Below are 92,002 nucleotides of genomic sequence, written 5' to 3'. Positions count from 1 at the left end.
TTGTCCGAAGACATTAAGAATCCATGTCACTTTGAGTGCCCACACAGATTGTCTGATAAATTGTTAAAGAGCAGTGCCGCTTCGCTTTTCGCAGCGGCGCGGGGTGTGCATATTACGCTTTCCCGCTTCAGAGTCAAGCGTTTATTTTCGCTTTTCTCTGCTGACCCGGCGGCGTGTATGCCGTTGTTCCGTGTCAGTGGAGGCGCATTATAGGGAGTTATTCCGACGTGACAAGAGGAAATTTAAAAAAAGTTTCCATCCGCGTTTTTTTTCACCAACAGAGGTGAAATCAAGCTACAAATTGTTCTATTTGATGTATCTGCAACCACAATCACATTCGAGGTGGCATAATTATCAGCATGAATCTTTAAGGAATAAAAGCGATGCCATTAAGCGCACAACAGCTGGCCGCCCAAAAAAACCTGTCGTACGTGCTGGCAGAAAAGCTGGCTCAGCGGATTTTAGCGGGTAAATATGCCCCGGGTAGCATCCTGCCGGGTGAAATGGAGCTGGGTGAGCAGTTTGGGGTGAGCCGTACCGCCGTGCGCGAAGCGGTGAAAACCCTGACGGCAAAAGGTATGGTGCTTCCACGCCCTCGTATTGGCACACGCGTGATGCCGCAAAGTAACTGGAATTTTCTCGATCAGGAGCTGCTCTCCTGGTGGATGACGGAAGATAACTTTCATCAGGTCGTCGATCACTTTCTGGTGATGCGCAGCAGCCTTGAACCTCAGGCATGTCTGCTTGCCGCCATGCTAGGAACGGCAGAGCAGAAAGCACAGCTTAACGCGTTGATGGAAGAGATGGTGTTCCTGAAAAAACACTTCAACCGTGAACGCTGGGTTGAGGTCGATATGGCCTGGCATGAACACATCTATATGATGAGCGCCAATCCGTTCCTCACCTCTTTTGCCTCTTTATTTCATTCGGTGTATCACACCTACTTTACCTCTATTACACAAAACGAAGTGGTAAAACTGGATTTGCATCAGGCGATAGTGGATGCCATCCAGGAAAGCGACGGGCAGCGAGCCCTGAGTGCGTGCCAGGCATTGCTGGCCGCGCCAACCCACCAGCAGGTAAATAAATGACAAAGAAAAAAGCGCGCAGCATGGCCGGATTGCCGTGGATTGCAGCCATGGCGTTTTTTATGCAGGCACTGGATGCCACCATCCTCAACACAGCGCTTCCCGCGATTGCGCAAAGCCTTAACCGCTCCCCACTGGCGATGCAGTCCGCCATCATTAGCTACACCCTGACGGTCGCAATGTTAATTCCGGTCAGCGGCTGGCTGGCCGACCGCTTTGGCACCCGAAGAGTTTTCATGCTGGCCGTAACGCTCTTTACGCTCGGTTCGCTGGCCTGTGCGCTCTCCTCATCCTTAACGGAGCTGGTTATCTTCCGCGTATTACAGGGCATTGGTGGCGCGATGATGATGCCGGTGGCGCGCCTTGCCTTGCTGCGAGCCTACCCCAGGAGCGAACTGCTTCCCGTGCTCAACTTCGTCACCATGCCGGGCCTGGTCGGCCCGATACTTGGCCCGGTACTCGGTGGCGTGTTTGTCACCTGGGCAAGCTGGCACTGGATCTTCCTGATTAATATTCCAATTGGCGTTGCGGGGCTGCTGTATGCCCGCAAATATATGCCGAACTTCACCACGCCAAGGCGCAGCTTCGATATGGGCGGCTTTTTCCTGTTTGGCCTGAGCCTGGTGTTATTCTCCAGCGGGATGGAGCTATTTGGCGAGAAGATCGTTGCGACGTGGATGGCGCTCTCCGTTATCCTCAGCGGTATTCTGTTATTCCTTCTTTATATACGTCACGCGCGCCGTCACCCGACGCCGTTAATCTCCCTGGGGCTCTTTAACACCCGAACGTTTTCCGTAGGGATTGCAGGGAACATTGCGTCTCGTCTGGGGACGGGTTGCGTACCGTTCCTGATGCCATTGATGCTGCAGGTGGGTTTCGGCTACCCGGCCCTGATTGCTGGCTGCATGATGGCGCCCACGGCAATGGGCTCGATTCTGGCAAAATCAACCGTTACACAGGTGCTGCGCTGGTTTGGCTATCGTAAGACACTGGTTGGCGTGACGGTCTTTATCGGTCTGATGATTGCGCAGTTCTCACTGCAATCCGCCGCGTTACCCGTCTGGATGCTAATCCTGCCGCTGTTTGTGTTGGGTATGGCAATGTCGACGCAGTTCACATCGATGAACACCATCACCCTCGCCGATCTGACTGACGAGAACGCCAGTAGCGGCAACAGCGTGCTGGCGGTAACGCAACAGCTGTCGATCAGCTTAGGGGTTGCCGTGAGTGCAGCGGTGCTGAGGTTTTATGAGGGTTTTGACAGCACGAATACCGTTGAGCAGTTCCACTATACCTTTATCACCATGGGCGCACTTACCGTGGTATCGGCGCTGGTCTTTATGCTGTTAAAACCGAAAGACGGCCGAAACCTGATTAAAGAGCGTCACAAAGAGAAAGCTAAACCGAACCGCGTTCCATCAGAACAGGAGTAAGCTGCAGGCGTTGCTGTTGCAGCGTGGGCTGCGCCATACGGTGGATCAATACATCGATGGCCAGCTCGCCCAGTTCATCCTTCGGCTGATGAATAGTGGTCAGCGGCGGCGTCATGTAACGGGCAAGTTCGATATCATCGTAGCCAATCACCGCCATATCGTCCGGCACGCGTAGCCCCGCCTGATACAACGCCTGATAGGCACCAAACGCCATCGCGTCGTTACCGATAAACACCGCCTGCGGGCGCTGCGCTTGTGTCAGCAGTTTCTGCATTGCCTCAAAGCCACCGTTAAATTCAAAGTCGCCGGTGATCCGGTAGCCATCTGGAATGGCGAGCCCTGCTCGTTCCATGGCGGAGAGATATCCTTCCAGACGCAAACGCGCCGGGGTTTTATCCAGCGGACCGGTAATACAGGCGATGCGGGTATAGCCTTTATCAATCAGATGCTGAGTCGCCATATCACCGCCCAGCAGGGAGTTATCCTGAATGAGATCGCTGGTACCGTCGAACGGCGCCCAGTCCATCATCACTGTGGGAATCGAGGGATAGCGCTGGATGATCTCTTTCGAGGGCTGGTGCGTTTCGGTGCAGAGCAGTAGTAGCCCGTCGACGCGTTTTTGCATCAGCGTTTCCAGGTTACGATTCATGCGCTGCTCGTCACCTTCGGTATTACACAGCACCAGGCTGTAGCCACGCTCGAAGCAGCTGCGCTCCACGCCACGAACCAGTTCTGAATAAAAGGGGTTGGTACTGGCGGTGATCAGCATACCGATGGTGCGCGTCTGGTTGAGCTTAAGGCTGCGCGCCAGCGCAGACGGCGCATAGTTGAGATCTTTTACCGCAGCTTCAACTTTCTCCCGAATCGCCTCGCTGACGAAGCGATCGTTGTTTATAACGTGAGAGACCGTCGAGGTAGAAACGCCCGCCATGCGGGCGACATCTTTCATTGTGGCCAAGCGTTACCCCTGCTGACTTAAGAATTCATCGATCTCTTTACGCCACGGAACGGAAGGCTGAGCGCCCTTGCGCGTCACCGCTATCGCGGCGGCAGCGTGAGCGAAGCGGATAGCTTCATCCATTCTCTTGCCTTCCAGCAGCGCGGTCACCAGTGCACCATTGAAGGTATCTCCCGCTGCGATGGTATCAATCGCTTTGACCTTAAAGCCCGGCACGCGACGGCCTTCGCCATTGACGCTTGCCCACACCCCACGGCTACCAAGGGTGATAATCACGGTGCCAATGCCTTTATCATGCAGTGCACGCGCGGCTCGCGCGGCATCGTCATCATTTTCAACGCGAATGCCCGTCAGCTTTTCGGCTTCAGTTTCGTTCGGCGTAATGATGTCCACCAGCGCCAGCAGCTCGTCTGATAATACACGGGCTGGAGCCGGGTTAAGTACGACACTAGTATGATTTTCATGCGCAATTTTGGCGGCGGCCAGCACGCTTTCAACCGGTGACTCCAGCTGCATCAGCAGGGCTTCGGCTCCGCCGATGATTGTACGTTGCGCTTCTACGCGCGCCGTCGTCAGTGCAGCGTTAGCGCCAGCATGAATACCGATGACATTCTCACCTTCCGCGTTGACGAAAATCAGCGCCACGCCGGTAGATTCCCCTGCAACAACGCTGACCGGTGCGATATCAATGTTGTCGCTCGCCAGCTGTTTGCGTACACGCTCACCGGTATCGTCATCACCCGTGCAGGCGATAAACGCAATATTCGCCCCGCTGCGACCGGCGGCGACGGCCTGGTTTGCACCTTTACCGCCAAATGCCACCTGATACTGGTTACCCGTGACGGTTTCGCCCGGTGCAGGGAACGATTCAAGGTTAAGAATGTGATCGGCATTGATACTGCCAAGGACGACGAGTTTGCCTGCGGTTTTCATGGTTGGGTTGTCCATCTGAGAGCGCCACCGGTGTTACCCGGTGGCGTATGCCACACTTTTCTTTATTGGTGTCCCTCAGGCAGCCAGCGACTGCCTGATTCGCCTTTTACTGCTTGATGACCAGCTTCAGGTCAACCGGGTATTTGGCCTGAACCTTTTCGCCCTTCAGCACTTTGTCGGCAGTTTCAACGCCAGTCGCGCCAATCTGCTCAGGCAGCTGAGCGATGGTCGCAGCCAGTTTGCCATCGTTTACTGCTTTTTCACCATCCGGCGTGCCGTCAAATCCGACAACCATCACATCAGATTTACCTGCAGTCTGCAGGGCACGCAGCGCGCCGAGCGCCATTTCGTCGTTCTGCGCGAATACCGCCTGCACGTCAGGATGTGCAGTCAGCAGGTTCTGCATAACGTTCAGACCTTTAGTACGGTCGAAGTCCGCTGGCTGGCTGGCCAGCACGTTGAATTTGTGCGCAGCCACAGCCTGCTGGAAGCCTTCACCACGCTCGCGGGCTGCGGACGTACCGGCAATCCCCTGCAGTTCGATAACTTTCGCGCCTTCGCCGGCTTTCTTCGCGATGTAATCACCAGCGATTTTGCCGCCCAGCACGTTATCAGACGCAATGTGGCTCACAACTTCGCCTTTCGTTGCCTGACGGTCCAGGGTGATCACCGGGATCTTCGCCTGGTTTGCCATCTTCACGGCGTTGCCTACGGCATCGGAATCGGTTGGGTTGATCAGCAGAATTTTGGTGCCACGAACGGTTAAGTCCTGAACGTTAGCCAGCTCTTTCGCCGGGTTATTCTGTGAATCCAGAACCACCAGGTTGTAGCCCAGTTTGTCCGCTTCTTTCTGCGCGCCATCCTTCAGGGAGACGAAGAACGGGTTGTTCAGGGTAGAGACAACCAGCGCGATGGTATCTTTCGCCATAGCGTTAGCACTTACGGTTGCGCTCAGCGCGACAGCAGAAACCAGGGTAGCCAGTTTTTTCATGTTCATATCTAAGATGTCCTGTAGTGTCGTCAGTTACTGTTTTTTGTTGTCTACCAGTACCGCCAGCAAAATCACCACTGCCTTAACGATCATCTGGTAATAGGAGGAAACACCTAACAAATTCAAACCATTATTCAGGAAACCGAGGATCAGTGCGCCGATCAATGTCCCAACAATACGACCTTTACCGCCCGCAAGGCTCGTACCGCCCAGAACCACTGCTGCAATGGCATCCAGCTCATACCCCGTACCCGCCGTCGGCTGCGCAGAAGAGAGGCGCGCCACTTCGATGATACCTGCCAGTGACGCCAGCAGACCGCACAGGGAGTAAACGATAATTTTGACTTTATTAACGCTAATACCGGACAGGCGCGTTGCCGCTTCGTTTCCGCCCAGCGCATAGATATAACGGCCCAGACGGGTGTGGTGCAGCATGTACCACGCCGCCAGGAAGACGATAGCCATGATCCAGACCGGGGTCGGGACACCCAGCGGGCGACCAATACCGAACCAGCCAAACAGATCCGCGTTATCGGTAAAGCCGGTATTAACCGGGCTGCCGTTGGTATACACCATGGTCACACCGCGCAGCAGCAGCATCATCACCAGCGTGGCAATAAAGGCCTGAACGCGGCCTTTCGCGACAATCACGCCGGTTACGGCGCCAATCGCTGCACCTGCCGCCAGAGCAGCGGCCACGGCTACCAGGGCGTTGACTTCAATGCCAACAATCGAAGCGGCGATCGCACCGGTGAGCGCCAGCAGGGAACCGACGGACAGATCGATACCCGAAGTCAAAATCACCAGCGTCATGCCGACCGCCATAATGGCGTTCACCGACGTCTGCTGCAGAATGTTGAACAGGTTATTAACGGTGAAAAAGTTCGGACTCATGGTCGACACAATCGCGATCAGCACCAGCAGGGCAATCAGCGATTTTTGTTCCAGCAGCCATGCCTTTGTGAAATAACGGCGACCAGCAACAGCCTGGGTAGTCATCTTCTTACTCCTGATTCACGCGATTAAGCTTGCCCACAGCGGCAGCCATCAGAACTTCCTGGGTGGCCTGCTCGCGAGTGAATTCACCGCCGAGATGCCCTTCATGCATGACGATAATGCGATCGCTCATGCCTAATACTTCTGGCATCTCGGAAGAGACCAGAATGATGCTCAGACCGTCGGCCTTGAACTGGTTAATCAGCTGATAGATCTCTTTCTTCGCGCCGACGTCTACGCCGCGGGTTGGCTCATCGAGGATCAGCACTTTCGGGCGCGTCATCAGCCCGCGCGCAATCGCCACTTTCTGCTGATTCCCGCCGGACAACAGGCCAATCGCCTGCTCCATCGACGGGGTTTTGACGTTAAAGAGACGGATAAAATCGCTGACTGCCTGCTGTTCGTCTTTATGCTTCAGGCTACCGCCGCTATAGCTGAAATAGCGCAGCGCGGTAAGCGACATGTTCTCTTTCACCGACATGCCCAGCACCAGGCCGTCGCGCTTGCGGTCTTCAGAGATATAAACGATACCGTTCGCCAGACCATCCTGCGGAGAGCGGGTCACCACTTCATGACCGTCGAGCGTGACATAACCGCTGGTGCGCGGCAGTGCGCCATAGAGCACTTTCATCAGCTCGGTACGGCCCGCGCCCATCAAACCTGCTACGCCCAGGATCTCGCCCTGGCGCAGGGTAAAGGTCACGTCGTCCACACCCGGGCCGCAGAGGTTGTCCACCTTCAGGCGGATCTCACCCGGCGCTTTCTCCAGATGCGGATACTGATCTTCGAGCTTACGTCCCACCATCATTTCGATCAGCGTATCTTCGGTCAGCGTGGCGACTTCGCGCTCGGCAATAAACTGCCCGTCGCGAAAGACGGTGACGTCATCGCAGATTTCGAAGATCTCTTTCATGCGGTGAGAGATATAGACAATACCGCGCCCCTGCGACTTCAGCTCGCGGATGACGCGGAACAGGGATTCGGTTTCGGTATCGGTCAGGGCGTCGGTCGGTTCATCCATAATGATGACCTTCGACTCAAAGCTCAGCACCTTGGCGATTTCCACCATCTGCTGATCGCCAATGGAGAGATCGCCCACCAGGCGGTCGCTCTTAAAGCGCAGGTTAAGCTTCGCCAGCAGCTTGTCCGCTTCGGCATACATGGTTTTCCAGTCGATTTTGCCGAACCGGTTTACAAACTCGCGGCCGAGGAAGATGTTTTCCGCAATGGTGAGCTGCGGAATCAGGTTCAGCTCCTGATGAATAATACCGATGCCGGCTTCCTGAGAGGATTTCGGGCCATTGAAGGTGGTCTCTTTTCCCAGCCAGACCAGTGAACCGGCATCGCGTTGGTAGATACCGGTCAGCACTTTCATCATGGTGGATTTGCCGGCACCGTTTTCGCCCACCAGCGCCATCACGCGCCCGGGGTAGACGTTCAGCGCCGCACCGGAGAGGGCTTTTACGCCCGGGAACGACTTATCGATCCCTTTGAGTTGCAGTAATGCGTCCATGATGGCCTCAGAAGGTGACGCCAGCACAGAGAATGATATTCGCATACGGGGAACACTCCCCGCTGCGAATCACCGCCTGACTGTCTGCGGTTTGTTGTTTGAATTGTTCGTGCGTCGTGTAACGAATTTCTATGGTGTTTCCCTGGTGTTGTTGCAGTTGCTCAATGTGGCTGAGCAACGTTTCGTGGAGTTGCGGATTATGTTGTTTGATTTCCGCCGCGAGAATGGCTGCCTCAACCTGCATCTCCGCAGTCACCACGTCCAGTACCTGCATAAACGAGGGTACGCCCTGCGTTAACGCCATATCGATACGGGTTGTGCTGCGCGGAACCGGTAAGCCTGCATCGCAAACCACCAGCGTATCGGTATGCCCAAGACGGGAAATAACCGATGAGATTTCTGAGTTGAGTACAGTGCCTTTCTTCATTTTCTTGCTCCACTAGCGAAACGTTTCGCTGAAAGTAGTGTAGCGCCAGAAATGTTCAGAAAACCATCATGACGTAACAGATTTGTGATCGACGTCGAAACGTTTCGCTAAGTGAAATGTAGAGACAATTATTGTGGGTTGGCGAGGGGTTTGGTAGGCCGGGTAAGCGAAGCGCCACCCGGCATTTTCAGGAGGGATTAGATCTCGACCTGCGTACCCAGTTCAATCACGCGGTTAGGCGGGATCTCAAACTGGTCAGGCGCGCGCAGGGCGTTACGCTGCAGGATAAGGTACAGCTTGCCGCGCAGGCGCAGATACCACGGGCGCTTGCCGATGATCAGTGACTCGTGAGACATGAAGAATGACGTCTCCATCATCCGGCAGCTCAGCCCTTCCAGGCCGCAGCGGTGGAACACCTCTTCCACGTTCGGCGTTTCACGCCAGCCGTAGCTCGCCACCACGCGCCAGAAGGTCGGCGACAGCTGCTCAATTTGTACACGGCGCACGTTGTGAACATACGGCGCATCTTCGGTGCGCAGCGTCAGCAGGATCACGCGCTCGTGCAGTACTTTGTTGTGCTTGAGGTTATGCATCAGCGCGAACGGAATGACATTCAGCGCGCGAGACATATATACCGCGGTACCTGGCACGCGGACCGGCGGGGATTTCTCCAGCGAAGCAATCATTGCCTCCAGAGAATTCCCGTGCTCATGCATACGGCGCAGCAGGCGGAAACGCTCGCTTTTCCAGGTGGTCATGACAATGAACATCACCAGACCCAGCGTCAGCGGCAGCCAGCCACCGGAGACAATTTTGTCGAGGTTTGCAGAGAACAGCGGCACGTCGATGCACAGGAAGCCCACCAGAATCATCGCCACGAGGAATTTATTCCAGTGCCAGTTTCGGTACGCCACCGTGGTGGAGAGAAGCGATGTCAGCACCATCGTACCGGTTACCGCAATACCGTACGCCGCCGCCAGGTTACTGGAGTGCTCGAAGCTGACGATAACAATGACAACAGCAAAATAGAGCAGCCAGTTAATGAACGGGATGTAGATCTGACCCGACTCCATCTCTGAGGTATGGATGATGCGCATCGGTGAAAGGTAACCCAGACGCACGGCCTGGCGCGTCAGAGAAAACACGCCGGAAATCACCGCCTGAGAGGCAATGACGGTCGCCAGCGTCGCCAGGATCAGCATCGGCACCAGCGCCCAGTCAGGCGCCAGCAGGAAGAACGGGTTCTTGATCGCTTCCGGGTTTTTAAGCAACAGCGCACCCTGACCGAAGTAGTTCAGCACCAGCGACGGAAGCACCACAATAAACCATGCCACGCGGATAGGCAGTTTCCCGAAGTGGCCCATGTCAGCATACAGCGCTTCCACACCGGTGATGGAGAGCACGACGGCCCCCAGCGCCACGAAGGACACCACTTTGTATTCCAGGAAGAAATGCACGGCCCAGTAAGGGTTCAGCGCCTGCAGCACTTCCGGGTTCGCGATAATGCTGCGCAAGCCAAGCGCCGCCAGGATCAGGAACCAGGCCAGCATAATCGGTGCAAACAGTTTGCCCACCAGCCCTGTACCGTGCTTCTGGATCATGAACAGCAGCGTCAGGACAATAATGGCCAGCGGAACCACCCATGAATCGAGCTGCGGAGCAATAATCTCCAGCCCCTCTATCGCCGACAACACCGAGATAGCCGGCGTTATCACCACTTCTCCGTAGAAGAAACTGCCGCCAATCAGGCCGATAATGACCAGCACTGAGGTCATTCTGGCCGAGGTGTTGCGTCCGGCAAGGGACATCAGGGTCAGGATCCCACCTTCACCTGCGTTATCAGCACGCATAACGAAGGAGAGATATTTAACGGAAACCACCAGGATCAGCAGCCAGAAAATGAGGGACAGGAAGCCAAACACGGCATCGCGTTCAACACCAAAACCAAACTGGCCGGACAGACATTCACGAAGCGTATAAAGCGGGCTGGTGCCGATATCACCGTAGACAACCCCGATCGCCGCAAGCGTTATTGCGGGTAATGATTGCTTATTATCAGTGCTCATAGACTAGTCTTTTCGTTTAAATAACAAATGTGTTCCTGGTCCCTTGGCCCACAAAAAGCGCACAGTATGCACGATTCATTGCAAAATCGTACCCCTAAATGCAACCGCATTAATGTAGCGCAAAGAAAATTGCGCCGCACTTCAGTCTATTACCAGCCCTGACTGAAACGTCTATACTCGCTTCAATTGGCCGCCACGACGGCGAAAGGATGCAAAACTATTATGGCTCACTCACATTTATTAGCAGAAAGAATTTCCCGCCTCAGCAGCGCGCTGGAGAAAGGCCTCTTCGAGCGTAGCCACGCCATTCGCCTCTGTTTACTGGCGGCGCTGAGCGGTGAAAGCGTGTTTTTGCTGGGACCACCTGGCATTGCCAAAAGCCTGATCGCCCGCAGGCTAAAATTTGCTTTTCAGAACGCCCGCGCCTTCGAATATCTCATGACCCGGTTTTCTACCCCAGAAGAAGTTTTTGGCCCGCTTTCCATTCAGGCATTGAAAGATGAGGGTCGCTATCAGCGTCTGACAGAAGGGTACCTTCCGGAAGCTGAGATTGTTTTTCTTGATGAGATCTGGAAAGCGGGACCGGCTATTCTGAACACCCTGCTCACGGCGATAAACGAACGTCGCTTCCGTAACGGTGCCAGTGAAGAGAAAATCCCGATGCGCCTGCTGGTGGCCGCCTCTAACGAACTGCCTGAAGCCGACAGCAGTCTGGAAGCGCTGTATGACCGCATGCTGATCCGCCTGTGGCTGGACAAAGTGCAGGATAAGTCCAACTTCCGCTCCATGCTGGTCAGCCAGCAGGATGAAAGTGAAAACCCGGTATCCGCTTCGCTGCAGGTGACGGATGAGGAGTATCACCAGTGGCAGCAGGATATTGGCAAAATCAAATTGCCCGATGCTGTGTTTGAGCTGATCTTCATGCTGCGCCAGCAGCTAGATTTGTTGCCTTCAGCGCCGTACGTCTCGGACCGTCGCTGGAAAAAAGCGATCCGCCTGCTGCAGGCCAGCGCTCTGTTCAGCGGGCGTGATTCCGTTGCGCCAATCGACCTGATCCTGCTGAAAGACTGCCTGTGGCACGATGCAGAAGGGATGAACCTGATGCAGCAACAGCTTGACGTTTTGATGACCGGACACGCCTGGGGGCAACAGGCGATGCTCAACCAACTGGGGGCGATTGCCCAGCGGCGCATCCAGCTCCAGCAGCAGCAAAGTGATAAAACCGCGCTGAAAGTAAGTCGCCTGGGGGGCATGTTCGCCCGCAAACCGCACTACGAACTTCCCGCGGATCTGACCGGCGCAACGCTAACGTTGCTGCTCCAGCAGCCGCTCAAACTTCATGATATGCAGGTGGTACACATTACGATTGAACGCGAGGCGCTGGCGCAGTGGCTGGATAAGGGCGGTGAGATCCGTGGAAAACTCAACGGCATTGGTTTCGCGCAGCCGCTGAATATGGAAGTGGACAGTAGCCAGCACCTGGTGCTCCGCGACGTGAGCCTCCAGGGATCGCGTCTTGCGCTTCCGGGCGCCGCCTCTGACAGCGTCCCAGAAGAGATTAAGCAGCAACTGGAAGCGCTGGATACCGAATGGCATCAGCAGCACACCCGCTTTAGCGAGCAGCAAAAATGCCTCTTTATTCATAGCGACTGGTTAGGTCGCATCGAAGCCAGCCTGCAGGATGTCAGCGCGCAGATCAAACAGGCGCGTCAATGCTAACGCTGGATACGCTTAACGTCATGCTGGCCGTCAGCGAGGAGGGGTTGATCGAAGAAGTGGTTATTACCCTTCTGGCGTCGCCGCAGCTGGCGGCGTTTTTTGAAAAATTTCCGAAGCTTAAAAAAGCGATGACGGACGATCTTCCGCGCTGGCGAGAAAATTTGCGTCAGCGGTTCAGGGAGACCGAAGTTCCGCCTGAGTTAACGGAAGAGGTGGCCTGCTATCAGCAGTGCCAGCGGCTCTCCACGTCGCAGTTTATCGTCCAGCTCCCGCAAACCCTGACGTTGCTCGATAACGTCCACTCTCCGTTTGCCAGCCAGGCCCGGGCGCTGGTCACGGATAACGCCACCTTTACCCCGGCGCTGCATACCCTCTTCCTACAGCGCTGGCGCCTCAGCCTGGTGGTTCAGGCCACAACGCTGAACCAGCAGCTGCTGGATGAAGAGCGTGAACAGCTGCTCAGCGAAGTTCAGGAGCGTATGACGCTGAGCGGCCAGCTTGAAGAGGTGCTGGTAGAAAATGAAAACGCCGCCGGACGTCTGTGGGACATGAGCGCCGGGCAGTTGAAGCGCGGTGACTATCAGCTGATCGTCAAGTACGGCGACTTTCTAACGCAGCAGCCCGAGCTGATGAAGCTTGCAGAACAGCTGGGGCGCTCAAGGGAGGCAAAGTCGGTCCCAAAGAAAGATGCCCCAATGGAAACCTTCCGCACCCTGGTGCGCGAACCGGCCACCGTACCGGAGCAGGTCGATGGACTCCAGCAGAGCGATGACATTTTACGCCTGCTGCCCACGGAGCTGAGCACGCTCGGGATGACCGAGCTGGAGTATGAGTTCTATCGTCGGCTGGTGGAAAAACAGCTTCTCACCTACCGACTGCACGGCGAAGCCTGGCGCGAGAAAGTCAGCCAACGGCCTGTCGTCCATCAGGATTTTGATGAACAGCCGCGCGGGCCATTCATTGTTTGCGTGGATACGTCCGGATCGATGGGCGGATTTAACGAGCAGTGCGCGAAGGCGTTCTGTCTGGCACTGATGCGCGTGGCGCTCGCCGATCGCCGTCGCTGCTTCATCATGCTCTTCTCCAGCGAGGTTGTGGGCTATGAGTTGACGAATCAGCAGGGGATCGAGCAGGCAATCCGCTTCCTGAGCCAGCGTTTTCGCGGCGGCACGGATCTGGCCAGCTGCTTTCGCAGCATTGTGGAGCGTATGCAGGGCGGCGACTGGTACGACGCTGACGCGGTGGTGATTTCCGATTTTATTGCCCAGCGGCTGCCGGATGACGTAGTGAATAAGGTGAAGGAATTACAGCGGGTGCATCAGCACCGTTTTCATGCGGTGGCGATGTCCGCACATGGAAAACCCGGCATCATGCGCATCTTCGATCATATCTGGCGCTTTGATACCGGGTTGCGTAGCCGCCTGCTCAGACGCTGGCGGCGTTAATTACAGAAGAGAACCGACGCTTTCACGTACCTGCTGTGGCCAGACCCCACACTGAACCTGACCGATATGGGGCAGTTGCAGCAGCAGCATGGTCAGACGGGACTGGCCGATACCGCCGCCGATCGTCTGCGGCATTTCACCGCGCAGCAACGCCTGGTGCCACTCGAGTTTGAGACGATCTTCATCACCGGTAACCGCCAGCTGGCGCTTCAGCGCGTCAGCATCCACGCGGATCCCCATAGAAGAAAGCTCGAAGGCGTCTTCCAGTACCGGGTTCCAGACCAGAATATCGCCGTTCAGCCCGGCAAATTCACCCTCACCCGCAGTACTCCAGTCATCATAGTCCGGCGCGCGAACGTCGTGGCGTTTGCCATCGGACAGTTTGCCGCCAATACCGATCAGAAACACAGCACCTAACTCTTTGGCGATCGCACGCTCACGTCCTTTGGCATCCAGATCCGGGAAACGGCTCAGCAGCGCCTGGCTGTGAACAAAGTGGATCGTATCCGGCAGGAACGGTGCCAGACCAAACTCTTTGCTTACGGCCGCTTCGGTCGCTTTGATCCCGGCGTAGATCGCCTCAACGGTAGATTTCAGCGTACCGACGTGGCGCTCGCCATCACCCATTACGCGTTCCCAGTCCCACTGATCAACGTAAACGGAATGAATTGGAGAAAGGCGATCTTCATCGGGACGAAGGGCTTTCATGTGCGTGTAGAGCCCTTCGCCCGCGCTGAAGTCGTGTTGTCCCAGAGTTTGACGCTTCCACTTCGCCAGTGAATGAACCACTTCGAACTGGGCATCTGGCAGTGTTTTCACTTTCACCTGTACCGCTTTTTCGCATCCAGAGAGGTTATCCTGGGTCCCGTCACCCACGCGGCTCAGAATTGGCGCCTGGACTTCAATTAGTCCAAGCTTCTCTTCCAGCTGGCGGGAAAAATGGGATTTAACGAAACTGATCTGGCGTTGTTTTGCGATGTAAGCGGTTTTCATTATTTATACTCCTGCGTCCTGTTGATATTGATTAAGCAACAGAAATGGCACCTTATTCAATAACCCATCAACAAAAAGCCATCTTCACTTTTGATTCGCTAAAATAAGACGCTAGAATAGAGTGATTCATTAATCTTCATAAGAAAAAGCTATGGAAAATTATCAGATCGACAATCTCGACCGCGGCATCCTGGAGGCGTTAATGGCCAATGCCCGTACCGCCTACGCCGAACTGGCGAAACAGTTTGGCGTCAGCCCGGGAACCATTCACGTTCGCGTAGAGAAGATGAAACAGGCGGGGATCATTACCGGCGCACGCATAGACGTCAGTCCTAAACATCTGGGTTACGACGTCTGCTGCTTCATCGGCATCATTCTTAAAAGCGCCAAAGACTACCCTTCCGCCCTGGCGAAGCTGAACGCGCTGGATGAAGTCACTGAGGCGTATTACACCACCGGTCACTACAGCATCTTTATAAAGGTCATGTGCCGATCCATCGACGCCCTCCAGCAGGTACTTATCAACAAGATCCAAACAATCGATGAAATTCAGTCCACCGAGACACTGATCTCCCTGCAAAACCCGATTATGCGTACCATCCGCCCGTGATCGGGCAAATTCATTCCCACATTTTCCACAGGTAGATCCCAGCTCGTTCACAGCGTACAATGGCCGTCTCTTTATCTGGGCGAGCGATCAATGGCGGACATTACCCTTATCAGCGGCAGCACCCTTGGTGGTGCGGAATATGTAGCGGAACACCTGGCTGAAAAGCTGGAAGATGCGGGCTTTTCCACACAAACCCTGCACGGCCCGTTGCTTGAAGATCTCCCGACTGACGGGGTCTGGCTGCTGATCACCTCCACGCATGGCGCGGGCGATCTGCCGGATAACCTGCAACCTTTATATGACGAACTGCTGGAACAACAGCCCGACCTGTCAAACGTCCGTTTTGGCGCGGTGGGGATCGGCAGTCGTGAATATGACACCTTTTGCGGGGCAATAGAGAAAGTCGAAGCCGTTGTTACCTCTTGTGGAGCGAAACAGCTGGGTGAAACGCTCAAGATCAACATCCTCGATCATGACATTCCGGAGGATCCAGCCGAGATCTGGCTCGCGGAATGGAAAATTTTACTCAAAAACGATTAAAGATCGCGCGAACAGATGTGGATAACTCTGGTTAAAAGCTCGTATTAACCGGTAGTTATCCAAAGAACAACTGTAGTATTGTTTTTGACCTGTGTATAAAGTCGCGATCTGATCCCAGCTTATACTGTCCAGGATCACCGGTCATTCACAGCAAACGATCCTTTCTAACTGCATGATCTTCTTTATGAGATCGGACTTATCCACACATGTTCGCGATCCTAATAAGAGATCACAATAGAAAAGATCTCTAAATAAAAAGATCTTCTTTTTAATAGCCAGGATCCCAATGCTTTCTCGAAAGACTAAAGTTGAGTAGAATCCACGGCCCGGGCTTCAATCCATTTTCATACCGCTTTACGCGAGGCAGACCACCATGTTTTATCAGGATCCTTTTGACGTCATCATCATTGGCGGGGGTCATGCAGGCACTGAGGCCGCAATGGCCGCAGCGCGTATGGGTCAACAGACCCTGCTTTTGACACACAATATCGACACGCTGGGACAAATGTCCTGTAATCCGGCGATTGGCGGCATTGGGAAAGGACACCTGGTAAAAGAAGTGGATGCACTTGGCGGCCTGATGGCGAAAGCGATCGATCAGGCTGGTATCCAGTTTAGGATACTAAACGCGAGTAAAGGTCCCGCTGTGCGAGCGACCCGTGCCCAGGCAGACCGCGTGCTTTACCGTCAGGCTGTGCGCACCGCGCTGGAGAACCAGCCGAACCTGATGATCTTCCAGCAAGCAGTTGAAGATCTTATCGTTGAGAACGATCGCGTCGTGGGTGCCGTGACCCAGATGGGCCTCAAATTCCGTGCAAAAGCCGTGGTGCTGACCGTGGGCACATTCCTGGACGGGAAAATTCATATCGGTCTGGATAACTACAGCGGTGGCCGTGCTGGCGATCCGCCGTCTATTCCACTGTCTCGTCGTCTGCGTGAACTGCCGCTGCGCGTCAGCCGCCTGAAAACCGGTACGCCACCGCGTATTGATGCGCGGACCATTGATTTCAGCGTGCTGGCGCAACAGCACGGTGATAACCCAATGCCGGTCTTCTCGTTCATGGGCAATGCGGCGCAACATCCGCAGCAGGTACCGTGCTATATCACGCATACCAACGAGAAAACCCATGACGTGATCCGTAACAACCTCGATCGCAGCCCCATGTATGCTGGCGTGATCGAAGGGATCGGCCCACGCTACTGTCCGTCGATCGAAGACAAAGTGATGCGCTTTGCCGATCGTAACCAGCACCAGATCTTCCTGGAGCCGGAAGGGCTGACCTCGAACGAAATTTACCCGAACGGCATCTCCACCAGCCTGCCGTTCGATGTGCAGATGCAAATTGTTCGCTCAATGCAGGGGATGGAGAATGCGAAAATCGTTCGTCCTGGCTACGCTATTGAGTACGATTTCTTCGATCCGCGTGACCTGAAGCCAACCCTGGAAAGCAAATTCATCCACGGTCTGTTCTTCGCGGGTCAGATTAACGGCACAACCGGCTACGAAGAAGCGGCTGCACAGGGTCTGCTTGCCGGTCTGAACGCCGCACGCTTCTCTGCTGAGAAAGAGGGCTGGGCGCCAGGCCGTTCTCAGGCGTATCTGGGCGTGCTGGTTGACGATCTCTGCACGCTGGGTACCAAAGAACCGTACCGTATGTTTACCTCGCGCGCGGAATATCGCCTGATGCTGCGTGAAGATAACGCCGATCTGCGTCTGACCGAAATGGGTCGCGAGCTGGGTCTGGTCGACGACGAGCGCTGGGCGCGCTTTAACGAAAAGCTGGAACGCATCGAACAGGAACGTCAGCGCCTGAAAACCACCTGGGTGAATCCGCAGGCGGAAACCGCTGCCGAAGTAAACGCTCACTTAACAGCGCCGCTGTCGCGTGAAGCCAGCGGGGAAGATCTGCTGCGCCGTCCTGAAGTCACCTACGAGAACCTGGTCAAATTGACCGCGTTCGCACCGGGACTGGAAGACGCTGAAGCGGCAGAGCAGGTCGAGATCCAGGTGAAGTACGAAGGTTACATCGCGCGTCAGCAGGATGAGATCGAAAAACAGCAGCGTAACGAAAACACGCTACTGCCGGAAATGCTGGACTACCGCCAGGTGACGGGTCTTTCCAACGAAGTGATCGCCAAGCTGAACGATCACAAACCGGTGTCGATCGGCCAGGCCTCACGTATCTCCGGCGTCACGCCTGCAGCGATTTCCATTCTGCTGGTGTGGCTGAAAAAGCAGGGTATGTTGCGCCGCAGCGCGTAATGCCCAGAACATTGCCCGGTGGCGCTGCGCTTACCGGGCCTACTGAACCCGTAGGGCGGGTAAGCGAAGCTCCACCCGCCACCTAAGTTTTCCAACAGGTATTCACCGTGCTCAACAAACTCTCTCGTCTGCTGGATCAGGCAGGTATTTCGCTCACCGATCACCAGAAAAATCAGCTGGTGGCCTATGTCGATATGCTGAACAAATGGAACAAAGCGTACAACCTGACCTCAGTACGTGACCCCAACGAGATGCTGGTACGCCATATTCTCGATAGCATTGTGGTTGCCCCCTGGCTGAAAGGTGAGCGTTTTATTGACGTGGGGACGGGACCTGGTTTACCGGGCGTTCCGCTGTCGATTGTTCGCCCTGAAAGCCACTTCACGCTGCTGGACAGCCTGGGCAAGCGCGTGCGCTTTTTACGTCAGGTTCAGCATGAGCTGAAGCTTGAGAACATTACGCCCGTACAGAGCAGGGTAGAGGAATTCCCGGCAGAGCCGCCGTTTGATGGGGTTATCAGCCGTGCTTTTGCGTCGCTCAACGATATGGTGAGCTGGTGCAAGCACTTACCGGCAGAGAACGGACGCTTTTATGCGCTGAAAGGGCAGTTGCCAGGCGATGAGATTGAACAGCTTCCGGACGGATTTGCTGTTGAATCCATCGAGAAATTAAACATTCCTCAGCTCGATGGGGAACGTCATCTGGTGATAATTAAGCCAAACAATTTTTAAAAAATTAATAAAAAATGTGGAATTTGTGCTGTTCTTAGCATGTTAAAAAACAGCACAACTACCGGGGATTTACCGGTGAGCTTTTAACCTCTTTTTTACTAAGGTTTTTCTTCCAGTTAACGTAGCATCTTTTATTCACCGATAAGATAGTCATCTGTGAAAATATAAGTCTGCTAAAAGTGGAAGGCGGTAACCAGAATGCAATGTTAATTATTTATTAAGAATGTCAATAAAAGGTTTTTATTGTGTACTGGGCTGTTTTGAAAATAGTTACGACGTTTTGCGTTTAATTTCATAAAGATAAATTTACGCGATTTGCGCCTTTGATAAATACAACCTTATCGCAAATGTGTGTTTTGTGATCTCGTGCACGCTTTATCGTCAACGTTTTCGCGCTGTTTGCAGTTTTGGTCGAAGGTTGACGCTTTCAGCGAAAGTTAAAAAATAGCGGTGGGGAAAAATATTTAAACATTTATTCACCTTTTCGCTACTTAATGTTTGAAATCACGGGTGCGCACCGTATAATTTGACCGCTTTTTGATGCTTGACTCTGAGCCTTAAAGGACGTTTTATACGACACGCGGCATACCTCGAAGGGAGCAGGAGTAAAAACGTGATGTCTGTGTCGCTCTTGAGTAGAAACGTTGCTCGTAAGCTTCTGTTCGTTCAGTTTCTGGCTGTGATAGCAAGTGGACTGCTGTTTAGCCTCAAAGACCCCTTCTGGGGCATCTCCGCCGTGTGCGGGGGTTTGGCGGTTGTGCTGCCAAACGTGCTGTTTATGATTTTTGCCTGGCGTCATCAGGCGCATACACCCGCCAAAGGCCGCGTGGCCTGGTCCTTCGCCCTCGGCGAAGTGTGTAAGGTGTTGCTGACCTTTGCTCTACTGGTGATGGCGCTGGCGGTTTTGAAAGTGGTCTTCATGCCGCTGATAGCAACGTGGGTTTTGGTGCTGGTGGTACAAGTTCTGGCTCCAGCTGTAATCAATAACAAAGGGTAAAAGGCATCATGGCTTCAGAAAATATGACGCCGCAGGATTACATAGGTCACCATCTGAATAACCTTCAGCTGGACCTGCGTACATTCTCGCTGGTGGATCCACATAACCCCCCGGCCACCTTCTGGACGATCAACATCGACTCCATGTTCTTCTCGGTGGTTTTGGGTCTTCTGTTCCTGGCCATGTTCCGCGGTGTTGCTAAACGAGCGACCAGCGGTGTACCAGGGAAATTCCAGACATTCATCGAAATGATCATCGGCTTCGTCCATGGCAGCGTCAAAGACATGTACCATGGTAAGAGCAAGCTGATTGCTCCTCTGGCTCTGACCGTGTTCGTTTGGGTCTTCCTGATGAACCTGATGGACCTGCTGCCAATCGATCTGCTGCCGTTTATCGGTGAGCACATCTTCGGCCTGCCTGCACTGCGTGTTGTACCGTCTGCGGACGTGAACATCACCCTGTCGATGGCGCTGGGCGTATTTATCCTGATTCTTTTCTACAGCATCAAAATGAAAGGCGTAAGCGGCTTTGTGAAAGAGCTTACCTTGCAGCCGTTCAACCACTGGGCGTTTATTCCGGTCAACCTGATCCTGGAAGGCGTTAGCCTGCTGTCCAAACCTGTTTCACTGGGTCTGCGACTGTTCGGCAACATGTATGCGGGTGAGCTGATTTTCATTCTGATCGCGGGTCTTCTGCCGTGGTGGTCACAGTGGATTCTGAATGTGCCATGGGCCATTTTCCACATCCTGATCATTACGCTGCAAGCCTTTATCTTCATGGTTCTGACGATCGTCTATCTGTCGATGGCGTCTGAAGAGCACTGATTTTTTACCAACACTACTACGTTTTAATTGAAACAAACTGGAGACTGTCATGGAAAACCTGAATATGGATCTGCTGTACATGGCTGCCGCTGTGATGATGGGTCTGGCGGCTATCGGTGCTGCGATCGGTATCGGCATCCTCGGGGGCAAATTCCTGGAAGGCGCAGCGCGTCAACCTGATCTGATTCCTCTGCTGCGTACTCAGTTCTTTATCGTTATGGGTCTGGTGGATGCTATCCCAATGATCGCTGTAGGTCTGGGTCTGTACGTGATGTTTGCTGTCGCGTAGTAGTAGTTTTAAAACCCTAAGCCACAGAAATTAAAGAGGTATTGTGCTGTGAACATGAACGCAACAATCCTCGGCCAGGCCATCGCGTTTATTCTCTTTGTCTGGTTCTGCATGAAGTATGTATGGCCGCCTTTAATGGCTGCCATCGAAAAACGTCAGAAAGAAATTGCTGACGGTCTGGCTTCTGCAGAACGCGCTAAGAAAGATTTGGACCTTGCACAGGCCAACGCGACAGACCAGCTGAAAAAAGCGAAAGCGGAAGCTCAGGTTATCATCGAACAGGCTAACAAACGCCGTTCGCAGATCCTGGACGAAGCCAAAGCTGAAGCAGAACAGGAACGTACTAAGATCGTGGCACAGGCTCAGGCAGAAATTGATGCTGAGCGTAAACGTGCTCGTGAAGAACTGCGTAAGCAGGTTGCGATTCTGGCTGTTGCTGGCGCCGAGAAGATCATCGAACGTTCCGTGGATGAAGCTGCTAACAGCGACATCGTGGACAAACTTGTCGCTGAACTGTAAGGAGGGAGGGGCTGATGTCTGAATTTGTTACGGTAGCTCGCCCCTACGCCAAAGCAGCTTTTGACTTTGCTGTCGAACACCAAAATGTCGATCGCTGGCAGGATATGCTGGCGTTTGCCGCTGAGGTGACGAAAAACGAACAAATGGCTGAGTTGCTTTCCGGTGCGTTAGCACCTGAAACTCTCGCCGCGTCGTTTATCGCCGTGTGCGGAGAGCAACTGGATGCCAACGGCCAGAACCTGATTAAGGTCATGGCTGAAAATGGTCGTCTCCGTGTGCTCCCGGATGTTCTCGAGCAGTTTGAGCACTTACGTGCCCTTAGTGAAGCAACCGCTGAAGTCGAAGTGACTTCTGCGACTGAACTGAGTAATGAACAGCTTGCGAAAATCACCGCCGCGATGGAAAAACGTCTGTCACGCAAAGTTAAGCTGAATTGCAAAATCGATAAGTCTGTAATGGCAGGCGTAATCATCCGTTCGGGTGATATGGTCATTGATGGCAGCGTACGCGGCCGTCTTGAACGCCTTGCAGACGTCTTGCAGTCTTAAGGGGACTGGAGCATGCAACTGAATTCCACCGAAATCAGCGAACTGATCAAGCAGCGCATTGCTCAGTTCAGTGTTGTGAGTGAAGCTCACAACGAAGGTACTATTGTTTCTGTAAGTGACGGTGTTATCCGCATCCACGGCCTGGCCGATTGTATGCAGGGTGAGATGATTTCCCTGCCGGGTAACCGTTACGCTATCGCACTGAACCTGGAGCGCGACTCCGTAGGTGCCGTTGTGATGGGTCCATACGCTGACCTTGCCGAAGGCATGAAGGTTAAGTGTACTGGCCGTATTCTGGAAGTGCCGGTTGGCCGTGGCCTGCTGGGTCGCGTTGTTAACACCCTGGGTGCGCCAATCGACGGTAAAGGTCAGGTTGAGCACGATGGCTTCTCCCCAATCGAAGTTATCGCACCAGGCGTTATCGACCGTCAGTCCGTAGATCAGCCTGTTCAGACAGGTTATAAGTCCGTTGATGCCATGATCCCAATCGGTCGTGGTCAGCGTGAACTGATCATCGGTGACCGTCAGACCGGTAAAACCGCGATGGCAATCGACGCCATCATCAACCAGCGTGACTCCGGTATCAAATGTGTGTACGTGGCCATCGGCCAGAAAGCGTCCACCATTTCTAACGTGGTTCGTAAGCTGGAAGAGCACGGTGCACTGGCTAACACCATCGTTGTGGTAGCAACTGCTTCTGAATCTGCTGCACTGCAATACCTGGCGCCATACGCCGGTTGCGCAATGGGCGAATACTTCCGTGACCGCGGTGAAGATGCGCTGATCGTATACGATGACCTGTCTAAACAGGCTGTTGCTTATCGTCAGGTTTCCCTGCTGCTCCGTCGTCCACCTGGACGTGAAGCGTTCCCTGGCGACGTATTCTACCTCCACTCTCGTCTGCTGGAGCGTGCTTCCCGCGTTAACGCGGAATACGTCGAGAACTTCACCAAAGGTGAAGTGAAGGGGAAAACGGGCTCTCTGACCGCTCTGCCGATCATTGAAACCCAGGCGGGTGACGTTTCTGCGTTCGTTCCGACCAACGTAATCTCCATTACCGATGGTCAGATCTTCCTGGAAACCAACCTGTTTAACTCCGGTATTCGTCCGGCAGTTAACCCAGGTATCTCCGTATCCCGTGTTGGTGGTGCTGCTCAGACCAAGATCATCAAGAAACTGTCCGGTGGTATCCGTACCGCGCTGGCACAGTATCGTGAACTGGCTGCGTTCTCTCAGTTCGCATCCGATCTGGACGAAGCAACCCGTAAACAGCTGAGCCACGGTCAGAAAGTGACCGAGCTGCTGAAGCAGAAACAGTATGCACCAATGTCTGTTGCTCAGCAGGGCCTGGTACTGTTCGCGGCTGAACGCGGTTACCTCGAAGATGTGGAACTGGCGAAAATCGGTAGCTTCGAAGCCGCTCTGCTGGCTTACGTCGACCGTGATCACGCTCCGCTGATGCAAGAGATCAACCAGACCGGTGGCTATAACGACGAAATCGAAGGCAAGCTGAAAGCTATCCTCGATTCCTTCAAAGCAACCCAATCCTGGTAATCGTCCGGCGGCTTGTCTCAGGACAAGCCGCCTGGCATTGAGGAGAAGCTCATGGCCGGCGCAAAAGAGATACGTAGTAAGATCGCAAGCGTCCAGAACACGCAGAAGATCACTAAAGCGATGGAAATGGTCGCCGCGTCCAAAATGCGTAAATCGCAGGAACGCATGGCAGCCAGCCGTCCTTATGCTGATACCATGCGCAAAGTGATTGGTCACCTTGCCACCGGTAATCTGGAATATAAGCACCCTTACCTGGAAGAACGCGACGTTAAGCGCGTGGGCTACCTGGTGGTGTCCACTGACCGTGGTCTGTGCGGCGGTTTGAACATTAACCTGTTCAAAAAAGTGCTGGCAGATATGAAAGCCTGGTCTGATAAAGGCGTTCAAAGCGAACTCGCGATGATCGGCTCTAAAGGCGTGTCTTTCTTTAATTCCGTTAGCGGTAACGTGGTTGCTCAGGTTACAGGCATGGGGGATAACCCTTCCCTGTCTGAACTGATTGGCCCGGTAAAAGTGATGTTGCTGGCCTACGATGAAGGCCGTCTGGACAAGCTTTATGTTGTCAGCAACAAATTTATTAACACCATGTCTCAGGTGCCAACCATCACTCAGCTGCTGCCTTTACCGGCATCAGACGATGATGCGCTGAAGCACAAAACCTGGGATTACCTGTATGAACCCGATCCGAAACCGCTGCTGGATACCCTGCTGCGTCGTTACGTTGAGTCTCAGGTTTATCAGGGCGTGGTAGAAAACCTGGCCAGCGAGCAGGCCGCACGTATGGTGGCGATGAAAGCCGCGACCGACAATGGCGGCAGCCTGATTAAAGAGCTGCAGTTGGTATACAACAAAGCTCGTCAGGCCAGCATTACTCAGGAACTCACCGAAATCGTCGGTGGTGCATCCGCGGTATAACCAGGTTAATTCGTAGAGGATTCAAGATGGCTACTGGAAAAATTGTCCAGGTAATCGGCGCCGTGGTTGACGTCGAATTCCCTCAGGATGCCGTACCGCGCGTGTACGATGCTCTTGAGGTTCAGAATGGTAACGAGAGCCTGGTGCTGGAAGTTCAGCAGCAGCTCGGTGGTGGTATCGTGCGTACCATCACCATGGGTTCTTCTGATGGTCTGCGTCGTGGTCTGGAAGTTAAAGATCTCGAGCACCCAATCGAAGTCCCGGTAGGTAAAGCAACACTGGGCCGTATCATGAACGTGCTCGGTCAGCCGATCGATATGAAAGGCGACATCGGTGAAGAAGAGCGTTGGGCGATTCACCGCGCAGCACCTTCTTACGAAGAGCTGTCAAGCTCTCAGGAACTGCTGGAAACCGGTATCAAAGTAATGGACCTGATCTGCCCGTTCGCTAAGGGTGGTAAAGTTGGTCTGTTCGGTGGTGCGGGTGTAGGTAAAACCGTAAACATGATGGAGCTGATCCGTAACATCGCGATCGAGCACTCCGGTTACTCCGTGTTTGCGGGCGTAGGTGAGCGTACTCGTGAGGGTAACGACTTCTACCACGAAATGACCGAATCCAACGTTCTGGACAAAGTATCCCTGGTTTACGGCCAGATGAACGAGCCACCAGGAAACCGTCTGCGCGTTGCGCTGACTGGCCTGACTATGGCTGAGAAATTCCGTGACGAAGGCCGTGACGTTCTGCTGTTCGTTGATAACATCTATCGTTACACCCTGGCCGGTACGGAAGTATCTGCACTGCTGGGTCGTATGCCTTCAGCGGTAGGTTATCAGCCTACGCTGGCGGAAGAGATGGGTGTTCTTCAGGAACGTATCACCTCTACCAAAACCGGTTCTATCACCTCCGTTCAGGCGGTATACGTACCTGCGGATGACTTGACTGACCCATCTCCAGCAACCACCTTTGCGCACTTAGATGCAACCGTGGTACTGAGCCGTCAGATCGCGTCTCTGGGTATCTACCCGGCCGTTGACCCGCTGGACTCCACCAGCCGTCAGCTGGATCCACTGGTTGTTGGTCAGGAGCACTACGACACCGCGCGTGGCGTTCAGTCAATCCTGCAGCGTTACCAGGAACTGAAAGACATCATCGCCATCCTGGGTATGGACGAACTGTCCGAAGAAGACAAACTGGTGGTAGCACGTGCGCGTAAGATCCAGCGCTTCCTGTCCCAGCCATTCTTCGTTGCAGAAGTCTTTACCGGTTCTCCGGGTAAATTCGTACCGCTGAAAGAAACTATCCGTGGCTTTAAGGGCATCATGGACGGCGAATACGATCACCTGCCGGAGCAGGCGTTCTACATGGTTGGTTCCATCGACGAAGCCGTGGAAAAAGCCAAAAAACTTTAACGCCTTAATCGGAGGGTGATATGGCAATGACTTACCACCTGGACGTCGTCAGCGCAGAGCAACAAATGTTCTCTGGTCTGGTCGAGAAAATCCAGGTAACGGGTAGTGAAGGTGAACTGGGTATTTTCCCGGGTCACGCACCGCTGCTCACCGCCATTAAGCCTGGTATGATCCGCATCGTTAAACAGTTCGGTCATGAAGAGTTTATCTATTTGTCCGGCGGCATTCTTGAAGTGCAGCCTGGCAGCGTGACCGTTCTGGCCGATACCGCTATCCGTGGACAGGATCTCGACGAAGCGCGAGCCCTGGAATCGAAGCGTAAGGCTGAAGAGCACATTAGCAGCTCTCATGGTGACGTGGATTACGCTCAGGCGTCTGCGGAGCTGGCCAAAGCGATCGCGAAACTGCGCGTTATCGAGTTGACCAAAAAAGCGATGTAACACCGGCTTGAAAAGCACAAAAGCCAGTCTGGATACCAGGCTGGCTTTTTTTTTCGGCCTTAATTCATGATGAAAAAGATGTAGAATTTTAAGCATCAAACGTTTTTACTTCACACTCAAACTACCGTCAGGATGCGTATGTCAAACAGTGCGATGAGCGTGGTGATCCTTGCCGCTGGCAAAGGGACCCGCATGTATTCCGATCTGCCTAAGGTGCTCCACACGCTTGCAGGAAAGCCAATGGTGCAGCATGTCATTGATGCAGCGAATGAACTGGGCGCCAGTCAGGTCCACCTGGTCTACGGCCACGGCGGCGATCTGCTTAAAAAGACGCTGAGCGATGACAAGCTCAACTGGGTGCTTCAGGCCGAACAGCTGGGCACAGGCCATGCGATGCAGCAGGCAGCCCCGTTCTTTGCGGATGACGAAGACATTTTGATGCTTTACGGCGATGTCCCGCTGATCTCCGTTGAAACACTGACTCGCCTGCGTGAAGCCAAACCGCAGGGCGGCATCGGTTTGTTGACCGTCGTGCTGGACGATCCAACCGGTTATGGACGCATAACCCGTGAAAACGGCAACGTCACGGGTATTGTTGAGCATAAAGATGCCAGCGACGAACAGCGCCAGATTCAGGAGATCAACACCGGTATCCTGATTGCCAATGGCGCGGATATGAAGCGCTGGCTGTCCAAACTCAACAATAACAACGCGCAGGGTGAATACTACATCACCGACATCATTGCGATGGCGTACCACGAAGGGCGTGAAATTGCCGCCGTTCATCCGGCGCGCATCAGCGAAACGGACGGCGTGAACAACCGCCTGCAGCTTTCCCGTCTTGAGCGTATTTATCAGTCCGAACAGGCTGAAAAACTGCTGCTGGCAGGTGTGATGCTGCGCGATCCGGCGCGTTTCGATCTGCGTGGTTCGTTATCTCACGGGCGTGACGTTGAAATTGATACTAACGTTATCCTCGAAGGTCACGTCACGCTGGGCAATCGCGTCAAAATTGGCGCCGGCTGCGTGATTAAAAACAGCGTCATCGGTGACGACTGCGAAATCAGCCCGTACAGCGTGGTGGAAGATGCCCGTCTGGATGCAGCCTGTACCATCGGCCCGTTTGCGCGTCTGCGCCCGGGAGCTGAGCTGCTGGAAGGCGCTCACGTGGGCAACTTCGTGGAAATGAAAAAAGCGCGTCTGGGTAAAGGCTCGAAAGCCGGTCATCTGACCTATCTGGGCGATGCGGAAATTGGCAATAACGTGAATATTGGTGCAGGGACCATTACCTGTAACTATGACGGCGCGAATAAGTTTAAAACCATCATCGGTGATGATGTGTTCGTTGGCTCCGACACGCAGCTGGTGGCGCCTGTTACCGTGGGTAACGGCGTGACCATTGCCGCCGGAACAACCGTTACGCGCGATGTGGCCGAGAACGAGCTGGTGTTAAGCCGCGTTCCGCAGGTCAGCAAGCAGGGCTGGAAACGCCCGGTGAAGAAAAAGTAACTACAAGGCGGGTGGCGCTACGCTTACCCGCCCTACGATTGAGTAGGCCTGATAAGGCGTAGCCGTCATCAGGCAAACCCGGGTGAGGAGATAAATATATATCTCCCCCCACAAGCAGTACCCATAAAAATAACCCCACTCTCTACAAGGCTCGGGGCGCCCGGAAAGGGCAAATACAGGTCAGCGACAACGCAGGCATAATGCCTAAATTCGGAATCTAAAATTATGTGTGGAATTGTTGGCGCAGTTGCGCAGCGTGATATTGCTGAAATCCTTCTCGAAGGTTTACGTCGTCTGGAATACCGTGGTTACGACTCTGCCGGTCTGGCTGTCGTCGATGCAGAAGGTCATATGACCCGTCTGCGCCGTCTCGGTAAAGTGCAGATGCTGGCCCAGGCCGCGGAAGAACATCCGCTGCACGGTGGTACCGGTATTGCGCACACCCGCTGGGCGACGCACGGCGAACCGTCTGAAGGTAACGCGCACCCGCATGTGTCTGAACACATCGTGGTGGTGCATAACGGCATTATCGAAAACCACGAACCGTTGCGCGAGGAACTGAAAGCGCGCGGCTACACCTTCGTCTCTGAAACTGACACCGAAGTGATTGCTCACCTGGTGCACTGGGAGCTGGAGCAGGGCGGCACGCTGCGTGATGCCGTGCTGCGTACTATCCCTCAGCTGCGCGGTGCATACGGCACGGTAATCATGGATTCCCGCGACCCGTCCACGCTGCTGGCAGCGCGTTCCGGTAGCCCGATGGTTATCGGTCTGGGCATGGGTGAAAACTTTATCGCCTCTGACCAACTGGCGCTCCTGCCGGTTACCCGTCGCTTTATCTTCCTCGAAGAGGGTGATATCGCGGAAGTGACTCGCCGCAGCGTGACCGTATTCGATACCAAAGGCGAGCAGGTGAAACGTCAGGAGATCGAATCGAATCTGCAGTACGACGCGGGCGACAAAGGCGCTTACCGTCACTACATGCAGAAAGAAATTTACGAGCAGCCAAACGCCATCAAAAACACCCTCACCGGGCGCATCAGCCACGGTGAAGTGGATCTGAGCGAGCTGGGCGCAAACGCGAACGAGCTGCTCGGTAAGGTTGAGCATATTCAGATCGTAGCCTGCGGTACCTCCTACAACTCCGGTATGGTTTCTCGCTACTGGTTTGAATCCCTGGCCGGTGTGCCGTGTGATGTGGAAATCGCGTCTGAATTCCGCTATCGCAAATCAGCGGTGCGTCGTAACAGCCTGATGATCACCCTTTCCCAGTCCGGCGAAACGGCGGATACGCTGGCTGCGCTGCGTCTCTCTAAAGAGCTGGGTTACCTGGGCTCGCTGGCCATTTGTAACGTCCCTGGCTCATCGCTGGTGCGTGAGTCCGATCTGGCGCTGATGACCAAAGCGGGCACCGAAATCGGCGTGGCCTCCACCAAGGCGTTTACCACTCAGTTGACCGTTCTGCTGATGCTGGTGGCGAAGCTGGCGCGTCTGAAAGGCGAAGATGCTTCCGTTGAGCATGACATCGTTCATGGTCTGCAGGCGCTGCCGAGCCGTATTGAGCAGATGCTGTCTCAGGACAAACGCATTGAAGCGCTGGCGGAAGATTTCTCTGACAAACATCACGCTCTGTTCCTGGGGCGTGGCGATCAGTATCCGATTGCGCTGGAAGGCGCGCTGAAGCTGAAAGAGATCTCCTACATTCATGCGGAAGCCTATGCGGCAGGCGAGCTGAAACACGGCCCGCTGGCGCTGATTGACGCGGATATGCCGGTCATCGTTGTTGCACCTAACAACGAACTGCTGGAAAAACTGAAATCTAACATCGAAGAAGTACGCGCCCGCGGTGGTGTCCTGTACGTCTTCGCCGACAAAGATGCCGGTTTTGTCAGCAATGACAACATGCACATCATCGAGATGCCGCATGTGGAAGAGGTGATTGCACCAATCTTCTATACCGTTCCGCTGCAGTTGCTGGCCTATCACGTTGCGCTGATCAAAGGCACCGACGTTGACCAGCCGCGTAACCTGGCGAAATCGGTTACCGTAGAATAATCCCCAGGCTCCACCTTCGGGTGGAGCTTTTTTATCCCGCCCGGTTTGTTTTTAATCAATCCTTTCTCGTTTTTAATAATGACAATCTGTCATCTTCAGCTACTTTTTTCAGTGTCACATAAAGAAAATATTTCTGAAAACGTCTTGTCATAAAACTGGCTAATACGATGAAATTTAAGCTTTCTTTTGCTGGTTTTTAAGTTAAATTTTCATTGTCATAAAACTGTCATAATTCGTACATTTATCTGTCACCTGTTTGTCCTATTTTGCTCATCGTAGCCACTTAAACAATGATTTACGAAATCCTTGCAGGAGACATTATGAAAGTTATGCGTACCACTGTCGCAACTGTTGTCGCCGCGACCTTATCTCTGAGCGCGTTCTCTGTATTTGCAGAAGCAAGCCTGACTGGCGCTGGTGCAACCTTCCCTGCGCCGGTGTATGCCAAATGGGCGGATACCTACCAGAAAGAAACCGGTAACAAGGTTAACTATCAGGGTATCGGCTCCTCCGGTGGCGTTAAACAAATTACCGCGAACACTGTTGATTTCGGCGCATCAGACGCTCCGCTGTCTGATGACAAACTGGCTCAGGAAGGCCTGTTCCAGTTCCCAACCGTCATCGGTGGTGTGGTCCTGGCCATCAACCTGCCGGGCGTGAAGTCGGGTGAGCTGGTGCTGGACGGCAAAACCCTGGGTGACATCTACCTGGGCAAAATCAAAAAATGGGATGACGAAGCGATCGCTAAACTCAACCCAGGCCTGAAGCTGCCTTCTCAGAACATCGCCGTGGTTCGCCGCGCGGATGGTTCCGGTACCTCTTTCGTGTTCACCAGCTACCTGGCAAAAGTGAACGAAGAGTGGAAATCTAAAGTCGGCTCCGGCTCTACCGTTAACTGGCCAACCGGTCTGGGCGGTAAAGGCAACGACGGTATCGCCGCGTTCGTACAGCGTCTGCCTGGCTCTATCGGTTACGTAGAATACGCTTACGCCAAACAGAACAACCTGGCTTACACCAAACTGGTCTCTGCTGAAGGCAAACCGGTTAGCCCGACCGAAGAGAACTTCGCTAACGCCGCTAAAGGCGCTGACTGGAGCAAATCTTTCGCGCAGGATCTGACTAACCAGAAAGGCGAAGGTGCATGGCCAATCACCTCTACCACCTTCATCCTGGTTCACAAAGAGCAGAAGAAACCTGAGCAGGGCACCGAAGTGCTGAAGTTCTTCGACTGGGCGTACAAAAACGGCGGCAAACAGGCTAACGCCCTGGATTACGCCACCCTGCCGGACAACGTGGTTGAGCAGATTCGCGCTGCATGGAAAACCAACGTGAAAGACAGCAGCGGTAAAGCGCTGTACTAACAGGATATATTTAACGAAGATGGCGGGTGGCGCTGCGCTTACCCGTCCTACGGTTTACTCTGTAGGCCCGGTAAGCGTCAGCGCCACCGGGCATATTCGTAAAAACGTCTCAAACAGAAGAGTAATTTATGGCTGCAACCAAGCCTGCATTTAACCCTCCGGGTAAAAAAGGTGACATGATTTTCAGCGCGCTGGTCAAACTGGCTGCGCTGATTGTGCTATTGCTGCTGGGCGGCATTATCGTGTCTCTGATTTTCTCCTCATGGCCGAGCATCCAGAAATTCGGTTTCTCCTTCCTGTGGACCAAAGAGTGGGACGCGCCGAACGACATCTACGGTGCTCTGGTGCCGATTTACGGCACGCTGATGACCTCGTTCATCGCCCTGCTGATTGCGGTTCCGGTGAGCTTTGGTATTGCCCTGTTCCTGACGGAGCTGGCGCCGGGCTGGCTGCGACGCCCGCTGGGTATTGCCATCGAACTGCTGGCAGCCATTCCGAGTATCGTCTACGGCATGTGGGGCCTGTTCATCTTTGCACCGCTGTTCGCAACATACTTCCAGGAACCGGTGGGTAATGTCCTCTCTGCCATTCCGTTTGTGGGGGCCCTGTTCTCTGGCCCGGCTTTCGGTATCGGTATTCTGGCTGCAGGTGTGATCCTCGCCATTATGATTATTCCGTACATTGCGGCGGTCATGCGCGATGTCTTCGAACAAACCCCGGTGATGATGAAAGAGTCGGCCTACGGCATCGGCTGCACCACCTGGGAAGTTATCTGGCGCATTGTTCTTCCGTTCACCAAAAATGGGGTGATCGGGGGCGTGATGCTGGGCTTAGGTCGTGCGCTGGGTGAAACCATGGCGGTCACCTTTATCATCGGTAACACCTACCAGCTCGACAGCGCGTCGCTCTTCATGCCGGGTAACAGTATTACCTCGGCGCTGGCGAATGAATTTGCGGAAGCGGAATCGGGGCTGCACGTGGCGGCGCTGATGGAGCTGGGTCTGATTCTGTTCGTTATCACCTTCATTGTTCTGGCGATTTCCAAGCTGATGATTATGCGCCTCGCTAAAAATGAGGGAGCACGCTAATGGCAACTCTCGAAATGCAAGCTACCGCTGAACTGGCGGAATCCCGCCGCAAAATGCAGGCCAGACGCCGCATGAAAAACCGTATTGCCTTGTCGCTCTCTATGGCGACGATGGCATTTGGCCTGTTCTGGCTGGTCTGGATCCTCTTCTCGACGGTTGTCCGCGGGATTGACGGGATGTCACTGTCGCTGTTCACCGAAATGACGCCGCCGCCGAACACGGCGGGTGGTGGCCTGGCAAATGCCCTGGCGGGCAGCGGCTTGCTGATCCTCTGGGCAACGGTCTTCGGCACGCCGCTGGGCATCATGGCGGGTATCTACCTGGCAGAATACGGTCGTAAATCCTTGCTGGCGGAAGTCATTCGCTTCATCAACGATATTCTGCTGTCTGCACCTTCTATCGTTGTGGGTCTGTTTGTTTACACCGTGGTGGTGGCGCAGATGGAACACTTCTCCGGCTGGGCGGGTGTGATTGCACTGGCGTTGCTGCAGGTGCCGATTGTTATTCGTACCACCGAGAACATGCTGAAACTGGTGCCGGACAGCCTGCGTGAAGCGGCTTATGCACTGGGTACGCCGAAATGGAAGATGATCTCTGCGATTACGCTAAAGGCGTCCGTCTCCGGGATCATGACCGGTATCCTGCTGGCGGTTGCGCGTATCGCGGGTGAAACGGCACCGCTGCTGTTTACGTCCCTCTCCAACCAGTTCTGGAGCACGGACATGATGCAGCCGATCGCCAACCTGCCGGTGACGATCTTTAAATTTGCGATGAGCCCCTTCGCGGAATGGCAGCAGCTGGCCTGGGCCGGGGTGCTGATCATTACCCTTTGCGTATTGTTGCTGAACATTCTGGCGCGCGTCATTTTCGCGAAGAAGAAACACGGTTAAATTTTTACGGCGCGGCACATCGCGGCGCCGAATGAGGAAATGAGTCAATGAGTATGGTTGATACTGCCCCGGGTAAGATTCAGGTTCGTGATTTGAACTTCTACTACGGCAAATTCCATGCCCTGAAGAACATCAACCTGGATATCGCGAAGAACCAGGTCACGGCATTTATCGGTCCGTCCGGCTGTGGAAAATCCACGCTGCTGCGTACCTTTAACAAAATGTATTCGCTCTATCCGGAGCAGCGCGCTGAAGGTGAAATCATCCTGGACGGCGAAAACATTCTGACCCAGGCTCAGGATATCGCCCTGCTGCGTGCCAAAGTGGGGATGGTGTTCCAGAAACCAACGCCGTTCCCGATGTCCATTTATGACAACATCGCGTTTGGTGTTCGTCTGTTTGAAAAGCTCTCCCGTGCCGATATGGACGAGCGCGTGCAGTGGGCTTTGACCAAGGCCGCATTATGGAACGAAACCAAAGATAAGTTGCACCAGAGCGGTTACTCTCTCTCCGGTGGTCAGCAGCAGCGTCTGTGCATTGCGCGTGGCATTGCTATTCGCCCGGAAGTGTTGCTGCTGGATGAGCCGTGTTCAGCCCTGGACCCAATCTCAACCGGTCGTATTGAAGAGCTGATCACCGAGCTGAAGCAGGATTACACCGTCGTTATCGTGACCCACAACATGCAGCAGGCTGCGCGTTGCTCCGATCACACGGCGTTTATGTACCTGGGCGAGTTGATTGAGTTCAGCGATACGGACGCGCTGTTCACCAGGCCCGCGAAGAAACAAACCGAAGATTATATTACTGGCCGCTACGGTTGATTTGCCTTAGTGCATGTGGAGAAACCATGGACAACCTCAATCTTAATAAACACATTTCAGGCCAGTTCAACGCAGAGCTGGAAAGCATTCGCACGCAGGTGATGACCATGGGTGGCATGGTTGAGCAGCAGCTTTCTGATGCGATTACGGCAATGCACAACCAGGACAGCGAGCTGGCGAAGCGCGTCATTGAAGGCGACAAAAACGTCAACATGATGGAAGTGGCTATCGACGAGGCCTGCGTGCGCATTATCGCGAAACGTCAGCCGACGGCGAGCGACCTGCGTCTGGTGATGGCGATCATCAAAACCATCGCCGAACTGGAACGTATTGGTGACGTTGCGGATAAAATCTGTCGCACCGCGCTGGAGAAGTTCTCTCAGCAGCACCAGCCGCTGCTGGTGAGCCTCGAGTCGCTGGGCCGCCACACCGTGCAGATGCTGCACGACGTGCTGGATGCCTTTGCGCGTATGGATCTGGACGAAGCGGTGCGTATCTACCGTGAAGACAAGAAGGTCGACCAGGAGTATGAAGGCATCGTGCGTCAGCTGATGACCTACATGATGGAAGATTCACGTACGATCCCAAGCGTACTGACTGCCCTGTTCTGCGCGCGCTCCATTGAGCGTATCGGCGACCGCTGCCAGAACATTTGCGAATACATTTTCTACTTCGTGAAAGGTCAGGACTTCCGTCACGTGGGCGGCGACGAGCTGGACAAGCTGCTGGCGGGTAAAGATCCGAAAGAGTGATCCGCGTAAATATGCCCGGTGGCGCTGCGCTTACCGGGCCTACGAGCCTTGTAGGCCGGATAAGCGTTAGCGCCATCCGGCTTTGTTTTTTCAGCGAGTAATATCCCACCCGCGTGCCTTCCACAATTCCGGCAACTGCGCCAGATCGGTAAAGGTCGTCACGTTTGGATGGTCGATCGGCTTGTTGTGCGGGTCGGCGCAAAAGTAAAATACTTCCATCCCCGCATCAATCCCTGACTGCGCACCCGCAGACGAATCATCCACCAGAATGCAGTTCTCTACGTTAACGTTCATCGCTTTTGCCGCATGGAACATCAGCGCCGGGTCTGGCTTCCAGCGCTGGATATCGTAGCCGCTGAACAGTTTTTCCGGGAAATGGTGCAACATCTCAAGCTTGCCCAGCGAGTGCTGCATTTTGCTGACCGGACCGTTAGAGACGACGCAGATCGGCACCGTCATCGCATCGAGCAACGCGTTAGCCCCGGAGATAACCTCCAGCTCGGAGTCGAACAGGCGTGCGACCTCGGCGCGGTACATCGGTTCCAGATCGGCTTTCGCCAGATCCACACCGTGTTCCTGGTTAATGATGTCGATGATCTCGTAGAGCTTCACGCCCTTAAAGCGTTTAAACACCTCTTCGAGTTCCAGCGTAATGCCAAATTCCTGGAACATAGTGACATATGCGCGGGAACAAATGACCTCACTGTCGACCAGCGTACCGTCGCAGTCGAAAAATACCGCTTCAATTCCGGACATGCCTTTCCCTTTTAACAAGTTTAACGTTTACGTACGGCAGTTCACCGGGACGCAATCGTTGCCGTATAAGCAAAATCAATGAAAAAAGTATCACGTAACCGCCACTATTGTCGCATTTTGGTATAGGATAGCGACGAATTTTCCCTCCTTGTTCGGAAATTGATGATGAGTCAACAACACACTACCCAGACATCTGGTCAGGGTCTGCTTGAGCGCGTTTTCAAACTGCGCGAGCACGGCACAACGGCACGCACCGAAGTGATCGCTGGTTTCACCACCTTCCTGACGATGGTCTATATCGTTTTTGTGAACCCTCAAATTCTGGGCGTTGCTGGCATGGATACCAGCGCCGTCTTTGTAACCACCTGTCTGATCGCGGCCCTGGGCAGCATTCTGATGGGTGTGTTCGCTAACCTGCCGGTGGCGCTGGCACCGGCGATGGGCCTGAATGCGTTCTTCGCGTTCGTGGTCGTTCAGGCGATGGGTCTGCCGTGGCAGGTTGGCATGGGCGCCATCTTCTGGGGTGCGGTTGGCCTGCTGCTGCTGACCATTTTCCGTGTGCGTTACTGGATGATTGCGAACATTCCTGTGAGCTTGCGCGTGGGCATCACCAGCGGTATTGGTCTGTTCATCGGTATGATGGGGCTGAAAAACGCCGGCGTTATCGTGGCTAACCCGGATACGCTGGTGAGCATCGGTCACCTGACCTCTCATAACGTGCTGCTGGGCGTGCTGGGCTTCTTTATCATCGCGATCCTGGCTTCCCGTAATATTCACGCGGCGGTGCTGGTATCCATCGTGGTGACCACCCTGCTGGGCTGGATGCTGGGCGACGTTCACTATAACGGTATCGTCTCTGCGCCGCCGAGCGTCTCTACCGTGATTGGTCACGTTGACCTGGCGGGGTCCCTGAACCTGGGCCTGGCAGGCGTGATTTTCTCTTTCATGCTGGTCAACCTGTTTGACTCCTCCGGTACGCTGATCGGCGTGACCGACAAAGCAGGTCTGGCGGACGAGAAAGGGAAATTCCCGCGCATGAAGCAGGCGCTGTTTGTGGACAGCGTTTCCTCTGTAACCGGTGCTTTTATCGGAACCTCGTCTGTTACCGCGTACATTGAATCTTCTTCCGGCGTGTCCGTGGGCGGCCGTACCGGCCTGACGGCGGTGGTCGTGGGGATTCTGTTCCTGCTGGTGATCTTCCTCTCTCCACTGGCGGGTATGGTTCCTCCGTATGCGGCAGCCGGCGCGCTGATCTATGTGGGTGTGCTGATGACCTCCAGCCTGTCACGCGTGAAGTGGGATGATTTAACCGAAGCGGTGCCGGCGTTTATTACCGCCGTGATGATGCCGTTCAGCTTCTCGATTACCGAAGGTATCGCGCTGGGCTTTATCTCTTACTGCATAATGAAGATCGGTACCGGCCGCTTCCGCGACCTCAGCCCATGCGTGATTGTTGTGGCGCTGCTGTTTGTGCTGAAGATTGTGTTTATTGACGCGCACTAAGGTGCGGTTTGTGGTGTCAGGTGGCGCTTCGCTTACCTGACCTACTGACGAGTGTAGGCCCGGTAAGCGCTAGCGCCACCGGGCTTTTTTATCAGGCTTTAACCCGCTTAATATAATCCCCAAAGGCCGTCAGCTGACCAGAAAGGTGGTCACGTGTGCTCTGATCCACCACGTCACCCGTCTGCGGGTCGACCTTGTTCTGAATCACTCCGCCCATAAATTCCGGCTTGTTCATGACCATCGCATCCAGGAATACCAGAATCTGGCGCAGATGATACTGGCAGCGCGCGCCGCCAATCGCGCCCATTGAGCTGGTCTGGATCAGCACCGGTTTACCGGCGAGCGGCTGTTCAGGTAAACGGGACAGCCAGTCGATGGCATTCTTCAGGCCACCCGGAACCGAGTAGTTATACTCTGGCGTGACAATGACCACCCCGTCGGCCTGGCGGATCTGCTCTGCCAGCGCCGCAACGCTCTGCGGGAATCCTTCTTCCTGCTGGACATCCGCATCATACAGCGGAATATCGCCAATAGACGGCAGGGCGCTAATCTCCATACCTGCCGGTGCCAGCTGTGGCAGCGTGCGGGCAACCATCCCGTTAAATGAACCTTTGCGCAGGCTTCCCAGTAACGTAACTACTTTCAACGTATCAGACATGATTACTCCTGTTTCATCATGATGACCCTGATTGGATCAGCTAAGGGTGAATGCTTTTTCTGCCGGTAAACTGGTTAAACGCATCAGGCGTGCTGCGGGCTCGTTGGCGCGCTCGGGCACATCAGGAAGGCTACGCCATCCCTGTTGACTGTCAAATTCCCAGATTTTCATGCGTTCGATGGCGGGGGTAACCGCAATGGACCAAATGAGTACATCCTCTGCGTCACTGAGCGCCTCTACCAGCGTGGCTTGGGTGGCACGAAGACGTCCGGAACCTGGCAGCAGCTGCAGCAGGCTGGCGTCGTCTGAGGCGCATCCACAGAGCTTGCGAATACTCTGGCGTAAGGTAATGAGCTGGGCTCTGGCTTCGACAGGATCGTTCTGGTTACGTACCCACAGCTTCTCATTGCTGGAGAGCGGATAGTCTTCATGCGCATTACCAGCATGGAAGCTGCGCGTCGCGCGCTGAAGTTCCATATCGAGCCCGCAATCCCCTTCGGTAGTCAGCGCGACGCCAATAATATTGCCTGCGTAGGCAATCGAAAAACGAGGGAGATCCGGGTCGGCAAAGACCGGGCGGCCTTCGGGTTGGGTTATGATGTCCGGCAGCTCGCTGGTGCCGTACAGCATAAACAGCAGTTCTGCGAGAAGCGCTCTGGACGCTAAAAACCGCGTCCTGCGGTGTTCCGGGAGTGCGAGTGCTTCGCTGTGACAGGCTGAAGAAATTCTTGCCGATACGAGACGTCCTTCCGTAAGTATCCCTCTTGCAAAGTGCGTAGCCATTTTTCGCTCCTTGATAATGGTCGTAATCGGTTAAACGGTTACATGATTATCGCTTAACTTGACTCCTGTTTTAATCAGTAAATGGGAGTAAGAGAAGCCTTAGGACCGAACTTTACATTTTCTTAGGCAAAAATTGGATCGCTGGCACCGTACAGCGCCTTGATGGTGTCCCGTAACCAGACGATTTTCGGATTATGGCTGTTCCGTTTATGCCAGATCAGCGTGAAGGGAACGGTCAGCTTTTCAGCCTGCGCTTCGTCAATCGGAATAGGAAGTGCGATCAGCTTCCGCTGGTGGAGCTCATTGTAGTGGTGGCAGTAGTGCGGAGCCGTGGCGATATAGTTATGGCCGGGCTGCGCCGCCATAAACATCGCCTGTTCGAAACCCGGCAGGCACATGGCGATATTGCGCTCACGCCCCATCTCCTTTAGCACCTCATCAAGCGCCCAGGTGTCGCTACGTTCCCAGAAGATACTGATATGCGGGTAGCGCAGGAAGGTCTCCAGATTCCATGCTTCCTGCAGCGCCGGGTGGTCCTCGCGCAGATAGACGCAGGGGCGGTCACTAAACAGGATTTCGTAGTCGATAAACCACGGCAACAGCTTCAGCAGCTCGCGGGAACGCGGATGTGTCTCTCGGCCGGTGAAGCCAAGATCCACCTCTCCACGCGTAATGGCATCCAGCGAATCGTAATCCCAGTGGCGCATCTTCACCGTAGCCTGCGGATAGCGCTGGTTCACCTGCTCCAGCAGGGCGTTAAAGCGGATCAGCATCAACGGCGTTTCGGCGGCCAGCACGAACGTCAGTCCGCCTGGCGAATCATGGTGGAATTTATCGAGGATCTGATTGCCGATTTGCATCCAGTCGGCCAGATCCTGCTCCAGGCTTACCGTCAGCGGGGTTGGCAGCAGCCCTAACGGCGTTTTGACAAACAGCGGGTCGTCAAACCAGTCGCGCAGCTTGGCCAGCGATTTACTTACCGCTGACGGCGTCACGTTCATCCGCTTCGCCGCTTTGGTGACGCTGCGCTCCTGCAGCAAAAGCTGCAGGCACAGCAACAGGTTAAGATCGAGACTGCTGATGGGCTTCTTCATAATGCGCCGCAGGCCGGATGACCATAAGTAAGGTAATGCACAGTATGCTACAGCCAATCAGAACCCCGATCAGCATATTCAGCGCGTTAAGCCCGATGACCGCCGCCAGCCAAATCCATAGCGACGAGCCGCAGACCTGCGCGATCCCCAGCACCGAGCTTGCCACGCCTGCCCGCAGCGAGAATGGGCCAAGCGCCTGACTCATCGCCACGCCAAAGCCAACCGAAAACCCGGCACAAATGAGGGTAATACCCACCAGCATCACCGCATGTGAGCTGGTGGTCGCCAGGAGCATGCCTGCAGTGAGGAATAAAACCTGTGAGGTCAGCATCAACGCGCGCTGGCTGAAAACATTTAGCGCAAACGGGGTAGAGAACGAAACTGCCATACTGACCATGGCGGTTAATGCCATCACCGTTGAATACTCACCCCGATCGAAGCCCATGGTCTCCATCAGTAAAACCGGGGAAACGTTTACATAGGTCAGGATCACCGCCACGCTTAACGTGGTTACGGCCAGACGACTGAGGAAAAAGCGGTTAAGCAGCTTCTCTGCCGGGTGAATGGTTGCGGTATGGCCGATATTCTGCGAGCCCGGGTGGGTCTCTTTCAGCACGGCGATGGACAGGATAAACACCAGCGCGCCCATCGCCGCCATGGTCCAGAACAGGCTCTGCCACGGGAATTTCAGCATGATCAGATATCCCACGACCGGGGCCAGCACCGGGATGATGCAGGTAATGCCGTTCAGCATCGAAAGCACTTTGGCGCGGCGCTGGGCGCTTAAGGTGTCGCGCAGAATGGCAAAAGCGACGACGTAACAGCCACCGGCTCCAGTGCCCTGGATAAACCGTCCTGCCAGGAACAAGGTGCTGTTCTGCGCCTGTGAACAGAGAAGAGAGGCGAGGGCAAAAATGATAGCGCCGGTTATCGCGACAGGCTGACGACCTGCCTTATCCGCAATCTTCCCGGCAAACACCATCGACGACGCCATCCCCGCGAGATAGGCCGAAAACGCGATATGCAGCTGCGCTTCGCTGGCGCCCAGATCGCGAGCGATGTGCGGCAATCCCACCAGATACATATCAATGCCAGACGGATAAAGCAGAACTAATGCGAAACTACAAAACAGAAAACGCGCCATAAACCCCCCATAGATGCAGGCATGCAGGATAGGGGGTGAAAAGGGATTAGGCGAGTTGCCATTTGGACAATGGTGATTTCCTGGATGGAAACCACCATCAATTAGCGGGCATTACTTACCAATACAGAAGCTCGAGAAAATCCTTCCCAGCAAATCATCCGACGTAAACTCCCCGGTGATTTCGCTCAGATTCTGCTGCGCCAGACGCAGCTCTTCCGCCAGCAGTTCTCCCGCCCACGCGCCAATCAGCTGTGCTTTGCCCTGAACAAGGTGGTTTGCCGCCTCTTCCAGCGCCTGCAGGTGGCGACGACGTGCCAGGAAGCCGCCTTCCATGCTGGTGTCAAATCCCATGCTCTGTTTGAGATGGTTACGCAGGTCGTCCACGCCTTCACCGGTTCGGGCTGACAGACGAATAAGTGAGTGACCATTCACATCGCTGATGCCCAGCGTTTCGCCGGTGGCGTCCGCTTTGTTACGCACCACGGTGATCGGCAGTTTCGCCGGCAGACGGGCGATAAAGTCCGGCCAGATCTCTGCCGGGTCAACGGCGTCGGTCGTGGTGCCGTCCACCATAAACAGCACGCGGTCGGCCTGCTCGATCTCCTGCCAGGCACGTTCGATACCAATGCGTTCCACTTCGTCGCTTGCATCGCGTAGACCGGCGGTGTCGATAATATGCAGCGGCATCCCGTCGATGTGGATATGCTCACGCAGCACGTCGCGGGTGGTGCCGGCAATGTCGGTGACGATGGCCGCTTCACGGCCCGCCAGGGAGTTCAGCAGGCTCGATTTCCCGGCGTTAGGACGACCGGCAATCACCACTTTCATCCCTTCACGCAGCAGGCTGCCCTGACGCGCTTCGGCACGCACGGCGTCGAGATCGTTCATTACCTGATTGAGCTGCGCTTCGATTTTACCGTCAGAGAGGAAGTCAATCTCCTCATCCGGGAAGTCGATAGCCGCTTCGACGTAGATTCTAAGGTGAGTGAGTGCTTCCACAAGATGATTCACGCGGGCGGAGAATGCACCCTGCAGCGAGTTCAGAGCGGAGCGGGCCGCCTGTTCAGAGCTGGCGTCGATCAGGTCTGCAATTGCTTCTGCCTGCGCCAGGTCGAGCTTGTCGTTGAGGAAGGCACGCTCGGAGAACTCGCCCGGCTTCGCAATACGCAGGCCAGGCAGGGTCAGAATACGTTTTAACAGCAGGTCGAGGATAACCGGGCCGCCGTGACCCTGCAGCTCCAGCACGTCTTCGCCGGTAAAGGAGTTCGGGCCGGGGAACCACAGCGCAATGCCCTGGTCCAGCGGCGTGCCGTCGGTGTCTTTAAACGGCAGATAATCAGCGTAGCGCGGCTTTGGCAGTTTACCCAGCACCGCTTCGGCCACCTCGCGCGCCTTCAGGCCGGAGATACGCAGAATGCCTACACCACCGCGTCCCGGTGGGGTTGCCTGGGCGACGATAGTGTCGTTATGGCTCATGGTTGGTCTCGTTCAATACAAATAAAAAAGGCGGTCAATTGACCGCCCTTATTTTAGCGTTAACTTACCGAATCAGGACTTTTTCTTTTCGCGGCTATGCAGGCCACGTTTTTCCAGACCACGGTAAATCAGCTGCTGCTGGATGATGGTCACCAGGTTGCTGACGATATAGTACAGCACCAGACCTGACGGGAACCACAGGAAGAACACGGTGAAGATGACCGGCATGAAGGTCATGATCTTCTGCTGCATCGGGTCGGTCACGGTGGTCGGCGACATCTTCTGGATGAAGAACATCGTCACGCCCATCAGGATCGGCAGGATGTAGTACGGGTCCTGTGCAGACAGGTCATGGATCCACAGGGCGAACGGCGCGTGGCGCAGCTCAACGGAACCCATCAGCATGTAGTACAGCGCAAGGAAGATTGGCATCTGAATCAGCAGCGGGAAGCAACCACCCAGCGGGTTTACTTTTTCTGCTTTATACAGGGCCATCATTTCCTGGCTCTGACGCTGTTTGTCATCGCCCAGACGCTCACGCATTGCCGCAATCTTCGGCTGCAGCATACGCATCTTCGCCATGGAGGTGTACTGCGCTTTAGTCAGCGGGTACATGATGCCACGAACGATAAAGGTGATAACGATGATGGAGAAGCCCCAGTTACCCAGGAAGCTGTGGATGAACTTCAGCAGCTTAAACAGCGGCTGAGAGATGAACCACAACCAACCGTAATCGACGGTCAGATCCAGGTGCGGCGCAACAGCGGCCATTTTGTCCTGAATTTCCGGGCCGACCCACAGGGTGCTTGCCATCTTACCGGTTTGACCCGGCTGAACCAGAACCGGCTGAGATTTGTAGCCGATGGCTGCAAGACCGTTACCCAGGTTCGCGGTGTAGAAGTTGTTGGTACCGTCGTTATTTGGCACCCACGCAGTGGCGAAATACTGCTGCAGCATTGCCACCCAACCGCCTTTAGCGCTGACGTTCAGGTTTTCGTTATCGGCAATGGTGTCGAATTTGTATTTCTCATACTTCGCGTCAGGCGTGGAGTACGCCGCGCCACGGAAGGTATGCAGCGCAAAGTTGCTGCTTCCGGTGTCACGGTGAGACGGCAGATTGATGGACTGCTTCAGCTGACCAAAGGTCGACAGTTCCAGTGGTTTCGCACCGGTGTTCTGTACGCTGTAACCCACATTCACCGCATATTCACCGCGTTTCAGGGTGAAGGTTTTGGTGAAGGTGTTGCCCGCGGCGTCGGTGTAGGTCATCGGGATCGCGAGTTCGTTCTGGCCATCAGCCAGCACGAAAGTCTCTTTCTCGACGTTGTACAGTGGACGCGCACCGTTAGCCGGGTTATCCGGGCCATCACGACCGGTCAGGCCGCTTTGCGCCTGGTAGATAAACTCAGGCGTGGTTTCCAGTAACTGGAACGGTTCGGTAGACTTCAGCTCTTTCGGGTAGGTCAACAGCAGCGCCTGCTCAACATCACCACCACGGGTGTTGATTGTCAGCTCAAGCACATCGGTCTTAACCGTAATCTGTTTCCCCTGGCCACTGGCCGGTACGCCCTGGTCGGCGGCGCTACCCGCTGCGGTGGTCGTAGTCTGCGTGGTCTGCTGCTGGGGTTGAGGATTTTTATCCTGCTCCCATGCTTGCCAGATCATGAAAGACACGAACAACAAAGCGATGATAAGAAGATTGCGTTGCGAATCCATCGTTAGTGTTCTCTGGTATCAAAGGGTCCTGGGGGGACGGGGTCGTCTCCACCGGGGTGTAAAGGGTGGCATTTTAATACGCGTTTCACCGTCAACCAACTGCCTTTTATCACTCCAAACCTGCGCAATGCCTCAATTCCGTAGCTTGAGCATGTTGGTGTGAAACGGCAATGCGGCCCGAGTAGCGGACTAATCAGGCGTTGATAGACCCGAATGAGGGCTATCAGGACCCGTGAGCCAGGCGACAGTGGCGGCGCCATAATTTTTCCAACGCTTCCGAGAGAGCACGGTTATCGAGGTCGGCAACCCCTTTCTTCGCCACCACCACGAAATCCATTGAAGGCAGTTCGTGCTGACGTAAACGGAAGCTTTCACGCGTCAGACGTTTAATCCGATTGCGTTCATGCGCACGCTTAACATTTTTCTTGGCGACTGTGAGACCGATGCGGGGATGCCCCAGCGAATTTTGGCGGCCGAGGATGGTGATTTGCGGCGTGCCAGCCCGTAGTGGCTGCTGGAAGACGAAAGTGAAATGAGCGGGAGTTAACAAACGTAACTCCCTGGGAAATGCTAGCTTAACCACTCAGGGGTTAGCTTTATTACTTGGAAACGGTCAGACGAGAACGGCCTTTAGCACGACGACGTGCCAGAACCTGACGACCATTTTTAGTAGCCATACGAGCACGGAAGCCGTGAGAACGGTTGCGCTTCAGTACAGACGGTTGAAAAGTGCGTTTCATGGCGATTTCTACCTAAACTTGAATAATTTCACTGACTTTCGCGTATACCCGAACGAGTTTCGAACGACTAACGCCTCAGCGTGGGTGATTAAAGAGGCCGGATTGTAATAATTGTACACTCCGGAGTCAATTCTCTTTCCTTATTTCCCGCGTATTTCCGCACGTTTTCGCGTGGAAAATGAGCAACGGACGACGCAGGAAGATGAGCATCACGCGCCGGGTCGAGGATTATACGGGCTCAACGATAAAGCGCAAGGATCGTCCCGGATCTTCGTTAGATCATTTAAGCAATAAATTGTCTGTGCTCATTAATTTTTCCAATATGCGGACTAAATCGCGGGGCACTTGCGCCAGGATCGTTTACACTTACCCGGTTCCGGATCTTCCTGTGGATAAATCGGGAAGAATCTGTGAGAAACAGAAGATCTCTGGCTCAGTTTAGGCTATGATCCGCGGTCCCGATCGGGATCCAGCGATCCCGGCCGGGCATAAACACAACATCGTTCAGATTGTATCAACGATGGCGTGTATAACCGCAGATAGCGGTTCGCACATCCCCCTTATTGGGTCATGTCGATGTGCGCCAACAATCATGAATATTCAATAGTTTTCTTTTATTGTTCGAGTGGAGTCCGCCGTGTCACTTTCGCTTTGGCAGCAGTGTCTTGCCCGATTGCAGGATGAGTTACCAGCCACAGAATTCAGTATGTGGATCCGCCCGTTGCAGGCGGAACTGAGCGATAACACGCTGGCTTTGTATGCGCCAAACCGTTTTGTGCTCGATTGGGTAAGGGACAAATACCTTAATAACATCAATGGACTACTGAACGATTTCTGCGGGTCAGATGTCCCGCAGCTGCGCTTTGAAGTGGGCACAAAGCCGGTCACCCAAACCGTACGTGAAACCGTGAATGTGGCTGCGCCTGCCCAGGCCGCACCCGCGCCGGCTCCTCGCGTCGCACCCGCTCGTCAGGGCTGGGATAATGTCCCTGCACCGGCTGAGCCAACCTACCGCTCTAACGTTAACGTGAAACACACGTTCGATAACTTCGTTGAAGGTAAGTCGAACCAGCTGGCACGCGCGGCGGCCCGCCAGGTTGCTGATAATCCCGGTGGGGCCTACAACCCGCTGTTCCTTTATGGCGGCACGGGTCTGGGTAAAACGCACCTGCTGCATGCGGTGGGTAATGGCATTATGGCGCGCAAGCCCAATGCCAAAGTGGTGTATATGCACTCCGAACGCTTCGTTCAGGACATGGTAAAAGCCCTGCAAAACAATGCGATCGAAGAGTTTAAACGCTACTATCGTTCTGTTGACGCGCTGCTCATCGATGACATCCAGTTCTTTGCCAATAAAGAACGATCGCAGGAAGAGTTTTTCCACACCTTCAACGCCCTGCTGGAAGGCAATCAGCAGATCATTTTGACCTCGGATCGTTACCCAAAAGAGATCAACGGTGTTGAAGATCGTCTGAAATCCCGCTTCGGCTGGGGCCTGACCGTGGCGATCGAGCCACCGGAGCTGGAAACCCGCGTCGCGATCCTGATGAAGAAAGCCGATGAAAACGACATTCGCCTGCCGGGCGAAGTGGCGTTCTTCATTGCCAAGCGTCTGCGCTCCAACGTGCGTGAGCTGGAAGGGGCACTGAACCGCGTTATCGCCAATGCCAACTTTACCGGTCGTGCGATCACTATCGATTTTGTGCGTGAAGCGCTGCGAGATTTGCTGGCATTGCAGGAAAAACTGGTCACCATCGATAATATTCAAAAGACGGTGGCTGAGTACTACAAGATCAAAGTGGCAGATTTGCTGTCTAAACGTCGTTCCCGCTCGGTGGCGCGTCCGCGTCAGATGGCGATGGCGCTGGCAAAGGAGTTAACCAACCACAGTCTGCCGGAAATCGGGGATGCGTTTGGTGGCCGTGACCATACGACCGTGCTGCACGCTTGTCGCAAGATTGAGCAGTTACGCGAAGAAAGCCACGACATAAAAGAAGATTTTTCCAATCTAATCAGAACATTATCATCGTGACGCTATGAAATTTACCGTTGAACGTGAACATTTATTAAAACCGCTGCAACAGGTGAGTGGCCCATTAGGTGGCCGCCCAACGCTGCCTATTCTCGGAAACCTGCTGCTTCAGGTCGCGGACGGTACGCTGTCGCTGACCGGTACAGATTTGGAAATGGAAATGATCGCGCGCGTTACGCTGACGCAGCCGCACGACGCGGGCGCGACCACGGTTCCGGCACGTAAATTCTTTGACATCTGCCGCGGGCTGCCGGAAGGCGCTGAAATCGCCGTGCAGCTGGAGGGCGACCGCATGCTGGTGCGTTCTGGCCGCAGCCGTTTCTCGCTTTCCACGCTGCCTGCTGCGGACTTCCCGAACCTGGACGACTGGCAGAGCGAAGTAGAATTCACCCTGCCACAGGCGACGATGAAGCGTCTGATTGAAGCCACGCAGTTCTCCATGGCGCATCAGGACGTCCGTTACTACTTAAACGGCATGCTGTTCGAAACCGAAGGTGAAGAACTGCGTACCGTCGCCACCGACGGCCACCGTCTGGCGGTCTGTTCTATGCCGATTGGCGATTCACTGCCAAACCATTCGGTGATCGTGCCGCGTAAAGGGGTGATTGAGCTGATGCGTATGCTCGACGGCGGTGATACGCCGCTGCGCGTGCAGATCGGCAGCAACAACATCCGCGCACACGTGGGCGATTTTGTCTTCACTTCGAAGCTGGTTGACGGTCGTTTCCCGGATTATCGCCGCGTATTGCCGAAGAATCCGGACAAAACGCTGGAAGCGGGCTGCGATAGCCTCAAGCAGGCCTTTGCCCGTGCCGCTATTCTCTCTAACGAGAAATTCCGCGGCGTGCGCCTGTACGTGAGTGAAAACCAGATCAAAATCACCGCTAACAACCCGGAGCAGGAAGAGGCAGAAGAAATTCTGGACGTCACCTACGCCGGGACCGAGATGGAAATCGGCTTTAACGTCAGCTACGTGCTGGATGTGCTGAATGCGCTGAAATGCGAGAATGTGCGCATTCTGCTGACCGACTCCGTTTCGAGCGTACAGATTGAAGATGCCGCATCACAGTCGGCTGCTTATGTTGTTATGCCAATGAGACTGTAATGTCGCTCACCCGTCTGTTGATCCGCGACTTTCGCAATATTGAAAGCGCGGATCTCGCTTTATCCCCTGGCTTTAACTTCCTGGTTGGCGCAAACGGCAGCGGCAAAACCAGCGTGCTGGAAGCCATCTATACGCTCGGCCATGGTCGGGCGTTTCGCAGTTTGCAGATTGGTCGCGTCATTCGCCACGAGCAGGAATCTTTTGTTCTGCACGGTCGTTTACAGGGCGAAGAGCGGGAGACCGCCATCGGCCTGAGCAAGGATAAGCAGGGCGACAGCAAGGTGCGCATCGACGGTACCGACGGCCACAAGGTGGCTGAGCTGGCGCTGCTGATGCCAATGCAGCTGATTACGCCGGAGGGGTTTACTTTACTCAACGGCGGCCCCAAATACAGAAGAGCGTTCCTCGACTGGGGATGCTTTCACAACGAAGCCGGTTTCTTTAACGCCTGGAGCAACCTGAAGCGTCTGCTTAAGCAGCGTAACGCCGCGTTGCGCCAGGTGACACGTTACGCCCAGCTGCGTCCGTGGGACATGGAGTTAATCCCTCTCGCGGAACAAATCAGCCGCTGGCGTGCTGAATACAGCGCAGGTATCGCCGAAGACATGGCCGACACCTGCAAACAGTTTTTACCCGAGTTTTCTCTCACCTTCTCCTTCCAGCGCGGCTGGGAGAAAGAGACGGATTATGCGGAAATATTAGAGAGAAACTTCGAGCGCGACCGCATGTTGACCTACACCGCGCACGGCCCGCACAAGGCGGATTTCCGCATTCGTGCCGACGGTGCACCGGTGGAAGACACGCTGTCGCGCGGGCAGCTCAAGCTCCTGATGTGTGCGCTGCGCCTGGCACAGGGGGAGTTTCTCACTCGCGAGAGCGGGCGACGCTGCCTGTACCTGATAGATGATTTTGCCTCGGAACTTGACGACGCGCGGCGCGGGCTGCTTGCCAGCCGCTTAAAAGCCACGCAGTCGCAGGTTTTCGTCAGCGCCATTAGCGCTGAACACGTTATAGACATGTCGGACGAAAATTCGAAGATGTTTACCGTGGAAAAGGGTAAAATAACGGATTAACCCAAGTATAAATGAGCGAGAAACGTTGATGTCGAATTCTTATGACTCCTCCAGTATCAAAGTCCTGAAAGGGCTGGATGCGGTGCGTAAGCGCCCGGGTATGTATATCGGCGACACGGATGACGGCACCGGTCTGCACCACATGGTATTCGAGGTGGTAGATAACGCTATCGACGAAGCGCTCGCGGGTCACTGTAAAGACATCGTGGTCACCATCCATGCGGACAATTCCGTCTCCGTCACCGATGATGGTCGTGGCATCCCAACCGGTATCCACCCGGAAGAGGGTGTCTCTGCTGCGGAAGTGATCATGACCGTCCTGCACGCAGGCGGTAAGTTCGACGATAACTCCTATAAAGTTTCCGGCGGCCTGCACGGCGTAGGCGTCTCCGTGGTTAACGCCCTGTCGCAGAAGCTGGAGCTGGTTATTCGCCGTGAAGGCAAAGTGCATCAGCAGACTTACGTCCACGGTGTGCCGCAAGCGCCGCTGGCGGTTACTGGCGATACGGAAGCAACAGGTACTCTGGTCCGTTTCTGGCCGAGCCACGAAACCTTCACCAACGTCGTTGAATTTGAATACGACATTCTGGCAAAACGTCTGCGTGAGCTGTCATTCCTGAACTCCGGCGTCTCTATTCGTCTGAAAGACAAACGCGACGGTAAAGAAGACCATTTCCATTACGAAGGCGGCATCAAGGCGTTTGTTGAGTATCTCAACAAGAACAAAACCCCGATCCACCCGAATGTATTCTACTTCTCTACTGAAAAAGACGGTATTGGCGTGGAAGTGGCACTGCAGTGGAACGACGGTTTCCAGGAAAATATCTACTGCTTTACCAACAACATTCCACAGCGTGACGGCGGTACTCACCTTGCAGGCTTCCGTGCGGCGATGACCCGTACCCTGAACGCCTACATGGACAAAGAAGGCTACAGCAAAAAAGCGAAAGTCAGCGCTACCGGTGACGACGCCCGTGAAGGCCTGATTGCCGTTGTCTCCGTGAAGGTACCGGATCCGAAGTTCTCCTCTCAGACCAAAGACAAGCTGGTCTCTTCTGAGGTGAAATCGGCGGTTGAACAGCAGATGAACGAACTGCTGAGCGAATACCTGCTGGAAAACCCGTCCGACGCGAAAATCGTGGTGGGCAAAATTATTGATGCGGCGCGTGCCCGTGAAGCGGCGCGTAAAGCCCGTGAAATGACCCGTCGTAAAGGCGCGCTGGACTTAGCAGGTCTGCCGGGCAAACTGGCTGACTGCCAGGAACGCGACCCGGCGCTGTCTGAACTGTACCTCGTGGAAGGGGACTCCGCGGGCGGTTCTGCGAAGCAGGGCCGTAACCGTAAGAACCAGGCTATCCTGCCGCTGAAGGGTAAAATCCTCAACGTTGAGAAAGCCCGTTTCGACAAGATGCTCTCTTCTCAGGAAGTGGCGACACTCATCACCGCGCTGGGCTGCGGCATTGGCCGTGATGAATACAACCCGGACAAACTGCGCTACCACAGCATCATCATCATGACCGATGCGGACGTCGACGGCTCGCACATTCGTACGCTGCTGTTGACCTTCTTCTATCGTCAGATGCCTGAGATCGTTGAACGTGGCCACGTCTACATTGCACAGCCGCCGCTGTACAAAGTGAAGAAAGGCAAGCAGGAACAGTACATTAAAGACGACGAAGCGATGGATCAGTACCAAATCGCGATCGCCCTTGATGGCGCGACCCTGCACGCGAACTCGCACGCCCCTGCACTGGCCGGTGAGCCGCTGGAGCGTCTGGTGTCCGAGTTCAACGCCACGCAGAAAATGATTACGCGTATGGAACGCCGTTATCCGAAAACGCTGCTGAAGGAGCTGGTTTATCAGCCAACCCTGACCGAAGCCGATCTGAGCAATGAGCAGACCGTAACCCGCTGGGTGAACGCCCTGGTGACCGAGCTGAACGAGAAAGAGCAGCACGGTAGCATGTGGAAATGTGATGTTCAGCAGAACGCCGATCAGCAGTTCGAGCCGATCATTCGCGTGCGTACCCACGGCGTTGATACCGACTATCCGCTCGAGCACGAGTTTGTCACCGGTCCGGAATACCGTCGTCTCTGCACGCTCGGCGAGAAGCTGCGCGGCCTGATCGAAGACGATGCGTTCATCGAACGTGGCGAACGTCGTCAGCCGGTAGCCAGCTTCGAGCAGGCGCTGGACTGGCTGGTGAAAGAGTCCCGTCGTGGCCTCGCGATCCAGCGCTATAAAGGTCTGGGCGAAATGAACCCGGATCAGCTGTGGGAAACCACCATGGATCCGGAAAGCCGCCGCATGCTGCGCGTCACCGTTAAGGACGCGATTGCTGCAGACCAGCTGTTCACGACCCTGATGGGCGATGCAGTTGAACCACGTCGTGCCTTCATCGAAGAGAACGCCCTGAAAGCGGCAAATATCGATATTTAATCGTCGTTATACCGCACGAAAACTGGCCGCGCTTTTAGCGCGGCTTTTTTGTGGGCGCAGGCATATCCAGCGACATCACGGACGGTAAACGGCTCGCCAGCGTATCTATCGCAATTCTAACCCTTAGCGGCAGGTGCGGCGTCTGCTGCCACACCGCATGAACGTCGAAATGCACATCCGGTGCCTGCTTCAGGAGTGGGACGAGTTTACCCAGGTGAATATCTTTGACGACCATCCAGCAGGGCAACCATGCAATGCCGTGCCCGGCCAGCGCAGCGTCGCAGATCGCCTGCAAATCATCCATATTGAGCGACGATCGGGGCGTAAAGGTGTGCGACGTTCCTTCGTTATCCATCAGCTGCCAGGACAACACTCTGCCTGCGCGCAGATAGTTAATCGCCGTATGCTGGGGTAAATCATCAACGCGTTGTGGCTGGCCTTTCTTCTGCAGATACTCCGGCGCGGCGCACAACACCATGCGGTGTTCTCCCAGCTTTCTGGCGACCAGCACGCTGCTGTCCTGAAGCGTGCCGTTACGCACCGCCATATCAAACCCTTCCTCGACCAGATCCACCACGCGGTCGCTGAATGACATTTCCAGTTCAAGCCCGGGGTGTTCCTGCGCCAGCGCTATCAGCAGCGGGGCGACACACTGGCGACCAAACAGCACCGGCATGGCAACGCGCAGGCGGCCGCTGACCTGCTGTTTTCCGGTTTCAAGCAGCGATTCCGCACCCCGAATCTCCTCCAGCGCGCGCAGGCAGCGTTCATAAAAAAGGGCGCCGTTATCGGTCAGACTCTGGCTGCGGGTGGTGCGTTGAAAAAGACGTACCCCCAGCCGCTCTTCAAGGCGGGCAATGCTTTTTCCAACCGCCGAGCGTGACAAATGCAGACGGATGGCGGCCTGAGCAAAACTTCCCGCCTCAACGGCGGCCACAAAAACAGGAATATCCTTCAGCGTATCGGTCATGGATTGTATCTATTCTGGCGTCAATAAAGAGAAAACTTATCGCCACTGGCGACCTTTAGTCAACGGTAGACTGTCAGGACTAAAGCTCATCTGATGGCAGGAGAAATAAAATGACAGAGACAATGCAACGCTGGTCCATGGACGCCCTCGGGCGCGAGAACCTCAAGCTGACTCAGGCGCCCGTGCCACAGCCAGGTCCGGGTGAAGTGCGCGTACGGGTGAATGCCGTTGCGCTCAACTATCGCGATAAAATGGTTATTGAAGGCACAATGCCGATTCCGCTTTCCTTCCCGTTTACCCCGGCGTCTGACATGGCAGGCGTGGTGGACAGCATTGGTGAAGGCGTTACGCGCTTCAAACCCGGCGCACGCGTCATCTCAACCTTCTTCCCTGAGTGGATAGACGGTAAGCCGCAGGCGGACGCGCGTAATCTGCCCTATAAAACGTCCGGCGGATACTTCCAGGGCATGCTGTCCGAGTATGTGATTGTGAATGAAGACGCGCTGGCGGCATCACCGGAAACCCTGGATGACGCCGAGGCGAGTACTTTACCCTGCGCAGGGCTTACTGCCTGGTTTGCGCTGGTGGAACGCGGCCAACTGCGCGCCGGACAATCGGTGCTGGTACAGGGCACGGGCGGCGTGGCGATATTCGCCCTGCAAATTGCAAAAGCCCACGGTGCGGAGGTTTTTGTCACCTCGGGGAGTGATGAAAAACTGGCGCTGGCCAAAAAGCTGGGAGCCAGCCAGGGCATCAACCGTCTGAAAGGCGACTGGGCTGAAAATACGCTGGCACTCACGCAGGATCGCGGCATCGACCATATTATCGAAACCGTGGGGGGAGAGAACCTGAAGCATTCCCTGCACGCCGTTGCTGTTCACGGACGTATCTCCGTCATTGGCGTGCTGGCCGGGACGGAGATTACGCTCTCAGCTGGCGAACTGTTGCTGAAATCCCCCGTCATTCAGGGGATTGGCGTAGGCCACCGCCGGGCGTTGGAAGATTTCATCCGCGCCGTGGATGTGACCGGACTGAAACCTGTGATCGAACATCGCTACCGTTTTAACGAGCTGGAACAGGCCCTTGAACACCTCGATCGCGGTGCGTTCGGTAAAATCGTTCTCACCCGCGAGTAAGCCTTTGTTCCCCGGGATAAGCGTAAAAGGGGTGTTTCTGTTGCGCAATGTAGCTCTATTTTTGTGGGCTTAATCGCGTTAGCATGAGACAGCACTCATTTATTCCGGGGAACTCATGGCTATCAAACTCATTGCAATCGACATGGACGGCACGCTGCTGCTGCCAGACCACACCATCTCTCCAGCCGTTAAAAACGCGATCGCCGCGGCACGCGCAAAGGGCGTGAATGTGGTCCTGACCACGGGGCGTCCGTATGCGGGCGTACACAGCTACCTGAAAGAGCTGCACATGAATCAGCCTGGCGACTACTGCATCACCTATAACGGCGCGCTGGTGCAGAAAGCCGCAGATGGCAGTACGGTTGCGCAAACCGCGCTGAGCTACGATGACTACCTGTTCCTGGAAAAATTGTCCCGTGAAGTGGGGTCCCACTTCCACGCGCTCGATCGCAATACGCTCTATACCGCCAACCGTGATATCAGCTACTACACGGTACATGAATCCTACGTTGCGACCATTCCGCTGGTGTTCTGTGAAGCGGAGAAAATGGACCCGGCGACGCAGTTCCTGAAAGTGATGATGATCGACGAGCCGGAGATCCTGGATAAAGCGATTGCGCGCATTCCGGCGGAGGTAAAAGAGAAGTACACCGTGCTGAAAAGTGCGCCGTACTTCCTCGAAATTCTCGATAAACGCGTCAATAAAGGCACCGGTGTTAAATCACTGGCCGATGCGCTGGGCATTAAGCCGGACGAGATCATGGCGCTGGGCGACCAGGAAAATGACATCGCGATGATCGAATACGCCGGTATGGGCGTGGCGATGGATAATGCCATTCCGTCGGTGAAAGAAGTGGCTAATTTTGTGACCAAATCCAACCTCGAAGACGGCGTGGCTTATGCCATTGAGAAGTTTGTGCTGAACTAAAAACCCGCTTGCGATACCCTGATGTGATAACTGCGCATCAGGGTATCCCCATGAAACAAATCACCTTCGCCTCCCGCCATCATCAGCTCACTAACATCAATACCTGGACGCCGGACAGCCAGTGGCTGGTCTACGACGTGCGCCCGTCCGGTGCCTCGTTCACCGGTGAAACCATCGAGCGGGTCAATGTTGGCACGGGTGAGGTAGAGGTGGTTTATCGCGCCACTGACGGCGCACATGTCGGCGTGGTGACCGTTCATCCTGCACAAGAGAAATATGTCTTTATCCACGGGCCGAAAAACCCGGATGCAGACTGGCACTATGATTTTCATCATCGTCAGGGAGTGATTGCGCAAAACGGTCAGGTGAGCAACCTGGACGCGATGGATATCACCGCGCCTTACACCGCAGGCGCGCTGCGCGGTGGTAGCCATGTCCATGTCTTCAGCCCGAACGGGCAGCTCGTCAGCTTTACCTATAACGACCATGTCCTGCACGAGCGCGATCCTAAACTTGATTTACGCAACGTCGGCGTGGCTGCGCCTTACGGCCCGGTGAACCCGCAGGGGAACCATCCCCGAGAATATCCGGGAACCTTCTGGAGCGTGCTGGTTAGCCTCACGACGCCCAACCCACAGCCGGGCAGCGATGAAATCAACCGCGCTTACGAAGAGGGCTGGGTGGGCAACGACAGACTGGCGTTTATCGGCGACACCCTCTCTGCGCAGGGCGAAAAAGTACCAGAATTGTTTATCGTCGACCTGCCTGAAGACGAGCAGGGCTGGAAGCGTGCGGGCGATGCGCCGCTACAGGGCACGACAGAGACCCTGCCAGCCCCGCCTGCAGGGGTGAAGCAGCGTCGTTTGACCTTTACGCATCAGAGGGCGTATCCGGGCCTGGTGAACGTGCCGCGTCACTGGGTTCGCAGCAATCCGCAGGGGACGCAGATCGCGTTTCTGATGCGGGATGATAACGGCATTGTGCAGCTGTGGCTGATCTCTCCTGAGGGCGCCGAGCCGCGCCAGTTGACGCGTACCGGGAGCGATATTCAGTCTGCATTTAACTGGCATCCTTCCGGCGACCGTCTGGGGTTTGTGCTCGAAAATCGGATCGCCTGCTGCGACGCGCAGACCGGAGAGGTGACGTTTTTGACGTCCGATCACGGTAACCCGCCGTCTGCTGATGCGGTCGTGTTTTCCCCGGACGGTTGCGTTATTGCGTGGATGGAAGAGACAGGCGGTTTCCGTCAGCTTTGGGCAACGGAAACCGCGCAGCACTAACGTGGAGGCATCTCTGCGGGCGGGATGACGGCGTTTGTCGCCAGATTCTCCTGCTCGCTTTTTTCTACCCGTGAGCGCACGGAGTTGTCTTTACGAAACATATCCCACGGTAGCAGAAGCGTATCTGCCACGGCCGTAAACGGCATATCCAGGATAACCAGGGATTTGGTGCCCCAGTTTGTATCGTCATCGGAGATCATCGCCGCGCTGGCGCGCGTCCCCGGATATGTTCCTTCTTTACCGCCGGTGTGAGACATCACGCTCGAACACCCGCAAAGTAAAACTACCCCGCTGAACGTCGTCAGCTTTATCAGAACATTTTTCATCATCACTCAGTCATCGTTAATGGCACTGCATAGACCTGCAACTCAGGGTTATAGCGAGCCTTATCCAAAATGGATAGCCCGATAACCCCGCACTGTGGCAGCCATCGCAATTTAACCCTTTGTGCTGTTGTCCCAGTCTAAGCGAGATGCAGGAAAGTGCAAAAAAAAGTGCAGTTGTCGTGCTTGAAAAGCCCGATTGCAGACCCATTTTAAGAATGTGACCCGATAACGAACTCGCCTGATGGGTGTTCGGGGGCGCAAAGGCCTGTCCATGGTGGAAGGCTACAATTTCTCGCTGATTTCAGGAGTTTTATTTATGCGTAACTTCGATCTTTCTCCGCTATACCGTTCTGCAATTGGTTTTGACCGCCTGTTTAACCATTTAGAAAATAACCAAAGCCAGAGCAACGGCTACCCTCCATACAATGTTGAGCTGGTTGACGAAAACCACTACCGCATCGCCATTGCCGTCGCCGGTTTTGCAGAAAACGAACTGGAGATCACCGCGCAGGACAACCTGCTGGTGGTGAAAGGTTCCCATACGGCCGAGCAGAAAGAACGTACCTACCTTTATCAGGGCATCGCCGAGCGCAACTTTGAACGCAAGTTCCAGTTAGCCGAGAACATTCACGTCAAAGGCGCTAACCTGGTCAACGGCCTGCTGTTTATCGAACTGGAACGTGTGATTCCGGAAGAGAAAAAACCGCGTCGTATCGAAATTAACTAATTACGCGGGTCGCGTGAGCGGCCCACCCGGACTTGCTTGCCGTAACGGGAGCATATGCGAATCCATCAGGATTTGCAGGAACAACTGCGCACAAAATTAAACTGTGCCGAACTCGCTTCTCAGAAGGAGATTTAGTATGCGTAACTATGATTTATCCCCCCTGCTGCGTCAGTGGATTGGTTTTGACAAACTGGCTAATGCCCTGCAAAGCACCACCGAGCAACAGACGTTTCCGCCGTACAACATCGAAAAAAGCGACGATAACCACTATCGTATTACCCTTGCGCTGGCCGGTTTCCGCCAGGACGATCTGGACATCCAGCTTGAAGGCACTCGTCTGACCGTGAAGGGGTCGCCGGAAAAACAAGAGACCGAGACTAAATGGCTGCATCAGGGGCTGGTTAATCAGCCGTTTAGCCTGAGTTTTACCCTGGCAGACCATATGGAAGTATCCGGCGCAACGTTTACCAACGGGCTGCTGCATATCGACCTGCTCCGCAACGTGCCGGAGGCCATCGCGCCGCAGCGTATCGCCATTAGCGACCGGCCGGCGTTAAACAGTTAATAGTGTGCGGGCTGATGCCCTCACCCCGGCCCTCTCCCACAGGGAGAGGGTGAAAAGATAAAGCCCTGCCACGGCAGGGCTTTTTTGTGCGCCATCGCCCATACAACCGTATCCTGCTCTGAGAGAATCCTTAGCATAACTAAGGTTATGCCAAGGAAGTGGATCATGAGTGATATCGCGTTAACCGTCAGCGTGTTGGCCCTGGTCGCTGTTGTTGGACTGTGGATAGGGAATATTAAAATCCGCGGCGTCGGGTTTGGGATTGGCGGGGTGCTGTTTGGCGGCATTTTTGTCGGGCACTTCGCCGACCAGCTTGGGCTGGCGCTCAGCGCCGAAATGCTCCACTTCATTCAGGAATTCGGCCTGATTCTGTTCGTCTACACTATCGGGATTCAGGTGGGGCCGGGCTTTTTTGCTTCCCTGCGCGTCTCCGGGCTCCGGCTCAATCTGTTTGCCCTCGGTATTGTGGTGATGGGGGGGCTGGTCACCGCGATCCTGCACAAAATCTTCGATATCCCGCTGCCCGTGGTGCTCGGGATTTTCTCCGGGGCGGTCACCAACACGCCTGCGCTGGGTGCGGGCCAGCAAATCCTGCGCGATTTGGGCATTGAACCCGGCATTGTCGACCAGATGGGGATGAGCTACGCCATGGCCTATCCGTTTGGGATTTGCGGCATTCTGCTCTCCATGTGGCTGGTACGCGTCCTGTTTCGCATTAACGTCGACAAAGAGGCGAAGGACCACGAAACCACGCTCACCAACGGTCATATGCCGATCAAAACCATCAACATTCGGGTCGATAACCCCAACCTGAACAATATGGCGATTCAGGACGTGCCGATCCTGAACAGCGCCAATATCATCTGCTCCCGCCTTAAGCGTGACGATATGCTGATGGTGCCCGCGCCAGGTACCGTCATTCAGCAGGGCGATCTGCTGCATCTGGTCGGCCAGCCCGGAGATTTAAACAACGCGCGGCTGGTGATTGGTCAGGAAGTGGATACCTCGCTCTCAACCCGCGGCACCGATATGCGCGTGGAGCGCGTTGTGGTGACTAACGAGCACGTCCTTGGTAAGAAAATACGCGATCTGCAGGTAAAAGAGCGCTATGACGTGGTGATCTCACGCCTCAACCGTGCGGGCGTCGAACTGGTCGCCAGCCCGGAGGCCAGCCTGCAGTTCGGGGATATCCTCAACCTGGTCGGGCGCCCGTCGTCCATCGACGCCGTGGCGGATATGGTGGGTAACGCCCAGCAAAAACTGCAGCAGGTGCAGATGCTGCCGGTATTTATCGGCATCGGGCTTGGCGTGCTGCTGGGCTCCATTCCGGTTTACGTACCGGGCTTCCCGGTAGCGCTCAAGCTGGGCCTGGCGGGCGGGCCGCTGATTATGGCGCTGATCCTCGGGCGTATCGGCTGTATCGGTAAGCTCTACTGGTTTATGCCGCCGAGCGCCAACCTGGCGCTGCGCGAGCTGGGCATCGTGCTGTTCCTGGCGGTGGTCGGCCTGAAATCCGGCGGAGATTTTGTCGATACCCTGGTCAAGGGCGAAGGGATGAGCTGGGTTGGCTACGGCATCTTTATCACGGCTATTCCGCTGCTGACGGTGGGAATACTGGCGCGGATGTTCGCCAAAATGAACTACCTGACGCTGTGCGGCATGCTGGCGGGCTCCATGACCGATCCGCCTGCGCTGGCTTTTGCCAACAACCTGCACGCCACCAGCGGTGCGGCGGCGCTGTCGTATGCCACGGTTTATCCGCTGGTGATGTTCCTGCGCATCATCACCCCGCAGCTACTCGCGGTGCTGTTCTGGGGGATGGGTTAGCAAATCATCCGGGTGGATGCGCCGCAGATGGTAGTCCACCTGGTAATCACTGGTATTTCGGAACATCACGGAATAATTAAGGAACTCGCCGCTGTCGCTGTAGGAAAGAGACGTAATTCTCAGCAGCGGCGTCTGTTCCGGCAGGTTCATATAACTGGCAAGCTGTTTATCTGCCAGCACCGGCGTCAGGCTCTCGTAGTTACCGCTGATGGTGATCCCACACTCCTTCTCGATGTAATCAAACTTAGACCCTTCAAGATGCGCCAGTGAAAGATTGCGGAACAGCTTCACAGGCATAAAGCTGTCCTCCAGCATCAGCGGCTTCCCGTCCACGTAACGTACCCGCCGGGAAAAGTAGATCCGCTCATCCACCTGAATCCGCAGCTGGCTGGCGATAGCGGGCGGCGCGGGCATCACTTCGAACTGCAGCACCTTGCTCTGCACCTCTTTCCCCTGCTGGCGCAGCACCTCCACCAGCCCGGTCAGGTTGGTCGTTTCGTGGTGAACGTCTTTGCGTGAGACAAACGTGCCGCTGCCGTGCCGCCGCTCAACCAGCCCCCAGCTCACCAGCAGATCCAGCGCCTTGCGGATGGTCATTCGCGCCACGCCAAACTCCTGCGCCAGCGCTTTTTCGCCCGGCAGCGGGCTGCCGATGTTGTAGTCCGATGAATTCAGCCGCAGCCGCAACCTGTCGGCAATAGATTTGTAGATCACCAGTAGACCTCTCTGCCCTTATCAGGGCGTGGATTGCGTCCTGACATGTCCATGTTTACTGCGAAAAGTAGACCTGAATGGTCAAAATAAAACCATGAATGCGATCACGAATCGCAGCGGCACGCCATGTTCGCGCATCAGTAAGTTCTTATGCTCACCTCAGGCCAGCAAAAAACCATAAAGGCCTCTACCCCTACAGGTTGTTTCATGAGGATTTAAAAATGCTCAGTCAAATACAACGTTTTGGCGGTGCCATGTTTACCCCGGTGTTGCTGTTCCCCTTTGCCGGGATCGTGGTGGGAATCGCCATCATGCTTCGCAACCCGCTGTTTGTCGGCGAAGCCTTAACTGCCCCTGATAATCTTTTCGCGCAAATTGTTCACATCATTGAAGAGGGCGGCTGGGCGGTGTTCCGCAATATGCCGCTGATTTTTGCCGTGGGTTTACCGATTGGCCTGGCGAAGCAGGCGCAGGGCCGCGCCTGTCTGGCGGTGCTGATTAGCTTCCTGACCTGGAACTACTTCATCAATGCGATGGGGATGACATGGGGCCATTTCTTTGGCGTTGATTTCTCCGCCGAACCGACGGCCGGAAGCGGGCTGGCGATGATTGCCGGGATCAAAACCCTCGATACCAGCATCATCGGTGCCATTGTGATTTCAGGCATCGTCACCGCCATCCACAACCGCTACTTCGACAAGCCGCTGCCGGTCTTTCTGGGGATTTTCCAGGGCAGCTCGTTTGTCGTTATCCTCGCGTTCTTCGTCATGATCCCCTGCGCCTGGCTGACGCTGCTGGGCTGGCCGAAAGTGCAGATGGGCATCGAGTCCCTGCAGGCGTTCCTGCGCTCTGCCGGTGCGCTGGGCGTGTGGGTGTATACCTTCCTGGAACGCATTCTGATCCCAACCGGATTGCACCACTTCGTCTACGGTCCGTTCATCTTCGGCCCGGCGGCGGTGGAAGGCGGTATTCAGGTCTACTGGGCGCAGCATCTGCAGGAGTTCAGCCAGAGCACCCTGCCGCTGAAAACCCTCTTCCCGGAAGGCGGTTTCGCGCTGCACGGTAACTCGAAAGTGTTTGGCTCGGTCGGGATTGCGCTGGCTATCTGGTACACCGCGTCGGCAGAAAACCGCGTCAAGGTGGCGGGGCTGCTGATCCCGGCCACGCTTACCGCCGTGCTGGTGGGTATTACTGAACCACTCGAATTCACCTTCCTGTTTATCTCACCGCTGCTGTTTGCCGTGCACGCTGTGCTGGCGGCCACGATGGCGACCGTGATGTACACCTTCGGCGTGGTCGGGAACATGGGCGGCGGCCTGCTGGACCAGTTCCTGCCGCAAAACTGGATCCCGATGTTCCATAACCACGCCCCGACGGTATTCACCCAGATCGGCATTGGTCTCTGCTTTACCGGGATCTACTTCGTTGTCTTCAAGACGCTGATTGAACGTCTGAACCTGAAAACGCCAGGCCGGGAAGAGAGCGAAATCAAACTGTACAGCAAGGCCGACTATAAGGCCGCACGCGGGCACACCACTGCTCCGGCAGCGGCCAGCCAGCAGGTCGGACAGGCCGCCGGATTTCTGCAGGCGCTCGGCGGTGCGGCCAACATCGAAAGCATCAACAACTGCGCCACCCGCCTGCGTATCGCGCTGGTCGATATGGCGAAAACGCAAAGCGATGACGTCTTCAAAACCCTCGGCGCCCACGGCGTGGTGCGACGCGGCAACGGCATTCAGGTGATCGTCGGCCTGCACGTTCCTCAGGTGCGCGACCAGCTGGAGTCGCTGATGAAAACCCCTTTAACGAATGAACAAACCACCCTGACAGAGGCTATATCATGAAAAAATTCTCAGTTGTCATTGCAGGCGGCGGCAGCACCTTTACGCCTGGTATCGTCCTGATGCTGTTAGCCAACCGCGACCGTTTCCCGCTGCGCGCGCTGAAGTTCTATGACAACGACGGCGCACGTCAGGAGACCATCGCCGAAGCGTGCAAAATCATCCTCAGGGAGCAGGCGCCGGAGATTGAGTTCAGCTACACCACCGATCCTAAAGCGGCGTTTACCGATGTAGATTTCGTGATGGCGCATATCCGCGTGGGCAAATACCCGATGCGTGAAAAAGACGAAAAAATCCCGCTGCGCCACGGCGTACTGGGCCAGGAAACCTGCGGACCGGGCGGCATCTCCTACGGGATGCGCTCTATCGGCGGCGTGCTGGAGCTGGTGGATTATATGGAGCAGTACTCCCCGAACGCGTGGATGCTGAACTACTCCAACCCGGCGGCGATTGTCGCGGAAGCCACGCGTCGCCTGCGGCCGAACGCCAAAATCCTCAACATCTGCGATATGCCGATCGGCATTGAAGGGCGCATGGCCCAAATTCTCGGCCTGAAGGACCGCAAAGAGATGCGCGTGCGCTACTACGGCCTGAACCACTTCGGCTGGTGGACGTCGATTGAAGATCTCAACGGCAACGATCTGATGCCGAAACTGCGCGAGTACGTGGCGAAAAACGGCTATGTTCCGCCTTCTGATGATGCACATACCGAAGCGAGCTGGAACGATACCTTTGCCAAAGCAAAAGACGTGCAGGCGCTGGATCCGGAAACCATGCCGAACACCTATCTGAAGTATTACCTGTTCCCGGACTACGTGGTCGCGCACTCGAACCCGGAACGTACCCGCGCCAATGAGGTGATGGATCACCGTGAGAAGCACGTATTCAGTTCCTGCCGGGCGATTATCGAGGCGGGAAAATCCTCTGCCGGTGAGCTGGAAATTGACGAACATGCGTCGTACATCGTCGATCTGGCGACGGCAATTGCCTTTAACACCCAGGAGCGGATGCTGCTGATTGTGCCCAACAACGGGGCCATCCATAACTTCGATGCCGACGCGATGGTGGAGATCCCGTGCCTGGTCGGCCATAACGGACCGGAGCCGCTCACCGTCGGCGATATTCCGCACTTCCAGAAAGGGTTGATGAGCCAGCAGGTGGCGGTGGAAAAACTGGTGGTGGATGCCTGGGAACAGCGCTCATACCAGAAACTCTGGCAGGCGATCACCCTGTCGAAAACCGTGCCGAGCGCGTCAGTCGCGAAAGCGATTCTGGATGACCTGATCGAGGCTAACAAAGCGTACTGGCCAGAGCTGCATTAATCGTCGTGACCGGCATCACCCGATGCCGGTCTCCTTGTCCTTGTCGATTTACGCTATGCTGAAGCCTGCCCGTGCCACGACAAGGAACCCCCATGAAAATTTCCCGCCTCGGCGAAGCGCCGGACTACCGCTTCTCTCTGGCTAATGAACGTACTTTTTTAGCGTGGATCCGCACCGCGCTGGGCTTTCTTGCCGCAGGGGTGGGTCTTGATCAGCTCGCGCCTGATTTCGCCACGCCGCTGATCCGCGAAGTGCTGGCGCTGCTGCTGTGCCTGTTTGCGGGCGTGCTGGCGATTTACGGCTATCTGCGCTGGTTGCGTAACGAAAAGGCGATGCGTTTGAAGCAGGATTTGCCCTATACGCGCGGGCTGCTGGTTATCAGTACGATTTTGCTGACGGTGGCAGGGGTGGTGATGGTGCTGGTGTTCTATGGCGGATAGCCGCAAAGCGCGACGTGAAGCCGACCCCGGCCTGCAGCCGGAGCGGACGTCACTCGCCTGGCTGCGCACGCTGCTGGGGTATGGCGCGCTGATTGCCCTGGCGATTAAGCACAACTGGCACCGCACAGGAGTGCCATTCTGGATCTCAGTGGTTGTGCTGGCGCTGGTGGCTATCATTTTATGGCGCTATACCCGCAACCGTAACCTGATGGACGTGGCTCAGAACGATTTTGTACAGCCGAAAGCGGTGCGGGATAAGTTCCTGATCGCGCTCGCTGTGCTGTCGCTGTCTTTACTCTTTGCAGTTACCCACATTCAGCAAATTGTGGGCCTGTAAGCCCGGTGGCGGCTACGCCTTACCGGGCCTACAACTGCCGCGAACCGTAGGCCGGGTAAGGTGCAGCCGCCACCCGGCATAATTACTTCCCTTTAGCCAAATACTTCGCCATCTCGTCTTCCGGCACCATGCCGCCGCCGGTAGCCCAGACCAGATGGGTGGCGTTAGCGTCAGCCTGCACGCGCACCGGCCCGGCCATGCCCGCCAGCGCCGACGGTTCCAGACGGATCCCTTCCTCCTGCGCCAGCCAGCCGAGCATGTCGTACATGCTCCGATCGGAAAGCGTAAAGAACCCGTCGAGCAGACGTTCCATCGCGCGGCCCACGAAGCCGGACGCGCGCCCTACCGCCAGACCGTCCGCCGCCGTCACGTTATCAATGCCCAGTTCCTGCACCGCAATCGCGTCATGCAGGCCGGTATAAACGCCCAGCAGCATGCACGGGGAGTGCGTTGGCTCCGCGAAGAAACAGTGGACGTTATCGCCAAAGGCCAGCTTCAGACCAAACGCCACGCCGCCGGGGCCACCGCCGACGCCGCAGGGCAGATAGACATACAGCGGATGTTCTGCATCCACCACGCGACCCTGTTCGGCAAACTGCGCCTTCAGGCGCTCGCCCGCCACCGCATAACCAAGGAACAAGGTGCGGGAATTTTCATCGTCAATGAAGAAACAGTTCGGATCGCTTTCCGCCGCTTTTCGTCCCTGCTCCACTGCCACGCCGTAATCCTGCTCATATTCCACGACGATGACGCCGTGGCTGCGCAGTTTGGCTTTCTTCCACTCGCGGGCGTCGGCGGACATATGTACCGTCACCTTAAAGCCGATGCGTGCGCTCATAATGCCGATGGACATCCCGAGGTTGCCGGTTGAGCCCACCGCAATGCTGTACTGGCTGAAGAAGTCCTTAAAGCGCGGCTCCAGCAGGATGCTGTAGTCGTCTTCAACGCTCAGCAACCCGGCTTCCAGAGCCAGTTTTTCCGCGTGGGTCAGCACCTCATAGATACCGCCGCGCGCTTTAATCGAGCCGGAAATCGGCAGATGACTGTCTTTTTTCAGCAGCAGGGCGCCAGCAATGTCTGTCGCGAATTCCTTCTCCAGCCGTTTTTGCATCGCCGGAATGGCGACCAGCTCGGATTCGATAATCCCGCCCGTTGCCGCCGTTTCCGGGAAGGCTTTCGCCAGATACGGCGCGAAGCGGTTGAGGCGCGCGTGCGCGTCGTCCACGTCGGCTTTGGTCAGCCCGACATAGGGCAACCCTTCTGCAAGCGTCGTGGTGCGCGGGTTAAGCCAGGTGGTTTCTTTCAGGGCAATCAGATCCTCAACCAGAGGAAACTGTGCGGTTAAAGTAGTGATAGTTGCGTTTTCCATAATACGTCTCTTCGCGCTCAGATAATGAAAGAAAGCAGGAATGTGCCGCCAAGTGCAAGCACCGAGGCGATAAACGTCGCCGTCGTATAGTATTTGAAGGTCTCATTCAGGGTCGCACCGCAGTATTGCTTCACCAGCCAGAAGAGAGAATCGGTCACGATCGTGCAGCCAATAGCGCCAGAACCGATGGCAATGGTAATGATCTCCGGGCTCACGTTTGGATAGAGCGGCAGCATCGGCGCGACTATCGCCGTGGCGCCCATCATCGCCACCGTAGCCGAACCCACGGCGGCATGCAGCACCAGCGCCACCAGCCAGGCGAGCAGGATAGGGTGCATGTGCAGATTCGAGAGAATATGCGCCAGTGAGTCCGCCAGTCCGCTGGTTTTCAGAATGGCGTTAAACGCGCCGCCCGCGCCGATAATCAGCAAAATGTTGGCGATAGAGCCGAAGCCGTGCTCGGTGTGCGTCAGCATCGTACCCATGCCCATATGCTGGCGGATCCCCAGCAGGTAGTAGGCGACAAACACGGCGATAAACATGGCGGTGATCGGGTTGCCGATAAACTCCAGCAGCGTATACAGCGTGCCTTCTTTTGCCATATTCAGCTCGGCGATGGTTTTCACCAGCATCAGGGCAATCGGCAGCAGCACCGTGAAGAGCGTGGCGCCCAGCGACGGCAGGGTGTGCTCTTCACGCACTTTCAGGTCTGAAAATTCTGCAGGAACCGGTTTAAACGGCAGACGATTGCCGAGCAGTTTCAGGAACAGCGGGCCGCCGACCAGAGAGGCCATCAGGCCTACCATCAAACCATAGACAATGACCGTTCCGACGTCCGCGCCTAATTTATTGGTCACAAACAGCGCGGCCGGATGCGGAGGCACCACGCAGTGCACCGCCATCAGCGCGGTACACAGCGGAATGGCCAGCTTGAGCAGCGACGTGTGGGTCTTTTTGGCGATGGAAAACGCTAGCGGGATCAGCAGTACCACGCCCACTTCCACGAACAGCGTGATACCGCAGATAAGGCCCACCAGCACCATAATCACGTCCGCCGACAGCCAGCGGCAGCGCTGCAGTGCGATCCCGATGCGCTCGGCCGCACCGGAGACTTCCATCATTTTGCCGAGAATAGTGCCCAGACCAATCACCGCCGCCAGGAAGCCCAGCGTACCGCCAATTCCGCTCTCAATGGCGTTCACCATATCCAGCGGGCTCATCCCCATCATCGCGCCGACGAAAAAACTCGCCAGCAGCAGCGCGAGGAACGGGTGAAACTTCAGTTTTACGATGGTTAAAACAATCAACACAATGCTGACCAGCAGCGTTGCCACAACCCAGACCTGAGATCCCATATCTCACCTCATCCTTATGTCATCTGTGGGTATTGGACGAAAAAACGGCGTGGGCTGACAAACGATATAAATTGGCGTTCAGGTGAGCCAGATTGGATCAACTGAGTGACTGCGCTCTAAAAAGCGCACTTAATTCGTATTAGGTTCACATAAATTCATCCTTGAGCGGTATAGTGAGCGCAGAAACCATGCGTGAGAATTGTGATGACCGATGCAAATGAAGCCGGAAATCGGCTGTTAAACGGCTGGCAGCTGTCGAAAATGTACACCTTTGAAGTGGCCGCCCGGCATGAGTCCTTCGCCCTGGCGGCGGAGGAGCTGTCGCTCAGCCCCAGCGCGGTGAGCCACCGCATCAACCTGCTGGAAGAGGAGCTGGGCATTCAGCTGTTCGTCCGCTCGCACCGTAAAGTCGAGCTGACGCAGGAGGGAAAGCGAGTTTACTGGACGCTGAAATCGTCCCTCGACACCCTGAATCAGGAGATCCTGGACATCAAAAACCAGGCGCTGTCCGGTACGCTGACGGTGTACTCCCGCCCGTCGATTGCCCAGTGCTGGCTGGTGCCCATGCTGGGGGACTTTACCCGTCGCTATCCGTCGATTTCACTCACCATTCTGACCGGCAATGATTACGTCAATATGCAGCGAACGGGTGTCGATCTGGCGCTCTATTTCGACGATACGCCACCAAACCACCTCTCTCATTACTTCCTGATGGACGAGGATATTTTGCCCGTCTGCTCCCCACAGTATGCCTGCGAGCATGAACTGCTGAAAAATCCCGATAACCTCAGCCACTGCACGCTGCTGCACGACCGTCAGGCCTGGAGCAATGATTCCGGTACGGATGAGTGGCTGAGCTGGGCGCAACACTTTGCAGTGAATATGCCGCCATCGTCAGGCATTGGTTTCGATCGCTCCGATTTAGCGATTATTGCGGCCATCAACCACGTAGGCGTCGCGATGGGCAGAAAGCGGCTGGTGCAGAAGCGGCTTGAACGGGGCGAGCTGATCGCCCCCTTTGGTGAAAAGACCCTGAAATGTCATCAGCACTACTATATCTCGACGCTTTCTGGCCGTCAGTGGCCGAAAATAGACGCCTTTATCAGCTGGCTGAGAGAACTGGCAGGTTGAAGAATTATTACGCTTTCGCTCTACACCAAATGTGAAAAAGCGTGCTAAATACAGGTAATGCTTTCGATTTATCCAGGGTAAACCGTGTTAAAGCCTTTTATTGCCTCTGCATTACTGATCTCTTCCGGCTGGGCGATTGCCGCTGAGCCGCCGCTGACGGCTGCCCATTATGCGCAGCAGCTGGGCGTCGGGATGGATGTGGACTGGGCGCGCACCGAGCGCGGCATACGCGAATTCGACCCGCTGGTGGTACGCGATTTTCATGCAAAAGGCATAACCCACGTGCGCATCCGCGTGGCCGATGAGCCGACGGAAGCGCGGCTGATCCACCTGCGCAAGCTGGTGGAAGCCTGCGAGCAGTATGGTGTGATCCCGATAATCGCTTATCAGGCCGATGAATATAAAAATGACCCGAAAGCCGATAACGAGAAAGAGACGATCAACTGGTGGATTGCCGTGGCGCACTATTTCGGCCAGAGCTACCCACTGCTGGGTTTTGATCTCATTTATGAGCCGGCTGACAAGCTCAATCACAATCTCGCGTCGCTAAACCGCGTGTATGAAAAAACCATTAAAGCGATCCACGACATGGACCCGCAGCGCATGATCTTTATTGCGCCACGCCTGCGTGCCGCGCCGGAGGATTTATCCAGCCTGAAGCTGCCTGCGCACAGTCAAAACTACCTGCTGGCGGAGTGGCATATTTTCCCGTGGGGGCCGCTGAAAAATAGCGGTAAATACCCGTGGACGTCCGGCACGGCGGCGGAGAAAGCGGCTATCCATAATCGCATCAATACCGCGCTGCACTGGCAGCAAAAAACCGGGCACGTTAGCTGGGTCGGGGGCTGGGGCGTGGGGGAGTCAAACCACCTCACGCCAACCGCTTCGCAAATGGCCTTCGCCACCTTTATGGCCTGCGAGCTGCAAAAGGCGAAAATCCCGTATGCGCTTAACGCGGATTTCCAGTTTTACGACGGGGAAGAGGGGGCCTGGCGACCTGCACCGGAGCCGTTATTGCAGGCGATGATTGCGCCCGTCTGTGAAAAGCCCGGCGAGAAGCCGGGCCATCATGCGGTTAAACCGGCTGCTCGTGATGCGGGACACGCGACGCCAGCGGCAGCCAGCACAGTAAAATCAGCAGCCCCATCAGCGTCATCAGTAACCCCAGACTAGCCTGCCCGGTCTGCGGCATCATGGCCGAGAGCCAGGCCAGCGCGCCGGAACCGATGTTCTGCAAACCGCCCACCAGCGCGCCCGCCGTACCTGCGAGGAACGGGAACGGCTCCATCGCACCGCTGGTCGCCAGCGGGAACAGCATCCCCGCGCCGAAGAAGAACAGCGCTGCCGGGATGAGCAGCGTCCAGACCGTCATCACGCCGAACAACCCCGGGATCCACATCATCAGACCCGCCAGCAGACAGCTGATCACCGACTGCCACATCAGCGTGGAGAACCGTTTGTTCGGTCGTCCGGCAAACCACGCGCCGAAGAACGCCGCCGGGATCGGCAGTATAAAGAGAATGCTCACCACCATGCTGCTCAGGCCCAGCCCTGCGCCCAGCAGCACGCCGGAGCAGGCTTCGAACACCGCAATGCCCGCCAGGCCGCCGATCAGCATCAGAAGATAGCAGGTAAACGAGCCGTTACCGAACAGCGTCTTATAGCTGGTGATAAGTTTCGTGCGCGGTGCGTCCTGCGGGCGCGTTTCTGGCATCCAGCGCGCCATGCTGAACGTAACAATGACGCACAGTACCAGCAGGAAGGCGTAACAGGCCCGCCAGGACCACATTGTGTCCAGCAGGCCGCCAATCAGCGGGGCCAGCAGCGGGCTGACCAGAATACCCATATTCAACAAGCTGTTTGCATGACGGAGCTGGGTGCCCTGATACATATCGCGCGGTAAGGTTCGCGCCATCACCCCACCGACGCCGGTCCCAACGCCCTGCAGGGCGCTGGCGGCAATCAATACGGTCAGGTTATGGGTGGTCATCGCAACCACCGTCGCGACCATGAAAATACACATGCCGACTAAAATCACCGGACGACGGCCGATACGGTCGGAGAGCGGTCCATAGAACAACTGCGAAACGCCATAGGTCAGCAGGTAGGCTGCCATCACGCTCTGCACTGCGCCCTCGCGGACGTTAAGTTCCTTTGCCATGTCGGCAATCGCCGGAATGTAGATGGTTTGCGCCATCTGACCGACGGCCACCAGTAACACCAGCATCAACAATAAGTTAACGTTCCTTTGTTTTTTCATGTCGCTGAATACTTTTGCCAAAAGAGAAAAATGAAGAATAAGTGACTACGCATTCCCATAAATGCGCGAGGAATCTACCACAGAGAGATGACAATTTAAGCATTGTCGTGGTGAATGAAAAAACCGGGAAAGGCAGGATTTGTAAACAAGAACGGCAACTAATGTTGCCAGTGATTTACGCCAGGCGCAGCAGAATGGCTCCGCCGGCAATACCCAGTGCCGCCGCGATGCGCAGACCCGCAACCTTCTCTTTTAAAAGGACAAACGCGATCAGTGCCCCAAAGAGTATGGAGGTTTCACGCAGCGCCGCGACCACCGCCAGCGGTGCCTGCGTCATTGCCCAAAGCGCCAGACCGTAAGAGCCCATGGTGCCAACGCCACCGAGTAACCCCTTTTTCCAGTGCAGACGCAGGTAGCCGGACGCCTCGCGCCGACGTGCCACCATTGCCCACGTGAGCAGGCAGAAGCCATTCATAAAGAAGGTCCACAGCGTGTAGCCCAGCGCGGTGTCAGATAAGCGCACGCCGGTGCCGTCCACCAGGGTATAGCCTGCGATGAAGCAGGCGTTCAGCAGCGCCAGCCAGATCCCTTTTCGCGACTGCATGCGCCCGTTCATCGCCATCGCCAGAATCGACAGGCAGATCACCCCGATGCCGGACCAGGCGAGCCAGGAGAGGCTATCGCCGAGCGCCAGCACGCTGATCAGCGCCACCAGCAGCGGGGCGGTGCCGCGCATCAGCGGGTAAGTCTGGCTCATATCGGAGACCTGATAGGTCTTCGCCACCAGTACGGTGTACACCACCTGTAAGGCGCAGGAGACAATCAAAAACGGCCAGCTTTCTGCAGATGGCTGTGGAGAAAATGGCAGTAAAACCAGGGCAATAAGCGTGGCCGAGCCGCTGACGCTGATCGCGGAATAGAGCTTGTCCGTTCCGGCTTTAACAATGGCGTTCCAGCTGGCATGCAGCAGTGCGGCGAAAAGCAAAATGCAGAAAACGGTGATGGTCATGGCGTATCGGGTGGTGAATTGTCACTCAACTGTAACATTCACGCCCTGAAGCTGCCAGCCGGTTACACTGCACAAAAAAGGCGGTGCGTCACCCGCGGTTCGTCCGAGACCAGCGTAAAACCTGCGTGGTGATAAAATCCGTATGCGCTGTCAGGCGCATGGGTATTCAGAAAATCAAACCAGATGCTGGCATCGGCCATTACCACGGTTAAAAGCTGCTTGCCAATGCCCAACCCGCGGCACTTCTCACTGACGTAGAGATGGCGAATGCGCCCGGCGCGCGGCTGCTGGCTGAACGGATCGCGGTTGAGGCCGCACACGCCCACCAGCTTGCCGTTGAGAAATGCACCCAGCAGTTTTTCACCCGGTGCGTTAAAACGGTTCTCACCCCGCAGCCAGTTCTCTTCCAGCCTGCGCAGCATATTGAAATTCAATGCGAGACTTTCCGCCTTCAGGGCAATATATCCCGGCTCATCCGGTGTGACAGGCTCAATTAACAGACGCGACATAGCATTCCCTCGTTATTAAAGAGGGGCGGTTACCCGCCCCTCTCAGGTGCGACTTGAACCTGAATCACCGAAGGTATTTCAGGACAGCATCAAGCAGTTGCAGTACAGCAACAATGAGTTTGAGGATAAGTATCACCATATCCACTACGCTCATACGCGTCTCCTTTTGGTTAAAAGGAGCACGATGCTGGCGTACCTTTCCGCCGCCTGTTGCCAGCACCTGGATTGACGTAACACAGTGTGCTCACTTCAGGGGTTAAGGCACTGACGGCACCACCCGTTTCAGCCAGGACTTCGTTGCGCCGGTAGAACTGCGGCCCCCTCGCTCACTGCGAACACCCTCAGTATAGATAAATACTGTATGCATGAACAGTATTTTTTTGGACAAAATCAGGAAGGCGATCCATACTCAAAAACGTCAAAATCCGTGCCGGAATTGCGCGTTCGCCTGCGATCGCGTATACTTTTTGCGTTGACGTAACACAGTGTGTTCTGCGGCAACCAACCGCAAAACCCTGATAAAAACCTCGCTTAGGCGGGGTTTTTTGTTTTTCTCACCCAACAAACGAAACGTGATCCCTGACGCATTTTTGCGCAGATGAAAATATTTCCATTGTCACGCCCGAAAACCTGTGTTTGTATAAATTCCATCAATGATTCCAAACACAGGTCCCCAATGACTTCATCCCTGTTCACTTCGACCCTACTAAAAACTGCGCAACCAGCCGCAGTGGTCGTCGTGCGTGTGGTGGTGGTCGTCGGCAATGCGCCGTAGGGACTGGATCAACACACGAATCCAAAACCCCGCCGGCGCAAACCGGGCGGGGTTTTTCGTTTAAACACCTCCCGGAAAGTCGGCCCAGAAGAAAAGGACTGGAGCATGGCAAGTTCGGGCACAACATCCACGAAGACGCGTTTTACTGGCGCGCAGCTGATCGTTCATTTGCTGGAACGGCAGGGCATCACCACCGTTGCGGGTATCCCGGGCGGTACGGTGCTGCCGCTGTATGATGCGTTAAGCCAAAGCACGCAGATCCGCCACGTGCTGGCGCGCCACGAGCAGGGGGCAGGCTTTATTGCTCAGGGCATGGCGCGTACCCAGGGCAAACCGGCGGTCTGTATGGCCTGCAGCGGCCCGGGCGCAACCAACCTGGTCACCGCCATCGCCGACGCGCGCCTCGACTCCATTCCACTGATCTGTATTACCGGCCAGGTACCGTCCTCGATGATCGGCACCGATGCGTTCCAGGAAGTGGACACCTACGGCATCTCTATCCCCATCACCAAACATAACTATTTAGTTCGCGATATCAGCGAGCTTCCTCAGGTTATCAGCGATGCGTTCCGCATTGCCCAGTCTGGCCGCCCGGGCCCGGTGTGGATAGACATTCCTAAGGATGTCCAGACCGCAGAGATCGAGATCGACGTCCTGCCGGAGCCGGGCGACCGTGCCCCCGCGCCGGAATTCAGCGCTGAGAGCGTGCGCGACGCCGCCGCCATGATTAACGCCGCCAGACGCCCGGTGCTCTATCTGGGTGGCGGAGCGATCAACGCCGCGGATGAAATCCGTCAGTTCGCAGAGAAAGCCAACCTGCCGACCACCATGACCCTGATGGCGCTCGGCATGCTGCCTAAAGCGCACCCATTGTCATTAGGGATGCTGGGCATGCACGGCGCGCGCAGCACTAACTTTATTCTGCAAGAAGCTGATTTGCTGATTGTTATGGGCGCGCGTTTTGATGACCGGGCGATTGGTAAAACCGAGCAGTTCTGCCCGAACGCCAAAATCATCCACGTGGATATCGACCGCGCGGAGCTGGGTAAAATCAAGCAGCCGCACGTGGCGATTCAGGGCGACGTGGCTGAGGTGCTGGCGCAGCTGATCCCACAAACCGACGCAACCGACCGCGCCGACTGGCGTCAGCTGGTGGCCGATCTGCAAAAAGAGTTCCCGGGCGCTATCCCAACCGAAGGTGACCCGCTGAGCCACTACGGGCTGATCAACGCCGTGGCCGCCTGCGTGGACGACAGCGCGATTATCACCACCGACGTGGGCCAGCACCAGATGTGGACCGCCCAGGCCTACCCGCTGAACCGTCCGCGCCAGTGGCTGACCTCCGGCGGCCTCGGCACCATGGGCTTCGGCCTGCCAGCCGCAGTGGGTGCCGCGCTCGCCAATCCCGATCGCAAGGTCATCTGCTTCTCCGGCGACGGCAGCCTGATGATGAACATTCAGGAAATGGCGACCGCGGCCGAAAACCAGCTGGACGTGAAAATCATCCTGATGAACAACGAGGCGCTGGGGCTGGTGCATCAGCAGCAGAGCCTGTTCTACAAGCAGGGCGTGTTTGCTGCGACCTATCCGGGGATGATTAACTTTATGCAGATTGCCGCCGGTTTTGGCCTGCACACCTGCGATCTGAACGCCGAAGAGGATGCCCACGCGGCGCTGCAGGCGGCGATTTCTCGCCCTGGCCCGGCGCTGATCCACGTGCGTATCGACCCTGAACAAAAAGTGTATCCGATGGTGCCGCCGGGCGCGGCAAATACTGAGATGGTGGGAGAATAAACCATGCAGAAACAACATGATAACGTCATTCTGGAACTCACCGTCCGCAACCATCCCGGCGTCATGACCCACGTCTGCGGGCTCTTTGCCCGCCGGGCGTTTAACGTGGAAGGCATCCTCTGTCTGCCGATTCAGGGCAGCGAGCACAGCCGCATCTGGCTACTGGTCAACGATGACCAGCGTCTGGAGCAGATGATGGCGCAGATCGACAAGCTGGAAGATGTGACCAAAGTGGCACGCAACCAGTCCGATCCCACCATGTTTAACAAAATTGCGGTGTTTTTCGAATAGATCGCTTAAGGTAAGCGTCTTTCGCTCTTGTAGGCCGGATAAGCGCAGCGCCATCCGGCGTTTTCAGACCGCAGGAAGACACATGACCACCATCGCTCTTATCGACGACCACCTTATCGTCCGCTCCGGCTTTGCCCAGCTTCTGAACCTCGAACCGGATTTTCAGGTCGTGTCCGAGTTTGGCTCCGGTCGCGAGGCGCTGGCGGGCCTGCCGGGGCGTGGGGTACAGGTCTGTATCTGTGATATCTCGATGCCGGATCTCTCCGGGCTTGAGCTGCTAAGCCAGCTGCCGAAAGGGATGTCGACGATTATGCTGTCGGTCCACGACAGCCCGGCGCTGGTCGAGCAGGCGCTCAACGCGGGGGCGCGCGGGTTCCTCTCCAAACGCTGTAGCCCGGACGAACTGATCGCCGCGGTGCGGACCGTCTCCACCGGCGGCTGCTATCTTACGCCGGATATCGCCATCAAGCTGGCAGCCGGAAGGCAGGACCCGCTCACCAAGCGCGAACGCCAGGTGGCAGAGAAGCTCGCGCAGGGAATGTCGGTAAAAGAGATTGCCGCCGAGCTGGATCTTTCCCCGAAAACCGTACACGTCCACCGCGCCAACCTGATGGAAAAACTCAACGTCAGCAACGACGTCGAGCTGGCGCGCCGTATGTTCGACAGCTGGCAATGAGTCCCGTTTTTTCGCGGCTGATCGCCGTTGTCGCCAGCTTTTTTATCTTCTCTGCCGCATGGTTCTGCCTGTGGAGCATCAGCCTGCATCTGGTGGAACGCCCCGAACTGGCGGTGCTGCTGTTTCCCTTCGGCCTGCGTCTGGGGTTAATGCTCCAGTGCCCGCGCGGTTACTGGCCCGTTTTGCTGGGCGCAGAGTGGCTGATGCTGGTCTGGCTGGCGCAGGAAGTGGCCATGGTGCATCTGCCTTTATTGATGACCGGAAGCCTGCTCACGCTCCTCCCGGTCGCCCTCATTTCCCGCTACCGCCACCAGCGCGACTGGCGCACGCTGCTGCGTCAGGGGGCGGCGCTGATTGCCGCCGCGCTGCTGCAGTCGCTTCCTTGGGTCGGTGAGAAGGAGATGCTTAACGCGCTGCTGCTCACCCTCACCGGCGGCCTGACGCTGGCGCCGACCTGTCTCGTTATCTGGCACTACCTCACCAGCACCGTCTGGCAGCCGCTGGGCCCGGCGCTGGTTTCCCAACCGGTGAACTGGCGTGCCCGGCATCTCATCTGGTATCTGCTGCTGTTTGTGGTCAGCCTGTGTCTTCAACTGGGTTTACCTGCCGAGCTTTCACGCTTTACCCCATTTTGCCTTGCGCTGCCGATCATCGCCCTGGCCTGGCACTACGGCTGGCAGGGGGCATTGATTGCGGCGCTGATGAACGCCATCGCGCTGATCGCCAGTCAGACCTGGCACGACCATCCGGTGGACCTGCTGCTCTCGCTGCTGGCGCAAAGTCTGACCGGGCTGCTGCTCGGTGCGGGCATTCAGCGTCTGCGTGAGCTGAACCTCTCTTTGCAAACCGAACTGGCGCGCAATCGCCGTCTGGCAGAGCGTCTGCTGGAGACGGAAGAAAGCGTGCGCCAGGAAGTCGCCCGCGAGCTGCACGACGATATCGGCCAGACCATCACCGCCATCCGCACCCAGGCGGGCATTGTCCAGCGTCTGGCGGCAGAAAACGCAGGCGTGAAGCAGGGCGGGGCGCATATCGAACAGCTTTCGCTGGGCGTCTATGACTCCGTTCGACGCCTGTTAGGGCGGCTGCGCCCGCGCCAGCTCGACGACCTGTCGCTGGAGCAGGCGGTGCGTTCCCTGATGCGCGAGATGGAGCTGGAAAGCCGCGGTATTGTCAGCCATCTCGACTGGCGAATTACTGAATCTACGCTCAGTGAAGGCCAGCGCGTGACGCTGTTTCGCGTCTGTCAGGAAGGGCTGAATAATATTGTTAAGCACGCCAGCGCCAGCGCGGTCACGATCCAGGGCTGGCAGCAGGACGAGCGCCTGATGCTGGTGATTGAAGACGACGGTTGCGGCCTGCCGCCGGGCTCCGGCCAGCAGGGCTTTGGCCTGGCGGGCATGCGCGAGCGCGTGAAGGCGCTGGGCGGCACGCTAAACATCTCCTGCACCCACGGGACGCGCGTCAGCGTCAGCCTGCCGCTACGGAGTTACCATGTTTAAAACCCCTGCCAGCGCCGCGCCGATAGGTGATAAAGCGGAAATCGACGCCCGCTACCGCTACTGGCGTCGCCATATCCTGATCACTCTCTGGCTCGGCTACGCATTGTTCTACTTCACCCGTAAAAGCTTCAACGCCGCCGCGCCGGAAATCCTCGCCAGCGGCGTGATGACGCGCACCGATATCGGCCTGCTGGCGACGCTGTTTTACATCACCTACGGTCTGTCGAAGTTCTTCTCCGGCATCGTCAGCGACCGCTCCAACGCCCGCTATTTTATGGGCGTTGGGCTGATCGCCACCGGCGTGGTGAACATCCTGTTTGGCTTCTCCACCTCGCTGTGGGCCTTCGCCCTGCTGTGGGCGCTGAACGCCTTTTTCCAGGGCTGGGGCGCGCCGGTCTGCGCCCGCCTGCTCACCGCCTGGTATTCGCGCAACGAGCGCGGCGGCTGGTGGGCAATCTGGAACACCGCGCACAACGTCGGCGGGGCGCTGATCCCGATGGTAGTGGGTGCCGCAGCGCTGCACTACGGCTGGCGTGCAGGGATGATGATTGCCGGTGGCCTGGCGATTGTCGCCGGGCTGTTCCTCTGCTGGCGCCTGCGCGACAGGCCGCAAACCGTGGGCCTTCCGGCGGTGGGCGACTGGCGACACGACGAGATGGAGATCGCCCAGCAGCAGGAGGGCGCGGGGCTGACTCGCCAGGAGATCCTCACCAAATACGTGCTGAAAAACCCGTACATCTGGCTGCTGTCGCTCTGCTACGTGCTGGTCTACGTGGTGCGTGCGGCGATCAACGACTGGGGCAATCTGTACATGTCCGAGACGCTCGGCGTGGATCTGGTCACGGCCAACTCGGCGGTGACGATGTTCGAGCTGGGCGGGTTTATCGGTGCGCTGGTGGCGGGCTGGGGATCGGATAAGCTGTTCAACGGCAACCGCGGCCCGATGAACCTGATTTTCGCCGCCGGGATTTTGCTCTCCGTCGGCTCGCTGTGGCTGATGCCGTTCGCCAGCTACGTGATGCAGGCGGCGTGCTTCTTCACCATCGGCTTCTTTGTGTTTGGCCCGCAGATGCTGATCGGCATGGCGGCGGCCGAGTGCTCCCACAAAGACGCAGCAGGTGCGGCGACGGGCTTTGTCGGGCTGTTTGCCTATCTCGGGGCATCGCTCTCCGGCTGGCCGCTGGCGCGGGTGATCGACATCTGGCACTGGAGCGGTTTCTTTGCGGTGATCGCTATCGCGGCGGGGATTTCCGCGCTGCTGCTTCTGCCGTTTTTGAACGCGCAGGTGCCGCGTGAGTCCAGCGTGATGTGATGCGCCTCACCTTTTCGACCCGAATAGCGCAAAACTAAGAAATTTTCCCGGTTTTACCTGGACGCTGTCTCAGGCATCTCTCCCGGCTGATTTTTACAATGCTGCAAAAATCAGCTCAGGAGTAAACCAACCATGCTGGCCTTCTTAAACCAGGTGCGCAAGCCGACCCTGGATCTGCCGCTCGACGTGCGGCGCAAAATGTGGTTCAAACCGTTCATGCAGTCCTATCTGGTGGTTTTCATCGGCTACCTGACCATGTACCTGATCCGCAAAAACTTTAACATCGCGCAGAACGACATGATCTCAACCTACGGGCTGAGCATGACGCAGCTGGGGATGATTGGCCTGGGCTTCTCCATCACCTACGGCGTGGGTAAAACCGTCGTTTCCTACTACGCGGACGGCAAAAACACCAAGCAGTTCCTGCCGTTTATGCTGATCCTCTCCGCCATCTGTATGCTCGGCTTCAGCGCCAGCATGGGCACAGGCTCTGTCAGCCTGTTTATGATGATTGCCTTCTACGCCCTGAGCGGTTTCTTCCAGAGTACCGGCGGGTCGTGCAGCTACTCCACCATCACCAAATGGACCCCGCGCCGCAAGCGTGGTTCGTACCTCGGCATGTGGAACATCTCCCACAACCTCGGCGGGGCGGGTGCGGCAGGTGTGGCGCTGTTTGGCGCGAACTACCTGTTCGATGGTCACGTGATCGGCATGTTTATCTTCCCGTCGATTATCGCTCTGATCGTCGGCTTTATCGGCCTGCGCTACGGCAGCGACTCCCCGGAATCTTACGGCCTCGGCAAAGCCGAAGAGCTGTTCGGGGAAGAGATCAGCGAAGAGGACAAAGAGACCGAAGAAAACGAGATGTCCAAATGGCAGATCTTTGTTGAGTACGTGCTGAAAAACAAAGTGATCTGGCTGCTCTGCTTCTCGAACATTTTCCTCTACGTGGTGCGTATCGGTATTGACCAGTGGTCTACCGTGTATGCCTTCCAGGAGCTGAAGCTTTCTAAAGAAGTGGCGATTCAGGGCTTCACCCTGTTTGAAGTGGGCGCGCTGGTCGGCACCCTGCTGTGGGGCTGGCTCTCAGATCTCGCCAACGGTCGTCGTGCGCTGGTGGCCTGCGTCGCGCTGGCGCTGATTATCGCCACCCTCGGCGTCTACCAGCATGCCAGCAACCAGTACGTTTACCTGGCTTCACTGTTTGCGCTCGGCTTCCTGGTGTTTGGTCCACAGCTGCTGATCGGCGTGGCGGCAGTGGGCTTCGTACCGAAAAAAGCGATCGGCGCAGCCGATGGGATTAAAGGCACCTTCGCCTACCTGATCGGCGACAGCTTCGCCAAGCTCGGCTTAGGTATGATTGCCGACGGCACGCCAGTTTTCGGCCTCACCGGCTGGGCCGGCACCTTCGCGGCGCTGGATGCGGCAGCGATTGGCTGTATCGTCCTGATGGCGATGGTTGCCGTGCTGGAAGAACGTAAGATCCGCCGTGAAAATCGTGCGCAGAAATTAAAAATAGCCTGAGTGTGCAGGTAACTTCTTTGCCCAGTGTGTGATGCCGGGCTTTTTTATGCCTGTCGCTGTCGACGCCGTGTGTTTCCCGCTATGATGAGCGGCTGATGTAAGGAGAACACATGGTCTGGATAATGCTGGCAACGCTTGCCGTGGTATTCGTGGTCGGATTTCGTGTCCTGACCTCAGATTCCCGCCGCGCCATCAAACGATTAAGCGAACGACTGGGGATCACCCCGATGCCGGTTGAGTCGATGATCGACCAGTTCGGAAAAACGCCCGGGAATGAGTTTATCCGCTACCTTGAGCGGCCGGACGAGGCACATTTGCAAAACGCGGCGCAGGTGCTGCTCATCTGGCAGGTCTGCATCGTCGATGGCAGCGAGGAGAATCTGCACGCCTGGCACCGCATGCTGCGTAAAGCCCGCCTTGCCGCACCCATTACCGATGCGCAAATTCGTCTGGCGCTTGGCTTTATGCGCGAGATGGAGCCCGATCCGCAGGAGCTGAATGCCTTTCAGCTGCGCTACAACCAGCTCTTCCTGCCGGAAGAGGGCGTGTTCTACCTGCACTGATCCCCTGTAAAAACGACAAAAGTTGTCAAATCGTTAAATTCGTCACACTTTTGATGATAAACTGCGCGACTTTTCCGCACGTTTTTATCTTCAGGTGAGGCCATGACAGAACATATCCAGCCCACGACCAGACCGCAGACCAACGAGGTTTCACGCCCCAACTGGTCGGCCGTTTTCGCCGTGGCGTTCTGCGTCGCCTGCCTGATTACCGTTGAGTTTCTGCCGGTGAGCCTCCTGACGCCGATGGCGCAGGATCTGGGCATTTCCGAGGGCGTGGCGGGTCAGTCCGTTACCGTCACCGCGTTTGTGGCGATGTTCGCCAGCCTGTTTATCACCCAGGTGATTGGTACCATCGACCGTCGCAAAGTGGTCATTCTGTTCAGCGTGCTGCTGACGCTCTCCTGCCTGCTGGTCTCCTTCGCTGAAAGCTTCACCCTGCTGCTGCTCGGTCGTGCTTGTCTGGGATTAGGGCTCGGCGGCTTCTGGGCGATGTCGGCCTCGCTCACCATGCGCCTGGTGCCCGCGCGTACGGTGCCAAAAGCCCTGTCCGTTATCTTCGGTGCGGTCTCTATCGCGCTGGTGATTGCCGCGCCGCTGGGCAGTTTCCTCGGCGGGATTATCGGCTGGCGTAACGTGTTTAACGCTGCGGCGGTGATGGGCCTGCTCTGCATCATTTGGGTGTGGAAAGCGCTGCCGTCGCTGCCGGGCGAAGCGGCGCACCACAAACAGAACATGTTCGCGCTGCTGAAGCGCCCCGGCGTACTGGCGGGGATGACTGCCATCTTTATGTCCTTTGCCGGGCAGTTTGCCTTCTTTACCTATATCCGCCCGGTGTTTATGACCATGGCGGGCTTTGATGTCGATGGCCTGACGCTGGTGCTGCTGAGCTTTGGTATCGCCAGCTTTGTCGGCACCTCGCTGTCGTCGCAGTTCCTGAAACGCTCCCTGAAGGTCGCGCTGGCTGGCGCGCCGCTGGTACTGGCGGCGAGCGCGGCGGTGCTGGTGCTGTGGGGAAGCGATAAATGGGTGGCTTCGGCGATTGCGATTATCTGGGGCTTTGCCTTTGCGCTGGTGCCGGTGGGCTGGTCGACGTGGATCACCCGAACGCTTGCCGATCAGGCGGAAAAAGCCGGGTCGATTCAGGTGGCGGTGATCCAGCTGGCGAACACCTGCGGCGCGGCCATTGGCGGCGTGGCGCTCGATCATCTGGGGCTGACGTCACCGCTGGTGATTTCCGGTACGCTGATGCTGCTGACGGCACTGCTGGTGGCAGGGAAGGTTAAGGCGAAGTAAGTCAATTTTCCCCTCACCCTAACCCTCTCCCCATAGGGGAGAGGGGACTGTTCGGTGCTGTCTTTTCACCCTCGCCCCTTTGGGGAGAGGGCCGGGGTGAGGGCATCAGGCTACGCCGATGCCTTAACCCTTCTACGCGAATCCATCGAAATCAGTACCACCGACGACACGATCAGCAGCGTCCCCAGCCAGTCCGGCAGGGTAAACGCCACGCCCAGCAAAATCACCGACAGCAGCGCGCTGCTCAGCGGCTCGGCGCAGCTCAGAATGCTCGCCTTCGGCCCGCCGATCATCTGCGCGCCTTTCAGGTACAGGCTGAACGTCAGCGCCGTGCCAATCACCACCAGGTAGAAAAACGCCAGCAGCAGGCTGCCGTCGATCACGAAGGTGGTCCCGCGCCCGGCGTAGAACGGCGTCAGCATCAATCCCGCAATCAACATACTCCAGCCGACAATCGGCAGCGTGCCGTAGCGGGCGATCAGCGTTGACGGATAGGTGGTGTAAAACGCTGCAGCAAAGGCCGAGGCGATACCGAAGAACAGCGCGGCAGGCGAGATGGAGAGCGAGGTTGGGTCGCCGTGGGTAACAAGCAGAAACGTGCCAATCAGCGACGTTAAAATCGCGGACAAGACAAACACACCGGGACGCTTTTTCCGCGCCAGGGCAAACCACGCCACAATGATGGTCGGCGACAGAAACTGCAGCACGGTAGCGGTCGCCGCGTTGGATTTTTCAATCGTCAGCAGGAAGGTGAGCTGCACGGTGAGCGCGCCGACGAGTGAGAAAATCAGCAGGCTGAGGGCGTCTTTGCGATGTTTGATGACCGAGAAAATCTTGTCGCCGTGAACGAAAGAAAGCGTCAGCAGGATCACGCCGGTAAACAGCAGGCGAACCATGGTCAGGTAAGGCGAAGAAATGTGGCTTTTCTCCATGATGTACTGCGCGCAAACCCCTGAGCTGCCCCATAAAACGGCGGCGATCAGGACGTTCAGCATCCCTTTGCGTGTGGAACCCATGTTCTCCCCTGCTATGTTGATTTTTTTCTAGCATAACATGGGATCTTGCCGGGTGGCGCTGCGCTTACCCGGCCTACAAAACCTTGTAGGCCCGCGCAAGCGCAGCGCCGCCGGGCGAAACAAACGTCGCTGTACTAGAACCACGCCTCCCACATTGCGCCAACGTTGAAGTCGTCGAGGGTTTCGTCTTTGGTGCCGTTTACGTGCGCGGTGCGTGCGTTATCCACTTTGCCGCCGGTCACGTAGAAGCGCAGCATTGGACGGAACTCCGGCCCCATAGCGATAGACATGTTCTGCGACAGGGTCAGCTTCCAGCCCTTGTTGTCGCCGCCGTTGTCATAATCCACGTGCTGCCAGCCCGCTTCCAGCCAGGTGGAGTGAACGTCATTCCACCAGTGCATTGGGCGCACGATGGCGTTGTAGTTCTTGCGGTTGTCGGTCTTATCGCGGCTGTTGTCGTAGTCGTGGAAGGCGAGGATGTACTCTACCTGCGTCGCCTGGGTGAATTTATACAGCCCTTCGAAGCTGGCGTAGACCGTGGTCAGATCCTCGGTTTTATTGAACACGCTGTTGTCCGCGTTATCGGAGTAACGGGCAATCACCTTGTTCACGCCGCTGTCGTTGGTGTGGCTCAGCACCACGCCACCCTGCCACGCATTCAGACGCTCGTCGCTGTCTACGGCTTTGGAGTCAAAGCCGTAGTTGGCGTATAGCTCCAGGTCGATTGGGCCGAGCTTCATGCCGTGAATTTTTGAGGTCGCCGCATAGTTGCCCTTATCGCCCGTGCCGGAACCGCCGGTACAGGTGATGCGCGACGGGTTGGCCTCGTCTTCCATCACTTCCGGGCTACAGGATTCCACTGCCGCCACGGTCGCGACGTCAAACTGCACGCCGCCGATGTCGAAGTTCTTCACCCCGGCGCCCTGGCCGTCGTGGTTCATCCAGAAGTAATCGTTGATGCCCTGCTGCGGACGCTGGTGGAAGTCACGACCGGCCCAGAAATAGGCGTTCGGGTTGGAAGCCATAATGTTGGTCACACCCGCGTAGGCTTTTTTCAGGTTAACTTCGTCACCCCAGTGGTCGATCATCACGTTGATGTCCCAGATGGCGCCGTTTTCACCCTTAAAGGCTTTGGAGAGCTGGAATTCACCGCCGTTGCCTTCGTTACCCAGACGACCAATCGCGGACGCGCCGTTGTAGGAGCCATCCACCGCCACGTATTTCTGATCGGCCGCCTGGAAGTGCGCGCCGTAGCGGGCGTAGCCGGTAAATTTAATCCCGAACGGGATCGCCATATCCGGGGATTGTGCCGCGCTTTGCGGCTCGGTCACCACGTCTGCTTTTTTCGCGACCGCCGCATCCATTTTGGCCTGACGTTCGGCCAGGGCTTTATCCACCGCTTTGGCCACAATGGCGTCGATTTGCTCCTGCGTGAATTCTTGTGCGAGCACGGAAATTGGGCAAAGCGCGGCGATAACCGCCATGGTTAATGGAAGTTTTTTAATCGTATTCATGGTTATCTCAATATAGTTTAATTTTATTCAGACAATAACCATCCCGCTCCGATCTGACAGAGTATGTCGCTATCATCAGAACAAGTGGATCTCTATTTAGGGTGCAGAGGTATTACAATAATTATTTCGCCATGGATTATCTCTGGTATAAATGAATAATTTCTTCCGATAATTCACGCGCTAATAAGGAATTCATTAAGTGATCCTGCGCGTGTACCATAATTAATGTCATCGGCTGGCGGGCTTCACCCGCATCCTGCTCGATCAGTTTGGTTTGCATCTTGTGCGCCTGGCGTGCGTAGCCGTCGGCTTCGCGCAGCAGGCTTTTGGCCTCGTCAATGTTGCCCTGACGCGCCGCGTGCAGCGCTTCAAAGCACAGGCTGCGGGACTGTCCGGCATTGACGATAATTTCCATTACGGCTTCTTCTAATGCGATCATCATCATTACTCTTTATCAAAGCTATTATTTAATGCGGTGGCGGAAAACCACTCTCCGCTTTTCTTAATGGTGCGCTGCTGCGTCTTTAAATCGAGCTGGATAAATCCGTAGCGATTTTTATAGGCATTACACCACGACCAGTTATCAATAAACGTCCACATATGGTAGCCAAGACAGTTGCACCCTTCGCTAATACCCTTATGCAGCCACGCTAAATGCTCAGAAATAAACTCGATGCGGTATTGATCGTTAATCTGGCCATTTTCAATAAAGCGCTGTTCATTTTCGACACCCATGCCGTTTTCAGAAATAAAGCAGCGAGGGTTGCCGTAATTGTCGCGCAGGTTGACCAGGATATCGTAAATACCTGGCTCGTAGATTTCCCAGCCGCGGTACGGGTTCATCTTGCGGCCTGGCATCTCGTAGTTATCAAAGAACCACTCCGGCATAAACGGTGCCTGCGGGTTCACCGCGCTGTCGCGACACTTCACGCGACGCGGCTGATAGTAGTTCACGCCGAGCAGGTCGATTTTTCCTTCCGCAATCAGGAAACCGTCTTCCGGTTTACAGGCGGGTAATTGATCGTAGGATTTCAGCAGCGCCACCAGGTCTGCCGGGTATTCACCGCGCAGGACCGGGTCAAGGAAGCTGCGGTTAAACATCAGGTCTGCGATGTGCGCCGCCTTCACGTCTGCCGGATTCTGCGAACGCGGGTATGACGGGGTCAGGTTCAGCACGATGCCAATCTCCCCCGCGTAATGCCCGGCGCGGTAGGCCTGCACCGCCTTCGCATGGGCCAGCACGGTGTGATACGCCACGGTGGCTGCCCGACGAAAATCCACCACGTTCGGATAGTGGAAATCGTACAGATAGCCGCCTTCCACCGGCACGATCGGCTCGTTGAAGGTGAACCAGTGCAGCACGCGGTCGCCGAACAGCTCGAAGCAAATCTGCGCATAGCGGGCGTAAGCGTCCACCACGTCACGATTTTCCCAGCCGCCAATCTCCTGCATCGCCATCGGCATGTCGAAATGGAACAGGGTGATAAACGGCGTGATGCCCTGTTCATTCAGCTCATCAATGACCTGATTATAAAAATTGACCGCGTCCGGGTTCACTTCACCGATACCGTCGGGGATCAGGCGCGCCCAGCTAATTGAGGTGCGAAAGCTGTTGTGATTCAGCTGCTTTAACAGCTGAATATCCGTTTTCCAGTGCTGATAGAACGTGGAGGTCTGCTGCGGCCCCACGCCGTTGTGAAAACGGTTCGGCTCGCGGGCAAACCAGTAATCCCACGTGGTTTCCCCCTCTCTTGCCCCTTCCGTCTGGAGAGCGGAGCTTGCGCTGCCCCACCAGAAGTTATCGGGAAATGCGTATTTCATGACTCTTCCTCTTTGACTTAATTGCTGGCGGTTTCGGCGGCGCCGACGGTTGCCTGGGCTTTCTGCTCTTCGTTTTTGATGAGCGTACGCTCATAGGCACGCAGGAACGGCAGGTACATCAGCGCGGACATCACCATGCAGACCAGGCACATCACCACCGGGCTCAGCGCCCAGTTCGCCGCCCAAGAAGCGCCAATCGGCGCAGGGGTGGTCCACGGGGTCAACGATACAACTTGTGCCAGCCAGCCGAGTTTGGTTGCGCCGTACGCCAGGCAGGCGTTGACCAGCGGAACAAACACGAACGGGATAAACAGCATCGGGTTCATGATGATCGGCGCACCGAACAGAATCGGTTCGTTGATGTTAAAGAAGCTTGGCACCACGCCCATTTTGCCGATGGTACGCAGGTGGGTAACGCGGCTGCGCAGCAGCAGGAATGCCAGTGGCAGAGTCGAGCCTACGCCGCCAATCAGCAGGTAGTGATCCCAGAAGCCCTGCAGGTAAACGTGCGGCAGCGCCGCGCCAGCCGCCAGCGCCGCCTGGTTTGCGGAGAGGTTCGCCATCCAGAACGGGTTCATGATGCCGGTGACAATCAGCGAGCCGTGAATACCGGCGAACCAGAAGATCTGGCACAGCAGCACGGAGAGCAGAATCGCGGGCAGGGAGTCAGACGCTGACACCAGCGGCTCCAGCAGGTGCATGATCGCCTGCGGGATAATCATCCCGGTTTGCGCTTCAATAAACAGGTTCAGCGGGTGCAGGGTACCGATCACGACCATTACCGGGATCAGAATTTCAAACGAACGCGCCACGCCGGTGGGGACTTCCTTCGGCAGGCGAATGGTGACTTTGTTTTCCTTCAGCCATGCATACACGCGGGTGGAGTAGATAGCGGTGATAAGCGCGGTGAAGATGCCCTGGCCGGAGAGATACTGGGTCGAGATTTTGCCGTCGGCATAGGGTGCGGCGACCAGCAGGAAGGCCATAAAGGCCAGCAGGCCGGACATCACCGGGTCGAGGTTAAACTGACGCCCCAGGCTCGCCCCAATCCCCACCGAAATGAAGAAGGTCATGACGCCCATGCTGAGGTTAAACGGCAGCATCAGCTGCTCGCGGTAGGTCTGGGAGAAATCCAGCCAGCCGCGGGCGAAGCTGTTGGTGGTATCCGCCGAGAACGGCGGGAAGATGAACACCAGCATAAACGAGCCGATGATCATAAACGGCAGCGCGGCGGTAAAGCCGTCGCGGATGGCAATCACATACTTTTGCTGACCTAGCTTTGCGGCCAGCGGGGTAATTGACTGCTCAATCACCGCGACCATGGATTGATATAACGAACTCATGTGAACACCTTTTAGTGTGCCGCTTCGATGAGCGACAGAGCATAGTCCAGTACTTTATCGCCACGTTGCATGCCGTAGTCCATCATGTCGATGGGCTGCACCGGAATGCCTTTTGTAGCCGCCTTGTCTGAGAGTGTCTGTAACATGTATTTCACTTGCGGTCCGAGAAGGACCACCTGATATTGCGGAAACTGCGTATCAAATTCGGAAACACCGTACGCATCAATCTTCACCGGCAAACCACGTTCTTTGGCGACATCGACCATTTTGCTGACCAGCAGGCTGGTGGACATCCCGGCAGAGCAGCACAGCATAATCTTGAACATCGACAACCCTCCTCTAAATGTAAAAAGTTATTGCGAGGATGATTGGACATTATACGGAAACCGGTTTCCATTCATAAAAGACAGAAGTGTGATACCCATCAAGATCCCTTGCTTATGAGGCTAATTAACCGGATGTGCATCACATAATTTGGCTGTTTTGACATCATTTTGAGTGGAAACGGAAAATCGGTTTCCATGAAAAACGGAAACGGATATACTTCGTTCTGGCTATAATGTGAGCCGAAGCGGTCATGGAATTTGCAGGCGCGAGGTAAGCCTGTCAGGGGAAAGAGATGTCGACAATCAATGATGTATCACGTCTTGCCGGGGTGTCTAAAGCCACGGTATCGCGAGTGTTGAGTGGGTCGCGTGGCGTAAAGGAAGCCAGCCGTCAGGCCGTTCTGAAGGCCGTGGATGAACTTAACTACCGCCCTAATGTGATTGCCCAGTCGCTGCTGAGCCAGTCGACAGGATGTATCGGGGTCATTTGCGCGCAGGAAAACATTAACCAGACCACCGGTTATCTGTACGCGCTGGAGAAACAGCTCAGCCAGCATCAAAAACACCTGCTGTTGCGCTTCGCGCACAGCAAAGCGGAAGTGATGAACGCGCTCGAAGAACTCTCCTGCGGGCTCTGTGATGATATCCTGGTGATTGGCGCCCGTTTCCCGTTGGATGTGGATATGGAAAACGTCATTCTGGTGGACTGCATGGAGTCTGATAATTCCAACAGCATTCAGTTCGATCACGCCTTTGCCGCCGAAACCGCCTGTAACTACCTCACCAGCCAGGGGCGCCGCCAGATTGCGCTGATCCACCCGCACGGCAGCGGTTTTGCCGACCAGGTGCTGCTCGGGTACAAACACGCGCTGGAGAAAAATTTCCTGCCCTTTAATCGCAACCTCGTTTTTATGGACGCGACCTCCTCGTCCGTTGCGCTGCAGGAGCTGCTTAACAATGCCAGCACCCTGAATTTCAACGCGCTGCTGGTGGCGGACGAGCAGGAAGCCCAGCGGGTGATCCCGCAGCTGCAGGCGTTCAATAAATCCGTGCCGGACGACATTATGGTCTTCAGCCTTGCCGGATCGCTGCACCTGCCGGGTATTCCGGTGATCCCGGCGATTGAATATTCCATGGACGCGATGGCGGCGCGCATTGTGGGTTGGCTGACGGAGAAAACGCAGATGCTCGGGTCCTATGTTCTGCGTGGGGATTTAATTATTCCGGATATGCGTAAGCGCTAAAAATGTTTTCCAGGCCGGGTAAGGCGCAGCCGCCACCCGGCGAGAAGCTTCAATAATCTTCCATACAATCCACCTGACCAACCGCCGCCCAGTAGGCGTCCAGGTTGTCGCGCTTCACGGCGGTAATGGCATTTTTGATCAGCAGCTGATTGGCCTCGGACGACAAAATCATCGCCTGCCAGGCCTTATCGCTCTGCTTTTTCTGTGGCGTACAGGTTTTCTTAATATCTTTAAGGACCTGCTGCTTTATTTGCGCCTCTTTCGCCGGATCCTCCTTTTCCTGAGCATGGACAAACGCGGCGAAGAGCAGACAAACCAGCAGGCAGACCAGGTGCGCAGCTTTCATCAACAACCCCCTTTAGAAGTCACATGCTTCCCATGAAATATATCGTTACATTCAGTGTAGCGACGCCAGTCGAAAGTATGAAATTCTCTTTTCGGCAGATGAGAACCGCGCACCTGAGGGATTACTGAATCCCCCCGCCCAGCGACTGCCACAGCGTGATGCGGTTTTCCAGGTCGGTTTGCTGCAGCGCGATCAGCGATTCCTGCGCCGACCACAGCGACCGCTGTGCGGTCAGTACCGTCAGATAATCCCCCGCGCCCGCCCTGTAGCTGCGCGTTGCCACATCCAGCGTTTTTTTCTCTGCCGCCACGTATTCGCGCTGGGCGTCGAGCTGCTCGCTCAGGGTTTCGCGTCGCGCCAGCGCGTCGGCCACGTCCTTAAACGCGCTCTGGATGGCTTTCTCATAGGTGGCGATCAGTCCCTTCTTCTCCGCTTCCGCGTAGCGCAGCTGCGCCAGGTTGTTCCCTCCGCTGAACAGCGGCAGGGTGATGGACGGCGCGAACGACCAGACCTTCATCCCGTGGCTGAACAGGGATGAGAGCGAATCGCTACCGACGCCCGCGCTGGCGGTCAGCGAAATGGTCGGGAAGAAGTTGGCGCGCGCCGCGCCGATGTTGGCGTTGGCGCTCAGCAGGTTATGTTCCGCTTCCTGAATGTCCGGGCGACGCAGTAGCGCACTGGAGCTGACGCCCGCCGGGATCAGCGTGATAGCGTTATCGCTCAGGCTTTCCAGCGTGCCGGGCAGCAGGTTCTCCGGCACCGTATCGCCCGCCAGCAGATTAAGGGCATTTTTGTCCTGCATCACCAGCGTCTGGTAGCTCGCCACGCTGGCGCGCGCCTGCTGATACACCGCCATCGCTTCGTTGACGTCCGTGGCGGCTGCCACGCCCACGTCCTGCTGGCGCTTCACTATCTTCAGCGAGTTTGCCGCGCTCTCCATCGTGGATTTCGCCAGCGCCAGGTTGCTGTTATCCGCCGCCAGCGTCACCCAGGCCGTGGTCAGCTCGCTAACCATCGTCAGGCGCGTGTTCTGCGCGGTGAACTCGCTGGCAAGCCAGGTTTCACGCGCGGCACGGGAGAGGCTCTGGTTGCGGCCAAACAGATCCAGCTCGAAGCTGGAGACCGCGCCGTTGGCTTCGTCGCTGGTGGTCACGCCGCTTGCCAGCGTGCGGCTGCGGGTGTGGCTCAGCTCGGCGTCCACCGTCGGGAACAGGGACGAGCGCGTTTCACCGTACTGGGCGCGGGCGGCATCGATATCCGCAATCGCTTTTTGCACGTCGCGGTTGCTGTTAAGCGCCATCGTCACCACGCTTTTCAGCCGCGCGTCGTTCATCACCTGCTGCCACTGGCTCACCACGGCGGTGGCTTCGCCGTGCGCGCCGGGTAAGGTTGCCGGGACGGGGGCGTCCGGGCGTTGATACGTTGGGTCTAACGACACGCAGCCTGCGCTCAGCAGGGCTAACGCTAAAATAGATACACGAAACATTATGACCTCCGGTTTGCGTGCTTACCGGAGAACAGACGTTTCACCAGTACAAAGAATAAGGGGACGAAGAAAATCGCCAGCAGCGTCGCGGCCAGCGTCCCACCGATAATGCCGGTACCAATCGCCACGCGGCTGTTGGCACCTGCCCCGGTTGCTACGGCCAGCGGCGTGACGCCTGCGATAAACGCCAGCGAGGTCATGATGATTGGACGCAGGCGCGTCTGGGCGGCTCGCAGGGCGGCGCGGGTCAGGGAGTACCCTTCAGCGACTTTAGCTTCGGCGAACTCGACAATCAGGATGGCGTTCTTCGACGACAGGCCAATGGTGGTGAGCAGCGCCACCTGGAAATAGACGTCGTTGTTTAGGCCGCGCAGGGAGGCGGCGACGGCCGCGCCCAGCACGCCAAGCGGGATCACCAGGATGACCGAAATCGGCACCGACCAGCTCTCATACAGCGCCGCCAGGCACAGGAACACGACCAGGATGGAGAGGGCATAAAGGCTCATCGCCTGACCGCTCGCCAGTTTTTCCTGCAACGACAAACCGCTCCACGCCCAGGTGCTGCCGGACGGCAGGCTGTTTGCCAGCTGCTCCATTTTGCCCATCGCCGTGCCTGAGCTGGCGCCGCTGGCGTTTTCGCCCTGAATCTCATACGCCGCCGAGCCGTTGTAGCGCACCAGGCTTTCCGGGCCATACTCCCAGCGGGTGGTGGCGAAGGCGGAGAACGGGGTCATGGTGCTGTCGCTGCCGCGCACAAACCATTTGTTGAGATCCGACGGTACGGCGCGGGTGTCGCTGTCGCCCTGGATGTAGACCTTTTTCACGCGGCCGCGATCGATAAAGTCGTTCACGTAGGTCCCGCCCCAGGCGCTGGAGAGGGTGTCGGTGACGTCGCTCAGGGATAGCCCCAGCGACACCGCCTTGTTGTTGTCGATATCGACCTGAAGCTGCGGCATCTGCGGCAGATCGTTGGCGCGCACGGCGTGCAGAGAACTGTCCTGATTGGCTTCGCCAATCAGCTGGTTACGCAGTTTCAGCAGCGCGTCGCGGTCGGTGCCGCCGCTGGCCATCAGCTCAAAGGTAAAGCCGTTGCTCTGGCCCAGGCCGTCCACCGCAGGCGGTGTCATGGCAAAGATGGTGGCATCACGGATGGTGCTCAGCTCCTGCGTGGCGCGCAGGGCAATGGCCTGAGCGGTATTCTCATCGCCTTTACGTTCGGACCAGTTTTTCAGGGAGACGAACGCCATCCCGGCGTTCTGGCCGCTGCCGCTGAAACTGAAGCCTTCAATGGTGAAAATAACGTTGGTGTTGGCTTTCTCTTTGGTGAGAAACCACTCGCGCACCTGGCGGCTGACTTCGGCGGTACGTACCGTCGTTGCGCCGGCTGGCAGGGTGTACTGCACCATGATTTCGCCCTGGTCTTCCGTTGGCAGGAAGCTGCCCGGCAGCTTAAGCATGGCGAAGCCCATCGCGCCGCAGAGCAGGGCATAGATGACCAGCATGCCGCCGGAACGACGCAGGGCGCGCAGCACCTTGTTCTGATAGCCATGCTCGGTTTTGCTGTAGAAGCGGTTAAATGCGCCGAAGAAGCCCTTTTTGTGCGGCGCCGTGTGGCTCAGAATCGAACCGCAGAGCGCGGGCGTCAGGGTCAACGCTACCACTACGGAGAGGAGCATCGCCGAGATAATGGTGACCGAGAACTGACGGTAAATCACCCCGGTGGAGCCGCCGAAGAAGGCCATCGGCAGGAATACCGCAGAGAGCACCAGCGCAATGGCGATCAGCGCGCCGGAGATTTCGCCCATCGATTTTTCGGTGGCTTCGCGGGCGGGCAGCCCTTCGTCGCGCATAATACGCTCGACGTTTTCCACCACCACGATGGCGTCATCCACCAAAAGCCCAATCGCCAGCACCATCGCAAACAGCGTCAGGG

Annotated in this window: 88 protein-coding genes and 1 other annotated feature (1 of these 89 running past the window's edge); of the genes, 52 read left to right on the top strand and 36 right to left on the bottom strand. The window is 56.2% G+C overall.

The features are described 5' to 3' along the window. From FU672_RS24990 to mdtD, 3 genes are all read left to right on the top strand, one after another. The coding region (locus tag FU672_RS24990) for a hypothetical protein (RefSeq protein WP_222848623.1) at window positions 1-213 on the top strand (213 nt) is incomplete at its 5' end. Window positions 214-383: 170 nt separating this feature from the next. Further along, a complete protein-coding gene (locus FU672_RS15695) occupies window positions 384-1,091 on the top strand; it encodes a FadR/GntR family transcriptional regulator (protein WP_148243911.1) in 708 nt (235 codons plus the stop codon). Next, a complete protein-coding gene (mdtD, locus tag FU672_RS15690; protein ID WP_148243910.1) occupies window positions 1,088-2,521 on the top strand; it encodes a multidrug transporter subunit MdtD in 1,434 nt (477 codons plus the stop codon). Before FU672_RS15695 ends, mdtD begins: the two co-directional genes overlap by 4 nt. Here mdtD and rbsR read toward each other — a convergent pair. The 7 genes from rbsR to kup all read right to left on the bottom strand — a co-directional run bounded on the left by rbsR (window position 2,487) and on the right by kup (window position 10,405). Then, window positions 2,487-3,479, bottom strand: coding sequence for a ribose operon transcriptional repressor RbsR (rbsR, locus tag FU672_RS15685; protein WP_072163920.1), 993 nt, complete (start codon window positions 3,477-3,479; stop codon window positions 2,487-2,489). The two genes, mdtD and rbsR, sit on opposite strands and share 35 nt — an antisense overlap. Before the next feature lie 3 nt (window positions 3,480-3,482). After that, entirely contained in the window at window positions 3,483-4,412 is a 930-nt protein-coding gene (rbsK, locus tag FU672_RS15680) for a ribokinase (protein WP_148243920.1), read from the bottom strand. Window positions 4,413-4,518: 106 nt separating this feature from the next. After that, a complete protein-coding gene (gene rbsB, locus FU672_RS15675; protein ID WP_010426610.1) occupies window positions 4,519-5,409 on the bottom strand; it encodes a ribose ABC transporter substrate-binding protein RbsB in 891 nt (296 codons plus the stop codon). Between the two features lie 27 nt (window positions 5,410-5,436). Next, a complete protein-coding gene (gene rbsC, locus FU672_RS15670; protein WP_148243909.1) occupies window positions 5,437-6,402 on the bottom strand; it encodes a ribose ABC transporter permease in 966 nt (321 codons plus the stop codon). A 4-nt stretch (window positions 6,403-6,406) separates the two neighbouring features. Further along, window positions 6,407-7,912 carry a ribose ABC transporter ATP-binding protein RbsA gene (rbsA, locus tag FU672_RS15665; RefSeq protein WP_148243919.1) on the bottom strand — a complete coding sequence of 502 codons (1,506 nt, stop codon included), beginning with the start codon at window positions 7,910-7,912 and terminating at the stop codon, window positions 6,407-6,409. 7 nt (window positions 7,913-7,919) lie between these two features. Continuing rightward, window positions 7,920-8,339: a D-ribose pyranase gene (gene rbsD / locus FU672_RS15660; protein WP_032662094.1), complete on the bottom strand. Its 420-nt coding sequence runs from the start codon at window positions 8,337-8,339 to the stop codon at window positions 7,920-7,922. Between the two features lie 197 nt (window positions 8,340-8,536). Next, entirely contained in the window at window positions 8,537-10,405 is a 1,869-nt protein-coding gene (gene kup / locus FU672_RS15655; protein ID WP_024907895.1) for a low affinity potassium transporter Kup, read from the bottom strand. A 222-nt stretch (window positions 10,406-10,627) separates the two neighbouring features. Here kup and ravA point away from each other — a divergent pair, with 222 nt between their 5' ends. Together ravA and viaA are read left to right on the top strand one after the other, a co-directional pair. Further along, window positions 10,628-12,124, top strand: a complete 1,497-nt coding sequence (gene ravA, locus FU672_RS15650) for an ATPase RavA (protein ID WP_148243908.1) — start codon at window positions 10,628-10,630, stop codon at window positions 12,122-12,124. Next, a complete protein-coding gene (viaA, locus tag FU672_RS15645; RefSeq protein WP_148243907.1) occupies window positions 12,118-13,569 on the top strand; it encodes an ATPase RavA stimulator ViaA in 1,452 nt (483 codons plus the stop codon). Before ravA ends, viaA begins: the two co-directional genes overlap by 7 nt. Here the strand turns inward: viaA and asnA are convergent, their stop codons facing one another. Further along, complete coding sequence (gene asnA / locus FU672_RS15640) at window positions 13,570-14,562, bottom strand: aspartate--ammonia ligase (RefSeq protein ID WP_045888253.1); 993 nt, start codon at window positions 14,560-14,562, stop codon at window positions 13,570-13,572. It abuts the gene before it with no gap. A gap of 151 nt (window positions 14,563-14,713) precedes the next feature. Between asnA and asnC the strand changes: the two genes are divergently transcribed. The 20 genes from asnC (at window position 14,714) to phoU (ending at window position 34,677) form a co-directional block, all read left to right on the top strand. Further along, a complete protein-coding gene (asnC, locus tag FU672_RS15635; protein ID WP_023333916.1) occupies window positions 14,714-15,172 on the top strand; it encodes a transcriptional regulator AsnC in 459 nt (152 codons plus the stop codon). Window positions 15,173-15,262: 90 nt separating this feature from the next. Next, entirely contained in the window at window positions 15,263-15,712 is a 450-nt protein-coding gene (mioC, locus tag FU672_RS15630) for an FMN-binding protein MioC (protein WP_148243906.1), read from the top strand. Window positions 15,713-16,085: 373 nt separating this feature from the next. Continuing rightward, window positions 16,086-17,975 carry a tRNA uridine-5-carboxymethylaminomethyl(34) synthesis enzyme MnmG gene (mnmG, locus tag FU672_RS15625; RefSeq protein WP_023333918.1) on the top strand — a complete coding sequence of 630 codons (1,890 nt, stop codon included), beginning with the start codon at window positions 16,086-16,088 and terminating at the stop codon, window positions 17,973-17,975. Between the two features lie 107 nt (window positions 17,976-18,082). Next, window positions 18,083-18,706 carry a 16S rRNA (guanine(527)-N(7))-methyltransferase RsmG gene (rsmG, locus tag FU672_RS15620; RefSeq protein WP_121423348.1) on the top strand — a complete coding sequence of 208 codons (624 nt, stop codon included), beginning with the start codon at window positions 18,083-18,085 and terminating at the stop codon, window positions 18,704-18,706. Between the two features lie 616 nt (window positions 18,707-19,322). Next, entirely contained in the window at window positions 19,323-19,703 is a 381-nt protein-coding gene (gene atpI, locus FU672_RS15615) for a F0F1 ATP synthase subunit I (RefSeq protein ID WP_023333920.1), read from the top strand. Window positions 19,704-19,711: 8 nt separating this feature from the next. After that, window positions 19,712-20,527 (top strand): F0F1 ATP synthase subunit A, encoded by an 816-nt coding sequence (atpB, locus tag FU672_RS15610; RefSeq protein ID WP_023309789.1) that lies wholly within the window; start codon window positions 19,712-19,714, stop codon window positions 20,525-20,527. A gap of 49 nt (window positions 20,528-20,576) precedes the next feature. Then, window positions 20,577-20,816 (top strand): F0F1 ATP synthase subunit C, encoded by a 240-nt coding sequence (gene atpE / locus FU672_RS15605; RefSeq protein WP_000429386.1) that lies wholly within the window; start codon window positions 20,577-20,579, stop codon window positions 20,814-20,816. A 48-nt stretch (window positions 20,817-20,864) separates the two neighbouring features. After that, entirely contained in the window at window positions 20,865-21,335 is a 471-nt protein-coding gene (gene atpF / locus FU672_RS15600) for a F0F1 ATP synthase subunit B (protein WP_015961084.1), read from the top strand. A gap of 14 nt (window positions 21,336-21,349) precedes the next feature. Further along, window positions 21,350-21,883 carry a F0F1 ATP synthase subunit delta gene (atpH, locus tag FU672_RS15595; protein ID WP_023309790.1) on the top strand — a complete coding sequence of 178 codons (534 nt, stop codon included), beginning with the start codon at window positions 21,350-21,352 and terminating at the stop codon, window positions 21,881-21,883. A 12-nt stretch (window positions 21,884-21,895) separates the two neighbouring features. Continuing rightward, complete coding sequence (atpA, locus tag FU672_RS15590) at window positions 21,896-23,437, top strand: F0F1 ATP synthase subunit alpha (RefSeq protein WP_148243905.1); 1,542 nt, start codon at window positions 21,896-21,898, stop codon at window positions 23,435-23,437. A gap of 51 nt (window positions 23,438-23,488) precedes the next feature. Then, window positions 23,489-24,352 carry a F0F1 ATP synthase subunit gamma gene (gene atpG / locus FU672_RS15585; protein WP_148243904.1) on the top strand — a complete coding sequence of 288 codons (864 nt, stop codon included), beginning with the start codon at window positions 23,489-23,491 and terminating at the stop codon, window positions 24,350-24,352. A 26-nt stretch (window positions 24,353-24,378) separates the two neighbouring features. Then, window positions 24,379-25,761 carry a F0F1 ATP synthase subunit beta gene (atpD, locus tag FU672_RS15580; protein ID WP_148243903.1) on the top strand — a complete coding sequence of 461 codons (1,383 nt, stop codon included), beginning with the start codon at window positions 24,379-24,381 and terminating at the stop codon, window positions 25,759-25,761. A 20-nt stretch (window positions 25,762-25,781) separates the two neighbouring features. Continuing rightward, the gene (locus tag FU672_RS15575) at window positions 25,782-26,201 is read left to right on the top strand and encodes a F0F1 ATP synthase subunit epsilon (protein ID WP_006177560.1); all 420 of its coding nucleotides are present in this window, start codon (window positions 25,782-25,784) and stop codon (window positions 26,199-26,201) included. A 138-nt stretch (window positions 26,202-26,339) separates the two neighbouring features. Further along, a complete protein-coding gene (glmU, locus tag FU672_RS15570) occupies window positions 26,340-27,710 on the top strand; it encodes a bifunctional UDP-N-acetylglucosamine diphosphorylase/glucosamine-1-phosphate N-acetyltransferase GlmU (protein ID WP_023333922.1) in 1,371 nt (456 codons plus the stop codon). Window positions 27,711-27,935: 225 nt separating this feature from the next. Next, window positions 27,936-29,765: a glutamine--fructose-6-phosphate transaminase (isomerizing) gene (glmS, locus tag FU672_RS15565; RefSeq protein ID WP_134348233.1), complete on the top strand. Its 1,830-nt coding sequence runs from the start codon at window positions 27,936-27,938 to the stop codon at window positions 29,763-29,765. Window positions 29,766-30,085: 320 nt separating this feature from the next. Continuing rightward, window positions 30,086-31,126, top strand: a complete 1,041-nt coding sequence (gene pstS / locus FU672_RS15560; RefSeq protein WP_148243902.1) for a phosphate ABC transporter substrate-binding protein PstS — start codon at window positions 30,086-30,088, stop codon at window positions 31,124-31,126. Between the two features lie 128 nt (window positions 31,127-31,254). After that, window positions 31,255-32,214 (top strand): phosphate ABC transporter permease PstC, encoded by a 960-nt coding sequence (gene pstC / locus FU672_RS15555; protein ID WP_148243901.1) that lies wholly within the window; start codon window positions 31,255-31,257, stop codon window positions 32,212-32,214. Next, entirely contained in the window at window positions 32,214-33,104 is an 891-nt protein-coding gene (pstA, locus tag FU672_RS15550) for a phosphate ABC transporter permease PstA (protein WP_148243900.1), read from the top strand. The genes pstC and pstA overlap by 1 nt, the downstream gene beginning before the upstream one ends. Before the next feature lie 47 nt (window positions 33,105-33,151). Next, entirely contained in the window at window positions 33,152-33,925 is a 774-nt protein-coding gene (gene pstB, locus FU672_RS15545; RefSeq protein ID WP_010426574.1) for a phosphate ABC transporter ATP-binding protein PstB, read from the top strand. 26 nt (window positions 33,926-33,951) lie between these two features. Further along, complete coding sequence (phoU, locus tag FU672_RS15540) at window positions 33,952-34,677, top strand: phosphate signaling complex protein PhoU (RefSeq protein WP_008500182.1); 726 nt, start codon at window positions 33,952-33,954, stop codon at window positions 34,675-34,677. A gap of 90 nt (window positions 34,678-34,767) precedes the next feature. Here phoU and yieH read toward each other — a convergent pair whose 3' ends face one another. Beyond that, entirely contained in the window at window positions 34,768-35,433 is a 666-nt protein-coding gene (yieH, locus tag FU672_RS15535; protein WP_148243899.1) for a 6-phosphogluconate phosphatase, read from the bottom strand. 165 nt (window positions 35,434-35,598) lie between these two features. On the opposite strand from yieH, the gene adeP reads away from it, so the two are divergent. After that, window positions 35,599-36,936 (top strand): adenine permease AdeP, encoded by a 1,338-nt coding sequence (adeP, locus tag FU672_RS15530; protein ID WP_148243918.1) that lies wholly within the window; start codon window positions 35,599-35,601, stop codon window positions 36,934-36,936. A gap of 91 nt (window positions 36,937-37,027) precedes the next feature. On the opposite strand, the gene FU672_RS15525 is transcribed toward adeP, so the two are convergent. The 9 genes from FU672_RS15525 to rpmH form a co-directional block, all read right to left on the bottom strand. Beyond that, window positions 37,028-37,594 (bottom strand): NADPH-dependent FMN reductase, encoded by a 567-nt coding sequence (locus FU672_RS15525; RefSeq protein WP_148243898.1) that lies wholly within the window; start codon window positions 37,592-37,594, stop codon window positions 37,028-37,030. A 36-nt stretch (window positions 37,595-37,630) separates the two neighbouring features. Beyond that, a complete protein-coding gene (locus tag FU672_RS15520; RefSeq protein WP_148243897.1) occupies window positions 37,631-38,377 on the bottom strand; it encodes a 4'-phosphopantetheinyl transferase family protein in 747 nt (248 codons plus the stop codon). A gap of 122 nt (window positions 38,378-38,499) precedes the next feature. Beyond that, window positions 38,500-39,471, bottom strand: a complete 972-nt coding sequence (gene yidZ / locus FU672_RS15515; RefSeq protein ID WP_148243896.1) for an HTH-type transcriptional regulator YidZ — start codon at window positions 39,469-39,471, stop codon at window positions 38,500-38,502. Next, complete coding sequence (locus FU672_RS15510; protein WP_148243895.1) at window positions 39,440-40,615, bottom strand: MFS transporter; 1,176 nt, start codon at window positions 40,613-40,615, stop codon at window positions 39,440-39,442. Before FU672_RS15510 ends, yidZ begins: the two co-directional genes overlap by 32 nt. A gap of 111 nt (window positions 40,616-40,726) precedes the next feature. Next, window positions 40,727-42,091: a tRNA uridine-5-carboxymethylaminomethyl(34) synthesis GTPase MnmE gene (mnmE, locus tag FU672_RS15505; RefSeq protein ID WP_148243894.1), complete on the bottom strand. Its 1,365-nt coding sequence runs from the start codon at window positions 42,089-42,091 to the stop codon at window positions 40,727-40,729. Between the two features lie 72 nt (window positions 42,092-42,163). Further along, window positions 42,164-43,807, bottom strand: a complete 1,644-nt coding sequence (gene yidC, locus FU672_RS15500) for a membrane protein insertase YidC (RefSeq protein ID WP_148243893.1) — start codon at window positions 43,805-43,807, stop codon at window positions 42,164-42,166. A gap of 2 nt (window positions 43,808-43,809) precedes the next feature. Further along, window positions 43,810-44,067, bottom strand: a complete 258-nt coding sequence (yidD, locus tag FU672_RS15495) for a membrane protein insertion efficiency factor YidD (RefSeq protein ID WP_001307474.1) — start codon at window positions 44,065-44,067, stop codon at window positions 43,810-43,812. After that, on the bottom strand, window positions 44,031-44,390 hold the full coding sequence (gene rnpA, locus FU672_RS15490; RefSeq protein ID WP_032640303.1) for a ribonuclease P protein component: 360 nt from the start codon (window positions 44,388-44,390) through the stop codon (window positions 44,031-44,033). The genes yidD and rnpA overlap by 37 nt, the downstream gene beginning before the upstream one ends. A 16-nt stretch (window positions 44,391-44,406) precedes the next feature. Continuing rightward, a complete protein-coding gene (gene rpmH / locus FU672_RS15485; RefSeq protein ID WP_003849659.1) occupies window positions 44,407-44,547 on the bottom strand; it encodes a 50S ribosomal protein L34 in 141 nt (46 codons plus the stop codon). 637 nt (window positions 44,548-45,184) lie between these two features. On the opposite strand from rpmH, the gene dnaA reads away from it, so the two are divergent. Genes dnaA through gyrB form a run of 4 tightly spaced genes read left to right on the top strand, consistent with a single transcriptional unit; the run spans window position 45,185 to window position 51,197 of the window. Next, window positions 45,185-46,579 (top strand): chromosomal replication initiator protein DnaA, encoded by a 1,395-nt coding sequence (dnaA, locus tag FU672_RS15480; protein ID WP_045630887.1) that lies wholly within the window; start codon window positions 45,185-45,187, stop codon window positions 46,577-46,579. 4 nt (window positions 46,580-46,583) lie between these two features. Next, window positions 46,584-47,684 carry a DNA polymerase III subunit beta gene (dnaN, locus tag FU672_RS15475; RefSeq protein WP_010426557.1) on the top strand — a complete coding sequence of 367 codons (1,101 nt, stop codon included), beginning with the start codon at window positions 46,584-46,586 and terminating at the stop codon, window positions 47,682-47,684. Further along, entirely contained in the window at window positions 47,684-48,757 is a 1,074-nt protein-coding gene (gene recF / locus FU672_RS15470; protein ID WP_148243892.1) for a DNA replication/repair protein RecF, read from the top strand. The genes dnaN and recF overlap by 1 nt, the downstream gene beginning before the upstream one ends. A 28-nt stretch (window positions 48,758-48,785) precedes the next feature. Beyond that, window positions 48,786-51,197, top strand: coding sequence for a DNA topoisomerase (ATP-hydrolyzing) subunit B (gene gyrB / locus FU672_RS15465; RefSeq protein ID WP_148243891.1), 2,412 nt, complete (start codon window positions 48,786-48,788; stop codon window positions 51,195-51,197). 34 nt (window positions 51,198-51,231) lie between these two features. Here gyrB and FU672_RS15460 read toward each other — a convergent pair whose 3' ends face one another. Further along, window positions 51,232-52,167, bottom strand: a complete 936-nt coding sequence (locus FU672_RS15460; RefSeq protein WP_148243890.1) for a LysR family transcriptional regulator — start codon at window positions 52,165-52,167, stop codon at window positions 51,232-51,234. 110 nt (window positions 52,168-52,277) lie between these two features. On the opposite strand from FU672_RS15460, the gene FU672_RS15455 reads away from it, so the two are divergent. The 3 genes from FU672_RS15455 to FU672_RS15445 all read left to right on the top strand — a co-directional run bounded on the left by FU672_RS15455 (window position 52,278) and on the right by FU672_RS15445 (window position 55,511). Then, entirely contained in the window at window positions 52,278-53,303 is a 1,026-nt protein-coding gene (locus FU672_RS15455) for a zinc-dependent alcohol dehydrogenase family protein (RefSeq protein WP_148243889.1), read from the top strand. Between the two features lie 115 nt (window positions 53,304-53,418). Continuing rightward, window positions 53,419-54,231 carry a sugar-phosphatase gene (gene yidA / locus FU672_RS15450; protein ID WP_148243888.1) on the top strand — a complete coding sequence of 271 codons (813 nt, stop codon included), beginning with the start codon at window positions 53,419-53,421 and terminating at the stop codon, window positions 54,229-54,231. A gap of 50 nt (window positions 54,232-54,281) precedes the next feature. Next, complete coding sequence (locus tag FU672_RS15445) at window positions 54,282-55,511, top strand: YidR family protein (protein WP_148243887.1); 1,230 nt, start codon at window positions 54,282-54,284, stop codon at window positions 55,509-55,511. Here FU672_RS15445 and FU672_RS15440 read toward each other — a convergent pair. After that, window positions 55,508-55,840: a YceK/YidQ family lipoprotein gene (locus FU672_RS15440; protein ID WP_024907391.1), complete on the bottom strand. Its 333-nt coding sequence runs from the start codon at window positions 55,838-55,840 to the stop codon at window positions 55,508-55,510. The genes FU672_RS15445 and FU672_RS15440 overlap by 4 nt on opposite strands. Before the next feature lie 248 nt (window positions 55,841-56,088). Next, window positions 56,089-56,160, top strand: a sequence feature (ROSE (Repression Of Heat Shock gene Expression) occurs in the 5'-region of heat shock genes and acts as an RNA thermometer to modulate expression.). On the opposite strand from FU672_RS15440, the gene ibpA reads away from it, so the two are divergent. The 3 genes from ibpA (at window position 56,154) to FU672_RS15425 (ending at window position 58,956) form a co-directional block, all read left to right on the top strand. Then, on the top strand, window positions 56,154-56,564 hold the full coding sequence (gene ibpA, locus FU672_RS15435; protein WP_008500162.1) for a small heat shock chaperone IbpA: 411 nt from the start codon (window positions 56,154-56,156) through the stop codon (window positions 56,562-56,564). Its footprint overlaps the feature before it by 7 nt. A gap of 136 nt (window positions 56,565-56,700) precedes the next feature. Further along, window positions 56,701-57,129 carry a small heat shock chaperone IbpB gene (ibpB, locus tag FU672_RS15430; RefSeq protein WP_148243886.1) on the top strand — a complete coding sequence of 143 codons (429 nt, stop codon included), beginning with the start codon at window positions 56,701-56,703 and terminating at the stop codon, window positions 57,127-57,129. Window positions 57,130-57,294: 165 nt separating this feature from the next. Next, entirely contained in the window at window positions 57,295-58,956 is a 1,662-nt protein-coding gene (locus tag FU672_RS15425; RefSeq protein WP_148243885.1) for a putative transporter, read from the top strand. Here the strand turns inward: FU672_RS15425 and FU672_RS15420 are convergent. Further along, complete coding sequence (locus FU672_RS15420) at window positions 58,924-59,670, bottom strand: GntR family transcriptional regulator (RefSeq protein ID WP_148243884.1); 747 nt, start codon at window positions 59,668-59,670, stop codon at window positions 58,924-58,926. The genes FU672_RS15425 and FU672_RS15420 overlap by 33 nt on opposite strands. Window positions 59,671-59,891: 221 nt before the next feature. On the opposite strand from FU672_RS15420, the gene FU672_RS15415 reads away from it, so the two are divergent. The 4 genes from FU672_RS15415 (at window position 59,892) to FU672_RS15400 (ending at window position 63,610) form a co-directional block, all read left to right on the top strand. Then, the gene (locus FU672_RS15415; protein WP_148243883.1) at window positions 59,892-61,514 is read left to right on the top strand and encodes an alpha-glucoside-specific PTS transporter subunit IIBC; all 1,623 of its coding nucleotides are present in this window, start codon (window positions 59,892-59,894) and stop codon (window positions 61,512-61,514) included. After that, window positions 61,511-62,833 (top strand): 6-phospho-alpha-glucosidase, encoded by a 1,323-nt coding sequence (locus FU672_RS15410; protein ID WP_148243882.1) that lies wholly within the window; start codon window positions 61,511-61,513, stop codon window positions 62,831-62,833. The genes FU672_RS15415 and FU672_RS15410 overlap by 4 nt, the downstream gene beginning before the upstream one ends. A gap of 92 nt (window positions 62,834-62,925) precedes the next feature. Further along, a complete protein-coding gene (locus FU672_RS15405) occupies window positions 62,926-63,273 on the top strand; it encodes a YidH family protein (RefSeq protein WP_148243881.1) in 348 nt (115 codons plus the stop codon). Continuing rightward, complete coding sequence (locus FU672_RS15400) at window positions 63,263-63,610, top strand: DUF202 domain-containing protein (protein ID WP_148243880.1); 348 nt, start codon at window positions 63,263-63,265, stop codon at window positions 63,608-63,610. The genes FU672_RS15405 and FU672_RS15400 overlap by 11 nt, the downstream gene beginning before the upstream one ends. Window positions 63,611-63,692: 82 nt before the next feature. On the opposite strand, the gene dsdA is transcribed toward FU672_RS15400, so the two are convergent. Both dsdA and dsdX read right to left on the bottom strand, forming a co-directional pair. Beyond that, window positions 63,693-64,979: a D-serine ammonia-lyase gene (dsdA, locus tag FU672_RS15395; RefSeq protein ID WP_148243879.1), complete on the bottom strand. Its 1,287-nt coding sequence runs from the start codon at window positions 64,977-64,979 to the stop codon at window positions 63,693-63,695. Window positions 64,980-64,996: 17 nt separating this feature from the next. After that, window positions 64,997-66,334 (bottom strand): D-serine transporter DsdX, encoded by a 1,338-nt coding sequence (gene dsdX, locus FU672_RS15390; RefSeq protein WP_032662040.1) that lies wholly within the window; start codon window positions 66,332-66,334, stop codon window positions 64,997-64,999. Window positions 66,335-66,538: 204 nt separating this feature from the next. Between dsdX and dsdC the strand changes: the two genes are divergently transcribed. Continuing rightward, window positions 66,539-67,465 (top strand): DNA-binding transcriptional regulator DsdC, encoded by a 927-nt coding sequence (gene dsdC / locus FU672_RS15385; RefSeq protein WP_148243878.1) that lies wholly within the window; start codon window positions 66,539-66,541, stop codon window positions 67,463-67,465. An 84-nt stretch (window positions 67,466-67,549) separates the two neighbouring features. Next, complete coding sequence (locus FU672_RS15380; RefSeq protein WP_148243877.1) at window positions 67,550-68,638, top strand: cellulase family glycosylhydrolase; 1,089 nt, start codon at window positions 67,550-67,552, stop codon at window positions 68,636-68,638. Here the strand turns inward: FU672_RS15380 and emrD are convergent. The 4 genes from emrD to tisB all read right to left on the bottom strand — a co-directional run bounded on the left by emrD (window position 68,541) and on the right by tisB (window position 71,397). Further along, window positions 68,541-69,725, bottom strand: coding sequence for a multidrug efflux MFS transporter EmrD (gene emrD, locus FU672_RS15375; protein ID WP_148243876.1), 1,185 nt, complete (start codon window positions 69,723-69,725; stop codon window positions 68,541-68,543). The genes FU672_RS15380 and emrD overlap by 98 nt on opposite strands. Before the next feature lie 175 nt (window positions 69,726-69,900). Next, window positions 69,901-70,734 carry an EamA family transporter gene (locus FU672_RS15370; protein WP_148243875.1) on the bottom strand — a complete coding sequence of 278 codons (834 nt, stop codon included), beginning with the start codon at window positions 70,732-70,734 and terminating at the stop codon, window positions 69,901-69,903. 62 nt (window positions 70,735-70,796) lie between these two features. After that, window positions 70,797-71,243, bottom strand: a complete 447-nt coding sequence (locus FU672_RS15365; protein WP_148243874.1) for a GNAT family N-acetyltransferase — start codon at window positions 71,241-71,243, stop codon at window positions 70,797-70,799. 64 nt (window positions 71,244-71,307) lie between these two features. Then, on the bottom strand, window positions 71,308-71,397 hold the full coding sequence (tisB, locus tag FU672_RS15360; RefSeq protein WP_020684667.1) for a type I toxin-antitoxin system toxin TisB: 90 nt from the start codon (window positions 71,395-71,397) through the stop codon (window positions 71,308-71,310). A 522-nt stretch (window positions 71,398-71,919) separates the two neighbouring features. Between tisB and ivbL the strand changes: the two genes are divergently transcribed. From ivbL to nepI, 9 genes are all read left to right on the top strand, one after another. Beyond that, the gene (ivbL, locus tag FU672_RS15355) at window positions 71,920-72,018 is read left to right on the top strand and encodes an ilvB operon leader peptide IvbL (RefSeq protein ID WP_071789119.1); all 99 of its coding nucleotides are present in this window, start codon (window positions 71,920-71,922) and stop codon (window positions 72,016-72,018) included. Window positions 72,019-72,123: 105 nt separating this feature from the next. Further along, window positions 72,124-73,812 (top strand): acetolactate synthase large subunit, encoded by a 1,689-nt coding sequence (gene ilvB, locus FU672_RS15350; RefSeq protein ID WP_148243873.1) that lies wholly within the window; start codon window positions 72,124-72,126, stop codon window positions 73,810-73,812. Window positions 73,813-73,815: 3 nt separating this feature from the next. Continuing rightward, entirely contained in the window at window positions 73,816-74,103 is a 288-nt protein-coding gene (gene ilvN, locus FU672_RS15345; RefSeq protein WP_010426528.1) for an acetolactate synthase small subunit, read from the top strand. An 82-nt stretch (window positions 74,104-74,185) separates the two neighbouring features. Further along, a complete protein-coding gene (uhpA, locus tag FU672_RS15340) occupies window positions 74,186-74,779 on the top strand; it encodes a response regulator transcription factor UhpA (RefSeq protein ID WP_148243872.1) in 594 nt (197 codons plus the stop codon). Further along, on the top strand, window positions 74,776-76,281 hold the full coding sequence (gene uhpB / locus FU672_RS15335) for a signal transduction histidine-protein kinase/phosphatase UhpB (protein WP_148243871.1): 1,506 nt from the start codon (window positions 74,776-74,778) through the stop codon (window positions 76,279-76,281). Before uhpA ends, uhpB begins: the two co-directional genes overlap by 4 nt. Beyond that, window positions 76,274-77,593: an MFS transporter gene (locus tag FU672_RS15330; RefSeq protein ID WP_148243870.1), complete on the top strand. Its 1,320-nt coding sequence runs from the start codon at window positions 76,274-76,276 to the stop codon at window positions 77,591-77,593. Before uhpB ends, FU672_RS15330 begins: the two co-directional genes overlap by 8 nt. Before the next feature lie 132 nt (window positions 77,594-77,725). Beyond that, complete coding sequence (gene uhpT, locus FU672_RS15325; protein ID WP_148243869.1) at window positions 77,726-79,117, top strand: hexose-6-phosphate:phosphate antiporter UhpT; 1,392 nt, start codon at window positions 77,726-77,728, stop codon at window positions 79,115-79,117. Window positions 79,118-79,227: 110 nt separating this feature from the next. Further along, complete coding sequence (locus FU672_RS15320) at window positions 79,228-79,680, top strand: DUF1198 domain-containing protein (RefSeq protein WP_021242696.1); 453 nt, start codon at window positions 79,228-79,230, stop codon at window positions 79,678-79,680. A 102-nt stretch (window positions 79,681-79,782) separates the two neighbouring features. Continuing rightward, a complete protein-coding gene (gene nepI / locus FU672_RS15315; RefSeq protein WP_148243868.1) occupies window positions 79,783-80,973 on the top strand; it encodes a purine ribonucleoside efflux pump NepI in 1,191 nt (396 codons plus the stop codon). A gap of 110 nt (window positions 80,974-81,083) precedes the next feature. Here nepI and FU672_RS15310 read toward each other — a convergent pair whose 3' ends face one another. The 6 genes from FU672_RS15310 to FU672_RS15285 form a co-directional block, all read right to left on the bottom strand. Then, complete coding sequence (locus tag FU672_RS15310) at window positions 81,084-81,989, bottom strand: DMT family transporter (RefSeq protein WP_032640251.1); 906 nt, start codon at window positions 81,987-81,989, stop codon at window positions 81,084-81,086. Window positions 81,990-82,123: 134 nt separating this feature from the next. Then, the gene (locus tag FU672_RS15305) at window positions 82,124-83,503 is read right to left on the bottom strand and encodes a carbohydrate porin (RefSeq protein WP_148243867.1); all 1,380 of its coding nucleotides are present in this window, start codon (window positions 83,501-83,503) and stop codon (window positions 82,124-82,126) included. Between the two features lie 136 nt (window positions 83,504-83,639). Further along, a complete protein-coding gene (locus FU672_RS15300) occupies window positions 83,640-83,942 on the bottom strand; it encodes a PTS lactose/cellobiose transporter subunit IIA (RefSeq protein ID WP_008500136.1) in 303 nt (100 codons plus the stop codon). 5 nt (window positions 83,943-83,947) lie between these two features. Further along, a complete protein-coding gene (gene gmuD, locus FU672_RS15295; protein ID WP_148243866.1) occupies window positions 83,948-85,324 on the bottom strand; it encodes a 6-phospho-beta-glucosidase GmuD in 1,377 nt (458 codons plus the stop codon). A 17-nt stretch (window positions 85,325-85,341) separates the two neighbouring features. Continuing rightward, on the bottom strand, window positions 85,342-86,667 hold the full coding sequence (locus FU672_RS15290) for a PTS sugar transporter subunit IIC (RefSeq protein ID WP_148243865.1): 1,326 nt from the start codon (window positions 86,665-86,667) through the stop codon (window positions 85,342-85,344). Between the two features lie 11 nt (window positions 86,668-86,678). Continuing rightward, window positions 86,679-86,993, bottom strand: a complete 315-nt coding sequence (locus FU672_RS15285; protein WP_014830072.1) for a PTS sugar transporter subunit IIB — start codon at window positions 86,991-86,993, stop codon at window positions 86,679-86,681. Between the two features lie 293 nt (window positions 86,994-87,286). Between FU672_RS15285 and FU672_RS15280 the strand changes: the two genes are divergently transcribed. Beyond that, window positions 87,287-88,237, top strand: coding sequence for a LacI family DNA-binding transcriptional regulator (locus tag FU672_RS15280; protein ID WP_148243864.1), 951 nt, complete (start codon window positions 87,287-87,289; stop codon window positions 88,235-88,237). Window positions 88,238-88,286: 49 nt separating this feature from the next. Here FU672_RS15280 and FU672_RS15275 read toward each other — a convergent pair whose 3' ends face one another. The 3 genes from FU672_RS15275 to FU672_RS15265 form a co-directional block, all read right to left on the bottom strand. After that, window positions 88,287-88,583, bottom strand: coding sequence for a YicS family protein (locus FU672_RS15275; RefSeq protein ID WP_148243863.1), 297 nt, complete (start codon window positions 88,581-88,583; stop codon window positions 88,287-88,289). A gap of 121 nt (window positions 88,584-88,704) precedes the next feature. Then, window positions 88,705-90,069 (bottom strand): efflux transporter outer membrane subunit, encoded by a 1,365-nt coding sequence (locus FU672_RS15270; RefSeq protein ID WP_148243862.1) that lies wholly within the window; start codon window positions 90,067-90,069, stop codon window positions 88,705-88,707. Continuing rightward, window positions 90,069-92,002, bottom strand: partial view of an efflux RND transporter permease subunit gene (locus FU672_RS15265; RefSeq protein ID WP_148243861.1) — the 3' portion only. Its footprint extends 1,177 nt past the window's final position; only the last 1,934 of its 3,111 coding nucleotides appear in the window; the start codon falls outside the window, past its right edge — the gene reads right to left on this strand; it ends in the stop codon at window positions 90,069-90,071. Before FU672_RS15265 ends, FU672_RS15270 begins: the two co-directional genes overlap by 1 nt.

It is taken from the genome of Enterobacter asburiae (assembly GCF_008080435.1).
In the GTDB taxonomy this organism is placed as follows: Bacteria; Pseudomonadota; Gammaproteobacteria; order Enterobacterales; family Enterobacteriaceae; genus Enterobacter; species Enterobacter asburiae_C.
The sequence above is the reverse complement of the archived record's forward strand: the minus strand, read 5'-3'. Positions and strand labels throughout refer to the sequence as shown.

What these genes read in the sequence shown, in the direction of transcription:
- FU672_RS15695 (WP_148243911.1), top strand. Translation starts at nt 384, where the DNA reads ATGCCATTAAGCGCACAACAGCTGGCCGCCCAAAAAAACCTGTCGTAC.
- mdtD (WP_148243910.1), top strand. Translation starts at nt 1,088, where the DNA reads ATGACAAAGAAAAAAGCGCGCAGCATGGCCGGATTGCCGTGGATTGCA.
- rbsK (WP_148243920.1), bottom strand. Translation starts at nt 4,412, where the DNA reads ATGAAAACCGCAGGCAAACTCGTCGTCCTTGGCAGTATCAATGCCGAT.
- rbsB (WP_010426610.1), bottom strand. Translation starts at nt 5,409, where the DNA reads ATGAACATGAAAAAACTGGCTACCCTGGTTTCTGCTGTCGCGCTGAGC.
- rbsC (WP_148243909.1), bottom strand. Translation starts at nt 6,402, where the DNA reads ATGACTACCCAGGCTGTTGCTGGTCGCCGTTATTTCACAAAGGCATGG.
- rbsA (WP_148243919.1), bottom strand. Translation starts at nt 7,912, where the DNA reads ATGGACGCATTACTGCAACTCAAAGGGATCGATAAGTCGTTCCCGGGC.
- rbsD (WP_032662094.1), bottom strand. Translation starts at nt 8,339, where the DNA reads ATGAAGAAAGGCACTGTACTCAACTCAGAAATCTCATCGGTTATTTCC.
- kup (WP_024907895.1), bottom strand. Translation starts at nt 10,405, where the DNA reads ATGAGCACTGATAATAAGCAATCATTACCCGCAATAACGCTTGCGGCG.
- ravA (WP_148243908.1), top strand. Translation starts at nt 10,628, where the DNA reads ATGGCTCACTCACATTTATTAGCAGAAAGAATTTCCCGCCTCAGCAGC.
- viaA (WP_148243907.1), top strand. Translation starts at nt 12,118, where the DNA reads ATGCTAACGCTGGATACGCTTAACGTCATGCTGGCCGTCAGCGAGGAG.
- asnA (WP_045888253.1), bottom strand. Translation starts at nt 14,562, where the DNA reads ATGAAAACCGCTTACATCGCAAAACAACGCCAGATCAGTTTCGTTAAA.
- asnC (WP_023333916.1), top strand. Translation starts at nt 14,714, where the DNA reads ATGGAAAATTATCAGATCGACAATCTCGACCGCGGCATCCTGGAGGCG.
- mioC (WP_148243906.1), top strand. Translation starts at nt 15,263, where the DNA reads ATGGCGGACATTACCCTTATCAGCGGCAGCACCCTTGGTGGTGCGGAA.
- mnmG (WP_023333918.1), top strand. Translation starts at nt 16,086, where the DNA reads ATGTTTTATCAGGATCCTTTTGACGTCATCATCATTGGCGGGGGTCAT.
- atpI (WP_023333920.1), top strand. Translation starts at nt 19,323, where the DNA reads ATGTCTGTGTCGCTCTTGAGTAGAAACGTTGCTCGTAAGCTTCTGTTC.
- atpB (WP_023309789.1), top strand. Translation starts at nt 19,712, where the DNA reads ATGGCTTCAGAAAATATGACGCCGCAGGATTACATAGGTCACCATCTG.
- atpE (WP_000429386.1), top strand. Translation starts at nt 20,577, where the DNA reads ATGGAAAACCTGAATATGGATCTGCTGTACATGGCTGCCGCTGTGATG.
- atpH (WP_023309790.1), top strand. Translation starts at nt 21,350, where the DNA reads ATGTCTGAATTTGTTACGGTAGCTCGCCCCTACGCCAAAGCAGCTTTT.
- atpA (WP_148243905.1), top strand. Translation starts at nt 21,896, where the DNA reads ATGCAACTGAATTCCACCGAAATCAGCGAACTGATCAAGCAGCGCATT.
- atpG (WP_148243904.1), top strand. Translation starts at nt 23,489, where the DNA reads ATGGCCGGCGCAAAAGAGATACGTAGTAAGATCGCAAGCGTCCAGAAC.
- atpD (WP_148243903.1), top strand. Translation starts at nt 24,379, where the DNA reads ATGGCTACTGGAAAAATTGTCCAGGTAATCGGCGCCGTGGTTGACGTC.
- FU672_RS15575 (WP_006177560.1), top strand. Translation starts at nt 25,782, where the DNA reads ATGGCAATGACTTACCACCTGGACGTCGTCAGCGCAGAGCAACAAATG.
- glmU (WP_023333922.1), top strand. Translation starts at nt 26,340, where the DNA reads ATGTCAAACAGTGCGATGAGCGTGGTGATCCTTGCCGCTGGCAAAGGG.
- glmS (WP_134348233.1), top strand. Translation starts at nt 27,936, where the DNA reads ATGTGTGGAATTGTTGGCGCAGTTGCGCAGCGTGATATTGCTGAAATC.
- pstS (WP_148243902.1), top strand. Translation starts at nt 30,086, where the DNA reads ATGAAAGTTATGCGTACCACTGTCGCAACTGTTGTCGCCGCGACCTTA.
- pstC (WP_148243901.1), top strand. Translation starts at nt 31,255, where the DNA reads ATGGCTGCAACCAAGCCTGCATTTAACCCTCCGGGTAAAAAAGGTGAC.
- pstA (WP_148243900.1), top strand. Translation starts at nt 32,214, where the DNA reads ATGGCAACTCTCGAAATGCAAGCTACCGCTGAACTGGCGGAATCCCGC.
- pstB (WP_010426574.1), top strand. Translation starts at nt 33,152, where the DNA reads ATGAGTATGGTTGATACTGCCCCGGGTAAGATTCAGGTTCGTGATTTG.
- phoU (WP_008500182.1), top strand. Translation starts at nt 33,952, where the DNA reads ATGGACAACCTCAATCTTAATAAACACATTTCAGGCCAGTTCAACGCA.
- yieH (WP_148243899.1), bottom strand. Translation starts at nt 35,433, where the DNA reads ATGTCCGGAATTGAAGCGGTATTTTTCGACTGCGACGGTACGCTGGTC.
- adeP (WP_148243918.1), top strand. Translation starts at nt 35,599, where the DNA reads ATGAGTCAACAACACACTACCCAGACATCTGGTCAGGGTCTGCTTGAG.
- FU672_RS15525 (WP_148243898.1), bottom strand. Translation starts at nt 37,594, where the DNA reads ATGTCTGATACGTTGAAAGTAGTTACGTTACTGGGAAGCCTGCGCAAA.
- FU672_RS15520 (WP_148243897.1), bottom strand. Translation starts at nt 38,377, where the DNA reads ATGGCTACGCACTTTGCAAGAGGGATACTTACGGAAGGACGTCTCGTA.
- yidZ (WP_148243896.1), bottom strand. Translation starts at nt 39,471, where the DNA reads ATGAAGAAGCCCATCAGCAGTCTCGATCTTAACCTGTTGCTGTGCCTG.
- FU672_RS15510 (WP_148243895.1), bottom strand. Translation starts at nt 40,615, where the DNA reads ATGGCGCGTTTTCTGTTTTGTAGTTTCGCATTAGTTCTGCTTTATCCG.
- mnmE (WP_148243894.1), bottom strand. Translation starts at nt 42,091, where the DNA reads ATGAGCCATAACGACACTATCGTCGCCCAGGCAACCCCACCGGGACGC.
- yidC (WP_148243893.1), bottom strand. Translation starts at nt 43,807, where the DNA reads ATGGATTCGCAACGCAATCTTCTTATCATCGCTTTGTTGTTCGTGTCT.
- yidD (WP_001307474.1), bottom strand. Translation starts at nt 44,067, where the DNA reads ATGGCGCCGCCACTGTCGCCTGGCTCACGGGTCCTGATAGCCCTCATT.
- rpmH (WP_003849659.1), bottom strand. Translation starts at nt 44,547, where the DNA reads ATGAAACGCACTTTTCAACCGTCTGTACTGAAGCGCAACCGTTCTCAC.
- dnaN (WP_010426557.1), top strand. Translation starts at nt 46,584, where the DNA reads ATGAAATTTACCGTTGAACGTGAACATTTATTAAAACCGCTGCAACAG.
- recF (WP_148243892.1), top strand. Translation starts at nt 47,684, where the DNA reads ATGTCGCTCACCCGTCTGTTGATCCGCGACTTTCGCAATATTGAAAGC.
- gyrB (WP_148243891.1), top strand. Translation starts at nt 48,786, where the DNA reads ATGTCGAATTCTTATGACTCCTCCAGTATCAAAGTCCTGAAAGGGCTG.
- FU672_RS15460 (WP_148243890.1), bottom strand. Translation starts at nt 52,167, where the DNA reads ATGACCGATACGCTGAAGGATATTCCTGTTTTTGTGGCCGCCGTTGAG.
- FU672_RS15455 (WP_148243889.1), top strand. Translation starts at nt 52,278, where the DNA reads ATGACAGAGACAATGCAACGCTGGTCCATGGACGCCCTCGGGCGCGAG.
- yidA (WP_148243888.1), top strand. Translation starts at nt 53,419, where the DNA reads ATGGCTATCAAACTCATTGCAATCGACATGGACGGCACGCTGCTGCTG.
- FU672_RS15445 (WP_148243887.1), top strand. Translation starts at nt 54,282, where the DNA reads ATGAAACAAATCACCTTCGCCTCCCGCCATCATCAGCTCACTAACATC.
- FU672_RS15440 (WP_024907391.1), bottom strand. Translation starts at nt 55,840, where the DNA reads ATGATGAAAAATGTTCTGATAAAGCTGACGACGTTCAGCGGGGTAGTT.
- ibpA (WP_008500162.1), top strand. Translation starts at nt 56,154, where the DNA reads ATGCGTAACTTCGATCTTTCTCCGCTATACCGTTCTGCAATTGGTTTT.
- ibpB (WP_148243886.1), top strand. Translation starts at nt 56,701, where the DNA reads ATGCGTAACTATGATTTATCCCCCCTGCTGCGTCAGTGGATTGGTTTT.
- FU672_RS15425 (WP_148243885.1), top strand. Translation starts at nt 57,295, where the DNA reads ATGAGTGATATCGCGTTAACCGTCAGCGTGTTGGCCCTGGTCGCTGTT.
- FU672_RS15415 (WP_148243883.1), top strand. Translation starts at nt 59,892, where the DNA reads ATGCTCAGTCAAATACAACGTTTTGGCGGTGCCATGTTTACCCCGGTG.
- FU672_RS15410 (WP_148243882.1), top strand. Translation starts at nt 61,511, where the DNA reads ATGAAAAAATTCTCAGTTGTCATTGCAGGCGGCGGCAGCACCTTTACG.
- FU672_RS15405 (WP_148243881.1), top strand. Translation starts at nt 62,926, where the DNA reads ATGAAAATTTCCCGCCTCGGCGAAGCGCCGGACTACCGCTTCTCTCTG.
- FU672_RS15400 (WP_148243880.1), top strand. Translation starts at nt 63,263, where the DNA reads ATGGCGGATAGCCGCAAAGCGCGACGTGAAGCCGACCCCGGCCTGCAG.
- dsdA (WP_148243879.1), bottom strand. Translation starts at nt 64,979, where the DNA reads ATGGAAAACGCAACTATCACTACTTTAACCGCACAGTTTCCTCTGGTT.
- dsdX (WP_032662040.1), bottom strand. Translation starts at nt 66,334, where the DNA reads ATGGGATCTCAGGTCTGGGTTGTGGCAACGCTGCTGGTCAGCATTGTG.
- dsdC (WP_148243878.1), top strand. Translation starts at nt 66,539, where the DNA reads ATGACCGATGCAAATGAAGCCGGAAATCGGCTGTTAAACGGCTGGCAG.
- emrD (WP_148243876.1), bottom strand. Translation starts at nt 69,725, where the DNA reads ATGAAAAAACAAAGGAACGTTAACTTATTGTTGATGCTGGTGTTACTG.
- FU672_RS15370 (WP_148243875.1), bottom strand. Translation starts at nt 70,734, where the DNA reads ATGACCATCACCGTTTTCTGCATTTTGCTTTTCGCCGCACTGCTGCAT.
- FU672_RS15365 (WP_148243874.1), bottom strand. Translation starts at nt 71,243, where the DNA reads ATGTCGCGTCTGTTAATTGAGCCTGTCACACCGGATGAGCCGGGATAT.
- tisB (WP_020684667.1), bottom strand. Translation starts at nt 71,397, where the DNA reads ATGAGCGTAGTGGATATGGTGATACTTATCCTCAAACTCATTGTTGCT.
- ivbL (WP_071789119.1), top strand. Translation starts at nt 71,920, where the DNA reads ATGACTTCATCCCTGTTCACTTCGACCCTACTAAAAACTGCGCAACCA.
- ilvB (WP_148243873.1), top strand. Translation starts at nt 72,124, where the DNA reads ATGGCAAGTTCGGGCACAACATCCACGAAGACGCGTTTTACTGGCGCG.
- ilvN (WP_010426528.1), top strand. Translation starts at nt 73,816, where the DNA reads ATGCAGAAACAACATGATAACGTCATTCTGGAACTCACCGTCCGCAAC.
- uhpA (WP_148243872.1), top strand. Translation starts at nt 74,186, where the DNA reads ATGACCACCATCGCTCTTATCGACGACCACCTTATCGTCCGCTCCGGC.
- uhpB (WP_148243871.1), top strand. Translation starts at nt 74,776, where the DNA reads ATGAGTCCCGTTTTTTCGCGGCTGATCGCCGTTGTCGCCAGCTTTTTT.
- FU672_RS15330 (WP_148243870.1), top strand. Translation starts at nt 76,274, where the DNA reads ATGTTTAAAACCCCTGCCAGCGCCGCGCCGATAGGTGATAAAGCGGAA.
- uhpT (WP_148243869.1), top strand. Translation starts at nt 77,726, where the DNA reads ATGCTGGCCTTCTTAAACCAGGTGCGCAAGCCGACCCTGGATCTGCCG.
- FU672_RS15320 (WP_021242696.1), top strand. Translation starts at nt 79,228, where the DNA reads ATGGTCTGGATAATGCTGGCAACGCTTGCCGTGGTATTCGTGGTCGGA.
- nepI (WP_148243868.1), top strand. Translation starts at nt 79,783, where the DNA reads ATGACAGAACATATCCAGCCCACGACCAGACCGCAGACCAACGAGGTT.
- FU672_RS15310 (WP_032640251.1), bottom strand. Translation starts at nt 81,989, where the DNA reads ATGGGTTCCACACGCAAAGGGATGCTGAACGTCCTGATCGCCGCCGTT.
- FU672_RS15305 (WP_148243867.1), bottom strand. Translation starts at nt 83,503, where the DNA reads ATGAATACGATTAAAAAACTTCCATTAACCATGGCGGTTATCGCCGCG.
- FU672_RS15300 (WP_008500136.1), bottom strand. Translation starts at nt 83,942, where the DNA reads ATGATCGCATTAGAAGAAGCCGTAATGGAAATTATCGTCAATGCCGGA.
- gmuD (WP_148243866.1), bottom strand. Translation starts at nt 85,324, where the DNA reads ATGAAATACGCATTTCCCGATAACTTCTGGTGGGGCAGCGCAAGCTCC.
- FU672_RS15290 (WP_148243865.1), bottom strand. Translation starts at nt 86,667, where the DNA reads ATGAGTTCGTTATATCAATCCATGGTCGCGGTGATTGAGCAGTCAATT.
- FU672_RS15285 (WP_014830072.1), bottom strand. Translation starts at nt 86,993, where the DNA reads ATGTTCAAGATTATGCTGTGCTGCTCTGCCGGGATGTCCACCAGCCTG.
- FU672_RS15280 (WP_148243864.1), top strand. Translation starts at nt 87,287, where the DNA reads ATGTCGACAATCAATGATGTATCACGTCTTGCCGGGGTGTCTAAAGCC.
- FU672_RS15275 (WP_148243863.1), bottom strand. Translation starts at nt 88,583, where the DNA reads ATGAAAGCTGCGCACCTGGTCTGCCTGCTGGTTTGTCTGCTCTTCGCC.
- FU672_RS15270 (WP_148243862.1), bottom strand. Translation starts at nt 90,069, where the DNA reads ATGTTTCGTGTATCTATTTTAGCGTTAGCCCTGCTGAGCGCAGGCTGC.